94 protein-coding genes are annotated in these 115343 nt (G+C 69.3%); 50 read left to right on the top strand and 44 right to left on the bottom strand.

Translation table 11 applies throughout. From position 1 onward, the window contains the following. Positions 1-22: 22 nt before the first annotated feature. The 4 genes from AAG895_RS00470 (at position 23) to AAG895_RS00455 (ending at position 6312) form a co-directional block, all read left to right on the top strand. On the top strand, positions 23-1426 hold the full coding sequence (locus AAG895_RS00470; protein WP_345793608.1) for an aspartate ammonia-lyase: 1404 nt from the start codon (positions 23-25) through the stop codon (positions 1424-1426). Further along, positions 1423-2427 (top strand): asparaginase domain-containing protein, encoded by a 1005-nt coding sequence (locus AAG895_RS00465; RefSeq protein WP_345793607.1) that lies wholly within the window; start codon positions 1423-1425, stop codon positions 2425-2427. The genes AAG895_RS00470 and AAG895_RS00465 overlap by 4 nt, the downstream gene beginning before the upstream one ends. Before the next feature lie 174 nt (positions 2428-2601). Further along, a complete protein-coding gene (locus tag AAG895_RS00460) occupies positions 2602-4533 on the top strand; it encodes a radical SAM protein (RefSeq protein ID WP_345793606.1) in 1932 nt (643 codons plus the stop codon). A gap of 81 nt (positions 4534-4614) precedes the next feature. After that, positions 4615-6312, top strand: coding sequence for a FapA family protein (locus AAG895_RS00455; protein ID WP_345793605.1), 1698 nt, complete (start codon positions 4615-4617; stop codon positions 6310-6312). A gap of 67 nt (positions 6313-6379) precedes the next feature. Here AAG895_RS00455 and tpx read toward each other — a convergent pair whose 3' ends face one another. After that, on the bottom strand, positions 6380-6880 hold the full coding sequence (tpx, locus tag AAG895_RS00450; protein WP_345793604.1) for a thiol peroxidase: 501 nt from the start codon (positions 6878-6880) through the stop codon (positions 6380-6382). A gap of 147 nt (positions 6881-7027) precedes the next feature. Between tpx and AAG895_RS00445 the strand changes: the two genes are divergently transcribed. After that, positions 7028-8158 (top strand): TIR domain-containing protein, encoded by a 1131-nt coding sequence (locus tag AAG895_RS00445; RefSeq protein WP_345793603.1) that lies wholly within the window; start codon positions 7028-7030, stop codon positions 8156-8158. Between the two features lie 60 nt (positions 8159-8218). Here the strand turns inward: AAG895_RS00445 and htpX are convergent, their stop codons facing one another. The 3 genes from htpX to def form a co-directional block, all read right to left on the bottom strand. After that, positions 8219-9058 carry a zinc metalloprotease HtpX gene (htpX, locus tag AAG895_RS00440; protein WP_345793602.1) on the bottom strand — a complete coding sequence of 280 codons (840 nt, stop codon included), beginning with the start codon at positions 9056-9058 and terminating at the stop codon, positions 8219-8221. Between the two features lie 185 nt (positions 9059-9243). Beyond that, on the bottom strand, positions 9244-10203 hold the full coding sequence (fmt, locus tag AAG895_RS00435) for a methionyl-tRNA formyltransferase (protein WP_345793601.1): 960 nt from the start codon (positions 10201-10203) through the stop codon (positions 9244-9246). Next, positions 10203-10706, bottom strand: a complete 504-nt coding sequence (gene def / locus AAG895_RS00430; RefSeq protein ID WP_345793600.1) for a peptide deformylase — start codon at positions 10704-10706, stop codon at positions 10203-10205. Before def ends, fmt begins: the two co-directional genes overlap by 1 nt. Positions 10707-10899: 193 nt before the next feature. Here def and AAG895_RS00425 point away from each other — a divergent pair, with 193 nt between their 5' ends. The 9 genes from AAG895_RS00425 to rquA all read left to right on the top strand — a co-directional run bounded on the left by AAG895_RS00425 (position 10900) and on the right by rquA (position 21667). Beyond that, positions 10900-11937 carry a LysM domain-containing protein gene (locus AAG895_RS00425; protein ID WP_345793599.1) on the top strand — a complete coding sequence of 346 codons (1038 nt, stop codon included), beginning with the start codon at positions 10900-10902 and terminating at the stop codon, positions 11935-11937. A gap of 22 nt (positions 11938-11959) precedes the next feature. Then, the gene (dprA, locus tag AAG895_RS00420; RefSeq protein WP_345793598.1) at positions 11960-13135 is read left to right on the top strand and encodes a DNA-processing protein DprA; all 1176 of its coding nucleotides are present in this window, start codon (positions 11960-11962) and stop codon (positions 13133-13135) included. Positions 13136-13288: 153 nt separating this feature from the next. Then, positions 13289-13759, top strand: a complete 471-nt coding sequence (locus AAG895_RS00415; protein ID WP_345793597.1) for a DUF494 domain-containing protein — start codon at positions 13289-13291, stop codon at positions 13757-13759. 105 nt (positions 13760-13864) lie between these two features. After that, the gene (locus AAG895_RS00410; protein WP_345793596.1) at positions 13865-16432 is read left to right on the top strand and encodes a DNA topoisomerase III; all 2568 of its coding nucleotides are present in this window, start codon (positions 13865-13867) and stop codon (positions 16430-16432) included. 443 nt (positions 16433-16875) lie between these two features. After that, entirely contained in the window at positions 16876-17268 is a 393-nt protein-coding gene (locus AAG895_RS00405) for a hypothetical protein (RefSeq protein ID WP_345793595.1), read from the top strand. Between the two features lie 74 nt (positions 17269-17342). After that, positions 17343-18491 (top strand): rhodanese-like domain-containing protein, encoded by a 1149-nt coding sequence (locus tag AAG895_RS00400; RefSeq protein WP_345793594.1) that lies wholly within the window; start codon positions 17343-17345, stop codon positions 18489-18491. Between the two features lie 82 nt (positions 18492-18573). Then, a complete protein-coding gene (locus AAG895_RS00395) occupies positions 18574-20187 on the top strand; it encodes a tetrathionate reductase family octaheme c-type cytochrome (RefSeq protein ID WP_345793593.1) in 1614 nt (537 codons plus the stop codon). Between the two features lie 18 nt (positions 20188-20205). After that, positions 20206-20811, top strand: coding sequence for a cytochrome b/b6 domain-containing protein (locus AAG895_RS00390; protein ID WP_345793592.1), 606 nt, complete (start codon positions 20206-20208; stop codon positions 20809-20811). Positions 20812-20929: 118 nt separating this feature from the next. Then, positions 20930-21667 (top strand): rhodoquinone biosynthesis methyltransferase RquA, encoded by a 738-nt coding sequence (gene rquA / locus AAG895_RS00385; protein WP_345793591.1) that lies wholly within the window; start codon positions 20930-20932, stop codon positions 21665-21667. Between the two features lie 58 nt (positions 21668-21725). Here the strand turns inward: rquA and AAG895_RS00380 are convergent, their stop codons facing one another. Together AAG895_RS00380 and AAG895_RS00375 are read right to left on the bottom strand one after the other, a co-directional pair. Continuing rightward, a complete protein-coding gene (locus AAG895_RS00380) occupies positions 21726-22196 on the bottom strand; it encodes a Dps family protein (RefSeq protein WP_345793590.1) in 471 nt (156 codons plus the stop codon). A 123-nt stretch (positions 22197-22319) separates the two neighbouring features. Then, entirely contained in the window at positions 22320-23246 is a 927-nt protein-coding gene (locus AAG895_RS00375) for a hydrogen peroxide-inducible genes activator (protein WP_345793589.1), read from the bottom strand. Positions 23247-23390: 144 nt separating this feature from the next. On the opposite strand from AAG895_RS00375, the gene AAG895_RS00370 reads away from it, so the two are divergent. Both AAG895_RS00370 and AAG895_RS00365 read left to right on the top strand, forming a co-directional pair. After that, positions 23391-25496, top strand: coding sequence for a TonB-dependent receptor (locus tag AAG895_RS00370; protein WP_345793588.1), 2106 nt, complete (start codon positions 23391-23393; stop codon positions 25494-25496). 146 nt (positions 25497-25642) lie between these two features. Continuing rightward, entirely contained in the window at positions 25643-27115 is a 1473-nt protein-coding gene (locus AAG895_RS00365) for a DegQ family serine endoprotease (RefSeq protein ID WP_345793587.1), read from the top strand. Between the two features lie 102 nt (positions 27116-27217). On the opposite strand, the gene AAG895_RS00360 is transcribed toward AAG895_RS00365, so the two are convergent. After that, the gene (locus AAG895_RS00360; protein ID WP_345793586.1) at positions 27218-28840 is read right to left on the bottom strand and encodes a methyl-accepting chemotaxis protein; all 1623 of its coding nucleotides are present in this window, start codon (positions 28838-28840) and stop codon (positions 27218-27220) included. A 272-nt stretch (positions 28841-29112) separates the two neighbouring features. On the opposite strand from AAG895_RS00360, the gene AAG895_RS00355 reads away from it, so the two are divergent. Continuing rightward, complete coding sequence (locus AAG895_RS00355; protein WP_345793585.1) at positions 29113-29565, top strand: cytochrome c; 453 nt, start codon at positions 29113-29115, stop codon at positions 29563-29565. Between the two features lie 91 nt (positions 29566-29656). Here the strand turns inward: AAG895_RS00355 and AAG895_RS00350 are convergent, their stop codons facing one another. Both AAG895_RS00350 and AAG895_RS00345 read right to left on the bottom strand, forming a co-directional pair. After that, positions 29657-30343, bottom strand: coding sequence for a cytochrome b/b6 domain-containing protein (locus AAG895_RS00350; protein ID WP_345793584.1), 687 nt, complete (start codon positions 30341-30343; stop codon positions 29657-29659). Positions 30344-30529: 186 nt separating this feature from the next. Then, positions 30530-36547, bottom strand: a complete 6018-nt coding sequence (locus tag AAG895_RS00345; RefSeq protein ID WP_345793583.1) for an excinuclease ABC subunit A — start codon at positions 36545-36547, stop codon at positions 30530-30532. A 254-nt stretch (positions 36548-36801) separates the two neighbouring features. Between AAG895_RS00345 and bioA the strand changes: the two genes are divergently transcribed. From bioA to bioB, 6 genes are all read left to right on the top strand, one after another. Then, positions 36802-38139 (top strand): adenosylmethionine--8-amino-7-oxononanoate transaminase, encoded by a 1338-nt coding sequence (bioA, locus tag AAG895_RS00340; RefSeq protein ID WP_345795346.1) that lies wholly within the window; start codon positions 36802-36804, stop codon positions 38137-38139. Beyond that, a complete protein-coding gene (gene bioF / locus AAG895_RS00335) occupies positions 38105-39331 on the top strand; it encodes an 8-amino-7-oxononanoate synthase (RefSeq protein ID WP_345793582.1) in 1227 nt (408 codons plus the stop codon). Before bioA ends, bioF begins: the two co-directional genes overlap by 35 nt. Further along, positions 39324-40055 (top strand): alpha/beta fold hydrolase, encoded by a 732-nt coding sequence (locus tag AAG895_RS00330; RefSeq protein ID WP_345793581.1) that lies wholly within the window; start codon positions 39324-39326, stop codon positions 40053-40055. The genes bioF and AAG895_RS00330 overlap by 8 nt, the downstream gene beginning before the upstream one ends. Further along, positions 40048-40842: a malonyl-ACP O-methyltransferase BioC gene (gene bioC / locus AAG895_RS00325; protein ID WP_345793580.1), complete on the top strand. Its 795-nt coding sequence runs from the start codon at positions 40048-40050 to the stop codon at positions 40840-40842. The genes AAG895_RS00330 and bioC overlap by 8 nt, the downstream gene beginning before the upstream one ends. A 92-nt stretch (positions 40843-40934) precedes the next feature. Beyond that, a complete protein-coding gene (gene bioD / locus AAG895_RS00320; RefSeq protein WP_345793579.1) occupies positions 40935-41660 on the top strand; it encodes a dethiobiotin synthase in 726 nt (241 codons plus the stop codon). After that, positions 41657-42676 carry a biotin synthase BioB gene (gene bioB / locus AAG895_RS00315; RefSeq protein ID WP_345793578.1) on the top strand — a complete coding sequence of 340 codons (1020 nt, stop codon included), beginning with the start codon at positions 41657-41659 and terminating at the stop codon, positions 42674-42676. Before bioD ends, bioB begins: the two co-directional genes overlap by 4 nt. A gap of 173 nt (positions 42677-42849) precedes the next feature. Here bioB and AAG895_RS00310 read toward each other — a convergent pair whose 3' ends face one another. From AAG895_RS00310 to earP, 4 genes are all read right to left on the bottom strand, one after another. Further along, positions 42850-44088: a benzoate/H(+) symporter BenE family transporter gene (locus AAG895_RS00310; RefSeq protein WP_345793577.1), complete on the bottom strand. Its 1239-nt coding sequence runs from the start codon at positions 44086-44088 to the stop codon at positions 42850-42852. Positions 44089-44292: 204 nt separating this feature from the next. After that, on the bottom strand, positions 44293-44871 hold the full coding sequence (locus AAG895_RS00305) for a hypothetical protein (protein ID WP_345793576.1): 579 nt from the start codon (positions 44869-44871) through the stop codon (positions 44293-44295). Positions 44872-45027: 156 nt separating this feature from the next. After that, positions 45028-45585, bottom strand: a complete 558-nt coding sequence (efp, locus tag AAG895_RS00300; RefSeq protein ID WP_345793575.1) for an elongation factor P — start codon at positions 45583-45585, stop codon at positions 45028-45030. A 65-nt stretch (positions 45586-45650) separates the two neighbouring features. Continuing rightward, entirely contained in the window at positions 45651-46838 is a 1188-nt protein-coding gene (gene earP / locus AAG895_RS00295; RefSeq protein WP_345793574.1) for an elongation factor P maturation arginine rhamnosyltransferase EarP, read from the bottom strand. 370 nt (positions 46839-47208) lie between these two features. Here earP and AAG895_RS00290 point away from each other — a divergent pair, with 370 nt between their 5' ends. Further along, a complete protein-coding gene (locus AAG895_RS00290; protein ID WP_345793573.1) occupies positions 47209-48165 on the top strand; it encodes a hypothetical protein in 957 nt (318 codons plus the stop codon). Between the two features lie 57 nt (positions 48166-48222). Here AAG895_RS00290 and AAG895_RS00285 read toward each other — a convergent pair whose 3' ends face one another. After that, entirely contained in the window at positions 48223-48969 is a 747-nt protein-coding gene (locus AAG895_RS00285) for a 16S rRNA pseudouridine(516) synthase (protein WP_345793572.1), read from the bottom strand. 60 nt (positions 48970-49029) lie between these two features. Between AAG895_RS00285 and AAG895_RS00280 the strand changes: the two genes are divergently transcribed. The 6 genes from AAG895_RS00280 (at position 49030) to hemG (ending at position 53480) form a co-directional block, all read left to right on the top strand. Further along, positions 49030-49497 (top strand): SRPBCC family protein, encoded by a 468-nt coding sequence (locus tag AAG895_RS00280; RefSeq protein WP_345793571.1) that lies wholly within the window; start codon positions 49030-49032, stop codon positions 49495-49497. A 163-nt stretch (positions 49498-49660) separates the two neighbouring features. Continuing rightward, positions 49661-50659 (top strand): recombination-associated protein RdgC, encoded by a 999-nt coding sequence (locus AAG895_RS00275; RefSeq protein ID WP_345793570.1) that lies wholly within the window; start codon positions 49661-49663, stop codon positions 50657-50659. Positions 50660-51091: 432 nt separating this feature from the next. Further along, on the top strand, positions 51092-51547 hold the full coding sequence (locus AAG895_RS00270; RefSeq protein ID WP_345793569.1) for an NfeD family protein: 456 nt from the start codon (positions 51092-51094) through the stop codon (positions 51545-51547). A gap of 29 nt (positions 51548-51576) precedes the next feature. Beyond that, complete coding sequence (locus AAG895_RS00265) at positions 51577-52440, top strand: SPFH domain-containing protein (RefSeq protein WP_345793568.1); 864 nt, start codon at positions 51577-51579, stop codon at positions 52438-52440. 69 nt (positions 52441-52509) lie between these two features. Then, a complete protein-coding gene (locus AAG895_RS00260; RefSeq protein ID WP_345793567.1) occupies positions 52510-52890 on the top strand; it encodes a hypothetical protein in 381 nt (126 codons plus the stop codon). Positions 52891-52958: 68 nt separating this feature from the next. After that, complete coding sequence (gene hemG, locus AAG895_RS00255) at positions 52959-53480, top strand: menaquinone-dependent protoporphyrinogen IX dehydrogenase (protein WP_345793566.1); 522 nt, start codon at positions 52959-52961, stop codon at positions 53478-53480. Positions 53481-53501: 21 nt separating this feature from the next. Here the strand turns inward: hemG and AAG895_RS00250 are convergent, their stop codons facing one another. Continuing rightward, a complete protein-coding gene (locus AAG895_RS00250; RefSeq protein ID WP_345793565.1) occupies positions 53502-55109 on the bottom strand; it encodes a peptide chain release factor 3 in 1608 nt (535 codons plus the stop codon). Positions 55110-55271: 162 nt separating this feature from the next. Between AAG895_RS00250 and AAG895_RS00245 the strand changes: the two genes are divergently transcribed. Continuing rightward, positions 55272-55829, top strand: a complete 558-nt coding sequence (locus AAG895_RS00245; protein WP_345793564.1) for a mechanosensitive ion channel family protein — start codon at positions 55272-55274, stop codon at positions 55827-55829. A gap of 95 nt (positions 55830-55924) precedes the next feature. On the opposite strand, the gene AAG895_RS00240 is transcribed toward AAG895_RS00245, so the two are convergent. Next, positions 55925-56143, bottom strand: a complete 219-nt coding sequence (locus tag AAG895_RS00240; protein ID WP_345793563.1) for a glycine zipper 2TM domain-containing protein — start codon at positions 56141-56143, stop codon at positions 55925-55927. Between the two features lie 237 nt (positions 56144-56380). After that, positions 56381-57763 carry a class II fumarate hydratase gene (locus AAG895_RS00235; protein ID WP_345793562.1) on the bottom strand — a complete coding sequence of 461 codons (1383 nt, stop codon included), beginning with the start codon at positions 57761-57763 and terminating at the stop codon, positions 56381-56383. Positions 57764-57950: 187 nt separating this feature from the next. On the opposite strand from AAG895_RS00235, the gene AAG895_RS00230 reads away from it, so the two are divergent. The 4 genes from AAG895_RS00230 (at position 57951) to AAG895_RS00215 (ending at position 63150) form a co-directional block, all read left to right on the top strand. Next, on the top strand, positions 57951-59108 hold the full coding sequence (locus tag AAG895_RS00230; RefSeq protein ID WP_345793561.1) for a sugar diacid recognition domain-containing protein: 1158 nt from the start codon (positions 57951-57953) through the stop codon (positions 59106-59108). Positions 59109-59251: 143 nt separating this feature from the next. Beyond that, positions 59252-60394 (top strand): glycerate kinase, encoded by a 1143-nt coding sequence (locus AAG895_RS00225; protein WP_345793560.1) that lies wholly within the window; start codon positions 59252-59254, stop codon positions 60392-60394. Between the two features lie 187 nt (positions 60395-60581). Continuing rightward, positions 60582-61517: an AEC family transporter gene (locus AAG895_RS00220; RefSeq protein WP_345793559.1), complete on the top strand. Its 936-nt coding sequence runs from the start codon at positions 60582-60584 to the stop codon at positions 61515-61517. A gap of 154 nt (positions 61518-61671) precedes the next feature. After that, positions 61672-63150 carry a diguanylate cyclase gene (locus AAG895_RS00215; RefSeq protein ID WP_345793558.1) on the top strand — a complete coding sequence of 493 codons (1479 nt, stop codon included), beginning with the start codon at positions 61672-61674 and terminating at the stop codon, positions 63148-63150. A gap of 9 nt (positions 63151-63159) precedes the next feature. Here the strand turns inward: AAG895_RS00215 and AAG895_RS00210 are convergent, their stop codons facing one another. Next, on the bottom strand, positions 63160-63711 hold the full coding sequence (locus AAG895_RS00210; protein ID WP_345793557.1) for a hypothetical protein: 552 nt from the start codon (positions 63709-63711) through the stop codon (positions 63160-63162). Positions 63712-63850: 139 nt separating this feature from the next. On the opposite strand from AAG895_RS00210, the gene AAG895_RS00205 reads away from it, so the two are divergent. From AAG895_RS00205 to AAG895_RS00185, 5 genes are all read left to right on the top strand, one after another. Next, entirely contained in the window at positions 63851-65443 is a 1593-nt protein-coding gene (locus tag AAG895_RS00205; protein ID WP_345793556.1) for a glycoside hydrolase family 19 protein, read from the top strand. A 148-nt stretch (positions 65444-65591) separates the two neighbouring features. Then, on the top strand, positions 65592-66575 hold the full coding sequence (locus AAG895_RS00200; protein WP_345793555.1) for a tripartite tricarboxylate transporter substrate binding protein: 984 nt from the start codon (positions 65592-65594) through the stop codon (positions 66573-66575). 62 nt (positions 66576-66637) lie between these two features. Next, entirely contained in the window at positions 66638-67081 is a 444-nt protein-coding gene (locus AAG895_RS00195; RefSeq protein WP_345793554.1) for a tripartite tricarboxylate transporter TctB family protein, read from the top strand. Positions 67082-67084: 3 nt separating this feature from the next. Beyond that, a complete protein-coding gene (locus tag AAG895_RS00190; RefSeq protein ID WP_345793553.1) occupies positions 67085-68590 on the top strand; it encodes a tripartite tricarboxylate transporter permease in 1506 nt (501 codons plus the stop codon). 340 nt (positions 68591-68930) lie between these two features. Then, complete coding sequence (locus AAG895_RS00185; RefSeq protein ID WP_345793552.1) at positions 68931-69221, top strand: nucleotidyltransferase family protein; 291 nt, start codon at positions 68931-68933, stop codon at positions 69219-69221. Positions 69222-69475: 254 nt separating this feature from the next. On the opposite strand, the gene AAG895_RS00180 is transcribed toward AAG895_RS00185, so the two are convergent. The 6 genes from AAG895_RS00180 to AAG895_RS00155 all read right to left on the bottom strand — a co-directional run bounded on the left by AAG895_RS00180 (position 69476) and on the right by AAG895_RS00155 (position 77391). Continuing rightward, a complete protein-coding gene (locus tag AAG895_RS00180) occupies positions 69476-69886 on the bottom strand; it encodes an acyl-CoA thioesterase (RefSeq protein ID WP_345793551.1) in 411 nt (136 codons plus the stop codon). Positions 69887-69965: 79 nt separating this feature from the next. Further along, the gene (locus AAG895_RS00175; RefSeq protein WP_345793550.1) at positions 69966-72668 is read right to left on the bottom strand and encodes a CoA-binding protein; all 2703 of its coding nucleotides are present in this window, start codon (positions 72666-72668) and stop codon (positions 69966-69968) included. 31 nt (positions 72669-72699) lie between these two features. Continuing rightward, positions 72700-73989 (bottom strand): ATP citrate lyase citrate-binding domain-containing protein, encoded by a 1290-nt coding sequence (locus AAG895_RS00170; protein WP_345793549.1) that lies wholly within the window; start codon positions 73987-73989, stop codon positions 72700-72702. Between the two features lie 31 nt (positions 73990-74020). Further along, entirely contained in the window at positions 74021-75064 is a 1044-nt protein-coding gene (locus AAG895_RS00165) for a porin (protein ID WP_345793548.1), read from the bottom strand. Positions 75065-75215: 151 nt separating this feature from the next. Then, entirely contained in the window at positions 75216-76700 is a 1485-nt protein-coding gene (locus tag AAG895_RS00160; RefSeq protein ID WP_345793547.1) for a sensor histidine kinase N-terminal domain-containing protein, read from the bottom strand. A 1-nt stretch (position 76701) separates the two neighbouring features. Then, positions 76702-77391, bottom strand: coding sequence for a response regulator (locus AAG895_RS00155; protein WP_345793546.1), 690 nt, complete (start codon positions 77389-77391; stop codon positions 76702-76704). Positions 77392-77563: 172 nt separating this feature from the next. Here AAG895_RS00155 and AAG895_RS00150 point away from each other — a divergent pair, with 172 nt between their 5' ends. Both AAG895_RS00150 and AAG895_RS00145 read left to right on the top strand, forming a co-directional pair. Further along, positions 77564-78628 carry an ABC transporter substrate-binding protein gene (locus tag AAG895_RS00150; protein WP_345793545.1) on the top strand — a complete coding sequence of 355 codons (1065 nt, stop codon included), beginning with the start codon at positions 77564-77566 and terminating at the stop codon, positions 78626-78628. A 127-nt stretch (positions 78629-78755) separates the two neighbouring features. Next, a complete protein-coding gene (locus AAG895_RS00145) occupies positions 78756-79817 on the top strand; it encodes an AbrB family transcriptional regulator (RefSeq protein ID WP_345793544.1) in 1062 nt (353 codons plus the stop codon). 64 nt (positions 79818-79881) lie between these two features. Here AAG895_RS00145 and AAG895_RS00140 read toward each other — a convergent pair whose 3' ends face one another. The 3 genes from AAG895_RS00140 to AAG895_RS00130 form a co-directional block, all read right to left on the bottom strand. Next, positions 79882-80964, bottom strand: a complete 1083-nt coding sequence (locus AAG895_RS00140; protein ID WP_345793543.1) for an alkene reductase — start codon at positions 80962-80964, stop codon at positions 79882-79884. A 134-nt stretch (positions 80965-81098) separates the two neighbouring features. After that, entirely contained in the window at positions 81099-82661 is a 1563-nt protein-coding gene (locus AAG895_RS00135) for a sensor domain-containing diguanylate cyclase (RefSeq protein WP_345793542.1), read from the bottom strand. Between the two features lie 89 nt (positions 82662-82750). Then, positions 82751-83989, bottom strand: a complete 1239-nt coding sequence (locus AAG895_RS00130; protein WP_345793541.1) for a polysaccharide pyruvyl transferase family protein — start codon at positions 83987-83989, stop codon at positions 82751-82753. Positions 83990-84199: 210 nt separating this feature from the next. On the opposite strand from AAG895_RS00130, the gene AAG895_RS00125 reads away from it, so the two are divergent. Next, entirely contained in the window at positions 84200-84589 is a 390-nt protein-coding gene (locus AAG895_RS00125) for a hypothetical protein (protein ID WP_345793540.1), read from the top strand. Then, a complete protein-coding gene (locus tag AAG895_RS00120; protein WP_345793539.1) occupies positions 84586-84777 on the top strand; it encodes a hypothetical protein in 192 nt (63 codons plus the stop codon). Before AAG895_RS00125 ends, AAG895_RS00120 begins: the two co-directional genes overlap by 4 nt. A 3-nt stretch (positions 84778-84780) precedes the next feature. Here the strand turns inward: AAG895_RS00120 and mscK are convergent, their stop codons facing one another. Continuing rightward, positions 84781-88095, bottom strand: coding sequence for a mechanosensitive channel MscK (gene mscK / locus AAG895_RS00115; RefSeq protein ID WP_345793538.1), 3315 nt, complete (start codon positions 88093-88095; stop codon positions 84781-84783). Positions 88096-88354: 259 nt separating this feature from the next. On the opposite strand from mscK, the gene AAG895_RS00110 reads away from it, so the two are divergent. Continuing rightward, positions 88355-89554, top strand: a complete 1200-nt coding sequence (locus AAG895_RS00110) for a YbfB/YjiJ family MFS transporter (protein WP_345793537.1) — start codon at positions 88355-88357, stop codon at positions 89552-89554. Between the two features lie 24 nt (positions 89555-89578). Here the strand turns inward: AAG895_RS00110 and AAG895_RS00105 are convergent, their stop codons facing one another. Then, positions 89579-90742, bottom strand: coding sequence for an NADH:flavin oxidoreductase/NADH oxidase (locus tag AAG895_RS00105; RefSeq protein ID WP_345793536.1), 1164 nt, complete (start codon positions 90740-90742; stop codon positions 89579-89581). 238 nt (positions 90743-90980) lie between these two features. Between AAG895_RS00105 and AAG895_RS00100 the strand changes: the two genes are divergently transcribed. Continuing rightward, complete coding sequence (locus AAG895_RS00100) at positions 90981-93221, top strand: NADP-dependent isocitrate dehydrogenase (RefSeq protein ID WP_345793535.1); 2241 nt, start codon at positions 90981-90983, stop codon at positions 93219-93221. A gap of 120 nt (positions 93222-93341) precedes the next feature. Here the strand turns inward: AAG895_RS00100 and AAG895_RS00095 are convergent, their stop codons facing one another. Next, positions 93342-94466 carry a poly(3-hydroxybutyrate) depolymerase gene (locus tag AAG895_RS00095; RefSeq protein ID WP_345793534.1) on the bottom strand — a complete coding sequence of 375 codons (1125 nt, stop codon included), beginning with the start codon at positions 94464-94466 and terminating at the stop codon, positions 93342-93344. A gap of 146 nt (positions 94467-94612) precedes the next feature. On the opposite strand from AAG895_RS00095, the gene parA reads away from it, so the two are divergent. Further along, positions 94613-95272 carry a ParA family partition ATPase gene (gene parA, locus AAG895_RS00090; RefSeq protein WP_345793533.1) on the top strand — a complete coding sequence of 220 codons (660 nt, stop codon included), beginning with the start codon at positions 94613-94615 and terminating at the stop codon, positions 95270-95272. A 25-nt stretch (positions 95273-95297) separates the two neighbouring features. On the opposite strand, the gene AAG895_RS00085 is transcribed toward parA, so the two are convergent. Together AAG895_RS00085 and AAG895_RS00080 are read right to left on the bottom strand one after the other, a co-directional pair. After that, the gene (locus tag AAG895_RS00085; protein ID WP_345793532.1) at positions 95298-96779 is read right to left on the bottom strand and encodes an AarF/UbiB family protein; all 1482 of its coding nucleotides are present in this window, start codon (positions 96777-96779) and stop codon (positions 95298-95300) included. A gap of 14 nt (positions 96780-96793) precedes the next feature. Next, complete coding sequence (locus AAG895_RS00080) at positions 96794-97384, bottom strand: hypothetical protein (protein WP_345793531.1); 591 nt, start codon at positions 97382-97384, stop codon at positions 96794-96796. Between the two features lie 202 nt (positions 97385-97586). Here AAG895_RS00080 and AAG895_RS00075 point away from each other — a divergent pair, with 202 nt between their 5' ends. Then, a complete protein-coding gene (locus tag AAG895_RS00075; RefSeq protein WP_345793530.1) occupies positions 97587-98366 on the top strand; it encodes a polyprenyl synthetase family protein in 780 nt (259 codons plus the stop codon). A 31-nt stretch (positions 98367-98397) separates the two neighbouring features. Here AAG895_RS00075 and AAG895_RS00070 read toward each other — a convergent pair whose 3' ends face one another. The 4 genes from AAG895_RS00070 to AAG895_RS00055 all read right to left on the bottom strand — a co-directional run bounded on the left by AAG895_RS00070 (position 98398) and on the right by AAG895_RS00055 (position 102738). Next, positions 98398-98775 carry a hypothetical protein gene (locus AAG895_RS00070; RefSeq protein WP_345793529.1) on the bottom strand — a complete coding sequence of 126 codons (378 nt, stop codon included), beginning with the start codon at positions 98773-98775 and terminating at the stop codon, positions 98398-98400. 129 nt (positions 98776-98904) lie between these two features. Next, on the bottom strand, positions 98905-100557 hold the full coding sequence (gene gpmI, locus AAG895_RS00065; protein WP_345793528.1) for a 2,3-bisphosphoglycerate-independent phosphoglycerate mutase: 1653 nt from the start codon (positions 100555-100557) through the stop codon (positions 98905-98907). Between the two features lie 175 nt (positions 100558-100732). Then, the gene (locus AAG895_RS00060; protein ID WP_345793527.1) at positions 100733-101827 is read right to left on the bottom strand and encodes an FUSC family protein; all 1095 of its coding nucleotides are present in this window, start codon (positions 101825-101827) and stop codon (positions 100733-100735) included. A 65-nt stretch (positions 101828-101892) separates the two neighbouring features. Further along, positions 101893-102738, bottom strand: a complete 846-nt coding sequence (locus AAG895_RS00055) for a methylated-DNA--[protein]-cysteine S-methyltransferase (RefSeq protein WP_345793526.1) — start codon at positions 102736-102738, stop codon at positions 101893-101895. Between the two features lie 286 nt (positions 102739-103024). On the opposite strand from AAG895_RS00055, the gene AAG895_RS00050 reads away from it, so the two are divergent. Continuing rightward, on the top strand, positions 103025-103276 hold the full coding sequence (locus AAG895_RS00050; protein ID WP_345793525.1) for a hypothetical protein: 252 nt from the start codon (positions 103025-103027) through the stop codon (positions 103274-103276). A 145-nt stretch (positions 103277-103421) separates the two neighbouring features. Here the strand turns inward: AAG895_RS00050 and AAG895_RS00045 are convergent, their stop codons facing one another. Continuing rightward, positions 103422-104378, bottom strand: a complete 957-nt coding sequence (locus AAG895_RS00045; RefSeq protein ID WP_345793524.1) for a LysR substrate-binding domain-containing protein — start codon at positions 104376-104378, stop codon at positions 103422-103424. A gap of 68 nt (positions 104379-104446) precedes the next feature. Continuing rightward, positions 104447-105715 carry an OprD family outer membrane porin gene (locus tag AAG895_RS00040; RefSeq protein WP_345793523.1) on the bottom strand — a complete coding sequence of 423 codons (1269 nt, stop codon included), beginning with the start codon at positions 105713-105715 and terminating at the stop codon, positions 104447-104449. A gap of 345 nt (positions 105716-106060) precedes the next feature. Between AAG895_RS00040 and katG the strand changes: the two genes are divergently transcribed. Beyond that, entirely contained in the window at positions 106061-108235 is a 2175-nt protein-coding gene (gene katG, locus AAG895_RS00035) for a catalase/peroxidase HPI (RefSeq protein ID WP_345793522.1), read from the top strand. A gap of 79 nt (positions 108236-108314) precedes the next feature. On the opposite strand, the gene AAG895_RS00030 is transcribed toward katG, so the two are convergent. From AAG895_RS00030 to dnaA, 6 genes are all read right to left on the bottom strand, one after another. Next, positions 108315-108836: a YgjP-like metallopeptidase domain-containing protein gene (locus tag AAG895_RS00030; RefSeq protein WP_345793521.1), complete on the bottom strand. Its 522-nt coding sequence runs from the start codon at positions 108834-108836 to the stop codon at positions 108315-108317. Continuing rightward, the gene (locus AAG895_RS00025) at positions 108833-109279 is read right to left on the bottom strand and encodes a gamma-glutamylcyclotransferase family protein (protein ID WP_345793520.1); all 447 of its coding nucleotides are present in this window, start codon (positions 109277-109279) and stop codon (positions 108833-108835) included. The genes AAG895_RS00030 and AAG895_RS00025 overlap by 4 nt, the downstream gene beginning before the upstream one ends. 80 nt (positions 109280-109359) lie before the next feature. After that, positions 109360-109992 carry an RluA family pseudouridine synthase gene (locus AAG895_RS00020; protein ID WP_345795345.1) on the bottom strand — a complete coding sequence of 211 codons (633 nt, stop codon included), beginning with the start codon at positions 109990-109992 and terminating at the stop codon, positions 109360-109362. A 12-nt stretch (positions 109993-110004) separates the two neighbouring features. Beyond that, on the bottom strand, positions 110005-112500 hold the full coding sequence (gene gyrB / locus AAG895_RS00015; protein ID WP_345793519.1) for a DNA topoisomerase (ATP-hydrolyzing) subunit B: 2496 nt from the start codon (positions 112498-112500) through the stop codon (positions 110005-110007). A gap of 154 nt (positions 112501-112654) precedes the next feature. Next, positions 112655-113776: a DNA polymerase III subunit beta gene (gene dnaN / locus AAG895_RS00010; RefSeq protein WP_345793518.1), complete on the bottom strand. Its 1122-nt coding sequence runs from the start codon at positions 113774-113776 to the stop codon at positions 112655-112657. 52 nt (positions 113777-113828) lie between these two features. Then, the gene (gene dnaA, locus AAG895_RS00005) at positions 113829-115343 is read right to left on the bottom strand and encodes a chromosomal replication initiator protein DnaA (RefSeq protein WP_345793517.1); all 1515 of its coding nucleotides are present in this window, start codon (positions 115341-115343) and stop codon (positions 113829-113831) included.

The raw sequence follows: 115343 nt of genomic DNA, 5'->3' as shown, positions 1-115343 counted from the left end.
CCCGTCACAGGAATACCTCGACATGAACACCCGCATCGAACACGACCTGCTCGGCGACATGGCGCTGCCCGCCGACACCTGGTACGGCATCCAGACCCAGCGCGCGGTCGACAACTTCGCCATCACCGGTGTGCCGATCAGCCATTTCCCCGCCCTGGTGAACGCGCTGGCGATGGTCAAGGCCGCCGCCGCACGCGCCAACCGCGACCTCGGTCTGCTCCCGGCGCACAAGGCCGAGGCCATCCTCGCCGCCTGCGCGGACATCATCGGCGGCCGCCTGCACGAGGCCTTCGTCGTCGACCTGATCCAGGGCGGCGCCGGTACCTCGACCAACATGAACGCCAACGAGGTGATCGCCAACCTCGCGCTGGAGAAGCTCGGCCAGCCCAGGGGCGCCTACGCGCACCTCCACCCCAACGACGACGTGAACATGTCGCAGTCGACCAACGACGCCTATCCGACCGCGGTCTGCGTCGGCCTGCAGTTCGCCGTCGAACCGCTGGTGGAAGCCATCGCCCGCCTAAAGCGCGCGCTCGAGGACAAGGGCAGCGAGTTCGCCGACGTGATCAAGATGGGCCGCACCCAGCTGCAGGATGCGGTGCCGATGACGCTCGGCCTGGAGTTCGAGGCCTTCGCGGTGAACCTCGGCGAGGACATCGACCGCCTGCACGAGGTCTGCGCCCTGCTGTGCGAGGTCAACCTCGGCGGCACCGCGATCGGCACCGGCATCAACACCCACCCCGACTACGCTGCGCTGGCCGTGCGCCATCTCGCCGAGATCTCGGGCAAGCCGATCGTGCCGGCGGCCAACCTCGTCGAGGCCACGTCGGACATGGGCGCCTTCGTGCTGTTCTCCGGCGTGCTCAAGCGCTTCGCGGTCAAGCTCTCCAAGCTCGCCAACGACCTGCGCCTGCTCTCCAGCGGGCCGCGCACCGGCTTCGGCGAGATCCACCTGCCGCCGATGCAGCCGGGCTCGTCGATCATGCCGGGCAAGGTCAATCCGGTGATCCCGGAGGCGGTGAACCAGACCGCCTACCAGGTGATCGGCAACGACCTCGCGGTGACGATGGCGGCCGAGGCCGGCCAGCTCCAGCTCAACGCCATGGAGCCGCTGATCGTCTACAACCTGCTGTCCTCGGTGCGCATGCTCGACGCCGCCTGCCGCATGCTGGAGGAGCGCTGCATCCGCGGCATCCGCGCCGATCGCGCGCAGTGCCGGCGCCATGTCGAGCACAGCATCGGCGTGATCACCGCGCTGGTGCCGCACATCGGCTACGCCAACGCCTCGCGCATCGCCGCCCAGGCGCTGCACAGCGGCGACACCGTGCGCGCCCTCGTGCTGGGAGAGGGCCTGCTGGGCGAGGCCGAGCTGGACGCGTTGCTGAGCCCGCAGTCGATGCTCGCTCCGCAGCGGCGCGCGGCATGAGCGGGCGCGTCCTGGTGCTGCACACCGGCGGCACCATCGGCATGGCGCGCAGCCCGGACGGCTACCGTCCGATGCCGGGCTTCGGCGCCGTGCTGCGACGCCAGCTGGCGGGCGTGTCCGGGCTGCCGGCCTTCGACCTCGTCGAGCTGCCGCAGCCGATCGACAGCGCGAACCTGCAGCCGGCGCAGTGGACGACGATCGCCGCCGAGCTGGTCGCGCGCTGGGACGACTACCGCGGCTTCGTCGTGCTGCACGGCACCGACACCATGGCGTGGACGGCGTCGGCGCTGTCCTTCATGCTGCGCGGCGCCGACCGCCCGGTAATCCTCACCGGCGCGCAGGTCCCGCTCGTCGAGCCGCGCAGCGACGCGCTCGCCAACCTGCAGGCGGCGCTGGTACTGGCCGCACGCCTGGAATGCGGCGAGATCGGACTCTTCTTCGGCCGCAGGCTGCTGCGCGGCAACCGCAGCACCAAGTCCAGCAGCACAGCCTTCGACGCCTTCAGCTCACCTAACGCGCCCGCGCTGGCCGAGGTGGGTATAGAAATCGGGATCGATGCGGGGCAGCTGCTGCCGGCGGGCGCGCGCGACTTCGCGCGCCCCGTGTTCGATCCGCGCGCGGTGGCGGTGCTGACGGTGCATCCGGGCCTCTCCGCGCGCCAGGTGGACGCGCTCACGGACGATCCCGCACTGCGCGGCCTGGTGCTGTGCAGCTACGGTGCGGGCAACCTGCCCGACGCCGAGCCGGGCCTGATCGACGCACTGGCGCGCGCCGTGGCGCGCGGGGTGGTGGTGGTGAACCGGACCCAGTGCGCACACGGGCCGGTGGTGCAGGGCGCCTATGCGACCGGCGCCGCACTCGCGCGGATCGGCGTCGTGCCTGCCGCGGACATGACGCTGGAGTCGGCCTTCGCCAAGCTGCACGTGCTGCTCGCAACCCACGCCGACCCGGCACGGGTGCGCACCCTCTTCGCCACCGCGCTGTGCGGCGAGATGTCCTGAACGGCGGCCACGCACGGCGGGGGCCGAAACGGCGGGCTGGCGAGCCGGCGCGCAGGCGCGTGCCCTCACGTAGAATGGGCGTCCCAGCCTCCGTGCACGATTCACGGTCCTCCTGGCACCGCGTCCGCCTCCTGCCCGCGAGTCGGCGCGGCCCAGCTTGGGCCGCCCCTCCTCATGGCAGACACCTCGCCGCGCGTCCTGTCGGTCATTCCGCCGATGACGCAGCTCAACACCCCCTACCCGTCCACGGCCTATCTCACCGGCTTCCTGCGCTCGCGCGGCATCGACGCGGTGCAGGACGACCTCGCGCTCAAGCTGGTGCTGCGCCTGCTCTCGCCCGCCGGCCTGGACGACATCCGCGCGCGCGCCGAGGCCCTGCCTAGGAAGCAGCGCACGCCGCTGGTGCAGGGCTTCATCGAGCACTTCGCGCGCTACCGCTGCACCGTGGGCCCCGCCATTGCCTTCCTGCAGGGCCGCGACCCGACCATCGCCCACCGCATCGCCAGCCGGACCTTCCTGCCCGAGGGCCCGCGCTTCGACACGCTGGACGCCTACATCGACCCCGACGACCCCGAGGGCGGCGACCCGCTCGCCTGGGCCTTCGGGGCGTTGGGCCTGGCCGACCGCGCACGCCACCTCGCCACGCTCTACCTCAACGAGCTCGCCGACATCCTGCGCGACGCGGTCGATGCGCGCTTCGAGTTCGTGCGTTACGCCGAGTCGCTGGCGATGAGCCAGCCGAGCTTCGAGCCGCTCGCCGCCGCGCTCGCCGCACCGCCGACGCTGGTCGATGCCACCCTGCGCGCGCTCACCCTGGAGGCGATTGACCGCCACGCCCCGCGGGTGGTGCTGGTGTCCACGCCCTTCCCCGGTTCGGTGTACGGCGCCTTCCGCATCGCGCAGGCGATCAAGGCCGCGCACCCGGAGATCGTCACCGTGCTCGGCGGCGGCTTCGTCAATACCGAGCTGCGCGAGCTCGCCGAACCGCGGGTGTTCGATTACTTCGATTATGTGACGCTCGACGACGGCGAGCGCCCGCTGCTGGCGCTGCTCGAGCACCTGCAGGGCCGGCGCGGCAAGTCGCGCCTGGTGCGCAGCTTCGCGCGCGATGCCGAGACCGGCCAGGTCCGCTACATCAATCTCGTCGAGCCCGACGTGCCCTTCTCCGAGGTCGGCACCCCCACCTGGGACGGCCTGCCGCTCGACGGCTACCTGTCGGTGCTCGACATGCTCAACCCGATGCACCGGCTGTGGTCGGACGGGCGCTGGAACAAGCTCACCGTGGCCCACGGCTGCTACTGGAAGAAGTGCAGCTTCTGCGACGTCAGCCTCGACTACATCGGCCGCTACGACGGCGCCCCGGCCGCGCTGCTGGTCGACCGCATCGAGGCCATCATCGCCGAGACCGGCCAGACGGGCTTTCACTTCGTCGACGAGGCCGCGCCGCCCAAGGCGCTGCGCGCGCTCGCCGAGGAGTTGCTGCGGCGCGGGGTGGCGATCTCGTGGTGGGGCAACATCCGCTTCGAGAAGTCCTTCACCCCCGAGCTGTGCCAGCTGCTCGCCGACAGCGGCTGCATCGCGGTGTCGGGCGGGCTGGAGGTGGCCTCCGACCGCCTGCTGAAGCTGATGAAGAAGGGCGTGTCGGTGGAGCAGGTGGCGCGCGTCACCCACGCCTTCACCGAAGCCGGCGTGCTCGTCCACGCCTACCTGATGTACGGCTTTCCGACCCAGACGGTGCATGACACCGTGGATGCGCTCGAGTACGTGCGCCAGCTCTTCGAGGCCGGCTGCATCCAGTCGGGCTTCTTCCACCGCTTCGCGTGCACCGTGCATTCGCCGGTGGGCATGAATCCGCAGGAATACGGCGTCGAGCTGGTGCCCCTGCCCAAGGTCACCTTCGCCAAGAACGACGTCGGCTTCATCGACCCCACCGGCGTCGACCACGACAGCCTGGGCAAGGCGCTCAACAAGGCGCTATACAACTATATGCATGGCATCGGGCTGGATACCGACGTGCGCAGCTGGTTCGCCGAGCGCGTGCCGCGCCCGCGCGTGCCGCGACAGTTCATTGCACGGGCCCTCGCCCACAAAAACATCGCGTCGTGATGTTCCACACGCGCACCGCAGGCGATACGGGGATAGCATGCAGCCTGGCCCACCTTCTGAATATGCCGGCGCAATGAGACCATGGAAGACGAACTCCCGAACGGCCCGGACCTGAGGCTGCTCTTCGACGAGTCGAACCGGACGCTGAGCGTGAGCCTGGCGCCCGACCCGCGCTTTCCGCGCATCGACGCGCTGTGGCTGCGCAAGCGCCTTGCCGCCGCGGGCTACGACGAACTGCAGATCCGCCCCGAGCCGATCAAGCAGCTGATCGCGCGCTACAACGCAGGCGAGGCGGTGGCGCCGATCGAGATCGCCCACTGCGTCGATGCGAGCGTGCAGATCATGATCGCGCTCGATGGCCTGAGCGCCCGCCTGACGCTCGTCCCGGCCAAGGGTGGCACCGCGGCGACCCAGGCCGAGGTGCTCGCCCAGGTCCAGGCCAAGGGCATCGTCGAAGGGGTGCTGATGGACGAGATCAGTCGCGCCGTCGCCGCCGGCAAGGCCGACGATCTCGTGATCGCGCGCGGACGCGAGCCGGTGCCGGGCGACGATGGCCGGCTGGAATATCTGCTGCCCGAGATGCGCGAGCGCGTGCCGAGCATCCGGCCCTGCGGTCGCACCGACTACCGCGATCTCGGCGAGATCCAGATCGTGCACGCGGGCGATCCGCTGATGCGCCGCCATCCGCCGACACGCGGCACCGACGGCCTCGGCGTGCTCGGCCGCATCATCCTGCCGCGCCCCGGTCGCGACGTGCGCTTCGCCGCCGGCCTGAAGGGGGTGGCGCCTGCGGCCGACGATGCGGACCTGCTCGTCGCCGCCACCGACGGCCAACCGCTGCGGGTGCGCGGGGGCATCATGGTGGAACCGATCTACACCGTGGATGCGGTCAACATGGCGACCGGCAACATCAACTTCGACGGCACCGTGCGGGTGCGCAACGACGTCCAGGCCGGCATGACCATCCGCGCCACCGGTGACATCGAGGTCGGCGGAACGGTCGAGCCGGCAACGCTGGAGGCGGGCGGCAACATCGTCGTGAAGGGCGGAGTGATGGGCGGGCTCGGTGGCAAGAGCGGCGGCAAGGACTACAGCGCCCACGCCCTGCGTTGCGGGGGCAGCTTTGCCGCCACCTACGCCCAGCAGGCCCGCATCGTCGCCGGCGACTCGATCTTCATCGACGACCTCGCGATGCAGTGCCAGCTCGAGGCGAAGAATCACATCCGCGTGGGCAACTACCGGCGCGGCCACATCATCGGCGGTCTCACCCGCGCCTGCCTGTCGATCCACGCACGCGTGATCGGGGCGCCAAACCGCATCCGCACCGAGCTCGAGATCGGCAACGATCCGGCGCTCGCGCTGGCGGTCCAGGAGAAGGCCGAGGCGCGTGACATGCGCGAGAACAAGCTGCTCGAAATCGGCAAGCTGCTCACCGTCGCCGATCGCAATCCGGGCAAGTTCGCGCCCGACATCGTGGCGCGCGCCGAGGAGGCTGCCGCGACCATGTCGGCCGAGATCGAGGCCCTGCGCGAAGAGGAAGAGGACCTGCGCTATCGCCTGACGCTGACCCAGCAGGCACGCGTCAATGCCGAGACCGCCCTCTACGAGGGCTGCGTCGTCAGCATGGGCGAACAGTCGCTGCGCATCCCGCAGGACCGCGGCGCGAGCACCGTCCGGCTCGCCGAATCCGGCCTGGGCCTGTTCCCGCTCGAGGACAGCCCCGACGCCGAAGCACCACAACGCCCCACCGGACTGGACGCCCCGCGCCGCGGGCGGTGAACGCATGCGGCCGGTGGCGGACGGCCTGCGCCACCCGCCACCGGCCGCTGCAGCGACCGTGCGCGGCTTACTTCAGCGCGGCCAGCGCGGCTGCGTAATCCGGCTCTTCCTTGATCTCCGGAACCAGCTGCGAATGCACGACCTTGTCGTTGGCGTCGATGACCACCACGGCGCGCGCGGTGATGCCGGCGAGCGGACCGGAGGTGATCGCCACGCCGTAGTCCTGGGCGAAGCCCGGGTTGCGGAAGGTCGACAGCGTGTGCACGTTCTTGAGGCCTTCGGTCTCGCAGAAGCGCTTGGCGGCGAAGGGCAAGTCGGCGGACACGACCAGCACCACGGTGTCGGCCAGGCCGCCGGCCTCGGTGTTGAACTTGCGGGTCGAGGTGGCGCACACCGGGGTGTCGAGGCTGGGCACGATGTTCAGCACCTTGCGCTTGCCGGCGAAGGCGTCGAGGCCGACGTCGGCGAGGTCGGCTGCGGTCAGCTTGAACGCGGGGGCGGCATCGCCCGCCTGCGGGAAACGGCCGGCCACGTCGATCGGGTTGCCACCGAGGGTCACTTTGCTCATGGGGTCTTCTCCTGTTGGTGAGATTGTGCCGGCTTGTACGATTTCGGCGCCGGCTGGTCCGGTCGTTAGCCTACACGAAGGCGGCGCTGACGGCAGAGGCCGCCTGAGCTATGTTGAATATCAGGCGGCGATGCCAGGGGGCCTCACATGGAACCGGTGGATCTGTTCTACAGCTATGCACACGAGGACGAAGCGTTGCGCGACGAACTCGACGGCCACCTCGCGCTGCTGCGCCGCAAGGGCGTGATCCGTCCCTGGCACGACCGCGGCATCGTTCCGGGCCAGCAGTGGGACCAGGCGATCGATAGCCAGCTCACCGGCGCCGACCTGATCCTGCTCCTGGTGAGCAAGGATTTTCTCAACTCCGACTACATCTGGGGCAAGGAGCTGGCCACCGCGATGTCCCGTGCCGAGCGCGGCGACGCCAGCGTGGTGCCTGTCCTGCTGCGCGCGGTGGACATCGAGGATGCGCCCTTCGCCCACCTGCAGGGCCTGCCCACCGACCTGCGCCCGGTCACCTCCTGGCCCAACCGCGACGAGGCGTGGACCGACGTCGCAAAGGGCATCCGGCGCACCGTCGAGGGCATCCAGCAGCGTTGGGCAGAGGCCCCGCCGCCCGTGCCGGCGGCGCCACGTTCGAGCGACTTCGGAACCGCGTCCGCGCGCGCACCGGCGCCGCAGGACACGCTCGGGGCACGGCCCGGGCGTGGTGGCGTGCGCGACCGCGCCGCCGATGCCGCGCAGGAGCTGCGCGCGGAGAAGCTACTGCGCCGCATGATCGGCGGCTTTGCCGATGAGCTCGCGGTGGCGGCCCGCGTGCGCGGCGTGAGCGCGATGGACAACGCCGACGCCGAGGGCATGGCCGAGGCGCTGATCGCGATGCCGGAGCAGAAGCGCGTGCTCTGGGTGGACGACAAGCCGGAGGGCAACCGCCACGAGATCGCCGCGCTGGCGAAGCTGCAGATCGAGGTCGTCACCGCGCGCAGCACCGAAGAAGCGCTCGCCCGCCTCGATGCCGACGCCGAAGGCTTCGACCTGATCCTGTCCGACTGGGACCGTCCGGAAGCACTCGAGGGCATGGCGAGCGCGGGGCTGAAGCTCCTGCACGCGCTGGCCGCCCGCCCGCAACGACCGCCGGTGGCGTTCTACCACGGCGCCTTCGATGCCGCGCTCCGTTCCAGGCGGCGCGAGGCCCTGCTCCAGGCCGGCGCCGTTGGCGAGGCGGTCACGCCCGGCGAACTGCTCACCCTCGTGCGGACCGCGCTCGAGTCACGTTGAGGCGCACTCGCGGCAGGCGCGGGGCGGCGCTGCGGCAGGCGGACGACCCGCGCCCCCCGGTCAGCGCATCGCGCGCAGGCGGGCGATGCGCTCCTGCGTGGAGGGGTGGGTGGAGAACAGCCCGCGCAGGCCGCCGCCCGAGAGCGGGTTCATGATCATCATCTGCGCGGTCTCGGGATGCTGCTCGGCGGTGTGCATCGGGATGCCGCGGGCGTAGGCGTCGATCTTGGCGAGCGCGGCGGCGAGCGCCTCGGGGTCGCCGGAGATCTCCGCGCCGCCGCGGTCGGCGCCGAACTCGCGGGTGCGGCTGATCGCCATCTGGATGACCATGCCGGCGAGCGGCGCGAGGATCATCATCGCGATCGATACCACCGGGTTGGGGCGGTCCTCGCCGTCACGGCCGCCGAAGAACATGCCGAAGTTGGCCAGCATCGAGATCGCACCGGCGATGGTCGCCGAGATGGTCGAGATCAGGATGTCGCGGTTCTTCACGTGCGCCAGCTCGTGCGCCATCACGCCGCGCAGCTCGCGCTCGGAAAGCATGCGCATGATGCCGGTGGTGGCGGCGACCGCGGCGTTCTCCGGGTTGCGGCCGGTGGCGAAGGCGTTGGGCTGGGCCTCGTCGATGATGTAGACCTTGGGCATCGGCAGTTCGGCGCGCTGGGCGAGCTCGCGCACCATGTTGTACAGGTAGGGCGAGGACGCGGCATCGACCTCGCGCGCCTTGTACATCTTGAGCACGGCCTTGTCCGAGAACCAGTAGGCCCAGAAATTCATCGCGCCACCGACGACGAGCGCGATCAGCATGCCCTGCTGGCCGCCGATGGCCGCGCCCATAGCGCCGAACAGGGCGACGATGCCGGCCATGAGGATGGTGGTCTTAATCCAGTTTCCGAACATTGCGGAATCCTTCCTGAAAAAATTGATTCTTGAGCTTAGTTTGGGCCCCTCGGGGACGAATACAAGGGCTGCGCACACCGGACCGGCCTCCGTGGGAGCGGGCTTGCCCGCGAATCCGGCGTTTCCGGCCGCGACTTTCGCGGGCAAGCCCGCTCCCACGGGACGGTTGCTACCGTCCGACCGAGTCAGCCCGGCATGTCGAAGCGTTCGCCGACAGAGACCGGGAATCCGCGCACGAATTCCCCCGCAGGCAGGCGCTTGCTGCCGGGGCGCTGTAACACCGTGCAACGCAGTGCGTCGCGGCCGCAGGCGACCGTGATGCCCTCGGCGTCGACCGCGAGCACGGTGCCGGGCTCGCCCACGCCCGGCACGACCTTGCCCGACCAGCATTTCACCACCGTGTCGCGCAGGACGGCGGCGGCGCCGGGAAAGGGATCGAAGGCGCGCATCGCACGCTCGAGTTCCAGCGCCGGGCGTCTCCAGTCGATGGCGGCCTCGGCGCGGCCGATCTTCGCAGCGTAGGTCACCCCCGCCTCAGGTTGCGGGACGGCGACCAGCGCGCCACGCTGAAGCGCGGCCAGCGCCTCGACGATGCATTCGCCGCCGAGCACCGCCAGGCGGTCGTGCAGGCTGGCGGTGCTATCCGTCGGCTGGATGGGGAGCGCCCGCCGAAGCAGCATCGCGCCGGTGTCCAGGCCTTCGTCCATCTGCATGATGGTGATGCCGGTCTCGGTGTCGCCGGCCTCGATCGCGCGGTGGATCGGCGCCGCGCCGCGCCAGCGCGGCAACAGCGAGGCGTGGATGTTGATGCAGCCCAGGCGCGGCAGGGCGAGCACGGCCGGCGGCAGGATGAGCCCGTAGGCGGCCACCACCAGCACGTCGGGCGCGCAGGCGGCGAGGCGCGCACGCTGCTCCTCGGTGCGCAGCTTCTCGGGCTGGTCGACCTCGAGCCCGCGCGCAAGCGCAAGCTGCTTGACCGGACTCGGCGAGAGCTTCATGCCGCGCCCGGCGGGGCGGTCGGGCTGGGTAAGCACCAGCGGCACCGGGTAGCCGGCGTCGAGCAGGGCCTGCAGCGCCTGCGCGGCGAATTCGGGCGTGCCGGCGAAGGCGACGCGCAGTGCGGCCGGGGTCTGAGCGGTACCCATCACGCGGTGATGCGCGCTTTCTTGGCCAGCTTGGCCTTGATGCGACCGAGCTTGAGCTGCGACAGGTACTCCACGAAGACCTTTCCATCGAGGTGATCGATCTCGTGCTGGACGCATACGGCGAGCAGACCATCGGCCTCGAACTCGCGGGATTCGCCTTTTTCGTTCAGGGCGCGAACTTTCACACGCTCGGCACGCGTCACCTTCTCGTAGATTCCGGGTACGGACAGACAACCCTCCTCGCACACCTGCTCACCGTCGCGCTCGATGATTTCGGGGTTGATCAGTGCCATTAGGCCGGATTTGTCCTCGCTCACGTCGATCACGACCACGCGCTGGTGAACGTTGACCTGGGTGGCGGCGAGCCCGATGCCGGGCGCTTCGTACATGGTTTCGGCCATGTCTTGCACCAGCTGCCGGATTTCGTCATTGACCTCGGCGACCGGTCGGGCGACCGTGTGAAGACGGGGATCGGGGTAGCGGAGAATGGGTAGGAGAGCCATGAATGCCTTGCTGCGTTAAGCCTTTAAGTGCAGAATTTCGAGCGGTTTCACATGCATCGGCATGTATTACGACGGGATATCGGAGCAGGTCGCGGAGGCGTCCGCGACTTTCGTCGTTGACGGCTTCGACCCCCACCAGCATGCGGCGTTCCGGGCCCGGCCCGGCCTGTTCCGCCACGAACGGAAGCGAACAATGATCCGAATTATATTCCCTCTGCTCGTCGGCTTCGCCACGCTGCTCGGCGCAAGCGCCCATGCCCAGTCCGGCGTGCGCCTCGCCGACAACGCGCCCGACAGCTACACGGTGGTGCGCGGCGACACGCTGTGGGACATCTCCGGCCGCTTCCTGCAGGAACCCTGGCGCTGGCCCGAAGTCTGGCGACTGAACCGCGACCAGATCCGCAACCCGCACCTCATCTATCCCGGCCAGGTCATCCTGCTCGATCGCAGCGGTCCGTGGCTGTCCGTGGGTCGCCGCGTCGGCGGCGGCACGCAGTCGGACCGGCTGCAGCCGAAGGTCTACACCGAGCAGCTCGAGAGCGCCGTGCCGAGCATCCCCTTGCAGGTGATCGAACCCTTCCTCAATCGCCCGCTGGTGGTCGACCAGCCGCGGCTGGACGGGTCGGCCACCATCATCGCCACCGAGACCAGCCGCGTGCTGACCGGTTCGGGCGACACGGTGTTCGCCAAGAACGTCGATCCCGACACCGATGTGTGGCACATCTACCGCCCCGCGCGTCCGCTCGAGGATCCGGTCACGCGGGAGACCATCGCCTGGGAAGCCGCCTATCTCGGCACCGCCCGCGTCACCGAGCGCGGCGAACCGACCACGCTGGAGATCGTATCCGCGGTGGAGGAAATCGGCGTCGGTGACCTGATGATGCCGAGCGAGCGCCCGAGCGTGTTCTCCTATGCCCCCCATGCGCCCGAACAGGCGGTCGAGGGCCGCGTCATCAGCATCCATCGTGGCGTGAGCGAGACCGGCCGCCTCCACGTGGTGGCGCTCAGCGTCGGCGAGCGCGATGGCCTGGAGCGCGGCCATGTGCTGTCGCTGTTCCGCAACCGCGGCACCGCCGAGTACCGCGGCGAGGGCGGCAAGGAGACCTACCAGTTGCCGGAAAAGCGCTACGGCGTCGTGTTCGTCTTCCGCGTCTTCGAGCGCGTCTCGTACGCACTGGTGATGGAATCCGACGGTCCGGTGACGATCGCCGACGCGGTCCGCAAGCCCTGATCGGCGCCGCCCGGCTCACCTCTTGTCCACCGCAAGCCCGAACGCGGCCGCCGACGAACTCGCCGACTGGCTGCGCCTGAGCGCGGTCCCGGGCCTCGGTGCCGAGCGCCAGCGCAGCCTGCTCGCCGCCTTCGGGCTGCCGCGCCACGTCTTCGCTGCCGGCCGCAGCGCGCTGGCCGGCGTGGTCGGCCGCGAACTGGCCGATGCAGTGCTGTCGGCACGGCAGGACGACGCCATCGCGCGCACGCTGGCCTGGGCTGCCGAACCGGGCAGCCACATCCTGACGCTCGCCGACGAAGCCTACCCGCGCAGCCTGCTCGACATCGCCGACCCACCCATCCTGCTTTACGTGAAGGGCGACCCAGCGCTGCTGCAGCGCCCGGCGATCGCGCTCGTCGGCGCGCGCTCGGCGACCGCCCAGGGCGAGGTCAATGCCGCCGCCTTCGCGCGCAGCCTGGCCGAAGCCGGTCTCACCATCGTCAGCGGGCTGGCGCTGGGCATCGATGCTGCAGCCCATCGCGGCGCGCTCGCCGGCGGCGCGGCGGCCGGCGGTACGGTCGCGGTGATCGGCACCGGCATCGACCGCATCTACCCTGCGCGCAACGCCGCCCTGGCCCGCGACATCGCCAGCGCGGGCGCGATCGTCAGCGAGTTCCCGCTCGGCACCCCGCCGCTGCAGCACAACTTTCCGCGCCGCAACCGCATCATCGCCGGACTCGCCCAGGGCGTGCTGGTGGTCGAGGCGGCGCTGGGCAGCGGCTCGCTGATCACCGCCCGCCTCGCCACCGAGAGCGGGCGCGAGGTGTTCGCGATTCCAGGCTCGATCCATTCGCCCCTTGCGCGCGGCTGCCACCGCCTGATCCGCGAGGGCGCCAAGCTGGTCGAGACCGCCGAGGACGTGATCGAGGAACTGCGCGGCCGGCTCGGCTGGCCCGCGCCCACCCCGCAACCGAAACCCCAGGGCCGACGGACGACGCGAACCGTGGCCACGCCCCCGGCGTCGGTTGCACAGGCGCATCTGGCACTCGATGACGAGACCGCGCAGGTGCTCGCGCTGATCGGGCACGACCCGGTGGACATCGACACGCTCGCCGCCCGCTCCGGCTTGACGGTCGATGCCCTCTACGCCATCCTGCTGCCACTCGAGCTGGACGGACACCTTGCGCGCATGCCGGGCGGACGCTTCCAGCGCACCTGAATCGGCCCCTTCGCCGCCACCGCATACAACAGACGCACACACGACCGCGACGCCGCGCTCACGCCCCCGGGCGAAGGCCGCCGTTGCCGGCCGAAGCGGGCCTACCGGGCGCCCCCGGATCCCCTGCCCCCGCCGAATCGACAAGAGGCCGTTTTGTTCGACATCCTCGTATACCTCTTCGAAAGCTACATCCACGCCGACGCCTGCCCGGAACCCGACCAGCTCACCCGCAAGCTGTCGGCCGCCGGCTTCGAGGAGGAGGAAATCTCCGAAGCGCTGGAGTGGCTCTCGGGCCTGCGCCGGGTGGCGCGCGACATTCATCCGGGCATCGCGCCCAGCGCGGGCTCGGTGCGCATCTACGCCGACGACGAGCACGCGCGGCTCGACGCCCGCTGCCGCGGCTTCCTGAGCCTGCTCGAGAGCGCCGGGGTGCTCAGCCCCGCGCACCGCGAGCTGATCATCGAGCGCGCGATGGCACTCACCGACTTCAGCATCACGCTCAACCGCCTCAAGGTCATCGTGCTGATGGTGCTGTGGCAGCAGGAGGAGCCGATCGACACGCTGATGGTCGACGAGCTCCTCACCGAAGAGGACGACTGGGGCTACGAACCGATCGTGCATTGAACGGTCAATCCGCCCGTCTTGCACGCGCAAGCCTGCCGTCCGTATCATCCGCCGCTTCCGAACCCCCGCGCCGCCATCGGCGCGAATGCCGTCTACAGCCCGAGCATGAGCAAGCAACTGATCATCGCGGAAAAGCCTTCCGTCGCGCAGGACATCGCCCGTGCGCTGGGCGGCTTCACCAAGGAGAAGGACTACTTCGAGTCCGACGACTATGTGCTGTCGTCGGCCGTCGGCCACCTTCTCGAGCTCGCCGTGCCCGAGGAATTCGAGGTCAAGCGCGGCAAATGGACCTTCGCCCACCTGCCGGTGATCCCGCCCCACTTCGCGGTCAGGCCGATCGAGAAGACCGAGGACCGGCTCAAGCTGCTCACCCGGCTGATCAAGCGCAAGGACGTCACCGGCCTCATCAACGCCTGTGACGCGGGCCGCGAAGGCGAGCTGATCTTCAACTTCATCGCCCAGCACGCCGGCAGCAAGAAGCCGATGCAGCGCCTGTGGCTGCAGTCGATGACCGCGCAGGCGATCCGCGACGGCTTCGCCCACCTGCGCGCCGCGCAGGAGGTCGAGGGCCTGCGCAACGCGGCGATCTGCCGCGCCGAATCAGACTGGCTGATCGGCATCAACGGCACGCGCGCGATGACCGCGTTCAACTCCAAGACCGGCGGCTTCCACCTCACCACGGTGGGCCGCGTGCAGACGCCGACGCTGGCGATGGTGGTCGAGCGCGAGGACAAGATCCGCAAGTTCAAGTCGCGCGACTACTGGGAGCTCGAGGCGCGTTTCGGCTGCGCCGCCGGCGAGTACCCGGGGCGCTGGTTCGACGAGAAGTTCAAGCGCCCCGAGGGCGACGAGCACGCCACCGCCTTCCGCCTGTGGGACAAGGCCCAGGCCGAGGCCATCCGCGCCAAGTGCGCGGGCAAGCCGGGCGTCGTCAGCGAGGAAGCCAAGCCCTCCACCCAGCTGTCGCCGCTGCTGTTCGACCTCACCAGCCTGCAGCGCGAAGCCAACGGCCGCTTCGGCTTCTCCGCCCGCGTCACCCTGCAGCTGGCGCAGGCGCTTTACGAGAAGCACAAGGTGCTGACCTACCCGCGTACCGACGCGCGCGCGCTGCCCGAGGACTACCTCGGCACGGTGAGCGAGGTCATGCGCACCCTGCCCGACCAGTACGCACCCTTCGCCAACGAGATCGCCAAGCAGGGCTGGGTGAAGCCCAACAAGCGCATCTTCAACAACGCCAAGATCTCCGACCACTTCGCCATCATCCCCACCGGGGCGCTGCCGAAGAGCCTGTCGGACGCCGAATGGAAGATCTACGACCTGGTCACCAAGCGCTTCCTGGCGGTGTTCTACCCGGCGGCCGAGTACCAGATCACCACCCGCGTCACCCGCGTCGAGGGCGAGGCCTTCAAGACCGAGGGCAAGGTGCTGGTGAATCCGGGCTGGCTGGCGGTGTACGGCAAGGAAGCGGCCAGCGACGAGAAGGATGGAAAGCCTGGGGACGCCAAGGAAGGCGGCGGCCCGCAGCTGGTGGCGGTGAAGCAGGGCGAGACGGTGTCCACCGAGGACATCGCGGTGAAGGCGCTGCAGACCAAGCCGCCGGCGCGCTTCAACGAAGCCACGCTGCTCTCCGCCATGGAAGGCGCCGGCAAGATGGTCGACGACGAGGAGCTGCGCGCGGCGATGGCCGAGCGCGGCCTCGGCACCCCGGCGACACGCGCGCAGATCATCGAAGGCCTGATCAGCGAGCAGTACATCCACCGCGAGGGCCGCGAGCTGATCCCGAGCGCGAAGGCCTTCTCGCTGATCACGCTGCTGAAGGGCCTGGGCGTCACCGCGCTGACCTCGCCGGAACTGACCGGCGGCTGGGAATACAAGCTCGCGCAGATGGAGCACGGCAAGCTCAGCCGCGAAGCCTTCATGAACGAGATCGCCGAGATGACGCGCGAGGTCGTCGAGCGCGCCAAGCGCTACGAGTCCGACACCGTGCCCGGCGAGTTCGTCACCCTGCAGACGCCGTGCCCGAAGTGCGGCGGCGTGGTGAAGGAGAACTACAAGAAGTTCGCCTGCCAGGCCTGCGACTGGAGCACCTGGAAGATCGTCGCCGGCCGCCAGTTCGAGTACGACGAGATCGAGACCCTGCTGCGCGAGGGCAAGGTCGGGCCGCTGCTCGGCTTCCGCAACAAGATGGGGCGTCTGTTCAACGCCGACATCGTGTTGAACGAGGACAAGCAGCCCACTTTCGACTTCGGCCAGCCCAAGGAAGGCGAGGAAGCCGAGGCGGTGGATTTCTCCGCGCAAGAGAGCATCGGTGCCTGCCCCAAATGCGCCAGCCGCGTGTTCGAGCACGGCATGGCCTATGTGTGCGAGAAGTCCGTCGGCCCGGGCAAGAGCTGCGATTTCCGCTCCGGCAAGGTCATCCTGCAGCAGCCGATCGAGCGCGAGCAGATGGCCAAGCTGCTGACCGAGGGCAAGACCGACTTGCTCAAGGGCTTCGTGTCGGCACGCACGCGGCGCAAGTTTTCCGCCTTCCTGGTGCGCGGCAAGGACGGGAAGGTCGGCTTCGAGTTCGAGGCCAAGGCGCCGAAGGCGGGTGCCAAGACCGCAGTCGCGGCCGCGCAGGAGGGCGAGGCCCCCGCGCAGAAACGCACCGCATCACGCAAGAAGACCGGCTGAGCGCCCCGCCGACGGGGGCATGACCGCGGCTGCGCCCCCGACGGCGCTCACCCTCACGCGCATGCCCTTCCCACGCCTGCGCCGCCCCCACGCCTGCGCCGCCCCCGCGGCTGAGCGCGGCCCTGCGCGCCCGAGCGACACTGCCCCGGGCCCGGTCTTGGACCCCTCAGGCCCAATCCGCTCGCGGCGCAAGGCACGCTCGCCGATAGCCCGTCTCGATCCTCGAATAGCAGCTTCTTATTGATCTGTCCTGGCGGACGAAAAGTTTGCAGATCCTTTGATCTGCATCAGATTTCGCCGGCACGCGAGCAATACCCCTCTGCTAGCATGGTCTCCAAAGTATTCGCATATTCGCACACACCGAAACGTGGAAATGCACCGGTTCGGAGCCCCCGAATCCCTGCGAGTGCAGTGGACCGATTCATCGCAAGAGGGGTATCGACATGAAGGCACACACACTCACCCTGGCTGCACTGGCCGCCGGCCTGCTCGGGTTCTCCGCCCTCGCCCAGGCCTACGACGCCGACTGGAAACGCGGCCGGATCTACTACCGCAGCGTGTGCACCGCCTGCCATGCGGCGCAGACGGGCGGCTCGATCGCCCCCAGCACGATGACCATCGCCGAATGGAAGGCCTACGTCGAGGCGGACAAGCATGCCCAGGGCAAGGACACGCTGAGCCAGTACGTCGGCAAGGACTACCGCGCCAGCATCCGCGCCCAGAACAAGGCCGCGGACAAGTTCGCCGACGTGCCGGACGCCGAGCTGCTCGAGGATGTGAAGGCCTTCGTGATCAAGGGCGCGAAGGACGGCGACGCGCCGGCGAGCTGCAGCTGAAGAATTCGAACGGCGGAGCCGACGGCCACCGCCGCAGCAGATGACAAGAAGACGATCAAGAAGGGGCAAGTCACATGAAGAAGCATCTACTCGCCAGCGCCGTCGTGGCCGCGCTGGCGCTCATCCAGGCCGGGCCGCTCGCAACGGATGCTGCGGCCGCCGAGAAGGCCACCGAGAACGCCGCCGAAGTCGCCAGGGCCGACTGGTACCACACCCTGGTCGATGCGGCCTTCGTCGCCCAGCACGCGGTGCTGCCCAAGCCCGAGGGCGTGCTGATCATCGACGCGCGTCCAAGCACGCGCAAATACGACCCGGGCCACATTCCCACCGCGATCAACATCCCGGACACCCAGTTCGACAAGCACATCGACAGGCTGCCGCAGGACAAGAACACGCTGTTGATCTTCTACTGCGACGGCGTCGAGTGCATGCTCAGCCACAAGTCCGCATTCAAGGCCGAGAAGCTCGGCTACACCCAGGTCCGCGTCTACCCCGCCGGCTATCCCGACTGGCTTGCCAGTGGCCACATCGGCGCGATCTCGGTGCCCTACCTGAAGAAGCTGATGGACGAAGGCGCGCCGATGACCCTGATCGACTCGCGGCCGAAGGAGCGCAAGTACGACAAGGGCCACATCCCGGGTGCGATCAGCCTGCCCGACAGCCAGTTCGACAAGCTCGTCGACCGCCTGCCGGCCGACAAGGCAAGCCCGCTCTACTTCTATTGCGAGGGGCTCAGCTGCAAGCTGAGCTCGGATTCGGCCGCACGCGCGGTGAAGCTGGGCTACACCAACGTCAAGGTCGTGCCCGAAGGCTATCCCGAGTGGGTGCGCCTGTATGGCGCGGGCGAGGGCGCGCACGCCGCAGCGGCCCCGACGGCGCCGTCGATCGGGGCCGGCAAGGAAAGCGGCTCGATCGCCGTAGCCTCGCTGGAGACGATCCTCAAGGAAGCGCCCGGCAGCGTGCACCTGATCGACGTGCGCGATCCGAACGAATTCGCCACAGGCTCCTTCCCTGGCGCAATCAACGAGCCCGTGAGCAAGCTCGAGGACCGCATCGACGCGCTGCCCATCGACAAGCCGATCGTCTTCTTCTGCGGCGCGGGCGGGCGCAGCGGCGAGGCCCACGACATGGCCAAGCTCTACAAGCCGGCGCTCGTGACCTACTTCGTCAATGCCGACATCAAGTGGAAGTCCGACGGCAGCTACACCATCACCGAGAAGTGAGCGCAACCGGCCAAGGCCCGCTCGCGATCCCGTCGCACGGGCCTCCACCGGAACTTACCGGGAGAACGAGGACATGAATCGCATGCCAGTTATCGCCCCCGCAGGGCGCCGCGCGATGTTCGCCGCCCTGCTCGCACTGTTGTGCGTCGGGGCACCGCTGCCCGGCACGCCCGCGGCCCACGCCAAGGGCGCGAGCACCGCCGACCACAGCAAGTTCAAGGCGCTCCAGCAGAGCTTCGCCTCCGGCCCCGAGGTCACCAGGGCCTGTCTGTCCTGCCACACGGAGGCGGCCAGCCAGGTGCATCGCACCAAGCACTGGACCTGGGAGTTCCTCAACCCCACGACCGAGCAGCGCCTGGGCAAGAAGAACGTCATCAACAACTTCTGCATCTCGGTGCCGTCGAACTACGCCTTCTGCAGCAGCTGCCACGTCGGCTACGGCTGGAAGGACAACAACTTCGACTTCGGCGCGCAGGAGAACGTCGACTGCCTGGTCTGCCACGACACCACCGGCAGCTATCGCAAGCTGCCGGGCCTGGCCGGCCACCCGACCTACAAGGACATCGAGAATCCTCCCGGATCGGGCCGCATTGCCAAGGCGCCCGACCTGACGCGGATCGCCCAAAGCATCGGCAAGAGCAGCCGCGACACCTGTGGCGCCTGCCACTTCTTCGGCGGCGGCGGCGACGGCGTCAAGCATGGCGACATGGACTCGTCGCTGGCCGCGCCGGATCGCGAGGTCGATGTCCACATGGACGCCACCGGGCTCGATTTCACCTGCGCCACCTGCCACAAGACGTCCAGCCACGACGTGCCGGGCAGCCGCTACAACCCGGTCGCCAAGGACACCGGCGACGCGCACATCCCGGGCAAGGACGACACGTCCTCGCCGGCGACGTGCCAGAGCTGCCACGGCCAGGCACCGCACAAGAAGGGCGAGCACGTCGCCAAGCTCAACGATCACACCGACGTCGTGGCCTGCCAGACCTGCCACATCCCCACCATCGCGCGCGGTGGTGTGGCGACGAAGATGCGCTGGGACTGGTCGACCGCCGGCCGGATGGATGCCAACGGCAAGCCGATGGTGGTGAAGGACGACAAGGGCCACGTGATCTACGACTCGAAGAAGGGCGACTTCGTCCTCGGCGAGAACGTCGTGCCCGAGTACCGCTGGTTCAACGGCGACGTCACCTACACCCTGCTCGGCGACAAGGTGGACAAGAGCCAGGGCGTGACCCGGATCAACACGCTGGGCGGCAGCGCCGACGACGGCCGCTCGCTGATCTGGCCGATGAAGGTGTTCCGCGGCCGCCAGCCCTACGACGCCGGGAACCAGACCCTGGTCACCCCGCACACCGCGGGCAACGACGACACCGCGTACTGGAAGAACTTCGGCTGGGAGAAGGCGATCGCCAGCGGCATGGAGGCATCGGGCGCACCGTTCTCGGGCAGATACGACTTCATCGACACCGAGATGTCGTGGCCGATCACGCACATGGTGGCGCCCAAGGAGAACGCAGTGGGCTGCAACGAATGCCATGCCCGCGGCGGGCGCCTCGAGGCCATCGAGGGCATCTACATTCCCGGACGCGACCGCAACCCGCGGCTGAACACCCTGGGCTGGCTGGCCGCCGCCGCGGTGCTGGCCGGCGTGCTGGTGCACGGGCTGATCCGCATCCTGCGCCGCAAGCACTGAACCGAAGGGGAGAACGTCATGGCACGCATCTACATCTTTGCCCGCTTCGAGCGCTTCTGGCACTGGGCGCAGGCGCTGCTGATCATCGGCCTGCTCATCACCGGCTTCGAGATCCACGGCAGCTACACCCTGCTCGGTTTCGAAGGCGCCCACACGGTGCACACCACCGCCGCCTGGGCACTGATCACCTTGTGGGTGTTCGCGATCTTCTGGCACTTCACCACCGGTGAATGGCGCCAGTACGTCCCGACCTTCCGCAACATCGACAAGGTGATCCGTCACTATGCGTGGGGGATCTTCCAGGGCGAACCGCATCCCTTCAAGGTCACCCGCGCGCGCAAGCACAACCCGATGCAGGCGCAGGCCTACCTGGCGGTGAAAGTCCTGATCAACCCGCTGATCTGGCTCTCGGGCCTGGCCTACCTGTTCTACAACGAGCTCGTGGCCGCAGGCTTCGCCGCCGACCTCGGCACCATCGCCTTGCTGCACAACGCCGGCGCCTTCATGATGCTGTTGTTCCTGATCGCCCACGTCTACCTGATCACCACCGGCCACACGGTGGGCGCCCACCTCAAGGCGATGATCACCGGCTGGGAAGAGGTCGACGACGAACCCGCCCGCTGAGGCGCCGCCCGGCGCGGTCGCTTGACCGGCAGCGGTCGCGCCTTCCTCATTCGACACCCCTCGACAACGACAACGCGGCGGGCGCCCGGCCGGGCCCGCCGCAACACCCCCGACCCCGATGAACGACCGCTCCGAAGCCATCGCCCCCGCCTTCGGCGACCCTGCCACGCCGGCGGGGCTGTCCGCACCCGGCATTCCCGCCTATCTGCAGAAGATCTACTGGTGGGCCTACCTGCATCCCAAGGCCGTGCGCGTGTTCGAGCGCGAATGGCTGGTGAACCTCATCCTGTGGGGCAACTTCAGGCGCCTGCGCGACGCGGCGCTCGACGAGTTCGGCGAGCGCATCGAGCAGCACGTGCTGCAGATCGCCTGCGTGTATGGCGACTTCACCCAGCGCATCGCCGCCCGCCTCCACGGCAAGGGCCGGCTCGACGTCGTCGACGTCGCCCCGATCCAGCTCGCCAACCTGCGCCGCAAGCTCGGCACGAACTCCCCCGTGCGGCTGCACCGCCAGGATTCGAGCGCGCTCGACTTCCCCACCGCGAGCGTCGATGCGAGCCTGCTGTTCTTCCTTCTTCACGAGCAGCCCGAGGCGGTGCGCCGGGCCACACTGGCCGAAGCCCTGCGCGTCACGCGTCCGGGCGGCAAGGTGGTGATCGTCGACTACCACCGGCCGCGGCGCTGGCACCCGCTGCGGCTGCCGATGCATGCGGTCCTGCGTACGCTCGAGCCTTTCGCGCTCGACCTGTGGCGGCACGAGATCGCCGACTACCTGCCGCCAGGGCTCGATCGCGGCGCGATCGCCAAGCGCACCGCGTTCGGCGGGCTCTACCAGACGCTGGTGATCCAGCTCTGACCCAAACGAAAAACGGACCCGCAGGTCCGTTTCTCGTTGGTCGCCCCAGGGCGCGCGCTCAGGCCTCGAGCAGGCTGCGCAGCATCCAGGCCGTCTTCTCGTGCACCTGCATGCGCTGCGTCAGCAGATCCAGCGTAGGCTCGTCGCTCGCCTTGTCGGCGATCGGCGCGATGCTGCGCGCGGTCTTGACCACCGCTTCCTGGCCCTGGACCAGGAGGCGGATCATCTCCTGGGCGTTCGGCACGCCCTCCGGCTCGCTCATGCTGGTGAGCTTCTGGAATTCCTTGTAGGTACCCGGAGCCGGGAAGCCGAGCGCGCGGATACGCTCCGCGATCTCATCCACCGCCAGCGCGAGTTCGTTGTACTGGGTCTCGAACATCGTGTGCAGGGTGTTGAACATCGGACCGGTGACGTTCCAGTGGAAGTTGTGCGTGGTGAGGTACAGCGTATAGCTGTCGGCCAGCAGGCGGGACAGGCCTTCCGCGATCTTCGCGCGATCCTTCTTGTTGATGCCGATATCGATATCCATGCCGACTCTCCTTGTGGAAGCAATTCGTTGGGCGCCTTTCGACGCCGGCTGCAGTCACATGCTAGACAAATTTCGACGATTGATCCAATTGATCGATGGAATTCCCTTGATCCGGCAGGGCTATCACGGACGCCCGCGTCCGACCGGCCTCACGCCGGGCAGGGCGCTGTCGAGGATCGCCGTCCGCAGCACGTCGATCGCCCCGCTGCGCGGATAGGTGACCCGCCAGGCGAGCGCCACGCGGCGCGAGGGTTCGGGCGCGGAGAACGGGCGAACCGCAACGAGCTGATTCTGGTTCGACAGCTCGTCGGCCGCCGAACTCGGCAGCACGGTGACGCCGAGCCCGGTGGCGACCATGTGACGGATGGTCTCGAGCGAGCTGCCCTCGAGCGTGCGTTGCAGCCCGCCGATGTTGCGGCAGCTCGGGCACACCTCGAGTACCTGCTCGCGGAAGCAGTTGCCGGCGCCCAGCAGGAGCAGCTGATCATCGGCGAGGTGCTCGGCGGCGATCGCCTGCTCGGCCGTCCACGGGTGATCGGCCGGCAGCAGCACGCGGAAGGGCTCGTCATACACCGGCTGGGCGACGACGCCAGCCTCCTCGAAGGGCAGGCTGATGACGATGACGTCGAGCTCGCCACGCTTGAGCGACTCGGCCAGGCGGGCGGTGAAGTTCTCCTGGATGATCAACGGCATCCTGGGCGCGAGCTGGTGCACGCGCGGGATGAGGCGCGGCAGCAGGTAGGGCCCGATGGTGTAGATCACGCCCACGCGCAGCGGGCCGGCAAGCGGGTCCTTGCCGGCGGCGGCGATTTCCTGGATCTGGCCAGCCTCCATCAGCACCTTCTCGGCCTGGGCCACGATGCGTCGTCCGGTCTCGGTGATCTTGACCTCGGAGGCGCTGCGCTCGAAGAGCTGGATGCCGAGCTCCTCCTCGACCTTCTTCACCGCGACCGAGAGCGTGGGCTGGGAGACGTGGCATTTTTCGGCTGCGCGGCCGAAGTGCCGCTCGTGGGCGAGGGCGACGAGATAGCGCAGGTCGGTAAGTGTCATGACGAAAGTGGAGAACTCGTTCCGGGCACCCGAACCGGGCAGCGACGCTGGAATATTACCTCTTACGCCGGACCGGTGCTCAGCGCCGGTCCGGCGGCGCGTCGGTATACTTCGGCACTCGCACGGGTCCCCTCCTTCGCATCGATGACGCTCCCCGCACGCCAACGCCTCACGCCGCTCATTGCCCTGATGGCGCTCTGCCTCGCGCTGCCGCTGCGGGCCGAAGACCGTTTCTTCCAGCCCCTGCCGGTCGTGCTCAGCGCCTCGCGACTGCCGCAGCCCTTGCAGGACACGCCGGGCGCGGTCACGGTGATCGACGCCGACCTTATCGCTGCAAGCGGCTATCGCCACCTCGCCCGCCTGTTCCGCCTGGTGCCGGGCATGCAGGTCGCGCAGGAGCGGGGCCACCAGCAGTGGGTCACCTACCACGGGCTCGGCGCCGACTATCCCAACCAGATGCAGGTGCTGGTGGACGGACGCTCGGTCTATTCGCCGCACTACTCCGGCGGCGCCAACTGGAGCGCGCTGCCGGTGACGCTCGCCGACATCGAGCGCATCGAGATCGTCCGCGGTTCGAACTCGGCAAGCTACGGCTCGAACGCCTTTCTCGGCGTGGTCAACATCGTCACCCGCCACACCGCCGCGGAAACCGGCAGTTCGCTGCGGACGCGGATCGGCAGCGCCGGAATTGCAGACCTGGAGGCGCGCACGCTCGTCCATGCGGGCGTGCTGGGCCTGCGCCTGAGCGTACAGGAGCAGCGCGATGACGGCTGGCCAGGCCTGCGCGACGACCAGCACCTGCGCCGTGTCGGCCTGCGCGGCGACGTCGATCTCGGCGCCACCGATGCAATCGAATTCGCCGCCGGCTACACCGAGGGCCGGCTCGGCGAGGGCTATCCGGACACCCTCTTCGACGGCAGCGGCGAGCGCGATCTCGAGCAGCGCGACCACAGCGTTCACATCGCATGGCGCCACGTCCCCTCCGCGGACGAAGAATGGTCGCTATCCTGGTACCGCAACCGCGAGCACACCACCGATGCCTGGCGGGTAGACTCGCAGGCGAACTGTTCCCCCGGCGCCCCCGGGATCGGCCCCTTGTGCGCCAGGCTGCTCGCCAGCCCACGGCTGTTCGGCGACGTGAACAACAACCGCAGCAGCCTGCGCGACAACATCGCGCTCCAGCACCGCTTCACCGCGGCCGAAGGCCTGCGCGTGCTGTGGGGCAGCGAGTGGCGCTACGACCGTATCGAATCCGACTTCCTGTTCCAGGACGGCCGCCGGCCCTCGCAACATGAGTGGCGGCTGTTCAGCAACGCCGAGTGGCGCAGCGCGCCCAGCTGGCTGTGGAACGTCGGTGCCATGGCCGAGCACCTCGAGCACGACCGCCTGCGCTTCGCTCCGCGCGTCTTCCTGAACTGGCAGCCCCGCGACGACATGACCTGGCGCATCGGCTATTCCCGCGCCTGGCGCCAGCCCACCCTCTACGAGCGCTGGGCCAACGTACGCGTGTCGGTCGACGGCCTCGGCGTGGTCAATCAGCGCCACACCCCGAATGCGAGCCTCCGCCCGCAGCAGATCGACGCCTGGGAGATCGGCTACCTCGGCGCGACGCCCTGGGGCGGCCTGCTCGACGTTCGCGTGTTCGACGAGCGTATCCGCGACTACATCCGGCGCACCCCGATCGCACTTACCGCGCCCTTCGAGCGCAGCGCGACGCTGCAGGCATTCGAGGGCGAGCGGCCCTACCTGATCCATGAGGTCATGGGCGCCACGCAGTGGGCAAACATGCCCGGCACGATCCGCCTCACCGGCCTCGAGTACCAGCTCAGCCTCGAGCCGCGCGCGGGGACCACGCTGCTGTTCAGCCACACCCTCATCGACCGCCGCGCAGACGCGCCGGCAGTGCGGCGCAGCGTGGCGCCGCACGCCGCCACGCTGACCTGGCTGCAGGACATCGGTGCCTGGCAGTCGACCCTGAGCCTGCTGCGAATGGGGCCGCTGGAGGCGGGCACCGGCTACGTGCCGGGCCTGCGCCACACCGTTCCCGCCTACACCAGCCTCGACTGGAGCCTTGGCCGCCGCCTGCACGCAGGCAGCCAGGTGGTCGACATGCGCCTGACCGCCATCAACCTGCTCGGCGACCACCAGGAGCTCGCCCACAAGCCATTGCAGGCCATGCCCCAGCACCGCGGGCGCACACCCAACAGGACTGGGCGCCAGGTCTTCCTGACCGTGGACCTGCCGTTCTGAGCCCGCGCGCGCCGGAGATGCCGGCCCGACACTTGATCAGCGTCGGGCACGCCCCAAACTTGCAAACAGTTGTGAACAAGGGAACAGACGAAACGAATCGGCGTCCACTGCCCGTCGTCGGCATTGAACCAACCACGGAATCGACCATGCGCAAGCACCTACTCGCGACCACGCTCGCCCTCTCCATCGTCGCCGCGCTACCCGGCACGGCGCTCGTCCCGTCCGCACATGCCCAGGCCGCGCCGGCCGCCTCCATGGTGTCACCGAACCGCTACGGCCTGCCCGACTTCGGCGACCTCGTCGAGCAGGTCGGCCCGGCCGTGGTCAACATCCGGGTGGTGCAGCGCGCCGCGCAGGGCACGGCGGGCGAGAACCCCTTCGCCAACGATCCGTTCTACGACTTCCTGCGCCGCTTCGGCGTACCGATGCCGGGCTTCCCCGGCCAGCCGGGCATGGGCCCGCGCGCGCGCCAGGGCATCGGCTCGGGCTTCATCGTCAGCCCGGACGGCTACGTGCTCACCAATGCCCACGTCGTGGCCGGCGAGGACGGGGATGCGGGCTTGTCCGAAGTGACCGTCACCCTGATCGACAAGCGCGAATTCAAGGCCACCGTGGTCGGCATCGATCGCCGCACCGACGTCGCCCTGCTCAAGCTCGACGCCAAGGGCCTGCCGGCGGTGAAGATCGGCAATGCCGACAGCGCCCGCGTCGGCGAATGGGTGGTGGCGATGGGCTCGCCCTTCGGCTTCGACAACACCGTCACCGCCGGCATCATCTCGGCCAAGGCGCGCCGCCTGCCGGACGAGACCTACGTGCCCTTCATCCAGACCGACGTCGCGATCAACCCGGGCAACTCGGGCGGACCGCTGTTCAACCTCGCCGGCGAGGTCATCGGCATCAACTCGCAGATCTACTCGCGCTCGGGCGGCTTCATGGGGATCTCGTTCGCGATCCCGATCGACGTCGCGATGAACATCAAGGACCAGCTCGTCGAACATGGCCGCGTGCAGCGCGGCCGGCTGGGCATCGCCATCCAGGGCGTCGACAAGGACCTCGCGCAGTCCTTCGGCCTCCCGGACGCGCGTGGCGCGCTGGTGGCGAGCGTGGAGCCGGGCAGCGCGGCCGACAAGGCCGGCCTGCAGGCGGGCGACGTCGTGCTCAGCGTCGACGGCCGGCGCATCAACGACTCGGCCGAGCTGCCGCGCGTGATCGGCGAGAAGCGCCCGGGCACGCGCGTGAAGCTCGAGGTCTGGCGCGAGGGCCGCAGCCGCGACGTCACCGCCACCCTCGACGAATTGCGCAACGAGACGATCGCCGGCGGCCCGCCCGCGCCGACCCAGGTCGAGCGCATCGGCGAGAAGCTCGGCCTGAGCGCGCGCGCACTGACCGCACAGGAAGCCGCCGAACTCAATCTGCGCGGCGGCATCGTGGTCGAGGGCGCCGACGGTGCGGCTGCGCGCGCCGGCCTGCAGCGCGGCGACGTGATCCTCGCGTTCAACAACCAGCCGGTGACCAGCATCGCCGAACTGCGCGCCCTGCTCGAGCGCGCCGGCCCGCGCTTCGCACTCCTCATTCAGCGCGGCGAAGCGCGCATCTTCGTTCCGGTGCGCATCGAATAAGCAGCGCCGGCGGCGAAATGCAGGAAGGGCGGGGCCTTCGTCGGGCGCCGCCCTTCTCGTTGCGCGCGGCGCCGACCCGCGCCGCCACCCATCGGACCCGGCTCAGCAGCGGAAGCGCGACACCGAATCCTGCAGGCGCGAGGCCAGCTCGCCGAGCTCGCGCGCCGCGCTGACCGTGTGCTCGAGGGCATCGTTGTTGCTGCGCGCCATGCCGGCGATCTCGCCGATGCGGCGCGTGACCGACTCGCTGGCCGTGCGCTGTTCGCGGCTCGCGTCGGCGATCCGGTCCAGGCCCTCGCCGACCTCGACCACCAGCGCGTTGGCCTGCGACAGCACCTGCATGACCGCCGCCGCCATCTCGCGACTCGACTCGAGGTGGCCGAGCCCGTCGTCGATGGCGCCCCGCACCGAACCCGAGCGGCGGCTGACGTCGCGGGTGATCTCGTCGATCTCGCCCGCCGAGCGTGCCGACTTCTCCGCCAGCTTGCGCACCTCGTCGGCCACCACCGCGAAGCCGCGGCCCTGCTCACCCGCCCGAGCCGCCTCGATCGCGGCGTTGAGTGCGAGCAGGTTGGTCTGCTCGGCGATCTCGCGCACCTCGCTGGTCATGCGCGAGATCGCCTGCGTGGAGTCGACAAAGGCGGTGACCGCCTCCGCCATCTGGCGTACCGCCGACTCCGCCTCGCCGACCTCGCCGACCAGGCGCTCCAGGCTGCGCTGGCCTTCCTGCGAGCGTTGCAGGCTGTCGTGCGAGCGCGTGCGCACGGCCTCGGTGCGCCCGGCCACCGCCGCGATGTTGTCCATCATCGCGTCGACCGTATTGGCGGCGCTCACCGAGCTGTCGTTCTGCCGGTGCGAACTCTCCGCCACCGCGGCAGCCTTGTCGACGACGCGGTGGGCCGCGCCGGTGACGGCCGAGGCGGAGTCGCCGACCTGACGCACCAGGCCGCCGATCGTCGCCATCATGTCGTTGAAGGTGCCCGCCGTGCGTCCGATCTCGTCGGCCCCCCGCACCGGCAGGCGGCGGGTGAGGTCGCCCCCGCCCTGCGCGATCTGCGCCATGCCCTCGTTGAGCTGGGCAAGCGGGCGGGTGACGAAGCGGCTGATGAAAAGGTAGATGAAGACGATCAGCGGAATCGAGACCAGGGCGGCGAACACCATGCTCTCGTTGCGGAAGCTGCGCACCGCGGCGTTCGCCTTGTCGAGCGAGATGCGCATCGACACCGCGCCGAGCGGTGTTCCCGCCGGCACCTGGTGGCAGGCGATGCAGTCCTTGCCGAGCCAGTCGCTGGATGCGAGCGAGGGGATGACCACGCGCAGATGCTCGCCATGCTCGGCGCTGTGCTCGACACGCAGCGTGCTGCGGCCCTCGGCGAGGGCGAGATGCTCGTCCGCATCGCCCCCCACCGTCGCCACGCCGCCGTCGCCGAACACCTTGCTGACCGCCTCGCCGCGGATGACCTTCAGGTCCTGGACGACGGTGAGCTCCTTGATCTGGTCGAGGAAGACATCGCGCTGGGCGACCGTGCCGGTGATCATCATCCCGGTGAGGCCAGCCATCGTCATCTCATTGACCGTGCCCGCGAAGTCCTTCGCCTGGTCGATCGCCATGTCGCGATTCACCCGGGTTTCCCAGGCGATCATGCTGCCGAAGGCGATGAGCATCATCAGCCAGATCACGCCGGTCAGACGCAGCCATATCGGTGTATCGGAAAATCGGATCATTTGTCTTCTCGCAGTTCTGAACGGCGTTCCGCGGCGCCCTGGCGCACACGCCCTCTGTCTCGCTTACGACCAAAAACGCCGCGGCTTGAGCGCAGATCGCCACCGCCAGCACGCGATCTGACGAGGGCATATCGACCGAATCTGAATTAAGCTTGCGCCGGGCAGGCACGCACATCCGTGCGGCGCCACGGGAACCAAGGCAGCCGCGCAGGGTCTGCGGTGTTCCCTGCAAGCTCGTCCCTTCCCCCCACTGCTGATTCAGGAGGTCTCAGATGAAAAAAGCGATCGCACTCGGCATCCTCTCCCTTTCCCTCGCCACGGCAGCCTCGGCCCAGGTCAAGCCGGAGGACCAGATCAAGTTCCGCCAGGCCGGCTACAGCTTCATGAGCTGGAACATGGGCAAGATCAAGGCCAACCTCGAGGGCGAGTTCAATGCCCAGCAAGTCCAGGCCGCCGCCAACGCCATCGCCGGCATCGCCGGCTCGGGCATGGGCGCGCTCTACGGCCCGGGCACCGAGAAGGACATCGGCGACGTCAAGACCCGCGTCAAGCCCGAGTTCTTCCAGGAAATGCCGAACGTCGGCAAGCTCGCCACCGACTTCAACAACGCCGCCGCCAACCTCGCCAAGGTCGCTGCCACCGGCGACAAGGCCGCCGTGCAGAAGGCGTTCGGCGACACCGGCGCGACCTGCAAGGCCTGTCACGACAAGTACCGCATGGAGTGATGCGGCTGCGCCGGCCGCGAGGCTGGCGAACGCAGATGCGAAAAAGCCACCGCATGCAGCGGTGGCTTTTTCGTTTTCGGGCGCCGGCACGTCACCAGGCTGCGGGCGGAGGCGGGGGCGGAGGCTCGATGAAGCTGCCGGTGACGAAGTAGAGCACCGCCGCGGTGATCACCAGCGCGATCACGAGGGCCGCCGCGCCGCCGCCCTCTGCGGGTCGGGCGTCGGCTTCGTCGACCTCCTTCATGCCGGTGATCATCGGCCGCACCAGGTTGTCCTTCTTCACCAGCGCGTAGAACAGTACCGCCGACACGTGCAGGCCCACCAGCACGATGATCGGCCAGTAGTTCTGCCGGTGCAGGCCGGACATCCAGTCGCTGGTGTCGCTGCTCACCAGCGCGCGCAGCGGGCCGGAGAACGCGATCTCGTCGTTGGAGAACAGGCCGGTCACGGCCTGGTAGAGCATCACGCCCAGTAGCGCGAGCACCGACAGCGCGCCGAGCGGATTGTGGCCCAGGCCGCTCCAGTGCCCGCGCAGGTGCGCCCACAGATGCGCAGGACCGGGCACGAAGTCGGCGAAGCGGGCATAGGTCGAGCCGACCACGCCCCACACCAGGCGGAAGGCGAGCAGGCCGGTGATGGCGATGCCCACCCGGCCATGCCATTCGATGAGGCTGCCGCCGATCTGGGCGGTGATGTAGGCGGCCACGACCAGCACGGCGAGCAACCAGTGGAACAGACGGGTGGGCAGATCCCAGACCCGGACCCTGCGTGTGTTCATTGTTTTCTTCCCTTCATCCATGTTGGTTCGGTGGACGACCGCCGCCGCAACGACCCGTGGGCGCAACTGTCCGTGGGAGCGGGCTTGCCCGCGAAAGCGGCGCTTGATTACCCGCCATTCGCGGGCAAGCCCGCTCCCACAAAAATTCATGACCGGGACATCATGCCATGGTTCCGCTGCAGTGCATCATGCGCGCCTGCGCTGTGCCAGGAACTCGCGCAGATGGCGACCGGTGTGCGATTCCGCCGTCGCCATCGCCACCTCCGGTGGACCTTCGGCCACCACGCTGCCGCCGCCGTCGCCGCCCTCGGGGCCGAGGTCGATCAGCCAGTCGGCCTCGGCCATGACGTCGAGGTCGTGCTCGATCACGAGCACGGTGTGGCCGGCGTCGGTGAGGCGGTGCAGCACGTGGATCAGCTTGTCGACGTCGGCCATGTGCAGGCCGACGGTGGGCTCGTCGAGCACGTACAGGCTGTGCTTGTCGGCCGGCAGCGGCACGCCGCCGGTGTCCTCCGCGTCGCCCGGACGGCGGCGCACCTTGGCGAGCTCGGTGACGAGCTTGATGCGCTGCGCCTCGCCGCCCGACAGCGTCGGGCTGGGCTGGCCGAGGGTCAGGTAGCCGAGGCCGACGTCCTGCAGCAGCTGCAGCGGGTGGGCGATCGCCGGATGCGCGGAGAAGAACTCCACCGCCTCGTCCACCGGCATCGCCAGCACCTCGGCCACCGTCCTGTCCTTCCAGCGCACCGACAGCGTCTCGGGGTTGAAGCGCGCGCCGCCGCAGGCCTCGCAGGGCGTCTTCACGTCGGGCAGGAAGCTCATCTCGACGGTGGTCTGGCCGGCGCCGTCGCACACCGGGCAGCGACCGGCGCCGGTGTTGAAGGAGAAGCGCGAGGCGTTCCAGCCGCGGGTGCGGGCGTCGAAGGTGTCGGCGAAGAGCCTGCGGATCGCGTCCCAGAAGCCGACGTAGGTTGCCGGGCAGGAGCGCGGCGTCTTGCCGATCGGGGTCTGGTCGACTTCCAGCACGCGGCCGACCTGCTGCCAGCCGTGGAGGCCCTTGCAGCCGACCAGGGCCTGGTCGACTTCCTCCGGCTGCGCCTGGCCGCGGCGGCGGGCGCGGGTGGCCTCGGGGTCGCCGAGGCGCGCGCGCAGGTTGGCGTGGATCACGTCGCGCGCGAGGCTGGACTTGCCCGAGCCGGACACGCCGGTGACCACCGTCAGGCGCGCGAGCGGGATGCGCACGTCGACGTCGCGCAGGTTGTGCAGGCTGGCGCCCTCGATGCGGATCGCCGCGTGATCGTCCGGGACCGCGCGGCGCGGGCGCAGCGGGTGCTGCAGCGGGTGGCGGAAGCATGCGCCGGTGGCGGATTCGGGCGCGGCGAGCAGGTCGTCGATGCGCCCTTCGGCCACCACCCGACCGCCGCGCACGCCGGCACCGGGGCCGAGGTCGATGACGTGGTCGGCGCGGCGGATGGTGTCCTCGTCGTGCTCGACCACCAGCAAGGTGTTGCCGCGGTCGCGTAGCGCCTCCAGGGTGTCGAGCAGCAGGCGGTTGTCGCGCGGATGCAGGCCGATCGTCGGCTCGTCGAGGATGTAGCACACGCCGCGCAGGTTGGAGCCGAGCTGCGCCGCCAGCCGGATGCGCTGCGCCTCGCCGCCCGACAGCGTGGGCGCGGCGCGATCCAGCGCCAGGTAGCCAAGACCGACGTGCTGCAGGAAGGCGAGCCGCCCGCGGATCTCGCTGACGAGATCGCGCGCGATGTCGGTTTCCCGCTCGTTCAGCGCCAGATCGGCGAAGAAGCTCGCCGCCTTGTCCACCGGCTGCGCCGCGAGCTGGTGCAGGCCGAGCTCGCGGAAGCGCACCGCGCGCGCCACCGGGTTCAGGCGCGCACCGTCGCAGGCCGGGCAGGGCTCGTCGCTGACGATGACCTCCTCCGCATCGCCGAGGTCGAGCGCGTCCGGGTCCTCGATGCGCGCTGCGGTCTTCAGGCCGGTGCCGTAGCACTTGGGGCACCAGCCGTGCTTGGCGTTGTACGAGAACAAGCGCGGGTCCGGCTCGGGGAAGCCGGTGCCGCAGCTCGGGCAGGCGCGCAGCGTGGAGAAGGTAATTTCAATGGTAATTTCAATGGGGTCAGACCCCATTGAAATCCGCAGCACCTTGATCACGCCCTTGCCGATCTCCAGCGCCTGGCGCACGAATTCGCGCAGCGTGGCCTCGTGCTCGGGCTGCACCATCACCATGCCGGTGGGCAGCTCGATGTTGTGCTCCTTGTAGCGGTCCAGGCGCGGCCATTTATGGGTGGGCAGGTATTCCCCATCGACGCGCAGCTGCGCATGGCCCTTGGCGCGTGCCCACTTGGCGAGGTCGGTGTACAGACCCTTGCGGTTGATCACCAGCGGCGCGAGGACTTCGATGGACTGGCCGCGCAGCTCGCGCTGGATCTGCGCGACGATGGCTTCGAAGCTCTGCGGCGTCACGGGCACGTCGCAGTCGGGGCAGAACTGCGTGCCCAGCTTCACGTACATCAGGCGCAGGAAGGGGTGGATCTCGGTCAGCGTCGCCACCGTGCTCTTGCGCCCGCCGCGGCTGGTGCGCTGCTCGATCGCCACCGTGGGCGGAATGCCGAACAGGCCGTCCACGTCGGGCCGGCTGGCCGGCTGCACGAACTGGCGGGCGTAGGCGTTGAGCGATTCCAGGTAGCGGCGCTGGCCCTCGCCGAAGACGATGTCGAAGGCCAGCGTGGATTTGCCCGAGCCGGACAGGCCGGTGATCACGGTGAATTGGTCACGCGGAATCTGCAGGCTGACGTTCTTCAGGTTGTGCTCGCGGGCATGGCGGATCTCGATGACGGATCCAGCGATCGCCGGGGCAGCGACCGCCCGGTATTCCACCCGCGGCTCGGCAGCAACGAGCGCCGTGGGAGCGGGCTTGCCCGCGAACGCCCCGAGCGCTGCAGATTCGCGGGCAAGCCCGCTCCCACGGTGCGTCAGCTCACCAGCTTGCACGGAGGAAACAGAGGCCAGACCCTGATCATCTCCTGAAGGAAATCGGGGGCTGGCCCCTGTGTCCCGTTCGCCGCTTTCCCGGGTGCGGGCGAGCGACTCGGCGTAATCGCGCAACGCCCTGCCAGTGTGCGAACCGTCGTGCGCGCGCACCACCTCCGGCGGACCTTCGACGACGATCGCGCCGCCGCCGTCACCCCCCTCGGGGCCGAGGTCGATGATCCAGTCGGACGCGGCGATCACGTCCAGGTTGTGCTCGATCACGATCAGCGAATGCCCGGCCTGCAGCAGCTTGTCGAAGGCGCCGAGCAGCTTGGCGACGTCCTCGAAGTGCAGGCCGGTGGTGGGTTCGTCGAAGAGGAAGAGGAGGCCAGGCTCAGGCGGCTCGGCCTGGAGGGCGGCCCCAGCTGAAGCCCCCTTGCCAGCCCGAGCCCCAGGGCCACCCGGTTTCTCCCCAGCTTTGCTCCCAAACTTATCCACAGCACTGGCTTTGCGTACAGGCTTCTTCTGCGCCGCCTCGGCGAGGTGGCCGGCGAGCTTCAGGCGCTGCGCCTCGCCGCCCGACAGCGTCGGCACCGGCTGGCCGAGGCGCAGGTAGTCGAGGCCGACGTCGGCGAGCGGCGCGAGCGCGGCGAGCACCTTGGGATGTTCGCGGAAGACGTCCAGCGCCTCATGCACGGTAAGCTCGAGCACGTCCGCCACCGAACGTCCATCCCATTGAAGTTCAAGGATTTCCGGGCGATAGCGCTTGCCTTCGCAGTCGGGGCAGCGCAGCCAGACGTCGGACAGGAACTGCATCTCGACGTGCTCGAAACCCGAGCCGGTGCAGGTCGGGCAGCGACCGGTGCCGGCGTTGAAGCTGAAGGTGCCGGGGGTGTAGCCGCGCTGCTTCGCCTCCGGCAGGGCGGCGAACAGGTTGCGGATCGGGTCCCAGGCGCCGACGTAGCTCACCGGGTTGGAGCGCGAGCTCTTGCCGATCGGTGACTGGTCAACCATCACCACGCCGCGCAAGTTATCCACATTTTCCAGCCGATCGAACACGCCCGGCGATTCGGTCGCTTCGCCGAAATGCTTGGCGAGCGCCGGGTACAGCACATCCTGGATCAGCGTCGATTTGCCCGAGCCGGACACGCCGGTCAGACAGGTCAGGCGCTGCAGCGGAAAGCCGACGCTGAGGTCGCGCAGGTTGTGCTGACGCGCGCCGACCAGCTTCAGCCGCAGCGTGGCGTCATCCACCGGCCGCGGCGGACGATCGACGTCGATGCGCTTCTTCCCCGCCAGCCAGGGGCCGGTCACCGAATCCGGATTCGCCGCGATCTCGCCCGGCGTGCCGCGCGCGACGATGTTGCCGCCGCGCTCGCCCGGACCGGGGCCGATCTCGAGCAGCTCGTCGGCGGCGACCATCACCTGCGGGTCGTGCTCCACCACGACCAGCGTGTTGCCGGCATCGCGCAGCCGCGTCATCACGCCGAGGATGCGGCCGATGTCGCGCGGATGCAGGCCGATCGAAGGCTCGTCGAGCACGAACAGCGTGTTCACCAGCGAGGTGCCGAGCGCGGTGGTCAGGTTGATGCGCTGCACCTCGCCGCCCGACAGCGTGCGCGACTGGCGGTCCAGCGTCAGGTAGCCGAGGCCGACGTCGGCGAGGTAGGTGAGCCGGCTGCGGATCTCGCCCAGCACCAGCTCGGTGGCCTCGTCCGCCGCGCCGGGCAATGCGAGCGCGGCGATGGCCTCGCGGATGCGGTCGACCGGCAGGGCCATCAGCTCGTGGATCGCCAACCCTCGCTCCGCAGGATGCGGGTTCCCAATGGAGGCAGTGCTTGCGGGCGCGGGACCTGGATCAATGGGGTCTGACCCCATTGATCCGTCCACCGGTGTTTCAACGGCTTCGGTTCTCAGCGGCAGGCGCCAGAGCAGGGCGTCGGGCTTCAAGCGCGCCCCGTGGCAGGCCGGGCACTCCGTGTAGCTGCGGTAGCGCGACAGCAGCACGCGGATGTGCATCTTGTAGGCCTTGCTCTCCAGCCAGTCGAAGAAGTGGCGCACGCCGTACCAGTAGCGCGGCCAGGAGCTGTCCCAGTTCTTCCACTTCGGGTCGCCCTCGAACAGCCAGTGGCGATGCTCCGGCGGCAGATCGCGCACCGGGATGTCCATCGCCACGCCGTACTTCTTCGCCATCTTCGCCAGGTCTTCCTGGCACTCGCGATAGCTCTCGGTCTGCCAGGGCTTCACCGCGCCTTCGGCCAGCGTCTTCGACTCATCGGGGATGACCAGGCCGAAATCGACCCCGATCACCCGCCCGAAGCCGCGGCAGGTCTCGCAGGCGCCGATCGGCGAGTTGAACGAGAACAGGCCGGGTGTCGCCTCGGAATAATGGATGTCGCAGTCCGCGCAATGCAGGCCGGACGAATAGCGCCACACCGCCTCGCCCGGCGTCTTCTGAGCCCTCACGCCCTCGCCCGACGCATACACCGACAGCCGGCCATGGCCGCGCGCCAGCGCCGTCTCCAGCGCCTCGGCCAGGCGCGCGTCCTCGGCGTTCGACGCGCGGAAGCGGTCCTGCACCACCTGCAGCACGTCGTTGCCCTCGGCGCCGCCCGCGGCGATGCGTTCCTGGATGCGGGTGTAACCCTGCGCATTGAGCAGGCCGGTCACCTCCGCCTCGCTGAAGTTGGCCGGCACCGTCACCGGAAAGCACACCACCAGCCGCGGGTCGCCCGCGGCCACCGCGCGCGCGCGCAGGTCGGCGGCGATGCTGACCGCCGAATCGCGCCGCACCGGCGCACCGCAATGCCGGCAGTGCAGGTGCGCGGCGCGCGCGTACAGCAGCTTGAAGTGGTCGGCGAGCTCGGTCATCGTGCCCACCGTCGAGCGCGAGGTGCGCACCGGGTTGGTCTGGTCGATCGCGATCGCCGGCGGCACGCCCTCGATCCGATCCACCTGCGGCTTGTCCATGCGGTCGAGGAACTGGCGCGCGTAAGGCGAGAAGGTCTCGACGTAACGCCGCTGGCCCTCGGCATACAGCGTGTCGAACACCAGCGAGGACTTGCCCGAGCCGGACACGCCGGTCACCACCGTCAGGCGGTTCAGCGGCAGGTCAAGCGAGAGGTTGCGCAGGTTGTTCTGGCGCGCACCGCGGATGCGGATGGCGTCTGTGGTCGAGGCGGGGGCGTCGACCGGGGTGTAGCGGGGTTCGGAGGCGGACATGGAGGCGGGGCGGAAGCGTGAGGCCGACATTCTAGGCGGCGATGCGGCTCGGACCGGAGAGCGGGGGTGAAAGGTTCCCGCCCGCTTTGCATCGGCTGGAGGAAATGAGAGAATAGTTTCGATTTATATAATTATGTATACAGAATGATATGGTGATGAATCCTGTCGCCTCGCCCCCGACGGAGGCCCCGCTGCACGATCCGAGCGATCTGCAGCGGCGCAGCATCGCGCATGTCTGGCACCCCTGCACCCAGATGCAGCGCCTGACTGCCGTGCCGCCCCTGCCCATCGCCCGCGGCCAGGGCCCGTGGCTGTACGACACCGCCGGACAGCGCTACTTCGATGCCAACAGCTCGTGGTGGGTCAACCTGTTCGGCCACGCCGATGCCGGCATCAACGCGGCGCTGCGCGCGCAGCTCGACACCTTGCCGCACGTGATGCTCGCCGGCTGCACGCATGCGCCCGCGGTGGAGCTGGCCGAGCGCCTGAGCGCCCTGACCGGCGGCGTGCTGGGCCATGCCTTCTATGCCAGCGATGGTGCCTCGGCGGTCGAGATCGCGCTGAAGATGAGCTTCCACGCCTGGCGCAACCAGGGGCGCCCGGCAAAGCGCGAGTTCGTCTGCGTCGAGCACGGCTACCACGGCGAGACGCTCGGCGCACTCGCGGTCACCGATGTCGCGGTCTTCCGCGACGCCTACGATCCCCTGCTGATGCGCGCCCACCGGGTGCGCTCGCCCGATGCCCGCCAGGCACGCGCCGGCGAGACCGCGGCCGAGGTCGCGGCGCGCGCGCTCGAGGACGTGCGCCGCCTGTTCGAGGACCGCCACGAACACATCGCCGCCTTCATCGTCGAGCCGCTGGTGCAGTGCGCGGCCGGCATGGCGATGCACGACGCCACCTACGTGCGCGGCCTGCGCGCCCTGTGCGACACTTACGAGATACACCTGATCGCGGACGAGATCGCCGTCGGCTGCGGTCGCAGCGGCAGCTTCTTCGCCTTCGAGCAGGCTGCGGCCAACGGCGAGGCGCCGATCTGGCCGGACTTCATCTGCCTGTCGAAGGGCATCAGCGGCGGTTACCTGCCGCTGTCGCTGGTACTGAGCCGCGACGCCATCTACCGCGTGTTCCTCGACGACGAAGTGGCGCGCGGCTTCCTCCACTCGCACTCCTACACCGGCAACGCGCTCGCCTGTCGCGCGGCGCTGGCGGTGCTGGACCGCTTCGAGCAGGACGACGTGCTCGCCGGCAACCGCGTCCGCGCCGCCGCACTGAGCACCGCGCTCGCGCCGCTGGCAGAGGACGTTCGCCTCGAGCACCTGCGCCAGCGCGGCATGATCTGGGCCATCGACGTGCGCGAGGCCTTCGCCGGCGAGCGTTTCGCCGAGCGCTTCCACCTCGCCGGCCGGCGCCACGAGCTGCTGATCCGCCCGATCGGCCGCAGCGTCTATCTGATGCCGCCCTACGTCGTCGACGACGAACTCGCGCACTGGCTCGCCGAGCGGCTCAGGGCGACCCTCGACGCAGTGCTGGAAACCCCCACCACGCCACGGAGCCCCGATGCTGCTGCAGCACCTGACCCGGCAACGGCTTGAGCGCGAGGCGTCGGCGCGCGTACGCCGACGTCGGGTCGCGGACACGCCCTGCGGACCGCGGCAGCTGATCGGAGGCGATGAAGGCAGCGCGCATGCCGTGCTGAACTTCGCCAGCAACGACTACCTCGGTCTGGCCAACCACCCCACCGTGGTCGCCGCCCTGGCCGAGGGCGCGCGGCGCTGGGGCGCAGGCAGCGGCGCCTCGCACCTGGTGAGCGGCCACAGCCGCGCCCATGCCGTGCTCGAAGGCGAACTCGCCAGCCTGCTGGCGCCCTGGGTGCCCGACGCACACGCGCTGCTGTTCTGCAGCGGCTACATGGCCAACCTGGCCCTGCTCACCACGCTCGGCGGCGGGGAGGCCGCGATCTTCGCCGACAAGCTCAACCATGCCTCGCTGATCGACGCCGGTCTGCTCGCCGACGGGCGCATGCGCCGCTACCCGCATGGGCGCCTCGACCTGCTCGAGGCCATGCTCAACGAGTGCAGCCAGCCGCTGCGCCTGATCGTCACCGACGCGGTGTTCAGCATGGACGGCGATCTCGCCGACCTGCCGGCCCTGCTTGCGCTGGCCGAACGCCACGACGCCTGGCTGATCATCGACGACGCCCACGGCTTCGGCGTGTTGGGCACGCACGGGGCGGGCACGCTGGCGCACTACGACCTGCGCAGCGAGCGCCTGATCTACATGGGCACGCTCGGCAAGGCTGCGGGCGTGGCCGGAGCCTTCGTCGCCGCCCATCCGGCGGTGATCGACGCCCTGGTGCAGGGCGGGCGCAGCTACATCTACACGACCGCGATGCCGCCTGCGCTGGCGCATGCGCTGAGTGCCAGCCTGGCGCTGATGACGGGCGAGGAAGGCGCGGCACGGCGGCGACAGCTTGCCACGCTGATCGCTGCGCTGCGCGACCGCCTGTCCGGGTTGATCGCCCGCGATCCGGCCAGCGGCTGGCAACTGGGCATTTCCGCCACGCCCATCCAGCCGCTGATCGTCGGCGACAACACCGCCGCACTGGCGCTGGCTGCAACGCTCGAGGCGGCAGGCCTGTGGGTGCCTGCGATCCGCCCGCCCACCGTGCCAGTCAATACGGCACGGCTGCGCATCACGCTCAGCGCGGCGCACACGCTGGACGACGTCGAACGCCTGATCGACGCTCTTGCCGCATGCCAGCCTGGGGGAAACCACCATGCGTAAGCGCCTCATCCTGCTGCCTGGCTGGGGCTTGGGCGACGCGCCGCTGGTGCCGCTGACCGAAACCCTGCGCGCGCGCGATCCCATGCTGCAGGTGGATATCGCACCCCTGCCCGAACGGGCCAGTGGCGACGCGCGGGATTGGCTGCAGGAACTGGACGAGCGCCTTCCGTCACAGACCTGGCTGGGCGGCTGGTCGCTCGGTGGCATGCTCGCCAGCGAACTGGCGGCGCTGCGCGGCGAACGCTGCCGCGGCCTGCTGACCCTGGCCAGCAACCCGCGTTTCGTGGCGAGCGCCGACTGGCCGCACGGGATGGGCGAGGCGAGCTTCAACGCCTTCGTCGAGGGCTGCCGCAGCAACCCCGCCGCCACCCTCAAGCGCTTCTGCCTGCTCTGCGCGCAGGGTTCCGTGGACGCCCGCGGCCTGGCGCGCCAACTGCAGGCCGCGGCACCACACGGCGCGCCACGGATACTGCTGGCCGGGCTGCAGGTGCTCGGTGGTCTGGATGGGCGCCGCGCGCTGCAAGGCTTCGCCGGTCCGCAGTTGCACCTGTTTGCCGGCGCCGACGCCCTGGTGCCGGCCGAAGTGGCGGGCGACCTGCTGGCGCTTCGGCAGAACACCGGGATCGGGCTGATCGAGGACGTCGGCCACGCCTTCCCGCTGGAACAGCCCGGCGAGCTCGCGGCGGCGATCCTGGCCTTCATCGACGGAGACGGCGATGCCTGAGCACCTGCCTGCCGTACCTGAAAAGCGTCGGGTGGCCGCCTCCTTCTCCCGCTCGGCGGGCAGCTACGATGCGGTCGCCTCGCTGCAGCGCCAGGTTGGCGCACAGCTGCTGGCGCGCCTTCCGCATCTGACCGCCCCCCGCTGGCTCGATCTGGGCTGTGGCACCGGACACTTCACCCGGCTACTGGCGGAGCGCTTCGGCGCCGATGCGGGCGCGGCCCTGGATCTGGCCGAAGGCATGCTCCGCCATGCCCGTCCGCGGGGCGGTGCGCGCCATTTCATCGTCGGCGACGCCGAGGCCCTGCCGCTGCGCGACGCCAGCCTTGACCTGATCTATTCCAGCCTCGCCGTGCAGTGGTGCGGCGACTTCGCCGCCGTGCTGGGCGAGGCACAGCGGGTGCTGCGGCCAGGCGGGGTGCTGGCCTTCAGCAGCCTGTGCGCGGGCACCCTGGGCGAACTGCACGACAGCTGGCGGGCGGTGGACGGCTTCACCCACGTCAACCGCTTCCGCGCATTCCGCGACTACGAGACCTTGTGCGCGGAAAGCGGGCTCGACGTGAGCACGCTTGAACGCCGGGCGCAGACGCTGCACTTTCCCGACCTGCGTGCGCTGACCCGTTCGCTCAAGGATCTCGGTGCGCACAACCTCAACCCCGGTCGTCCGGGCGGACTCACCGGCCCGGCGCGGATCCGCGCCCTGGCTGCCGCATACGAGGGCTTGCGCACGACCGAGGGTTTGCCGGCCACCTATCAGGTGGTGTACGCCGTTCTGAACAAGCGCCTGTAAGGGCGCGCGATAATGGATGAAGCAACCATGAGCCGAGCCCCGCGCCATCGCCCAGGTTTTGACGCTTTCACAGAATTTCCGGAGACGCCGTAATGGTCCGTGGCTGTTTCATCACCGGCACCGACACCGAGATTGGCAAGACCACCGTCGCCGCCGCCATCGTCAGCCTGCTGGGCAAGACCGGACTGCGCGTCGCCGGGCTGAAGCCGGTCGCTGCCGGCATGAGCGTGATCGATGGCGAACGCATCAACGAGGACGTCCATGCACTGCGCGCAGCGAGCAATGTGCCACTCGGCATCGACGAGATCGCGCCGTTCCAGTTCGAGGCCGCCTGCGCACCGCACGTCGCCGCGGCGCTGGAAGGCCGCGGCATCGACCGCGGCCGTATCCTGGCGACCATCGAGGCGGCGGCGGCGCGTTGCGACCGGGTGGTGGTCGAAGGCGTGGGCGGTTTCCGCGTGCCTTTCGACGCCGCCGGCGACTGGGACAGTGCCGACCTGGCGCGCGACCTGGGCCTGCCGGTGCTGCTGGTCGTCGGCCTGCGCCTGGGCGCGATCAATCACGCGCTGCTCACTGCCGAAGCCGTGCGTGCGCGCGGACTGCGGCTGTGCGGCTGGGTCGCCAACACCGTCGACCCGGCGATGCTCCAGGCCTCCGCAACGATCGATGCCCTCACCGCCGGGCTGGGCAATGCACCCTGCCTGGGCCTCGTGCCACGGCTGCCGCAACCCACGCCCGAGGCCATCGCCCCCTATCTCAACGTGCCGGCGCTGCACGTGTTGTTCGATTCCAGTTCCGCCCTCAAGGAGACCGCATGACCACGCTTGCCACCCTGTCGCCCGAAGCCCTGCGCCGCACCGCCAACCCGTCCGCCACCCCGGCCAAGCCCGCTGCGTGGCGGGTCGAGGACGTCGAGGCCCTGTTCGCGCTGCCCTTCATGGAGCTCGTGTTCCGGGCCCGCCAGGTGCATCGCGAGCACTTCGACCCCAACGCCATCCAGCTGTCCACCCTGCTCTCGATCAAGACCGGCGGGTGCGCCGAGGACTGCGGCTACTGCTCGCAGTCGGCGCATTTCGACACCGGCCTGAAGGCCGAGAAGCTGATGCCGGTCGATGAGGTGATCGAGGCCGCCAGGGCCGCCAAGGCGCAGGGCGCCAGCCGCTTCTGCATGGGCGCGGCCTGGCGCTCGCCGAAGGCGCGCGACATGGAACGCGTGACGACGATGGTGCGCGAGGTGAAGGCGCTCGGCCTCGAGACCTGCATGACCCTGGGCATGCTCGACGCCGACCAGGCCAGTTCCCTGAAGGACGCCGGCCTCGACTACTACAACCACAACCTCGACACCGCGCCCGAGTACTACGGCAAGGTCATCGGCACCCGCACCTATCAGGACCGCCTCGACACCCTGGACAACGTGCGCGCGGCCGGCATCAACGTATGCAGCGGCGGCATCGTCGGCATGGGCGAGAGCCGCGCCCATCGCGCCGGCCTCATCGCCCAGCTCGCCAACCTCGAGCCGCCGCCGGAGTCGGTGCCAATCAACAACCTCGTGCCAATCCCGGGCACGCCGCTGGCCGACGTCGATCCGATCGACCCGTTCGAGTTCGTGCGCACCATCGCGGTGGCGCGCATCACCATGCCGCGCAGCTACGTGCGGCTGTCGGCCGGTCGCGAACAGATGGACGAGGCCCTGCAGGCGCTGTGCCTGATGGCCGGGGCCAACTCGATCTTCTACGGCGACCACCTGCTCACCACCAGCAACCCCAAGACCGGCCGCGACCGCAGCCTGCTGGAGCGGCTCGACCTGCGCATCGAGGGCCAGGACACGGCATGAAAACGACGCCCTGGGCGGCCTGTCAGCGCTGCGCGTGCTGACGGCAGCCGCGGCGCAGGCACACGCCGCCTGAGCGGCCCGCGCGGGTCACTTCCTGCCGTGAATTGACATGTCGATTGAGCTGATCACCGTCAGCACCCTTGACCGCCCGACGACCTTGTTTAACGCGTCGCTCAGCCGCGGTTTGCAAGGGCGGTGAAGTCCTGTCTTTCCATCAGCCACGACACCCCGAAACCGGCGACCAGGCCCCAGAACGCGGCGCCGATGTTGAACAGGCCGATGTCGGCGACGGTGACGACCAGGCTGACCAGCGCACCGAGGGTGAATCTGCCGCCGCCGAAGGACGCCACGAAGGCGCCCTGCAGCACGCGCAGCATGGCCAGACCGCCGAGCACCATGACGTATTCCCTGGGCGCCGCCAGCATCAGCCCGGTGAAGGTAGGCGCCATCAGACCGAACAGCACGCCGAACAGGCCGAAGGTGAGCGCTGCGGTGTATTGGCGACCGTGCTCTCCCGACGAGGTCAGCAGCGCGTTGGTCGGCCCGGTCAGACAGGAGCTCACCGCGCCGACCATCGCACTGAAGAAGGCACCGATGCCGGACACGAAGGCCACCGTATTCACCGGTGCCGCGTGTCTGGCGTTGTCGAGCACCGCGACACCCTGGCCGTTCTGCACCACCAGCACGGTGATCGCCAACGGCACGACGAGTTCGACCAGCGCCGCGACCGACCACACCGGCGCCTGCAGCAGCGGCTGGGCGAAGGCGAAGCCGACGAGCGCGCCGGCGTCGATACGGCCGAGAAGCGCGATCACGAGGGCACCGACGAGCAGCGCGCCGATCACCGGCGGCATGCGCCTCGCCCACACCGGACTGGCCGACAGCAACAGGAAGGCGATGATCATCGGTGCGGCGATCGCCGCGTCGCTGTCGAGCGCACGCACGATGTCGAGCCCGAAGCGCAGGAACACCCCGGCCACCATGCCCATCACGATCGGCATCGGCAGCGCGGACATCACCCGTCGCACCCAGCCGCTGGCGCCGAGCACCACGACCAGCAGGCTGGTGGCGTAGAACGCGCCGATGATCTCGGCAAAGCTCAGGTGCTGCAGGGCAGGGCCGACCAGCACGGTGCCGGGGATGGTCCATGCGAAGCCGAGCGGCATCCGGTAGCGCCAGCTCATCGCCAGCGTGATCAGCCCGTTGATGAAGAACACGCCGAACACCCAGGACGCGAGCTCGGCCTCGCTCAGGCCGCCACGCGTCCCCACCGAGAGGATGATCGCGACCGGACCGGTGGCGGAGAAGATGAAGCCGATCAGGCCGTTCGCGAAATAGGTGAGGCCGTAGTCGTCGCGGACACGGCGCAGCCCGGGGGCCGCGCCGCGCGGACGTTCGAGATGGGCGAGCATGGCGGATCGATCCAGGAGGGCAGGGATGGACAACGGACGCCGATGATCGCTGTTTGCGCTCGACCGATAAAGATCGTTTTCCTGAGCTCGCTATTTAACTAGAACGAACAATCCGCGGTGGGCGACGTCAGCCGTTCGGGCCACCAGGGCGATGGCAGCCCATCCGTCCCGCAGCATCGTGACCGATCTGGCCGACGGCCGCGCTCACTTGCCGGCGGATTCACCGCCGCCCTCGACCGGCGCCGGCACGCGGTCCTCGATGGGCGCTGCATCCTGCGCGGGGGGCTGGGAGGCCGACTCCGGCCGGCTGCGCACGCTGTCGAGCGCCTCCTTGCCGACCTCGCGCAAGCGCTGCGCGGCATCACGGGTGGCTTCGGCGATGCGGTGGGCGGCCTGCTCGGCGGCCTCCTTGGCGTCGCGCACGCCTTGCGGCTCGCCATCGCCGCCGCGATCCTCGGTCGGCACCGCCGTGCGGTCCTCGACCGGCGCCGCCTCCGCGGCTTCGCCGGACGGCCGTGCGGCAACACGCTCTGCAGCCTTCTCGGTGACGCCGAGGACGGCGGCCTCGACCGCCGCGCTGCCGGCTTCCCCCAGCTTGCGTGCAGCCTCGCCCGCCTTCTGCATGGCCTCGCGAGCGGCATCGGCCGCCTCGCGCCGGGCCTCCGCAGCCTCGTCACCGGCCGCTTGGGGCGCCGGCGCGGACTTCTCGGAGGCAGGTTCAGGCGCACAGGCGCCAAGCAGGAACGCGCTGGCGAGCGCGAGCAGGGCACGGGGGGCGTTCATCACGAGCGGCATCGAAGGCGGCAGCAGACAGGATGGGGGGCTGATCGACAGGGTACGCAATCCGGCGGCGAAGAAAAACCGCAAACTGCACACTGCAACATCCGGAAAAGCAAAAGGGCCCGGTCGGGCCCTTTCGGTCGAACGCGAGACGCGCGCTTACTTGACGCGGTTCTTGTACTCGTCGGTGCGGGTGTCGATCTCGATCTTGTCGCCGATCTCGACGAAGGCCGGCACCGGGAGCTCGAAGCCGGTATTGATCTTGGCCGGCTTCATGACCTTGCCAGAGGTGTCGCCCTTGACGGCGGGCTCGGTGTAGACGACCTCGCGCACCACGCTGTTGGGCAGTTCGACCGAGATCGCCTTGCCGTTGTAGAACACCACCTCGCACTGCATGCCGTCCTCGAGGTACTTGAGCGCGTCGGTCATGTTCTCGGCCTCGACCTCGTACTGCTCGTAGTCGGCGTCCATGAACACGTACATCGGGTCGGCGAAGTAGGAGTAGGTGACTTCCTTGTGGTCCAGGACCACGACCTCGAACTTGTCGTCGGCCTTGTAAACCGACTCCGACGGCGCGCCGGTGAGCAGGTTCTTGAACTTCATCTTGACCACGGCGGCGTTGCGGCCGGACTTGTTGTATTCGGCCTTCTGCACCACCAGCGGGTCGCTGCCGACCATGATGACGTTGCCCGAGCGGAGTTCCTGAGCGGTTTTCATGCTGTTTCCTGAATTGATCGACGCGGCGCGCGGCCGCATGTCCTTGAAAAAATTAGCGCGCGATTCTACCCCGGGCCGCCAGCAGAGTGCGAACAGAATTTTGTCAAGCGGCTCGCCAGATCGGGCTGCGCGGCTTGCCCGTCGCACCAGGCGCGGGCATGCGCGGCGAGCTCGGGAAGGGCGTCGGCAAACGCCGGCCAGGCCTGCGCCGGCGTGGCGTCAGCGGCCGCGCATCCGTTCCACGCGCGCCAGAAATGCGCCTGCGCCGCGGCGGCGTCCGTGGACAAGCCGGCGAGGTAGCGCGCGAGGAAGGCCTCGAGCTTGTCGTGGTGGGCGGCGTCGGCCTGAGGATAGATCTGCCAGACGAAGGGGCGCGCCGCCCATTGCGCGCGCACGAAGGAATCCTCGCCGCGCACGAAGTTGAGATCGCAGGCCCACAGCAAGGCGTCGTAGCCATCCTGGTCGGTGAACGGCAACACGCGCACGCTGAGCGCGCCGCGGTCGATGCGGGCGCCGGGCACGAGCTCCGGGACACCGAGCGCCGCGGCCAAGTCGCCCACCAACCGTGACTCCGGCACGAGCGCCACCACCGGCCGCGACATGCGCTGCCAGGCCTCGAGCAGGCCGCGCAGCGCCGGCTGTGCATAGGCGAACAAGGACACCCGCAGCACCTCCGGTACGACCGGAATGTCACGCTCGGCCAGCCACGCCGCACGACCATGCGGATCGGCGAGGAAGCGATCGCGGCGCATGAGCAGCGCAGATTCGCGCAACAGCCCGCCGGTGGTGACGTCGAAGCCCGGGAAGAAGAAGTGCTTGACCAACGGCAGGCGCGGATGCGGCGACGCCAGTCCGTGGCAACCGGCCACCCAGTCTTCCGCCGACAGGTACTCGAGGTTGATCCACGCCGGCGTGGGCCGCAACGCGGCCATGGCCTCGAGCTGGGTCGCAGGCAGCTCGCAGGCAAAGGCCTCGACCACGATCTCGCCCGGAATCAGCGGCACGAACGCCGACGTCCAGCGGCGCAACTCCACACCCTCGACCCACACGGCGCCCTGGCGATCGCAGTCCGCCGCCGGCGGACAGATGCGGACGAGCACCGCCCAGTCATCGACCCAGAGCCTGACCCCGTTCGCGCCGCGACGTGCCAGATCCCGCGCCAGCCGCCAGCAGACGCCGATATCCCCAAAATTATCCACAACCTGGCAGAAGATTTCCCAGCGCGGCCGGCTGGCGGGACCTGAGGCAAGCATGGGGATGAACAATCCTGGGTAGAGAAGGCGGAGAGCATGTGGACAAAGGCCCGGAATCGGCAAGGCCGAAATTCGATGAACAAAGCACGAACAGCCGCTCCCTGCCCTTATCAACGCGGTTGTCAGCAGGCGAATGTCTTGCCTGCCAAGGGCGGAAGGGACTTATCCACAGATTCCGGGGCACTGTTTACTTCTTTATCCTTTAAATCAATAGAAAAACAGAAGAACAAAGCTCCACCCTGCGCATACGCGCCGTTTCGCTTGCCGCGGGCTTGCCGCCAGCGGCAATATGCCGGCATCACCCGCGGCCAACGGAGCCGCAGTCACGGCATGGCACCGGCCTCCGCGCTGCCGACCAGGGAGTTCATCAATGGCACGACGACACACCTTTCCCCTTCTCCTGAGCCTGCTCGCCCCCTGCGCGCTGGCGGCCCAAGCCACCGTCAGCACGGTGAGTCCGGATGCGGCCCAGGAAGACGGCATGCTCGATACCAGCCGCACCTATGTGCGCGGCTTCTCGGTGTGGCTCGGGGAAACGGTGAATGACTGGTTCGGCGATCGCCCCTTCGAGGACGGCGGTCGCGTGACCCACGGCCGGCTCGGCCTGCGCAACCTCTGGCGTCAGGACGAGGGGTGGGATACCAACGTGCGTTTTCGCGCGCGCTTCGATCTGCCCAACCTGCGCGACAGGGCTTATCTCTTCATCGGCCGGCAGAACGAGCGCGAGCTCCTGACCGACCAGTCGGAAGCCTTCACCCGCGAGCAGCTGCTGCTCGAGGAGCGTCGGCGGGAGGATCAGACCGGCTTCGCCGGATTGGGCGTGGCCCTGCGCAAGAACCTCGACTTCCGCGTCGGCGTGCGTGGCGGGCTCAAGTTCTACACCCAGGCGCGCTATCGCAAGCAGTGGGAGCTCAACGCGCAGGATCGCATCGAATTCCGCGAGACCATTTTCTGGAACAACAAGGACAAGTTCGGCTCGACCACGGCGCTCGACTATGCGCACGCATTCACGCCCACGCTGGCCTTGCAATGGCAGAACGCGACCACGATTTCGGAGAAGACCGACGATTTCGCCTGGGGCAGCAGCCTGGGCCTGTTCAAGCGCTTCGGTGACGACCGGGTGCTGTCAGGAGAGATGCTCGTCACCGGCGAGACCGGAGCGAAGGAGAGCGTCGATGAGTACGGCGTGCGCGTGAAATGGACCCAGCCGGTCTATCGCGACTGGCTGATCGGCGAATTCATCGTTGGTCACTACTGGCCGCAGCGCGAGGATCGCGAACGCGAGCGCTCGTGGGCACTCGGCGCGAACCTCGAGATGCGCTTCTGAGCGAAGAACCCGAGGGCGGAACGCCACGCTCGTGGCGTCAGCCCTCGGGTACGACCGTCAGGCAGCAGGCGGGGGGAAATCGGCGAGGCGGGCAAGGTCGTCCGCCTCCAGCCAGCGCCATTGTCCCGGCAACAGCTCCGCCGGGAGCTCGAGCCCGCCGACGCGACTGCGGTGCAACGCCTCGACGCGATTGCCGGCCGCGCCGACCATGCGCTTCACCTGGTGGTACTTGCCTTCGCAGATCGTCAGTCGCAGCGTGGTCGGGCTCGTGAGCACGCAGGCCGCAGCAGCGATCGGCACCGGCTCGTCATGGAGTTCGACGCCGGCCACCAGCCTGTCGGCGAAGTCCTGCTCCACCGCGTGCTTGAGCGTGACCTCGTAGACCTTGGGCGTGCGCTTCTTGCCCGAGCTCCAGTGGTGAATGAACTGGCCGTCATCGGAGAGCAGCAGCAGACCGGTGGTGTCCTGATCGAGCCGGCCGACGCACTGCACCCCGCGCGCGAGCAGCTGAGGCGGGAGCAGGGTGAAGACCGAGGGATGGAAGGTCGGCTTCTGCGAGCATTCGTAGCCGGCAGGCTTGTGCAGCACGACGTAGGCCTGGGCACGGAACTGCCAGGCCTGCTCGGCGACGCTGAAGGCGAGCCCGGGCGAACCATCCCGGCTGCCGGGGTCGAAATCCGCATTGGGGTCGTCACAGGGCTCGCCGGCGACGCTGACGTAACCGGCACGGATGAGGGCGCGGCATTCCTTGCGGCTGCCGAAGCCCTGGGCATGGAGGAGGCGTTCGAGTTGCATGGGGCGCATGTTATCCCGGCCGGTATCGCGAGCGGGTAAACTGCCGCCCTGCCCGTTCAGGAGAAAGCCTTGAAATTCGAACACCTGATCGAGGTCAATGATCTCGCCAACCCGCTGCTGACCCCGCTCACACGTGAAGAGCTGTGGTTCGGCCTGCTCTGCCGCGCCGAGGATGCGCGCGCCTTCCTCCCCGGCCTGGAGGCCTGCCGGATCGTCGAACGCACCGCGGACGGCCTGGTCCGCGACCTGCACTTCGGCCATGCGGTGATCCGCGACCGGGTGAGCTTCGAGACCTTGCGCTGGATCCGCTTCGAATCCGAGGCCAACGAGGAGCATGCTGGCGGCAGCCTGACGATCACGATCGAGGAGCCCGAGCCCGGCGCGCTCTTCCTGCGCTTCGCCTATCACACCTCGCTGCCGGAGCAGGGCGAGGATGCGCGCTACGCCGAATTCGTGCGCTCGGCGTACCACCAGTCCGACCTCGACACCGTGCGCGTGATCCGCATGATCGCCGCATCCGGCGGGCTGGCGCAGTAAGGCCCTTCGCGCCCCGAAACCGCGTGTCAACCTGAACGGCGGGAGCGGGCTCGCCCGCGAACGGCAATTGCCGAAGCGCTGCCTTCGCGGGCAAGCCCGCCCTCACGATTCCGGTCCCGAGCACACGCTCATCTCCAATCACACCCCAAGGAAACCCCCGTACATGTGGTTCAAGAATCTGCAGATCTACCGCCTGCCCGCCAACTGGGACATGAGTGCCGAGCGCCTCGAGGAACAGCTCGCGAAGAAGCCCTTCCATCCCTGTGGCAGCCAGGACATGGAGAGCCGCGGCTGGCTGTCGCCGCTCGGCAACGAGGTGCTGGTGCATGCGGTGGGCGGCCAGTGGCTGGTCTGCCTCGGCTTCGAGCATCGTCTGCTGCCCTCCGCGGTGGTCAAGCAGGAAGCCGACGAGCGCGCCGAGGAGCTGGCCGAGCAGCAGGGCTACAAGCTCGGCCGCAAGCAGCTCAAGGAGCTGCGCGAGCAGGTCACGCAGGAGCTGCTGCCGCGCGCCTTCACCCGCCGCCGTCGCATGTTCGCCTGGATCGACCCGGTCAATGGCTGGCTGGTGGTCGATGCCGCCAGCCAGAGCAAGGCCGAGGACATGCTCGAGCAGCTGCGCCACACGCTCGACAGCTTCCCGCTCACCCTGCTGCGCACCGAGCGCTCGCCGATGTCGGCGATGGCCGACTGGCTGGCTGGCGGCGAGGCCCCGGACGGCTTCACCATCGACCAGGACTGCGAGCTGCGCTCGGTGGCCGAGGACAAGGCTGCGGTGCGCTACGCGCGCCATCCGCTCGAGGGTGACGACGTCAAGGGCCACCTGGAGGCCGGCAAGTTGCCGACCCGGCTGGCGCTGACCTTCGACGACCGCATCAGCTTCGTGCTCACCGAGAAGCTCGAGATCAAGCGCCTCGACTTCCTCGACGTCGTGCGCGACCAGGTCGGCGAGGCCGACAAGGACGACGCCGAGGCGCTGTTCAATGCCGAATTCGCGCTGATGACGGGCGAGCTCGCACACCTGCTGCCGGCGGTGGTGGTGGCGCTCGGCGGCGAGTTGAGCGCGGATGCGGTCGTCCCCGCCGGCGTCACTGCCGAACTGCCGCGCCTGCAGGCCGACAAGCCGGTTGCGCAGCCGGTTGCCGCGGACGATCCGCCGTTCTGAGACTCCCGGCGCCCGATACGTCTCGTACGGGCAGCCGGGCTGCACGACCCCGCGCGACGCAGGTCGCGTTCATTGCGGTCGGGAGAAGTGCTGCATGGCGTGGCCGTTCGAGGCGAGTCGGTGGGTGCTTCTTGGTGTACACAGAATTTAAAGATTTAAAAGATCATAAAGATCATGTACGGCGCAATTCGGTGGACAAGTCAATTTAAAACATACAAATCAGCAACTTGAAACGATGAAAACCCGGTGCGCGAGTGCCGTGTCGGACACGTACGGTTTGTGGATGAAAAATGCCGCATGGCCGTATTGCCAACTTATCCACAATCGCTCATCCCCTCCGGTCACAGCTTTCCCACCGCCCGATAAACAACGCACAGGATCCGATCAATGCTTGCGAACCCGCTTGCAGTCGAGCTGCGCTAAAGTCTGGCCATGAACGACGCGATGATCCTCGAATGGTGGCATTGGGAGATCGCCGGCCTTGCGCTGGTGCTGCTCGAGCTCGCCCTGCCGTCCTTCTTCGTCATCTGGTTCGGGCTCGGCGCGATGCTCACCGGCCTCGTGCTGTTCGCCGTGCCGGATCTGGTGCTGTCGAAGCAGATCGCGGCCTGGATCATCGCCTCGATGGCGATGACCGTGCTGTGGTTCAGCGTGGCGCGACGCTCCCGCTTCAGGACCCTGATCGGCACCGCGGCCGGCGAGGTGATCGGCGAGGTCGGGCTGCTGGTGAGCGCAGTCGCCCCGTTCGAGCGTGGCAAGGTGCGCTTCCAGCGTCCGGTGCTGGGGGCCGAGGAGTGGGCGTGCGTGGCCGAGACTGCGATTGCCGCAGGCGAGCGAGTCAGGGTGCTGAGCGTGGAAGGCAGCTACGTCAAGGTGACGAAGGCCTGAGCGAAGGAAACGAAGGCAAGGAAATGATCATGTCGGAAGGACTCGCGATCGCGATCGCGGTGCTGGTGTTCGTGGTGATCACGATCGCCAAGGGTGTGCGTCTGGTGGCGCAGGGCGAGGAATGGGTGGTCGAGCGCCTGGGCAAGTACCACGCCACGCTGCGTCCGGGGCTCAACATCCTCATCCCCTACCTCGACCGCGTCGCCTACAAGCTGGTGACCAAGGACATCATCCTCGACGTGCAGGAGCAGGAGGTCATCACCCGCGACAACGCGGTCATCCTCACCAATGCGATCGCCTTCGTGAAGGTCACCGACCCGGTCAAGGCGGTGTATGGCGTGACCGATTTCTCCGAGGCGATCCGCAACCTGATCATGACCACGCTGCGCTCGATCGTCGGCGAGATGGAACTCGACGAGGCGCTGTCCTCGCGCGACAAGATCAAGGCGCGGCTGCGCGAGAGCATCGCCGACGAAGCCGTGGATTGGGGGCTGACGGTGAAGTCGGTCGAGATCCAGGACATCAAGCCGTCCGAATCCATGCAGCGCGCGATGGAGATGCAGGCCGCCGCCGAGCGCGAGCGCAAGGCCGCGGTGACCAAGGCCGAGGGTGCCAAGCAGGCCGCGATCCTCGAGGCCGAGGCGCGGCTCGAGTCCGCCAAGCGCGACGCCAATGCCCAGGTCATGCTGGCGGAGGCTTCGGCCGAATCCATCCGCCGCGTATCGGCGAGCATCGGCGACCAGGGTGGGCCGATGATGTACCTGCTCGGCGAGAAGTACATCGGCGCGCTCGAGAAGCTCGGCGAATCCGGCAGCGCCAAGATCGTGGTGATGCCCGCCGACCTGCAGGACACCCTGCGCGGCCTCGTCGGCCGCCTCGGCGCGCGCGGCTGAATCCGCCCCACCCAGGGGCTTCCGACCGATTTCCCGGATCCGTACCCGAAAGACAAAGGAAGACAAACGATGCTGAAGCGATACTCTTGCATGCGCGGCCTGATCGCCGCCGCCGCGCTCGCCACCGCCTCCACGGGTGCGCTGGCGCAGAACTTCATGAAGGACAAGGCCGAGGTCGAGAAGCTGCTCACCGGTGCCACCTTCATCGGCGTGTATCTGCGCACCGAATCTGCCTACACGCTCAAGTTCGGCACCGACGGCACGCTCACCGACACCACGGGTGCCAAGGCGCGTTGGTGGGTGGATGAGCAGGCGCGCTACTGCCGCGAATGGCTCGACGGCAAGCTCAAGGGCAACACCGGCTGCATGGACGTGGAATTCGAGGACGGCCAGGTGGCCTTGTACTCGGAGGGCAAGAAGGTGGTCGAGGGAATCGTCACCGGCAACTGAGCCTCTCGTCGCGCCCTGCACGCGGCCGCACGGCCAGGGCGCCCGAGTGCCGTCGTCGGGGATACCCCATGCGACTGTTGATCCTCTACTCCACCATCGACGGCCACACGCTGGAGATCTGCGAACGCATCGCCGGGATCGTGCGCGCGGCGGGGCATGCAGCGGTGCTGGCCGAGGTCGGCTCCGTGTCCGCCGCGCAGCTCGACGCCTGCGACCGCGTCGTCATCGGCGCGAGCATCCGCTACGGGCACCACTGTCCGGCGGTGAAGGCCTTCATCGACCGTCACCAGGCCGCGCTCGAGGCGCGGCCGAACGCCTTCTTCTCGGTCAATGCGGTCGGCCGCAAGCCGCACAAGCGCCAGGCCGACACCAACCCCTACGTGCGCAAGTTCCTCGCTCAGATCCGCTGGCGGCCGCACCAGGTGGCGATCTTCGGCGGCAAGATCGAATACCCGCGCTACGGCTTCTTCGACCGCAACATGATCCGCCTGATCATGTGGATCACCGGCGGCCCCACCGACCCGCGCTCGGTCACCGACTTCACCGACTGGACGCAGGTCGAGGCCTTCGCGCGCCGCCTCATCGCCTGAGGCGGCACGCCGTCGCAGGGATCAGCCCAGCACTTCCCCGTGCTCGCGCGTGGCGTGGAAGGTCACCTTGGGCCACTTCTCTGCGGTCACTTCCAGGTTGTAGCGGCTGGTGGCCAGATACACCGGGTTGCCGTCGATGTCCTTGCCCAGGCGCAGCGCCTGCTCGCGCTCGAAGTTGCGGCGCGTCACGTCGTCGGGGAAGGTGAGCCAGCGCGCGGTGTGGATGTCGGCGGGCTCGAAGATCGCATCGACCTTGTACTCGTCCTTCAGGCGCTGGGCGACGATCTCGAACTGCAGCACGCCGACCGCGCCGAGCAGCATCTGGCCGCCCTCGAGCTCGAAGACCTGGATCGCCCCTTCTTCGCCCAGCTCCTGAAGCCCCTTCTGCAGCTGCTTGGACTTGAGCGGGTCGCGCAGGCGGGCGGCGCGGAACATCTCGGGCGAGAAATAGGGGATGCCCTTGAAGCCGAGGGTCTCGCCTTCGGTCAGGGTGTCGCCGATCTGCAGCTGGCCGTGGTTGTGGATGCCGACGATGTCGCCGGCCACGCCGTCCTCCATGATCACGCGCTCGTTGGCCATGAAGGTGAGCACATTGGCGAGCTTCATGTCGCGCCCGGCGCGCACGTGCTTCACTTTCATGCCGGCGCTGTAGCGGCCCGAGCAGATGCGGAAGAAGGCGATGCGGTCGCGGTGCTTCGGGTCCATGTTGGCCTGGATCTTGAACACGAAGCCGGTGAAGGCCGGCTCGGCCGGCTGCACCATGCGCGCGCCGGCGTCGCGGGCCTGCGGCGGCGGCGCCCAGTCGATCAGCGACTGCAGGATCTCCTGCACGCCGAAGTTGTTGATACCCGAGCCGAAGAACACCGGGCTCTGCTTGCCGGCGAGGAAATCGTCGAGGTCGAAGGGCGGCGAGGCGCCGTCGATCAGCTCGACGTCCTCGCGCAGCTGGCCGACTTCCATCGGGAAGCGCTTGTCGAGCTCGGGGTTGTCCAGGCCCTTGATGATCTCGCCGTCGCTGCGCCGCTCCTCGCCCGGGGTGAAGGTCAGCACCTGGTGCTGCAGCAGGTGATACACGCCGCGGAAGGCCTTGCCCATGCCCAGCGGCCAGGTCACCGGCGCGCAGGTGATCTTGAGCACGTCCTCGATCTCGGCGAGCAGCTCGAAGGGCTCGCGCACCTCGCGGTCGAGCTTGTTCACGAAGGTGATGATCGGCGTATTGCGCAGACGGCAGACGTTGAGCAGCTTGATGGTCTGCGCTTCCACACCCTTGGCGGCGTCGATCACCATCACCGCGGCGTCGACCGCGGTGAGCACGCGGTAGGTGTCTTCCGAGAAGTCCTCGTGGCCCGGGGTGTCGAGCAGGTTGATGGTGTGCCCCTGGTACTCGAACTGCATCACCGAGCTGGTCACCGAGATGCCGCGCTGCTTTTCCACCTCCATCCAGTCCGAGGTGGCGTGGCGCGCCGATTTGCGCGCCTTCACCGTGCCGGCGAGCTGGATCGCGCCGCCGAACAGCAGCAGCTTCTCGGTCAGCGTGGTCTTGCCCGCGTCGGGGTGGGAGATGATGGCGAAGGTGCGGCGCTTTTCGACGTCGCGCAGGAGTTCGGGCGGAAACGGCGTGGAGGACAAGGGAGGACGGCCTGGTGGGATGAAGGGGGCCTCGGCAGCGTCGCTGCCGCAGCCGGAGCGCCGAATTCTACCAAGTGCCGGGCGGATCAGGCTTTTTCGAGGGACGGATCGCGTCCGGCGCTCCTAGAATGAGGGCCTGTCCCCACTGGAGTCCGTCGTCCCGTGTCCGATCGTCCCGCCCGCATCATGCAGTTCCTCCCCGCCTGGGCCGAACCCTGGCTGGAGTTCATCGAGCTCGGCCTGCAGATCGTCCTGATCGTCCTCGGCGCCTGGGTGCTGAACCTGCTCTTCCGGCGCCTGATCCGCCGTCTCGCCGCCAGCTACAGCCTGCCCGCCGAGCTCGTGATGGGCGCGCGCCGCGTGGTCGGGCTGCTCATCTACGCCGGTGCGATCCTGATGATCCTCGACCGCTTCGGGGTGTCGGGCACCGTGCTGTGGACCGCCTTCACCGGTTTCGCCGCCGTGGCCGCGGTGGCCTTCTTCGCGGCCTGGAGCGTGCTGTCGAACATCTTCTGCACGCTGCTGATCTTCACCTCCCGGCCGTTTCGCCTGCACGACCACGTCGAGGTCCTCGAGAGCGGCGACAAGCCTGGCCTCAAGGGGAAGGTGGTGGACATCAACCTGATCTACACCACCTTGCAGGAGGAGGCCGAGAACCAGGTGCTGCAGGTGCCCAACAGCCTCTTCTTCCAGCGCGTGGTGCGGCGCTGGCGGCCCTGATCGGCACGCGGCGACGAAAAACGGGGCATGTCCGCCGCGACCGGCGTCGATGCCCCGAACGAGGAGAAACGAGGGACCGCCCGGGCGGTCGCGACTTACTTCTGCTTGCCGATCTGGTCGCCGATGACGCCACCGATCGCGGCGCCGCCGACCGTGCCAAGGATGCCGCCGTCGGTGATCACGGCGCCGGCCACGCCGCCCACGGCGGCGCCGGTCGCCGCGCTCTTTTCACGCGACGACATGTTGTCCCAGGTCGCACATCCGGTGGCGGAGAGCGCGATGAGCAGGGCGGGGATCAGGGTACGGGCTTTCATGATGGCCTCCTTGTGATTGTCTGCGCGCTGGACGCATGATGGCGCGCGCGGTCGGGTATGGCTGCAGTATGAGCGCCGGCGTGCGGCAGCGATCCCGCGGCGAGGTTTCGAATTGTTTCTCATCCGCGTTCCCATGCGGCACCGCATCACGCCGTCGATGCCTGTGGCGGCGCGAACGGCGGCGCGCTTTCGGGCACCTGCGGGGCGCGCTCGGGCGATCACATCCGGATGCAGCTTTCAGTCGCCCAGCATGTCCTCCGGTCGCACCCAGGCGTCGAACTCGTCCGCTGTGGTGAAGCCGAGCGCGAGCGCCGCGGCGCGCAGGGTGGTGCCCTCGGCATGCGCCTTCTTGGCGATCTGCGCCGCCTTGTCATAGCCGATGTGGGGGTTCAGCGCGGTCACCAGCATCAGGCTGCGGGCGAGATGTTCGCCCATGCGCGCCGCGTCGGGTGCCATTCCCGCCACGCAGTGGCGCTGGAAGTTGCGGCAGCCGTCGGTCAGCAGCCGGATCGACTGCAGCAGGTTGTATGCGATCACCGGCTTGAAGACGTTGAGCTGCAGATGACCCTGGCTGGCGGCGAAGCCGATCGTGGCGTCGTTGCCCATCACCTGGCAGGCGAGCATCGACAGTGCCTCGCACTGGGTCGGATTGACCTTGCCCGGCATGATCGAGCTGCCCGGCTCGTTGGCGGGCAGCTTCACTTCGGCGAGACCGGTGCGGGGGCCCGAGCCGAGCAGTCGGAGATCGTTGGCGAGCTTCATCAGCGCCACTGCCAGGGTCTTCAGCGCCCCCGACAGGGCCACCAGCGGCTCGTGACCGGCCAGCGCAGCGAACTTGTCGGGTGCGCTGGCCAGCGGCAGGCCGGTGAAGCCGGCCAGTTCGGCGGCGACCGCCGTCCCGAAACCGCGTGGGGCGTTCAGCCCGGTGCCGACCGCGGTGCCACCCTGGGCGAGCTCGCACACCGCCGGCAGCGTCGCGCGGATCGCGTGTGCGGCGGTGTTGAGCTGGGTCACGAAGGCCGACAGCTCCTGGCCAAAGGTCATCGGGGTGGCGTCCATCAGGTGGGTGCGGCCGGTCTTGACCAGCCCGGCGTGACGCTCGGCCTGGATCGCGAGGCCGTTCGACAGCTCGGTGACCGCCGGCAGCAGCGCATCGTGGACCGCGCGTGCGGCGGCGATGTGCATCGCGCTCGGAAAGCAGTCGTTCGAGCTCTGGCCGCGATTGACGTGGTCGTTCGGATGCACGGGTGCCTTGCCGCCCCTTCCCTGCCCGGCCAGTTCGTTGGCACGCCCGGCGATCACCTCGTTGACGTTCATGTTGGTCTGCGTGCCGCTGCCGGTCTGCCACACCACGAGCGGAAACTGGTCGTCGAGGTCGCCGGCGAGCACCTCGTCGGCGGCCCGTTCGATCAGCTGGGCGAGGTCGTCGGGCAAGGCGCCGCTGCGCGCATGCACCCGCGCGGCCGCCTTCTTGATCAGCGCGAGGGCGTGGACCACGGCAAGCGGCATGCGCTCGCTGCCGATGGCGAAGTTCTCGAGCGAGCGCTGCGTCTGCGCCCCCCAATAGACCTCGGCTGCGACCTCGACCGGGCCGAGGCTGTCGGTTTCGATGCGGGTCATGGCGAATCCCTCCACAGGAAAGTGGCTAAAGTCCAGCGCGTCGCTGTCCCCGGGCTGCTCTCGTCGGGCGATTCTGCACCCGTACTTGTCCTGCCGCACGTCGCGCGGCAGCATGTGGGCAGATCCCCGCCTGTTCACGGCGCGCGACGCCTGGCGTCCCCGCCTCCTCTGCCCCCGGGCCACCGCCATGTTCCTGCTCGACGCCTCGCTCGCCCAATCCATCGTAGATCGTGCGATGCAGATCCTGCAGGCCAACGTCAACGTGATGGACGAAAGCGGCCTGATCATCGCCAGCGGCGAGCGCACGCGCATCGGCGCACGCCACGAGGGCGCGCTGCTGGTACTGGCCCAGGGCCGCGCGGTGGAGATCGACGAGGCGCTCGCCAGCCGCCTGCAGGACGCGCGCCCGGGCGTCAACCTGCCGCTGCGCGCCGAAGGGCGGGTGGTCGGTGTCGTGGGCCTGAGCGGTGCGCCGGAGCAGATCCGCCAGCACGCCGAACTGGTCCGCATGGCGGCCGAGACCATGCTCGAGCAGGCGCGCCTGATGCAGGTGCTTGCGCACGACGCGCGCTTGCGCGAGGAGCTGGTGCTGCAGCTGATCGGCATGGCGTCCGCGACCTTCACGCGCGACGACACCGCTGCCGAGTGGGCGCGCCGCCTGCGCGTGGACCTTGCCCAGCCGCGGGTGGCGCTGCTGATCGAGATCGGCGGCGCGACGGCCGCTGCGGACGCGGTGCTGGCCGCGCAGCAAGGCCTCAAGCGCCTGCTCGCCGCGTCCGAACCCGAGCTGCTGTGGGCGGCGGTATCGTTGGGCGAGCTGGCCGTGCTGCTGCCGCTGCCTGCCGCCGCCGACGCGATGGCGCGCGTGCGCGCCCGCGTCGAAGCCCTGCAGGCGCGACTGTCCGCCGACGGCGTGGGTTTGCGCTGTGCGCTGGGCGGCGCCTTCGGCGGTCGCGAGGGGCTGGTGCGCTCGTGGCAGTCCGCGCGCGCCACCCTGCGTGTCGGCCGCCGCCGCCAGCCCGCAGCGACGCTGCATTGCTACACCGGACTCACCCTCGCCGTGCTGCTCTCCGGGCTGGCCGAAGGGTGGCGGGCGGACGAACTGCAGCGCCCGCTGCAGCGGCTCGCCGCCCACGATCGCGACGGCCAGCTCCGGCGCACCCTCGCCGCCTGGTTCGCGCACGGCATGAAGACGGCGGCCAGTGCCGAGGCCCTGCACGTGCATCGCAACACCCTCGACTACCGCCTGCGGCGCATCGCCGAGCTGACCGGTCTCGATCTGGGCCGTCTCGACGACTGCCTGCTGCTTTTCATCGGCCTGGAGCTGGACGACGCAGAGGATTAGCGTTTTAAACAAAAATTGCAATGTAGATACGCTATTTTTTGTTCAATTGAACGAGTACAGCCAGGCGGGCCCGGGCTAAGCTTCATTGCGCCTCATGCAGGCCGCCGCCCATCCGACAACGACACCGCCTGGAGACACCCCCGATGAAGATCGTCATTGCCCCCGATTCCTACAAGGAGAGCCTGTCCGCACTGGAAGTCGCGCAGGCAGTGCAAGCCGGGTTCAGCCAGGTCTTCCCGGACGCGACCTACGTGCTCGTACCGGTGGCCGATGGCGGCGAGGGTACGGTGGATGCGATGGTGGCGGCGACCGCCGGACGGCGGGAGCGCGTCGCCGTGAGCGGCCCGCTGGGCATGCCAGTCGAGGCCTTCTACGGCCTCACCGGCGACGGCGCCACCGCGGTGATCGAGATGGCCGCCGCCAGCGGCCTGATGCTGGTCCCGGCGGCGCAGCGCAATCCGCTCGTCACCACCTCGCGCGGCACCGGCGAGTTGATCCGCGCCGCCCTCGACGCGGGCGCGCGCCGCTTCATCCTCGGCATCGGCGGCAGCGCCACCAACGATGGCGGAGCGGGCATGGTGCAGGCCCTCGGCGCCCGCCTGCTCGATGCGCGGGGACAGGACATCGGACCGGGTGGCGGCGCGCTCGCCGGACTCGAGCGCATCGACGTCTCCACGCTCGATCCGCGCCTCGCCGAATGCCGCATCGAGGTCGCCTGCGACGTGGACAATCCGCTCACCGGCGCTCGCGGCGCCTCCGCCGTGTTCGGTCCGCAGAAGGGCGCCACGCCCGCGATGGTGCAGACCCTGGACGCCAGCCTCGCCCGCTTCGCACGCATCATCGAGCGTGACCTGGGCGTCGCGGTGGACCAGGTGCCGGGCGCCGGCGCGGCCGGCGGCATGGGGGCGGCGATGCTGGCCTTCTTCGGCGCGACGCTCAAGCCCGGCATCGAGATCGTCACCGCCGCGGTCGAGCTCGACGCCCATGTGCGCGACGCCGACCTGGTCATCACCGGCGAGGGCCGCATCGATTTCCAGACCGTCCATGGCAAGACGCCGATCGGCGTGGCCCGCGTCGCCAAGCGCCACGGCAAGCCGGTGATCGGCATCGCCGGCTCGCTCGGCGCCAAGGTCGGCGTGGTGCACGAGCACGGCATCGACGCGGTGTTCAGCGTGCTCAACACGCCATGCACGCTGGAAGAGGCCTTGCGCGACGCGGCGGCGAACGTGGAACTCACCGCGCGCAACGTCGCGGCGGTGCTGCGCATGGGCTTCGCCCGCGGCTGAGGGCGCCGGACACTGGGTCGCGCCGGCAGAGCGTCCTTTGGGGCGCGCGCGCTGCCGACCCGGCCGCTTCGTACTGCTACGACTGCACGGACTCCCCCGGCACGGGCATCATGCGGGTTCGCTCCGGCGCCAACGCGCCGGCCGACCCCTCCCGGCGCGGCCACGGCGCGCCCGCATGAACGGCTCAATGGACATCATCTTCGGCATCATCCTGCCGGTCTTCGGCACGCTCGGCCTCGGCTACGTCGCGGCACGCTTCGGCGTCTTCGACGAGGCGGCCAACCGCGGGCTGTCGCTGTTCGTGTTCAATTTCGCGCTGCCGCTGATGCTGTTCCGCGCCATCGCGCAGGCCGAGCTGCCGGCCGCGATGCCATGGGGCTACCTGCTGTCCTACTACATCGGCGCCTTCGGCGTGTATGCGCTCACCATGATCGGCACGCGCGTCCTGTTCGGCCGCCGGCTCGAGGAGCAGGCGGTGCTGGGACTCGGCGGCGCCTTCTCCAATACCGGCATGCTCGGCATTCCGCTGGTGATGACGGCCTACGGCGCCGATGCCGCACTGCCGCTGTTCGTGATGATCGCCTGCCACAGCCTGCTGATGCTGCCGCCCACCACCGCGCTGATCGAGGCCGCCCGGGGTGCGCGCGAGGGGCTGGGTCCGATGCTGGCGAAGCTGACCCGGAGCGTGCTCGGCACGCCGATCATCTGGGGGCTGTCCGGCGGCCTGGCCTTCGCGCTCCTCGGCGTGGCGCTGCCGGGCCCGCTCGACGCCGTCGCCAGGGGGCTGGGCAGCGCGGCGACGCCATGCGCGCTGTTCGCGCTCGGCGCCTCGCTGACGCGCTACAGCCTCGGCGGCAACCTGCGCGAGCCTGCGCTGCTGGTGGCGGGCAAGACCGTGCTGCATCCCTTGATCGTGTGGTTGCTCGCGACCCAGGTCTTCGAGGTCCCGCCGCTGTGGGTGGCGACCGGCGTGCTGCTTGCGGCGCTGCCGGCGGGCATCACGCCCTACCTGTTCGCGCAGCGCCATGGGGTGTGCCAGTCCACGGTGGCCTCTGCGGTGTTCCTGTCCACGCTGGTCTCGGTGGCGACCTTGTCGGCACTGCTGTTCGTGTTGCGCCCCTGAGCGCGGGCCTCGCCCGCCCGTGTTGTGTCGTCGCGACGACCGCGAATTCGCTCACACCCCCTGAATGCAGGCGCGCAGTAGGATGTGAGGCGATTCCTGATGCGGGTGCGGGCGGCGTGCGCCTGCGCTCGTCCACCACGACGCGGAGCGATGGGTGTCCTCTCCTGCAGTGCAGCCCCCCGCCATCCAATGGCCGCTGAACGCGATTCGACTCGCCATCGTCGTGGTGAGCCTGGTTGCGCTCGTGTTCGGATGGGCGGACATGCTCCGCAACGCCGGCCAGGCCGAGGTGGTGGCCCTGGAGCGCGCGCGCCTGCAGGCCCGCGCGCAGGCGCGCACGGTCGGTGAGCTCGTCCAGGCCACGCTCAACGGTTTCGATCTCGCCCTCAAGTCGGTGCGCACCGTCGTCGGCGACGGTCCCGATGCGATCGACCGCCAGGCGCAGCTTGCGCTGCAGGGCCTGGCTTCCGATTTCGTGCTGCAGATCTTCGTGATCGACCGCGAGGGCTACCTGAGCTATTCGTCGCTGGGCCCCTCGCCGCGCAATTTCCTCGGCGACCGAGACTACTTCCGCCAGCTGTCTACCGCCAGCGTCGACGTCCTGGTGGTCAGCGAACCGGTGCTCGGGCGGCTCACCGGGCGCTGGAGCATTCAGGTGGCCCGGGCGATCCAGCGCGATGGCGCATTCGAAGGCGTGGTGTCGATGGCCCTGTCGGTCGATGGCTGGACGTCACAGCTGATGCGCCTCGATCCGGGACCGCGCGACACCCTCAGCCTGCTGGGGCGCCAGGGCGAGTTGCTGGTGCGAACGCTCGATGGCGCAGCGCACTACGGCAAGGGCCTGCGGGTGCAGCGATCGTTCCTGTCCGAGCGCGAGGTCGAGGAGGGCGACTACATGGGTGAGAGCCGGGCCGACGGCCAGACGCGCATTTTTGGCTGGCGCCGCCTGTCCTCGGGCTTGTTCATGGTGTCGGGACTGATGCTGGAGGACGTGCTCGCGCCGGTGCGGCAGGCGCGCGAGCGCGCAATGGTCCGCGGCATGGCGCTGAGTGCCGTGTTCGTGGCCGTCATCGCCGCCTTGCTCGTTGCGCTCGGGCGCTACGGGCAGGCCATGCGCCGCCTGGCTTCGGTCGAGATCTGGCAGCGCGCGAACTTCGACCTGGTCACCGGACTGCCGAATCGTGCCCTGCTGCTCGACCGCCTGGAGCGCATGCTCGAGCATGCGCGCCGGCAGGATGCCGAGGTGGTCGTGCTGTTCATCGATCTCGACCTGTTCAAGCCCGTCAATGACCGCTTCGGGCATGAGTTCGGCGATCGCCTGCTGGTCGAGGTCGCGCACCGCCTGGAGCAGCTGTTTCGCAGCGAAGATACCGTCGCTCGTCTCGGCGGCGACGAGTTCGTGGTGCTGATGCCCGCAGCCCGGGGCACGGCGCTTGCCGGGCAGGCGGCGGAGAAGGTGGTCGAGCGGCTGTCCGAGCCGTTCGAGATCGACGGCCAGGCGGTGAGCATTTCCGCCAGCGTGGGCGTGGCGCTGTTCCCGCAGGATGCGGACAGCCCCGCCGCCCTGATCGCCGGCGCGGACGCGGCGATGTACCGCGCCAAGCATGCCGGGCGCGCGACCTGGCGATTCTGAGCGCGTGTCTCACCGTTCGCCGACGCGGCGGCATTCGAGCGCGACGACTTCCTGCACGTTGCCGGTCGCGGCGTAGAACAGCGAGGCGAGCGCACGTTCATTGAGCCAGCGCTCGTGCAGGGCGAGCGAGCCGCGCAGGCCTTCGAGCTGCACCGCGTCGGGGGCGGGGGCCGCGAAGTCGAGCAGGCGCAGGTCCCCTTCGGCATCGGTCAGCGCAGCGAACCGCAGCGTAGCGGCGAGGTCGGGCGAGGCGTCGCTCTCGCCGGCGGGGAAGCGCCGGGTCTCCGGCTGACCGGGGATACGCCAGATGAAGTCGGGGGTGACGAGCTCGAAGCGGGTCACGTGCACGCCGTCCGCGCCCAGGCCGAGGACGAGACGGGTCTGGTCGATGTCGTCGAGCTGGCCGCATACGATCAGGCGGGGGGCGGTCGCGAGCGCAGCGGGATCGGGCGGGGGGCTTCCGGCACTGCAGCCGCCGGCGAAAGCGAGGCTGGCCAGCACGCAGAGCGCACGCGCGGTGCTCAGCGCCGGCGGGTGCCGGCGCGCAGGGGTCGTTCGCATCGCTTCCATCCGGGGGCTGCACACGCGGGCATTATCCGCGAACTTCACCGTGCGCCGCTGCGTCGTGGCGGATGGCTTGCAATGGCGCATTCCATGGGCTTAAGTTGAGTTGGACCCGGCTTCGACACTGGAGAACCCCATGCTGATCACGCGCGACCTGCTCACCCGGATGGGCGCCTCCGCGGCCAACGCCGACCGCTATCTCGACACCCTGAACGCGGCGATGGCGGTGCATGGCATCGACTCGGAGCTGCGCATCGCGCATTTCCTCGCCCAGGTGATGCACGAGTCCGGCCATCTGCGACTGACGCAGGAGAACCTCAACTACTCGGCCGCAGGTCTGCGCAAGACCTTCCGCAAGTATTTCCGCACCGATGCCGAGGCCGAGGCCTACGCGCGCCAGCCCGAGCGCATCGGCAGCCGGGTCTATGGCAGCCGCATGGGCAACGGCCCGGAGTCGACCGGGGACGGCTTCCGCTTCCGCGGGCGCGGCCTGATCCAGCTCACCGGCAAGGACAACTACCGCAGCTTCGCGCAGTGGGTCGGTGCCGACGTGGTGACCAACCCGGATTGGGTGGCCGAGCGCTACGCGGTGGAGTCCGCGGTGTATTTCTGGGAGAAGAACGGCCTCAACGCCCTCGCCGACGCCGACGACCTGAGCACCATCACCCGCCGCATCAATGGCGGGCTCAATGGTTACGAAGACCGCCACGCCCTGCTGGCCAAGGCAAAGCGTGCGCTCGGCGAGCTGGCCGCCGCCGGCAGCGTCGCCGCGGTCGCGCGCCCGCCCGCGCTGCAGCCCACGCATCGCGTCACCGCCACCCAGCTCGTGCTGCGCAGCGCGCCGGTGGTGGCCGAGCGCACCCGGCTCGCCCTCCTCAACCAGGGCAAGGACGTGCAGGTGCTCGGTGCGGCGCCGGAGGCGGGATGGGTGCGCGTGCGCGTGTCGTTGAGCGGGCTGCTGCGCGAGGGCGTGGTGGCCGAGCGCTACCTCGCGCCCCTGCCGCGCACGCGCAGCCGCGGCGCGCTCCAGGCGGCGCCCGCCGTGGTGGCGCCGCCTGCCGCACACATGGCGCAGGAGCGTGCCGACATTCGCCGCGATCACGACGGCGGGCGCGCATACCCGCTCGGCGAGGCCGGCCGGCCGGCGCGCAGCGGACGCAGCGCCGAGGCGATGGCGAAATCGGTCTCGGCGATCATCGACTACCTGGATCCTGCCAACCCCCTCCATCGGCGCTACCAGCCCAGGGGCGGCAGCACCTACTGCAACATCTACGCGACCGACTTCGCGTACCTGTGCGGCGTGTACCTGCCGCGGGTGTGGTGGACCGACCGCGCGCTGCTGCGCCTGCGCGAGGGCGAGAAGCTGGCGGTGGAGTACGGCCGCACGGTGCGCGAACTCAACGCCAATGCGCTCTACGACTGGCTGGAGGACTTCGGGCCGGCCTTCGGCTGGCAGCGCGAGATCGATCTCACCGCGCTGCAGGCCGCCGCCAACGCTGGCCAGGTGTGCGTGATCGTCGCCCGCCGCGTCGACCTCAACCGTCCGGGCCACATTACCGCCGTGGTGCCGGAGACCGCGGAGGCGAAAGCCGTGCGCAGTGCGCACAACGAGGTCCTGCGTCCGCTCGAATCGCAGGCCGGTACGCGCAACGTGCTGCGTGCGCCGCCGGCGGGCGCGTGGTGGCAAGGCAGTCGCTTCCAGGCCTTCGCGTTCTGGCGCCATCCCTGAGCGCCGGACGTGCGCGACCGGATGCGCGAGGGCGCCGGTCGCGATACTGAAAGCCAATCGAAAGCCCTCCTCCGTATCGTCCGCCTCACCCTGTGGGGCGGTTCGTGTCCGCCGTGCAGCGAACACATCCGATATGGAGGAGACCATCATGTTGCTGAAGAAGACCCTGTTTGCCGCCACCACCGCGGTGCTCGCCACCCTCGCCGCCGGCGTCGTCCACGCCGCCCCCGAGAAACCCGAGTGCATCGCGCCCGCCAAGCCGGGCGGCGGCTTCGACCTCACCTGCAAGCTGTTGCAGAGCGCGTTGCAGGACGGCAAGTATCTCGAGGCGCCGATGCGGGTGACCTACATGCCCGGCGGCATCGGCGCGGTTGCCTACAACACCGTGATCGCCAACCGACCGGCCGAGGGCGGCACCGTGGTCGCGTTCTCCGGCGGCTCCTTCCTGAACCTGGCGATCGGCAAGTTCGGCAAGTACACCGAGCAGGACGTCAAATGGGTCGCCGCCGTCGGCGCCGACTATGGCGCGGTGATCGTCAAGGCCGACGCCCCCTACCAGTCGCTGAAGGATCTGATCGAGGCCACCCGTGCGACGCCCGGCAAGATCGTCTATGGCGCCGGCGGCTCGGTCGGCAGCCAGGACTGGATGAAGTCGGCGCTGATCGCCAAGGAAGCCGGCGTCAATTACCGGGACATGCGCTACGTCGCCTTCGAGGGCGGTGGCGAGGCCATGACCGCGCTGATGGGCGGCCATGTGCAGGCCTATACCGGTGATGCCTCGGAAGTCGCCGCGCACCTCAAGGGCGGCCGCGTGCGCGTGCTCGCGGTGCTCGCCCCCGAGCGCCTGCCGGGCGAGCTCGCCGCCATCCCGACCGCGATCGAGCAGGGCTACAAGGTCGACTGGACGATCGCGCGCGGCTACTACATGGGCCCCAAGGTCGCCGACGCCGAGCACCAGTGGTGGACCGCCGCCTTCGACAAGATGCTGGCTTCGCCCGAGTTCGACAAGCTGCGCCAGGAGCGCGGCCTGTTCCCCTTCGGCCTCACGGGTCCGGCGCTCCAGGACTATGTGAGCAAGGAAGTCAGGCGCTACGCCGAACTCGCCCGTGAATTCGGTCTGATCGCCCAGTAAGCCGCCATCCCCGCCCTCCCTGCCGTCGGCGGCGCGGAGGGCCTCCTCATCGGGAGATCGACATGAGTGAAAGAATCCTCGGCGGCGTGCTGCTGCTGGTCAGCATCGCCGGCATCGCCATCGGCTGGAACTACGTGCCGCCGGTGTCCTACGAGCCGGTCGGACCGCGCGCCTTCCCGCTGCTGGTGCTGTTCCTTCTGGGCATCTGCGCGATCGCGCTGATGCTCGAGAAGAAGAGTGATGCGAACTGGGCGCCGCCTCCGGTGCTCGCGCGCATCGGCCTGCTGTTTCTGATCGTGCTGGCCTATGCCCTGCTGTTCGACAAGCTCGGCTTCATCATCTCCACCGCGCTGATGAGCGTTCCGGTCGCGCGCTTCTTCGGCGGCTCCTGGAGGCAATGCGTGCTCGGCGGCATCGGCCTGGGCCTGGGCATGTTCTTCTTCTTTGACCGCCTGCTCGACGTCGCGCTGCCGACCGGGCTGTGGCTCAACGGCATCCTGGGGTAAGTCATGGAAACCTTGTCTATGCTGATGCAGGGCTTCGCCGTCGCCGGCACGCCCGAAAACCTGATGATCGCGCTGATCGGCTGCTTCATCGGCACCGTGGTGGGCCTGTTGCCCGGCCTCGGCCCGATCAATGGTGTCGCCATCCTGCTGCCGATCGCGTTCGCCATGAAGCTGCCGCCCGAATCCGCGCTGATCCTGCTGTGCGCGGTGTACGCCGGCTGCGAGTATGGCGGGCGCATCTCGGCGATCCTGATCAACGTGCCCGGCGATGCCGGTGCGGTGATGACGACGATGGACGGCTATCCGATGGCGAAGAAGGGTCTGGCCGGCCCGGCGTTGTCGATGTCGGCGGTCGCCTCCTTCACCGGCGCGCTGGTCGCCACCATCGGCATCGTCGCCTTCGCGCCGCTGCTCGCCGAATGGGCGATCGCCTTCGGCCCCGCCGAGTACTTCGTGCTGATGGTGCTGGCGCTGTGCTGCCTGGGTGGCCTGGTCGGTGACTCGCTGCCCAAGGCGATGACCGCGTGCCTGATCGGGCTGCTGCTGTCGACCGTGGGCATCGATGCCAACAGCGGCGTCTATCGCTACACCTTCGACGCGCTGCACCTGCAGGACGGCATTCCCTTCATCGTCATCGTGATCGGCCTGTTCGCGGTCAGCGAGCTGATGCTGATGCTGCAGAACGAGCACGCCGCGAGCGCGCCGATCACCCTCACCGGGCGGCTGATGTTCAGCATGAAGGAGTTCCTGGTGGCGAAGTGGACCCTGCTGCGTTGCGCGGTGTCGGGCTTCTTCATCGGCGTGCTGCCGGGCGCCGGCGCCACCATCGCCTCGGCGATGTGCTACGCCGCCGAACGTCGCATGGCGGGCAAGGATCACCAGTTCGGCCAGGGTGACATCCGCGGCGTGGCTGCGCCCGAAGCGGCCAACAACGCCTCGGCCAACGGCTCGCTGGTGCCGATGCTGACGCTGGGCGTGCCGGGTTCGGGCACCACCGCGGTGATGATCGGCGCGCTGACGCTGTACAACATCACCCCGGGTCCGACCCTGTTCCAGGACCAGCCGGTGATCGTGTGGGGCCTGATCGCCTCGCTGTTCATCGCCAACGTCATGCTGCTGGTGATGAACATCCCGCTGATCCGCGTGTTCGTGGCCTTCCTGTCGATCCCCAACTGGCTGCTGGTGCCGGGCGTGGCGGCGGTGTCGCTGGTGGGCGTGTATGCGGTGCATGGCACGACCTTCGACCTCATCCTCGGTACCTTCATCGGCGGCATCGGCTACCTGCTGCGGGTGATGAACTTCCCGATCGCGCCCTTCATCCTCGGCTTCGTGCTCGGCGACATGATGGAGCAGAACCTACGCCGCGCCCTCTCGATCAGCAACGGCGACGTCAGCGTGCTGTTCGCCAGCCCGATCGCGATCGGCCTGTGGGTGGTGGCGGTGGGCATGCTGCTCGGCCCGCGCGTGATGCGCATGCTGGACAACCGCCGCGCGGTGGCCCAGGCATGAGTTGAAGACTCACCTCCGCGGAATTCCGTCCGCTGCGTCGTGACGGAACTCCGCGTGCGGCGGCCCCCTCCCGGGCCGCCGTTTTCGATGGGCGCCTGAGGGCGCCCGTTTTTTTTTGCGGCGAGCTCCGAGGACTCGACGGCTCACCTTGAACCTCGTCGGCTCGACGGTGAGGACGGGGTCGCCCGCTTGCCCGTGCAGTGCCTGCCCTACCGATCGTGGTGACTTTGCGTCGCCGCTTGATCGCCATCTCGAACGTCCGCCAGGAGATCCGCTCGAAGCCTCTGCGGGTAATAGCCGAATCGCTACACTCTCATTGTCTTGGTCCGAGGGAACGGTGATGACGACGTTTGAGGAAATCAGCCGCAGGAAAAGCGATCTGCTTCGCGCGGCAGCAAGCCACAAGGCGCGCAACCTGAGGGTCTTCGGGTCGGTGGCGCGCGGCGAGGACCGGCCGGATTCCGATGTCGACTTCCTGGTGGATTTCGACGCGGGTGCGTCCCTGCTCGATCTGGTCGGGTTGCAGCAGGACATCGAGGCCCTGCTCGGTCGCCGCGCGGACGTGGTGACCGCGGATGGCGTGAGCCCCTTCCTGCGCCAACGGATCCTGGCCGAAGCGAGGCCCCTGTGAGGCGGGAGCCCGTCGTCTTTCTGAAGCACATCCGGCTTTGCCTGGACCGTATCGATGCCTTCACCATCGAAGGTGAGGCTGCCTTCCATGCCGATGCGAAGACCCCGGACGCGGTGATTCGCTATCCGTGTATCTGAGCCTTGTCTGGAATGTGATCGTCAGGCATCTGCCGCCCTTGCGCAAAGCAATGGAGGCGGAACTCTTGCGAATTCCGCCTCCATCAGGATTGCTGCGCACCCGGCAGTGATTCGACGTTACGCGTCTGCCGAGGAAGGAGATCCAGGACTGATCACCCGCGGCCGCCCGCCCTGGTCGAGGGCGACGAAGACGAAGCTGGCGTCGGTGACCTTGACCTGTTCCTCGCCGTCGCGCGAGCGGCGCCAGGCCTCGACCTCGATCGTCATCGAGCTGCGGCCGACGCGCACGATCTCGGCGTGGAGGCTGACCTCGTCGCCGATGAACACCGGGCGCAGGAAGGTGATGCGGTCCACCGACACCGTGGCGCAGCGGCTGCGCGCGCGGCGGGCGGCGACGTTGCCGGCGGCGAGGTCCATCTGCGCCATCAGCCAGCCGCCGAAGATGTCGCCGGCGGGGTTGGCGTCGGCGGGCATGGCGATGGTGCGGATCGCGGGTTCGCCGCGCGGCATGGCGGTCGGGTCGTTCATGGTGAGGTTCCGGTGGGGGTGGGGGAGGCGCTGCCCGCGCCGCGCCGGGGGCGGGCAGGCCGCCCCCGGGTGAGCCGCGTCAGCTGACGTGACGGCATTTCGACGCCGGCGTGCGCGTGTCCATGTTGCGTCCGCGGTTCAGGTGGTCGTCGATCTCGGCCGCGCAGCCCAGCATGCGGGCGTGCAGGAACAAGGTGAACGCGGCGTCTTCCAAGCGCGCTTCGTCGATGCGGCCCTCACGCCATGGCTGCCAGGTCAGGCGCAGCAGCAGGGCGGCGATCACGGCGTCGATGTTCACGCAATACACCGTGCGCGACACCCCGGCCTCGTGCAGCGCCTGCACCAGGGCGTGGTAAAAGTCGTGGAACACGTTGGCCTCGCCGCGCGTGGCCATCAGCTCGCGGATGAAGGCTTCGCGCGGGTCGACGTTCACCGGCCGGTCCTTGAACACCGGGTGGTTCACGCCCGGGATCTTGCGGATGTCCTCGCTGCCGGTCTGCTTGCGTTCGGCCTTGTAGCGCGCATAGTCCTCGGCGCAGCGGCGTGCCAGCGCGGCGACGTCGATGCCGTGGGCGGCCGCCGGATCGTCGAGGCCGCTGTCGCGGAACTGCTCGATCAGGAACTGCACCCCCTCGAAGCCGTTGCCGCCGTGAGCGTAGCCGGTGTGGGTGAGGAAGCCGACGACCGCCTTGTTGAGCTGCACGCGCTGCGGCGTTTCCGGGCCGTCGGCCGAGACCGCGCCCTTGGCGCCCTGGGCGGAGATGGTGCCGGGGCCGTTGGTGAGCAGGATGCCGACCAGGGTCTGGTAGGCGAACAGGTCGGCCGGCTGCGGTGTGCGGCCGAGCAGCGCCTGGCAGGCGAGCCCGGTGAGCGAGCCGCCACCGAGCATCTCCGCCTCGTCGATGCCGCAGAAGCGGCCGGCCTCGTGCTGCGCGGCCGGGGCCGAGGCGCCGATCAGGGTGCCGACCAGCTGCATCCACCATGGCAGGCACTCGGCGCTCAGGCGCGACATGCGCTTGCGCATCAGCGGCCCCCAGGCGAGCGTGGTGGTGATCGCCGCGAGCACCGCATCGGCGCTCAGGGGCACGCCGGTGTGCTGCAGCAGGCGCACCGGCACCGAGCGCGCATCGCGCGCCGCCAGGCCGGCGAGCATCGCCTCGGCGCGGGCGTCGGGCGCCGGGGCGCGCACTAGCGCGACCAGCTCGGCGTCGTCGGCGAGCGCACGGCAGTCGAAGTCCTCGTCGAGCGCGTTGCGCAGGCCGGCGCCGTGCAGGCGCTCGATCAGCGCGCCGGCGATCGCGCGTGCGCGCTCGGCGCGGCGCGGGCCGACGATCGCGATGGCGGCGGCGAGCACCGCGTTGGGTGCGTTCCCGGCGGCGCGCGCGGCCTGGGCGGCGGCGAGCGCGGGGTCGCCATGCAGGTTGAGGTGGGCGCCGACCGCCACCGCGATCAGCTTGCGGTCGTTGTCGCCGCCGGCCTCGCGCAGCAGGGCCAGGCCGAGGTTGGCCTCGAGCGGGCGGCGCGCGGCCTCGAGCACGCTCACCCCGTGCAGGCTGGAGACCTGGGTCGCGGGGTCCATCTGCGAGGCGCCCGAGGCGTCCTTCATGGACTCGCGCGGGAACACCGCGCCGACCTGTTCGGCGAGGCGGGCGATCTGGCTGCGATAGGGCTCGAGCGCCGGCACCACCGGCAGGTCGAGCTGCGGCGGCAGCGCGATGCCGAGGTTGGCGCCGAACCAGGGCTTGAGTTCCATCGAGCCCTCGGGCGCGAAGTCGGGCAGCGTGGCGTTGGCGCGCATCACCGCGGTGAGCGCGGCGGGAATGTGGGCGATGTTGGTGACCACCGCGCCCTTCGCCGAGAACACCGGGTTGTCGGGCGTGTACAGGCCGTCGACGCCGAACTTGTCCATGAACCAGCGTTCCTTGGCGGCGGCATCGTCCTCGCCGCCCGCCATCGCGCCGGCGTGGCCGACCGCGCGCGTGAGGCGCGACTTCCAGCGCCCGACCACGCAGGCGACCACCGGCTTGGTGAACTCGGCGTCGCGCTCGTAGTAGCCGCCGGGCTCGCAATACAGCACCGCGGCCTTGCTGCGCGCGTCGTTGGCGAGCGCGAAGGCGAACTCCGGCGCCGCGTAGTGGATGTAGACGTCCTTGCCGCTGGAGACCAGCGTGGTCGTGCCCCATCCCGCCATGCGCAGGTACTGGGCGATGGTGGTGGTGAAGCCGCCCGAGTTCGACAGCACCGCGATCGAGCCGCGGCGCAGCGTGTCCGACGGGTTGTCGCCGCCGAGCGCGCCACCGATGCGCACCTGGTTCCACGAATCGGCCACCCCCAGGCAGTTGGCGCCGAAGATGTCGATGCCGTGCTGCTGGCCCATGGCGCGGATCTCGCGCGCGTCGTGCACCGAGATCTTCTCGGTGATGATGAAGACCTTCCTCAGCTCCGGATTCACCCGGATCAGCTCGGCCACGCCGTCGCGCGCCGCCGAGGGTGGCAGATAGACCACGCCGCAGTTGAAGCGGTGGCCATCATCCAGGCCCTCGCGCACGCTGTTGTAGACCGGGATGTTGCCGAGTGGCGTCTCCAGCACCTGGCCGCGGCGGCCGGGCGAGGTGCCGAACACCACGTTGCCGCCCGACCAGGCGTGGCCGACCGGGGTGACCTCGCTCGATTCGCCGCCGAGGATGTTGAGCACGCACACCCGGTCGTGCCGGGTCGCGATCTGGGCCAGCGAACTGATGCCCACGTAGTACTTGAAATCACCAACGCCTTGTTGGTACATGGCTGTCTCCTTGGACTGCTTGTGTCGGGGCTCAGGCGGCGGTGGCCGCGGGGGCGAGCCCCAGGCGCGCGGCGACGGCGTCGCGGCCGCCCGCCTTCATCCATTCGTTGGCCTCGCGCGCGTAATCGACCACCTCGCTCATCGCCGAATCGAAGCCGAACAGGCGGTAGGGCAGGCCGAGCGCCTCGCAGGTGTCGCGCAGCACGCCCATGCCGCGCACCAGGTTCGGCCCGCCGCGGCCGGCGACGACGGTGAGCGGCGTCGGGCCATGGCTGCCGAAGTGCTCGCGCAAGGCATCGGCCATGGCGCGGAAGGTCTCGTGGATGTCGGTGTTGTTGGACTTGCCGCCGATGATGAAGAGCACGTTGGACTGGCGCAGCCAGTGCTTGAAGCAGATCGAGGCGACCGCCTTCATCTTCTCGTAGGGCGGGTTGCCGCCGAAGTCGGAGGAGATGATGGCGTCGTCGCCGAGCATCTCGGTGACCAGCGAGTTGGCGCCGCCGCCGAAGGTGGGGGCGAGGATGGTGCCGCCGGCATTGATCACGTAGACGTCGCTCTGGCCCTGGTGGGTGCGCAGCTGGTTGATCTCCTGCTCGAAGTCGGAGTAGTCCACCGCGAACAGGTGGGCGGGCAGGTTCAGCCGGTGCCAGCGTGGATCGTCGCGGTCGAAGCCGCACTTGAAGTCGCAGGCCACCGGCGTGAGCCGGCCGCGGCGGTCGGGGCGCATGCGGATCGGGTTGAGCTCGAGGGTGGTCATGCCGAAGTCGTGGTACAGCTCCCACAGCCGCGGCAGGTGCTGCACCAGCGGCGAGATGATCTGCTTGGGCGCGCCGATGTCGGCGAGCGCGTTGGCGACGACGAAGGCCTTCAGGCCGGTGAGCGGGTCGAAGGGCACGCGCGCGACCTGCGACTTGTCGAGTTCCTCGATGTCGACGCCGCCGCGGTGGGTCAGGGTCATGGTCGGGGCGCGGAACTCGGTCGAGTCGGTGATCGAGAAATAGACCTCGTGCTCGGCCGGCACCGCGCCTTCGAAGGTGACGCCGTTGGCCTTCGCCACCTGGTGGCCGTGGCGGTGCTCGACGAAGTACAGGCGCTCCTTCTCGGCCAGCGCGGTGCGCAGGTCCCTGGCGCGGCCGATGAGGCCGGCCTTGCCCTTCTTGCCGACGCCGCCCTTGAACAGCGGCTTGACGAAGACCGCGCCATGACGCTCGATGAGCGCCTTGATCTGCTCCTCGCTGGCGTCCGGGCCGAGCACCTCGGCGGCGGGGAAGTCGGCGAACTGCAACAGGCGGGCGCCGTACAGCATTCCCGTGATGTTCATGTCGGGTTCTCCCGTGTGCGGTGGTCGAGGCTCAGAAGCGGTGGCGCATGCCGGCCATGACCACGCGGTGCGTGTCGCCGGCCGCCGGCGTGATGTTGCCGATCGCGTAGTTGGCGCCGTCCTCGTTGGAGAGCTGCGAGTAGCCGGTGTACAGCGTGGTGCGCTTGGACAGCGCATGCAGGTAGTAGGCCGACCAGCCGCTGGCGTCCTCGCCTGCCGCGCCGTCCGACTCGTCGCGCTCGGCGTAGCTGATCGCCACCGTGTTGGCGGGGTTGAGGCGGATCTCGGCGCTGAGGTCCCAGCTACGCGCCTTGCCGTTGCCGACGGTGCCGCTCTCCTTGTCCTGCGACCAGACGAAGTAGGGCTTCACGATGCCGAAGTCGTAGGACAGGGCGAAGCCGCTGGTACGCACCTTGCCGCCGGTGGCGTCGCGCTGCACGACCTGGGTGGTGAGCGCGCCGGCGAATCCGGCGTTGCCGTAGAGGAGGCTCAGGCCGTTACCGTCGCCTTCCTTGCGCGCGGTCGCGTTGGCGGCGGTCTTCTCCCCGAACCAGTAGCCGGCCTCCACCTCGAACCCGGCGAGCTTGGGCGAGCGGTACTTCACCATGTTGTCGAAGCGCACCTCGTAGGCCGGCTTCACCGCGCCGGTCTTGCGCACCAGCAGGCCCGCGCTGCGGTCGGCGTTGCCGGTGGCGTCGAAGGGGTCGAGCGCGGTGAAGGCGGGCGAGTACTGTCGTCCCAGGGTCAGGCGGCCGAGGCCACTTTCCAGGCCGACAAAGGACTGGCGGCCGAACAGGCGCCCGCCCTGCTCGGCGAGGCCGGTCGAGGGGTCGAAGCCGCTCTCGAGCACGAACAGGGCCTTGATGCCGTTGCCGAGATCCTCGGTGCCGCGAAAGCCGAGGCGCGAGCCGTTGAGTTCGCCATGATGGACGCCCGTGTAGCGCTGGTCGCCGGATCGCTCATGGCTGATGTTGAGGTCGATGAGGCCGTAGATGGTGACGTTGGACTGCGCTGCTGCCAGCGACGGCATGGCGAGGGCGGCGGCCACCAGGGCCGGGACGGTAAGGCGTTGCATGGAAGTCTCCTCGATCTTGTGGACGGTTGCGCAGCACGGTCGGCGCGCGGGACGCATTGCAGCGCCGCTGGCTTTCGATCGGCTTTCAGTGCAAGCGGTCGGGAAGGAGGAGGACGTTCGCGGAGGGGGGCGGGCGCAGGCGCCCGGTGGTTCAGGCGGCGATGCGGTCGCGCACGGGCAGTTCGATCTCGACGCACAGGCCGCGGCCGCCCTCGCCCGCGCGCAGCGTCACCTGGCCGCCGTGGGCGATCGCGATCTCGCGCACGATCGCGAGTCCCAGCCCGCTGCCCTCGCTGTCGCCGTGGCCGAGGATGCGGTAGAAGCGCTGGAACACGCGCTCACGCTCGGCCTCGGGGATACCGGGACCCTGGTCGCAGACGCTGACCACGGCCTCGCTCGCGAAACAGGCGACGGCGACGGTGACGGCAGAGTCGCGCGGGCTGTAGCGGATCGCGTTGTCGATCAGGTTCGACACCATCTCGCGCAGCATCGGTGCGTTGCCCTCCATCATCAGCGCGTGGCCGATGCCCTCGTAGGCAAGGTCGATGTCGCGTTTGAGCGCGAGCGGTGCGAGCTCCATGGCGACCTCCTTGACCAGGGCGGCGAGATCGAGCGGGGCGCGCTCGCCAATGACGCCGTTCACGGCCTCGGCGCGCGACAGGGTCAGCATCTGGTTGGCCAGCCGGCGCGCGGCGCGGGTGCTGCGCAGCAGGCTGGCGAAGGTCTCCAGCATCTCCTCCGGCTCGGTCTGGCGCAGGCCGTACTCGGCCTGTGTGGTCAGCACCGCCAGCGGGGTACGGATCTGGTGCGCGGCATCGGCCAGAAAGCGCCGGCGCGCGGCGAGCATCGCCGACAGGCGTTCCATGTGGTGGTTGATTGCGTCGACCAGCGGCGCCACCTCGCTCGGCACGCGCTCCATGCGCACCGGGGTGAGATCTTCCTCGTCGCGCTCGCGGATGTGGTCGCGGATGCGCAGCAGCGGACGGAATGCGGTGCCGAGCGCCAGCACCACCAGCACGGCGCCCACGGCCACCAGCAGGGCCTGGCGTTGCAGGCTGGCGACGAAAAGCCTGCGTGCCAGGGCGCGGCGCGCGTCGGTGGTCTCGGCGAACACGATCAGCACCGCATCGCCACCGGCGAGCGCGGGGTCGTACATGCGCTTGCGCATCGCGGCCATGCGCACCGTCTGGCCTGCATAGCTCAGGTCGAAGACGCGCACGGTGCCGGCCTCGTCGGGCATCTCCGGCGGGCGCAGGTCGGCGTAGCCGGTCACCAGTCCGCCCGCGGGGTCGAACACGGCATGAAAGATCCGCTCCGCGGAATCGTCCTCGAAGCCCTCGAAGGCGGCGTAGGGGATGTCCACCTGGATCTGGCCGGTGACCGAGTGGGTGCGCTCGCCGACCGCACGGACGGAGGCGGTGAGGGTGCGGTCGTAGGCCTGATTGACCGCGTCGAGCGCGTTGCGGTAGGTCAGGAAGGCGTTGACGACGAGCAGCACGGCCAGTGGCGGCAACAACCAGACGAGCACGCGGTGGCGCAGGCTGGCGCCACGGGCCGGCACTGGCCGCGGCGGCCGAGCATCCGTTTCGCCCGCCTCGGCGGGGGCAACGGGTGCGGGGCTGGAACTGCCGGCCATGTCAGGCCGCCGGCTTTTCCGCGAGCAGGTAGCCCAGCCCACGCAGCGTGTTGATCGCCACGCCGGCGCCCTCGAGCTTCTTGCGCAGACGCGAGACGTAGATCTCGATCGCTTCCACGCGCGCGTCGGCATCGAACTCGAACACCTTCTCGAACAGGGCCTCGCGTGCCACCGGACGGCCGATGCGCGACAGCAGCGCTTCGAGCACGGCGAGCTCGCGTGGCGTGAGGGCGAGGGGCTCGCCGTCTATCGTCGCCATGCGCGTGGTGGTGTCGAACTCCAGCCGGCCGAGGCGGACCAGCGGCACCTGGTTGCCGGCGCGGCGGAGCAAGGCCTTGATGCGCGCCTCGAGTTCCGCGATCTCGAAGGGTTTCGTCAGATAATCGTCGGCACCGAGGTTGAGTCCCTGCACGCGCTCTTCCGTGCTGCCGCGCGCGGTCAAGACCAGCACCGGGGTGGGCGGGCTGGCGTCGGGGCCGCCCTCGCGATGGCGCAGACGGCGCAGCACTTCCAGTCCGTCCATGCCGGGCAGCGAAAGGTCGAGGATCACGACGTCGTAGTGTTCGGTGCGCAGCGCCTGATCGGCATGGTCGCCGCGGCCGAGCACGTCGAGCACGAAGCCCGCCTGGCGCAGTGCCCGCCCGACCCATTCGGCGAGATCGGCATGGTCCTCGACCAGCAGCAGCCGCATCGGGGGCTCCGGTGAAAGTGAATCGAAAGGTGTGTGCCCGATTATCTGCGCAAAGCGCGTGTGCGTCCAAGGCGGGTGGCGTGCGGCGCGCCGGGAACCCAGCCGGGGCTTGGAACGGGAGGACTGTACGGTGAACTGCGGAGCTCTGCGGGTCTTGCTGAGGACCTTGCTGATGATCGCCGCCACGACGGCGGCAATGGGCGCACACGCCGAAAAGACCATCGATCGGCAGGAGCAGGCGCGCCGCGAGGGGGTGGTCGTCGTCTATGCCGCGTCGGACCTCGAGGTGGTGAGGCCCGTGGTGGACGACTTCGAGGCGCTCCATCCGGGTGTGCGCGTCGAGTACCACGACATGCAGTCCGGGGATCTTTATGCGCGCGTCGTCGATGAGGCGAGCCGGGGCGTGCTCGCGGCCGATGTGGTGTGGAGTTCGGCCATGGACCTGCAGATCAAGCTGGTCAATGACGGCCATGCGCAGCCGCACCGTTCGGCGGAGACAGCGGCCTTGCCGAGCTGGGCGGTATGGAAGGACGAGGCCTTCGGCACCACGTATGAACCGGCGGCCTTCATCTACAACAGGCGCCTGCTCGCCGAGGACGACGTCCCCTCCAGCCATGCCGAGCTGATCCGCCTGCTCGAACGTGCGCCGGCTGCCCTGCACGGACGGATCGCGACCTACGATCCGCAACGCTCCGGTCTTGGCCTGCTGCTTCACTCCCAGGATGCGCAAGCCAACCCAATCGTGTTCTGGCAACTCGCGCGCGGCATGGGCGTGCTGGGGCTCGAGCAGCATGTGGCGAGCAGCGACATGCTGGACCGGATCTCGGCCGGCAAGCTGGTGCTGGCCTATAACGTGCTCGGCTCCTATGCCTACCGTCGCGCGCGCAGCGATCCGGCGCTCGGGGTGGTGCTGCCGCAGGACTACACCCTGGTGCTGAGCCGGGTCGCCTTCATCACCCGCGGTGCCCGCCATCCGGCGGCCGCGAGACTTTGGCTGGACCACCTGCTGTCCGCCCGCGGCCAGGCCTTGCTCGCAGGGCATCTCGGCCTGCTGCCGTTGCGCGGCGAGGCAACGGCCGATACCAGGGGCGGTGCCGCCCGCATGCTGCATCCGGACCTGCAGCAGGCATTCCGCCCGATCCGCATCGGCTCCGGTCTGCTCGCCTACCAGGATCAGGCCAAGAAGGACGCTTTCCTGCGGCAATGGGATGCGGCGACTCGCCCGCATCCGGAGTGATGGCCCGCGCGCCTCCGCGCACCCCTTCCAGCATCCCTTGCATTGCGCGGGCATCGGTTCGCGGATGCGTCCCCGTCGCCCGCGCGCGCCGCCCTGCTTCCAGGTCTCATCAGGACTTTGCTCTCTCATGTCGCTTCCGAGCCTCCCATCATCCACCACGCACGGGTGCCAGATCGCCGCCACGCTCGTGCTGGCGACGCTTGCGGGGTGGCTGTCCGCCCGCCTCAACCTGCCCCTGCCGTGGATGATCGGGCCGCTGTTCGCGGTTGCGGGCGCACGTATGACGGGTCTTGGCCTGCGCCCCTTGCCGGGGGGCCGGCAGAGCGGGCAATGGGCGATCGGTACGGCGCTCGGGCTGTATTTCAGCGCCGACGTGGTGGCTCAGCTCGCGTTGCACGCCCCGCTCGTCGTGGCCGCGGCGCTCGGGTCGCTTGCGCTGGGTGTGGTGTGCGCGCTGATCATGCTGCGGCTCGCCGGGGTCGATACCGCGACCGCCTTCTTCGCTGCGCTGCCGGGTGGCGCCTCGGAGATGGCCAACCTCGCCGACCGCCATGGTGGCGCGGTCGATCGCATCGCCGCGGCGCATGCGCTGCGGGTGATGCTGGTGGTGTCGCTGCTGCCTTTTGCGCTCACCTTCGCCGGGGTGCAGGGCAGCGACATCTATGTGCCGCAGGCGCGTGATGTGCAGCCGCAGTACTTCCCGCTGCTGGTGGGCGCCAGCCTCCTCGGCGTGGGGGTGTTCAAGCTGCTGCGAATCGCCAACGCCTGGGTGCTCGGCCCCTTGCTCGGGGTGGCGGTGGCAATGCTCTCGGGCGTGCCGCTGTCGGCCTTGCCGGGCTGGGTGGTCAATGGCGGGCAGCTGTTGATCGGCTGCGCGCTCGGCTGCCGCTTCTCGCGGGAATTCTTCCGTGCCGCGCCGCGCTTCATGGCGGTGGCGGCGCTCACCGCCCTGCTCTCGATCGCGCTTTCCTTCGCGCTCGCCTTCGTGCTCGACCTTGCGTCACCGGTGCCGCTGCCCACCTTGTCGCTCGCCACCGCGCCGGGAGGCGTGTCGGAGATGTGCATCACCGCCAAGGTGCTGCAGCTGGGTGTTCCACTGGTGACGGTGTGTCATGTGTTGCGCGTCGTCGTGCTTACGGTCGGTGCCCCATGGACCTACAGCCTGTTCCGTCGGGTCGCCGCCGCATGAAGGGCGCGAGGCAGGCGCGGTGGCGCCGCGCCGCCGGCGCGGTGCCGTGCGTCTCGCCGTTTGCTCAGCCGTGCGCGCTTTCCTCCAGGGTCGGATAGTCGGTATAGCCGCGCGGCCCCGGGGTGTAGAAGGTCGCCGGGTCCGGTGCGTTGAGTGCGGCCTTGCGGCGGATGCGCTCGGGCAGGTCGGGGTTGGCGAGGAAGGCGGTACCGAAGGCGACCGCATCGAGCTTGCCGGCGGCGACTGCGGCCTCGGCCTCGTCGGCCGAGTAGCCCATGTTGCCGATCAGCACGCCACGGAACATCGCGCGCACCGGCGTCATCACGTCGCCGTGCTGCTTGCCGAAGAAGTCGCCGCGCATCAGGTGCAGATAGGCGAGGCGGTAGTCGTTGAGGCAGCCGGCGAGCCATTCGACGAGGCCGAGCGGGTCGCTGTCGATCATGTCGTTGTAACTGTTGAGCGGCGACAGGCGTACGCCGACGCGTCCGCTGCCCCACACCTTGCACACCGCCTCGATGACCTCGAACAGCAGGCGGGCGCGGTGCTCGCGCGGACCGCCATAGGGGCCGCTGCGCGTGTTGCTGCCGTCGCGCAGGAACGCGTCGAGGAGGTAGCCGTTGGCGCCATGCACTTCGACGCCGTCGAAGCCGGCCGCGCGCGCGTTCTCGGCCGCGCGCGCGAAGCCGGCGACGATGCCCGGCAGCTCGTCGTCACGCAGTTCGCGCGGCACGACGTAGGGCTGCTTGCCCTGCGGTGTGTGCACCTCGTCGCCGGTGATCGCGAGCGCGCTGGGTGCGACCGGCTGGCGGCCGTCGTTGAGCAGCGGATGGCAGGCGCGGCCGCCGTGCCAGATCTGCAGCACGATGCGTCCGCCGGCGGCGTGCACCGCATCGGTGACCTTCTTCCAGCCCGCAACCTGAGCCTCGGAGTGGATGCCGGGCTCGTGCCAGAAGGCGGAGTTACCCTCCATCGCCATCGTCGCCTCGGCGATCAGCAGGCCGGCGCTGGCGCGCTGGGCGTAGTGGGTGGCCATGAGTTCGCCGGGCACGTGGCCGTCCTCGGCGCGGCAGCGCGTGAGCGGGGCCATCAGGATACGGTTGGGCAGGGCGAGATCGCCGGCTTGCAGAGGGGTGAACAGGTCGGTCATGGGAGAACGTTCCTCGGTAGGAAGGGGTGTCAGGGCCGCGGGCCAGGCGCACGCGCGTGCGGTGCCCGCGGCCGCGCAGCCTGCGATGCCTGCCTGTGACCAGGCGGATCGGCGATCGGTTCGTGGGGCGACGTTCAGCCGGCCTCGCCGTTGCTCACCACCACCGCGCGGCGTCCGGCCTGCTTGGCACTGTACATCGCCAGGTCGGCGCGGCGGCGCAGGGTGTCGAGGTCGGTGCCGTGGTCGGGACAGAGGGCAATGCCGATGCTGCACGACAGGGGCAGGTTCCCGGCGGACGTGGTCACCGGCCGCGAGACCGCAGCGAGCAGCTTTTCGCCGACCTGGCGGGCGTCGCTGGCGTCGAGGACGTTGGTGAGCAGCACGACGAACTCGTCGCCGCCATAGCGTGCGATCGTATCGCAGGAGCGCAGCTCCTCCGTCATGCGCCCGGCGGCAGCGCGCAGGACCTCGTCGCCGACCTCGTGGCCGTGCTGGTCGTTGATCTCCTTGAAGTGGTCGAGGTCGATCAGGATGACGGCGAAGCGGTTGCCATTGCGCTGCCAGCTATGCACCGCGTGGGTGAAGCGATCGCCGAGCAGGTAGCGATTGGGCAGGCTGGTGAGCACGTCGTGGGTGGCGAGGTAGGCCGACTGCTCGTGCTCGATGCCGGCCCGGGTGAGTGCGCGGTAGTGGCGCAGCAGCAACCAGGGCGCGAACAGCGCGGCGACCAGCAACAGGCTGAGGATCGCGAGCGTCTCGGTGCTCAGGACGTCGTGCAGGCGCTGCTGCTGGGTAAAGCGGATGAGGACGTGCTGCGCCGCACTATGCACCGGCTCGCTGCGCGTGAATGTCGGCAGCAACCAGCGCTCGAGCGGGGTGCCGGCATCGGCGTCGCGCTGCAGCAGCACGCCTTCCGCGCCATCGCTGGCGACCAGCACGGCGTGGATGCCAAGGGGCTGCGCGGGTCCGGAGGTCGCGGCGGGCGGCAGCAGTGCTGCACTCTTGATGAGCAGCATCGACGCCATCGAGTTGCCGAACAGGTTGGGTGCGTCGCCGTTGGGGCGGTCGGTGGGGCGCTCGACGACCTGAAGCAGCAGGTAGCCGGTCTCGCCTTCGTAGAGCCGGAAGACCGGCGACGCCACGGCCTGCTGGTTGCCGCGCGCGCGGGCCAGCAGGGCGGCGAGATGATCAACCGTCTCGAGGCGCACGCCATAGATCGCTTGCGCCTGTGGCAGGTCCGGATACATGAACAGGATCGGCCAGGTGTCCGTCGCGGGTGACAGCTCTGCCGCCGGACGGCCGGTGAGCTGGGAGAAGCGCTTGAGTGCGAAGTCGTCACGCCAATGGCGACGCAGGTTCTCGGCGAGGGCGGTGGCTTCGCGGACGGGCACCCGGCGGGCGATCTCGATCTGATAGATGTGCGGATGAGCGGCGACGACGGCGGCGGCGTAGCGCTCGGTGGCGGCGCGGTCGTCATGCTCCACCGCGAGCAGGAAGGCAGACAGCCCTGAGAGCACCGCCTCGTTGGCGTGGAGTTTCTGCCGGACCCCGGCGGCGACGGTATCGGTCGTCTGGCGGAAATCGTGTTCCAGGCGGCGAATCTCGGCGGTGATCAACAGGGAGCCGGCTATCGCGAGCAGCGCCAGCCAGGCAAGCAAGAGCAGGACGAGGTTCGAAGGGCGGGGTCGATGCGACATGGGGGCTCCGGACGCATCAGTATCGTCAACTGCCCAAGACGTGTAAATCAGCCAAAAGTCATAGATTTCCTGGATTCGATCCAGATCACTCACACGCCTTCGAGGGCTTCGAAACAGCGCGCGAGTGCGGCTCGGGCAAGTGTGGCCAGCTGCGTCGCGCGCGCCTGGCGCCGGGCCACGGGTTCGCCGAGCGCGGCTTTCGCGGCGCCGATCGGACCTGCGGCCGTGACCGCGTGCAGGTGAAGCGCGTCCGCATGCCAGGTCTCGAGGTAGGCATGCAGCTTGTCGCCTTGAGCGGAGGTCTGGACCAGGCTCGCTGCCGGGCGGGCGAAGGCCTCGGCGACGATCCGCGCGTGCAGGCTGCTGGCGAGGCACAGCGTGCAGCCCGAGAGGAGGGCGCAGAGATCGAGCGGATGCGTGCTGGTGGCCACCGTGCAGTCCGCCGGTTCATGCAGGCGCATGCGCAGACGGTCCAGCACCTCGGGGTCGTCATGCCAGGGCGCGCGTCCGGCGCAGAACAGCACCAGCCCCAGGCCGGTGTCGCGCTGCAGGTGATCGAGACCGATGGCGAGTGCGTCCAGGGTGGCGTCATCGGCGAACTCCGCGCTCACCTGAACCGCGATCCACCCGGCGGGATAGCGCGTCCGCAGCGCGGCCGGTTCGCCCGCCTGGGCATGTTGGCCGATGGCGGTGCCGAGCACGTGTGGCGCCAGCACGGCGGGGTCGGGCGCCAGGCGGGCCATGATGCCGGCGGCAGCGAGCGTGTCCTGCGTGCGACGGTCGCGGACGTGCAGGACCGTGGCCGCGCGCAGCTCGGTGAGGGCGGCGCGGCGCGAGGCCGCCGGCAACTGCGCGAAACCGACCCCACCGCTGGCGGCGTGGGCGATGCGGCTGCCGGGCGGAAGCTGCGCCTTCGACGCCAGGTAGGGCAGGGCGCGGCGGATGCCCAGATGCTGGCGGGCCCAGGCCTCGCGCCCGCGGTGGTCGCGGTCGTGCGCGGCGATGAGGGCGGCGGCGCGCTGCGCGGGTTCGAGCATCACGGCCGCCTCCCAGACCGTGCAGCCGAGGATCTCCCCGCCCACCTGCAGGAGGTCGGGCGGCGCGCGCGGCGGATCGAGGGCGGATCGGCGCCGCCAGCGCGCGATGAGCTCATCCAGGGCATGGACCTGCATGCCGCCTGCACTGCGCAGGTCGCGGCTGGCCGCGCCGGCGAAGAGCATGGGCCGCGCCGGGGCATGGCTGCTTGCGAGCGCTGCGGCGATACGGCCCAGCAGCAGGTCGCCGAGGTTGTGGCGGTCGAAGGCGCCGAACAGGATGAGCGGGGACATGGACCGCATCTTCACGCGCGCGGCCCGGGGTTTCAACGGCATGGCGCCCGCGGGACGGGCTTGCATGCGGTGAGCGCAGGCGACGGGTGTTTGCGCGAGAATGCAGGTCTTGCCCGTGCGCGACGTGGCGCGCGGAATCTTTTCCCCGCCAGGGGCTCTGACCCCTGCGATGCGGCGCGCAGCGTCCGCGCCAGTCAACAGGACCGACACATGTACAGGGACCCCCGCTTTTCCGGCATTTTCCAGACCCTCGGCGGCCCGGCCGCCACGCCGCCCACCTTGCTGCAGAAGATCGTTGGCGCGGTGGTGATGGCCGGGGTGTTCGTGCTCGCGCTGACCTTCTCGGTCGCGCTGTTCGCGGTGCTGCTGACGGCGGGCGTGGCGATCTGGGCCTGGGTGTGGTGGAAGACGCGCGCACTGCGCAAGGCGATGCGCGCGCAGATGGACGCCGAGGCCGCGAGCGGCCGCGGCCCGCGCCCGCAGAGCGCACGCGGGCTGATCATCGAGGGTGAGGTGATCCGCGAGCTGCGGACCGACGAGGAAGGCAGCGCCAACGATGATGTCGGCAAGGGCGGTCCCGGCCGCCCGAACGCATCATGAACGTGCCGCGAGCCCCTGCCCTGCCCGTCGCCGACAGCAGCGCCGGCGAATGCTGCGCGCGTGCGCAGGCGGCCTCCTATGCGCGCGCGGAGGCGCTGCGCTTCGCCCCGCCGGGTCCCGGGCCGCTGGCCCGGTTGCGCATCTTCATGGGTTGCCTGCTCGGTCGGGCAAGCCCCCGGCGCGGCTGATCATCAGTCCGCCACGGGCGGCGTCAGCGTCTGCAGCCGGGCCTCTCGCCCCGCGGGCACGCTGCGGATGTGCACGTCGACCTGGTTGTACGCGATCTCGATGCCATTGGTGCGGAAGCGGCGGTCGATCTCGCGGCTGATCTCGTCGATCGCGGCGTTGCGGTCCGCCAGCTCGCGCACGTGCACCCGCAGCTCGTGGTCGAGCGTGCTGGCACCGAAGGCGAGCAGGAACACGAGCGGCTCCGGATCCTTGAGCACGCGCGCGTTGTCGTCGGCGATCTGCAGCAGCAGCTTGCGGGTGAGATCGAGGTTTGACCCATAGGCCACGCCCACCTTCACCGTGACGCGGGTGATGGTGTCGGTCAGCGACCAGTTGGTGAGTTCACCGGTGATGAAGGCCTTGTTGGGGACGATCATCTCCTTGCGGTCGAAGTCGGTGATCGTGGTGGCGCGGATCTGGATGCGGGTGACCGTGCCCGACACGTTGCCGATGGTCACCACGTCGCCGATGCGCAGCGGGCGCTCGAACAGGATGATCAGGCCGGACACGAAGTTGGCGAAGATCTCCTGCAGGCCGAAGCCGAGGCCGACCGACAGCGCCGCCACCAGCCACTGCAGCTTGTCCCAGCTCACCCCGAGCGTGCTCAGGGTGGCGACGATGCCGGCGCCGACGATCACGTAGGACAGGAGCGTGGTGATCGCGTAGGCGCTGCCCTGCGCCAGCCGGAGCCGCGACAGCACCAGCATCTCGAGCAGCCCGGGCAGGTTGGCGGCGAGGATGAAGGCAATCGCCGCGATCACCAGCGCGCCGAGCACGTCGGCGAGGCTGATCGGCACTAGGCTGGCGGTTTCGCCGCTGCCACTGGCGTACTGGTAGAGGGTGATGTTGTCGAGATAGGCGAAGACGCCGATCAGATCCGCCCACACCCAGTACAGCACGATCAGCAGGCCGCTCAACAGGCCGAGGTGGAGCAGGCGCAGCGACTGCTGGTTGATCTTGGCGACGTCGAGCACCGGCGCCTCGAAGGTGGTCTCGTTGTCGGCGCTCTGCTTGCCCTCGCGTTCGGCGGCCTCGCGGCGGGCCACGGCGCGCTGGTAGTCGATTCGGCGCGCGGCCACCGCCAGCGCGCGGACCAGCGTGGCCTCGAGCAGCCGCCAGACGATGAGCACGAACAAGGTGTCGATCAGCCGTCCGGTGAGCTTGAGTGCGGTGTAGTAGTAGCCCATCACCAGTGCGCCGATCAGCGTCAGCGGCATCAGCGCGAGCGCGAAGCCGAGCATCACCCGCAGTGGCGAGGGCCGGCCGTCGTGAGATTTGTGCACGAGCAGGCGCACCATCAGCCACGCCATGGTCGCGTAGCCGGCGAGCAGGATGAGGATGCCGAGCACGTCGTTGGCGAGCGCCTCCGGCTGGCGTTCGGCGAGGGTGACGATGGCGACCACGGCGAGCACGACCAGGCCGAGCCGGCGCAGCTGGCGATGCAGCGAGCGGACCTGGTCCTCCGGCCACTGGAAGTGACGCTCGGCGACGCCGCCCGGAACCATGATGCGATATGCCGTGTAGAACACCAGCCAGGCCTGCGCCATCTGCAGCAGGGCGGCACCGAGCGCGGCGTTCTGCCCGCGCGCGTCCATCTGCAGCGCGATGCCGCCGAGGGCCAGCAGCAGGCTCACCGGCAGCGCGAGCAGCAGGTTGAAGAGGATGGCGAGCGGCGTGTGCAGCTGGCTGTCGCGGCGCACGTAGCCGATATCGGCGTGCAGGCGATCGAGCTTGTCGCGCAGCCAGCGCCGGCGGCCGAGCAGCGCCAGGCTCAGCAGCAGCACCGGCAGGAACAGCAGGGGACGCGCCTGGAGGCCGGCCCACAGCTCGCTGGCGGCCGACTGCCAGGGGATGCCGGCCAGCTGGGCGCTGAGCTGCGCGGGCACGGCCCCGAGCCAGGCCAGATCGAGCGGGCGGTTGCTCGGAATCCAGAACATCTGCTCGTCGAGCTTGGCGCGCAGCCGATCCGCGGTGGCCTGCAGCTGGCGCTCGTTGAGCTGCAGCGTGATCGACTCGTTGAGGAGGGTGTTGAGCTCGCGGTTCAGGCGCTCGAGCAGTTCGGCGCGCGTACCGAGGAGGGCGATCAGCGGTTCGCGGATCGCGGCGTCGGCCTGGCCTGCGGGGGCCTCGGCGAGCAGGCGTTCGGCGAACGCTTCGGGGCGGGCGAGCTGCTCGCGCTCCTTGTTGACCTCGAACTGGTAGAGGCGGATGTCGGCGATCTGCTCGGCGAGATCGCCGTCGATCTTCGGCTGCGGCAGCGCCCGCTTCTGTTCGAGCAGGATGCGCGACAACAGCAGACTGCCCTGCAGCACGTTGATCTGTTCGTCGATCACGGTGCTGTTGCGGCTGAGTGCATCGAGCTGCTGGCGGACCGCGAGGTTGCGCTGGCTGAGCTGGTTGAGATGCTCGGTGGCGCGCAGCAGGTAGGCGGAGAGCCGCTGGTTGGTGGCGGTCTCGCGCGCCAGCAGGCTGTCCGCGGTGGCGGGGCGGGTGTCCGCGGCGCCGGTGAGGGCTTGCACGGTCTCGGCGGTCTGTGCGCTGCGACGCTGGTTGATCGCAGTCTGCAGCGCCCGCACCTGGGCCTCGATGCGGGCGACCTCGAGGGTGGCGAGGTCCTGGCGAGCCTGGCCGAGATCGAGCAGCGCGCTGTTGCCGGAGAGCTCCTCGCGCCGCAGTGCGACCTGGGCGTCGAGCGCGCGCCATTCGGCGGCGAGCGCATCGCGGCGCTCGGCACTCAGCGTGCGGCCGTCGCGACCGGGCTCGCGGTTGCTGGCGAGTGCGCTCTCGACCGTGCTCATGCGCGCCTGGCTGGTGCTGATCTCGGACTGCGCGCGTTCGGGGCCGGTGCGTGCGCCGACCAGCAAGGCGTTGGCCTCGTCGAGGCGGCGACGCCACTCGGTGAGTGCGGTGTTGCGCTCCGCGAGGCGGCGCTCGAGTTCTGCGTCGGAACTGCCCGGGTCGATGGTGGCGCCGGTGTCCGCCGCCTGCAGGCGGGCGAGCTCGGCGCGCGCCTCGCGCGTGCGCTGCGGGGCTGCGGCGACGGTGGCGCGCAAGGCCTCGCGCTGCGCGCGCAGGTCCTCCGCCTGCGCCAGGCTGGCCAGCGCCTGCTCCAGGGCCTGCTGGGCGGCGCGCTGCTCGGCTTCGGGCAGCTTGCGCTCGGCGAGCGCGTCGAGGCGGCCGCGCAGCTCGCTGGCGGTGGGCGGCGTGGGTGCCTGTGCAAACGCTTGTGCGCACAGCAGCGGCAGCAACAGCAGGGCGAGGAGACGGAGCAGAGGCATGGAGCGGAGGGATTCGCGAGCGGACGCCGCAGGCAAGGCGCGCCCGGACGGGCCCGATGTGGCTGGGGAAGCGCGAGTGTAGCGCGCTCCCGGCGGGCGCGTTGCGGACCGGATCGTAAGGGCGTTTTTTGCGTGCGCGGGGGGCGTTCGTGCTGCGGGGCCTTTGCGCGCCCGCGCCGGTGTGTCACGACCCCGCGCTTGAACCGAGCGGGCACGCCGACTATCGTGTCGGACCCCGACAAGACGGAAAACAACAACAATGGACGACCAGATCCAGCGCCTGAAGGTGCTCGGCGCGGGCATCTTCAGCCTGATGCTCGCGCTCGGCGTCGCGCGCTTCGCCTACACCCCGCTGCTGCCGCTGATGCAGGCCCAGGCCGGACTCGGGCTCGCCGAAGGCGGCTGGCTGGCGGCGATCAACTATGCGGGCTATCTCACGGGGGCGCTGGTCGCGGCCTCGATCAGCGACCTCGTGCTCAAGGACCGGCTGTACCGCATCGGCATGCTGATGGCAGTGCTGACCACGGTGATGATGGGGCTGACCACCGATTTCTGGGTGTGGGCGCTGTCGCGCTACCTGGCGGGGCTGGCGAGCGCGGCGTCGATGCTGCTCGGCACCGGGCTGATCCTGAACTGGCTGATCCGCCACAACCACCGCCACGAGCTCGGCATCCACTTCGCCGGGATCGGCCTCGGTATCGCCGGCTGCTCGCTCGCGGTCGCGCTGATGAGCCTGTGGCTGGACTGGCGCGCGCAGTGGTTCGTCTTCACCGTGATCGCCTGTGGGCTGCTGGTGCCGGCGCTGTCGTGGTTGCCGGCGCCCGATACCAGCGGGGTCACCCGGAGCGGGGCGCCGATGCACGATAACCCGCCCAGCCCGCTGTTCATGCGCGTGTTCATGGCGTCCTACTTCTGCGCCGGGATCGGCTTCGTGGTGAGCGCGACCTTCATCGTCGCCATCGTCAATCGCCTGCCGGGGCTGGAGGGCCAGGGCAGCTGGAGTTTCCTCGCCATCGGCCTGGCGGCGATGCCGGCCTGCATCGTGTGGGACTTCATCGCCCGCCGCACCGGCGCCCTGAACGCGCTGATCCTTGCCGCGGTGCTGCAGATCGTCGGCATCCTGCTGCCGGTGGTGGTGGGCGGCATGCTCGGCGCGATCGCCGGCGCGCTGCTGTTCGGCGGCACCTTCGTCGGCATGGTGAGCCTGGTGCTGACCATGGCGGGGCGCTACTACCCGACGCGGCCGGCGAAGATGATGGGCAAGATGACCATCTCCTACGGCATCGCGCAGATCCTCGGCCCCGCGGTCACCGGCTGGCTGGGGGCGACCTTCGGCAGCTACGCGGGCGGGCTGTATTTCGCCGCGGCGACGATGGTGCTCGGTACGGTCCTGCTGGTGGTGCTGAAGCTGATCGAGCGCCGCGACGCGCACGCGGCCCGGTCCGCGCCTGCGCCCTAGGGGCGAGTCGCCCCCGATCGCGCGTCAGCGCTGGCCGATGCGGGCGCCGGCGAACAAGGCCTTGTGCGCTGCCGGCTGCGAGCGCCAGTACTGCGGCGGCGCCTGCACGTGCGCACCGAGCTTCGCCGCGGCGTGCCACGGCCAGCGCGGGTCGTAGAGCATGCCGCGGGCGAGCGCGACGAGATCGGCCTGGCCTTCGCTGACGATGGCTTCGGCCTGCTCGGGCTCGGTCACCAGGCCGACGCCGATCACCGGCGTCTGCACCGCGCGCCGGATCGCGGCCGCGAGCGGGATCTGGTAGCCCGGCCCGAGCGGGATCTTCTGTTGCGGCGACAGGCCGCCGCTCGACACGTGCAGGAAGCTGCAACCGCGCGCCTGCAGCGCCTCGCTGAAGGCGATGCTCTGCGCCACGTCCCAGCCGCCGTCGACCCAGTCGGTGGCCGAGAAGCGCACACCGAGCGGCAGCCCGGCCGGCAGCGCCGCGCGCACGGCGTCGAAGACCTCGAGCGGAAAGCGCAGGCGGTTCTCCAGCGCGCCGCCGTAGGCGTCCTCGCGCTGGTTCGAGAGCGGCGACAGGAACTCGTGCAGCAGGTAGCCGTGGGCGCAGTGCAGCTCGATCAGGTCGAGGCCGAGACGGACGGCGCGGAGGGCGGCGGCGACGAAGTCATCGCGCACGCGCGCCAGCCCGGCGGCGTCGAGTGCGATGGGCGCTCGCTCGCCGGCGGCATGCGGAACGGCCGACGGGGCGACCGTCTGCCAGCCGCCGTCGTCCGGCGCCAGCAACTGGCCGCCGTCCCAGGGCACCTGGCTGGAGGCCTTGCGCCCGGCGTGGCCGAGCTGGATGCCGATCGGCATCGCGGAGTAGCGGCGCACGGCGGCGAGCACGCGGCCGAGCGCGGCCTCGGTGTCGTCCGAATACAGGCCGAGGTCGCCCGCGGTGATGCGGCCTTCGGGCGACACCGCGGTGGCCTCGATGACCAGCAGCCCGGCGCCCGAAAGCGCGAGCTGGCCGAGGTGGATCAGATGCCAGTCGGTGGCACGGCCGTCCTCCGCGGAGTACTGGCACATGGGGGCGATGACGATGCGGTTGGGCAGGCGCAGGCGGCCGAGATCGAAGGGGGAGAACAGGGCGCTCATGATGCGGTCGAAGCCTCGGGCGTAAAGGGGCGAAAGCGAAGGCGGCAGCATCGGACAATTCGTCGGCGCTGTCGACATCCGCCGCCGCCGGCCTGGCAGCGAGGCCCGTCATGCGAGGCCGGGCTCGATGCGCATCGATTTCGCAATGCGGATGCAGGTTTCGATGCCGGCGAGGTCGATAAGTGGTATTTTCCCGGCGACTGCGATCGTGCGGCCATCACGCCGTGCAGGCGACAGGGGGTCGCCATCGGGAAGTCGGGACAAGATCTAAAACATATAGGGGAAATCAATGTCTGCAGGGAAATCGAAGATCATCTACACGCTCACGGATGAAGCGCCGCTGCTGGCGACGTGCGCCTTCCTCCCGATCATCCGCACCTTCACCGGCCCCGCAGGCATCGACATCGAGAAGGCCGACATTTCGGTCTCGGCCCGCGTGCTGGCCGAGTTCCCCGAGTACCTGAGCGAAGATCAGCGCGTGCCCAACACGCTCGCCGAGCTCGGCAAGAAGACGCTCGAGCCCGACGCCAACATCATCAAGCTGCCCAACATCAGCGCCTCGGTCGCGCAGCTCAAGGCCTGCGTCAAGGAACTGCAGGAGAAGGGCTACAAGATCCCCGACTATCCGGAAGATCCCAAGACCGACGAGGAAAAGGACATCCGCGCGCGCTACGGCCGCTGCCTCGGCTCGGCGGTGAACCCGGTGCTGCGCGAGGGCAACTCCGACCGCCGCGCCCCGGCCGCGGTCAAGAACTACGCCAAGAAGAACCCGCACTCGATGGGTGAGTGGAAGCAGTGGTCGCAGACCCACGTCTCGCACATGCACCACGGCGACTTCTATCACGGCGAGAAGTCGATGACGCTCGACCGCGCGCGCGACGTCAAGATGGAGCTGATCACCAAGTCGGGCAAGACCATCGTGCTCAAGCCCAAGGTCGCGCTGCAGGACGGCGAGATCATCGACTCGATGTTCATGAGCAAGAAGGCGCTGTGCGCGTTCTACGAGAAGGAGCTCGACGACTGCCGCGAGGCCGGCATCCTGTTCTCGCTGCACGTGAAGGCGACGATGATGAAGGTCTCGCACCCGATCGTCTTCGGCCACTGCGTCAAGATCTACTACAAGGACGCCTTCGAGAAGCACGGCAAGCTGTTCGACGAGCTCGGCATCAACGTCAACAACGGCATGGTCGACCTCTACGAGAAGATCAAGACCCTGCCCGAGTCCAAGCGCGACGAGATCATCCGCGACCTGCACGCCTGCCAGGAGCACCGCCCGGCGCTGGCGATGGTCGACTCGGCCAAGGGCATCACCAACTTCCACTCGCCCAACGACATCATCGTCGACGCGTCGATGCCGGCGATGATCCGCCAGGGCGGCAAGATGTGGGGTGCCGACGGCAAGCAGTACGACAGCAAGTGCGTAATGCCGGAGTCGACCTTCGCCCGCATCTACCAGGAGATGATCAACTTCTGCAAATGGCACGGCAACTTCGACCCGCGCACGATGGGCACGGTGCCGAACGTCGGCCTGATGGCGCAGAAGGCCGAGGAGTACGGCTCGCACGACAAGACCTTCGAGATCCCGGAGGACGGCGTCGCCAACATCACCGATCTGGCCACCGGCGAAGTGCTGCTGACGCAGAACGTGGAGGAAGGCGACATCTGGCGCATGTGCCAGGTCAAGGACGCGCCGATCCGCGACTGGGTCAAGCTCGCCGTGACCCGCGCGCGCAACTCGGGCATGCCGGCGATCTTCTGGCTCGACCCCTATCGTCCGCACGAGAACGAGCTGATCAAGAAGGTCAAGGTCTACCTCAAGGACCACGACACCAGCGGCCTCGACATCCAGATCATGTCGCAGGTGCGTGCGATGCGTTACACGCTCGAGCGCGTGGTGCGCGGCCTCGACACCATCTCGGTGACCGGCAACATCCTGCGCGACTACCTCACCGACCTGTTCCCGATCATGGAGCTGGGCACCTCGGCCAAGATGCTGTCGATCGTGCCGCTGATGGCCGGCGGCGGCATGTACGAGACCGGCGCCGGCGGTTCCGCGCCGAAGCACGTGCAGCAGCTCACCCAGGAGAACCACCTGCGCTGGGATTCGCTCGGCGAGTTCCTCGCCCTGGCGGTGTCGCTGGAAGACCTCGGCATCAAGACCGGCAACGCGCGCGCCAAGCTGCTCGCCAGGACCCTGGACGAGGCCACCGGTCGCCTGCTCGACGAGAACAAGTCGCCCTCGCCCAAGACCGGCCAGCTCGACAACCGCGGCAGCCAGTTCTACCTCGCCAAGTTCTGGGCCGAGCGCCTGGCAGCGCAGACCGAGGACGCCGAGCTGGCGGGCAAGTTCGCCCCGCTCGCCAAGGCGTTCGCCGAGAACGAGCAGAAGATCGTCGCCGAACTGGCCGAGGTGCAGGGCAAGGCGGTCGACATCGGTGGCTACTACAAGGCGGACGCCGAGAAGTGCAAGGCGGTCATGCGCCCGAGCGCCACGCTCAACGAGATCCTGAAGGCCGCCCGCGCGGCCTGAGCGGATTGAGGCTCAACCGGGGCGCAGTGCGCGGCCGGTGAGTCCGCAAGAGAGGGCGGGCCGACGCGAGTCGGTCCGCCCTCTTCGTTTACGGTCGCGGCGACGCGTGAGGCCCGGCGCTCAATCCCGCCGACCGGAGGCGAGGCGCTCGATCATCGCACGCACGGCGCGGATCTGGATGCCGTCGCGGGTGGCATAGTTCGCGTCGGTGTAGCCCCACCAGTCCCAGCATCCATTGGGATTCTTCCACGGGATCGACACCGCCTGCGGGAACAGCACGACCAGCCGGTTGGTGTCCGCCCAGCGGTCATAGCCGGTGTTGCGGACGAAGGTGGTGCCGTTGTAGAGCCCGCCGCCCGGCGGGCGGCGCAGCGGCAGGTAGGCCTGCCCCTGCTTGCAGCCGTGGAACACCACGTGCAGCCTGCAGCGCGCTCCCGCCGCGCACGCGGGCGGGATGTACACCCAGCCGCTCCGGTCCAGGCCGGTGCCCCACAGGTAGCTGAAGAGGCCGGTGTCCGGGATGTGCGCGCGCTGGTCGAACTCGAGGAAGCGGCCGTCCGGCGTCGGCGTCGTGCGCGCCGGGGCGACGCCGGGGCCGTAGATCCAGTCGAGGATGGCGTGCGCGGCCTCGAAGCCGCACTTGCCGATGTAGGGCTCGTCGGTCGCGCCGCAGGCGCCACCGTAGGCGGTGGTGGGCATGGTGTGACCGGCGGCCTCGAGCGTCACCGCCCGGACCGCGGTCGCGGGCAGGCCGAAGGCGTCGTAGTAGCCGTGCAACTGGCGGGTGATCGGCGCCGGCACCAGGGCGTCGCGGCCGCCCACCACGGTCACCACGCGCTGACGGGCGATCTGCGCCGGGTCGTCGATGCGGCCTTCGGCATGGAAGCTGCGGGTGGCGGCGACCAGTTCGGACACCGCCGCGCTCGTCTCGCCGACCTTGCACGACAGCGTCGGCTCGCCGGTGCACGAGCATGCGGTGGTGGCCTTCAGCACGCTGTCCTGGGCGCAGTAGTAGGGGCCGCCGGCGACGATGCCGGCGCCGCGGATGATCGAGGCATGGGCGACCTGAAACTGCACCGACATGAAGCCGCCCGAAGAGATGCCCGACACCGAGGTGTCCTCGAGGGCGATGTTCAGGGCCGGTAGCTCGACGGGTGGCGACGCGGCGCTGGCGGGTGCGGCGGCGAGCAGCAGCGCGGCCAGCAGCGTGCGCTGCGGCAGGCGCGGGGGTGCGGCGACGTTCATGTTCGGACTCCGGGGCGGACTTGGGGCGCGGCAGGCGATGCCGCTGTCGTGGCAGCTGCAAGCATAGTCGAGCGCGGGTCGGGTGCGGACCCCGGCGTGAGCTTCAATTGGCTAGACTGTCGGCCATCACCTTCACGGGACGCATCATGACCGCACCCACCCTGATCGCACTGATCTCGCAGAAGGGCGGATCGGGCAAGACCACGGTTGCCATGCAGCTCGCCGCGGGCCTGGCGCTGGCGGGCCATCGCGTGGCGCTGGCCGACCTCGATCCGCAGGAGAGCGCATCGCGCTGGGCCGAATCGGCGCCGCCGGAGGATCCCTTCGCCGCCGAGGTCGTGCGCCTGCGCGGCAGCGCGGCGGCGATGGCGAAGGCCCTGCGCCCGGTGGGCAATCGCGTTGACATCGTGGTCATGGACTGCCCGCCGTCGATCGAGCATCCCCACACCATGAGCGCGCTCGACCTGTGCCACCTCGCACTCGTGCCGGTCGTGCCGAGCCCGACCGACCTGTGGGCCACGCGCGGCATCGAGCGCCTGATCCTCGACCGCCGCCAGCGTCGCCCCGAGCTGCGCGGTGCACTGCTGCCCAACCGCGTCATGCGCACCGCGCTCGCCGGCGACGTGCTCGACGTGCTGCGTGACTTCCAGCTTCCGGTGCTCGACGCCGCATTGGGGCAGCGCAGCGCCTACGCGCTGAGCGCGGTGCGCGGCACCTCGGTGTTCGGTCTCGGACGGAGCGCGGCGGCGGCCCAGGAGGAGGTGTCGCAGCTCGTCGCCGCCGTGCTCGGGCTGATCGGGGACTGAGCGGCGGGCCGCTGCGCCGACCGGCTCAGGCGCGGGCGAACAGGCGCGTCCAGTAGCGCAGGCTGGCGGGCCAGGCGTGGACGGCGGTGTGGATCAGGTCGGCGGTGGACACATGGGTGGCGAAGGCCCGGGAGTCGGGCGCGGCGACGAGGCGCGCCGGCCACTCGCTCATGAAGCGCTGCAGGCCGACGTCGATCAGCGGCAGGTCGGCCTGCGCGCCGGCGCCGAGGTCGTGGAGCACGCCGGAGAGCGAGAGCCAGCTCTTGCGCAATACCGCCAGCTGCGCCCCGAAACCTGCCGCGCCTTGCAGGGCGAGTTCGTCGAGCAGCCGCAGCAGCCAGTCGAAGCCGGGCGGGCGGCCGCTGCGCACGAGCGCGTCGAGCGCGGCCCCCACCCGTGCAGTGATCGCTGCGCCCCGGGCATCGCGCAGGCCGAGTGCGGCGAGCCCGGCGACCACACGCGCCTCGTCGAGGGCGAGGGCGGCGAGCGCAATCGCCACCAGTGCCTCGCGATGCGGTTTCGACAGGCTGGCGGTAAGGCTCCAGTCCAATGCCGCGATACGGCCGTCAGGCGCGAGCAGCAGGTTGCCGCCATGCAGGTCGCCGTGGAACAGCGCGTCGTCGGCCGCCGACCAGAATGGCCGCCCCAGCAGGGCGGCGACCAGCGCGTGGCCGAGGCGGCGGCCCTGTCCCGGGCGCAGCGCGGCGTCGGCGAGCTTGGGACCCTCGACCCGCGCCATCGCGGTGATTTCGGGGGTGCACCAGGGCAGCAGCGCAGGCACGAAAACCGCCCCATCGGCGTCGAGCAGGGCGCTCGCGGCGCGCATGTTCGCCTGTTCGCGGTCGAGGCGGATCTCCTGCTGCAGCAGGCGGCTGGCGCTGGCGAGGTGGCTGCGGTAGTCGATGGCGGGCAGGCCGAGCGCCGCCGCCCGGTGCTCGAGGAAGGTGGCGAGCGCGGGCAGGATCGCGAGCTCTTCGGCCAGATGGCCCGCGATGCCGGGCTTGAGCACCTTGAGCACGCCTTCGTGAACACGGCCATCCTGTCGCCAGCTGCAGGGCAGCACCACCGCGACGCTGCCCTCAGCGAGCGCGCTGTCGGCGAGGCGCAGCGCGGAGCGCGGTCCGAGCCGGGCGCGAATCTGGCGCAGCAGCGCGTCCATGTCGACGCTCGGCGGCATCGACTCCAGGGCCTGAAGCTGACGGCGCAGCTCGGGATGCAGCGCGGGCTGACGGGCGACCACCTGGCCCAGCTTGTGCAGCGTAGGGCAGTGGGCGAGCAGGCCGGCGGCGCGCGCGGCCGGCGAGGCCTCGCCATCGAGCGCGAACTGCTCGGCGACGATGGCGTCGAGGCGCGGTGCGGGCAGGTGCTCGAGGAAGAAACCGATGGCCTCGACGAGCAGGGGACGCCAGGCGGCGAGCGTGTCGGGCAGCAGCGCACCGATGTCGAGGCCGTCGTCGTGCAGCCCTGCGGTCGTCCCGGGGTCGGGGATGGCCGGCTTCTGGATCATGGGTCGTCCGCGCGTCAGCGCTTGCGCCCGTGGGCCTTGCGCTTGTCGCTGGCGGCCGTGTCCTTCGCGCGGGCCTTCTTCGCGCTCGGGTGCTTCCTGGCGGCCTTTCCGGAGGCTTGCTTGCGCGACCTGGCCGGCTTGGCTGCGGCGTCCTCGTCGGCGAGCGGGGCGAGCGCGCGCACGAGCGCGAGCACCTCGGCGTTGTCGCGCGCACCGAGCGCCACCAGCGCGGCGCGCACCAGCTCCGAGCGGCTCGGGCGGTATCCGGCCTCGCCCAGATCCTGGCGCAGGATCTTCAGCCGGCGCCAGTCGCCCGAGCCCAGGGTGAAGCGCTCGCGCCGGGGCTCTTCCGGTGCAGCGGGCGGGCTTGCCGGGGCGCTCGGTTCGGCGGGCTGGGCGACGGCCGCGGGTGCGCGCGCTGCGGTGGGGATGGGCTTGGGTGTTGCGGCGGGTCCGCGAGTGGATGAGCCGCGGACCCGCCTGGCCGCGGGCTGTGCCGGCTGGGCAGCGGCCGGTGGCGGCGCGAGTTCGGGCAGGCGTTCGGCGAGCGCGGCGTCTTCCTGCTTGAGCGTGGCGCGCAGGGCCGTGCGGGTCTTGGTGTTCACCGCCTTCTCCTTCGATGTGCGAATGGATGCTGCATTCTTGTTGGTGTGCGCCGGGCGCGCAAGCGTGCCGTCCGCTTCCGGCCCGCCGCGATTCCGCCGTTCTGCGAGGGCTTGCGGCTGGTCAGCGCGGCGGTGCGGCTATAGACTCGCGGGCGAACGTCAATCGGCCGCGGTCAGCGGCCTCCGCCCGGCAGTCCCGAACATGCGCCAGCACTCCACATCCCACCCCGCCTGGCTCCAGCACGACATGGAGCAGGTCAACGCACTCATCCGCGCGCAGCTCAACAGCGAGGTGGTGCTGATCGGCCAGGTGGTCGATTTCATCCTCCACGCGAGCGAGCGCGTACGCCCTGCCCTCGTGCTCGCCGCCGCACGTGCGCTCGGCGATGGCGGCGAGCGCGCGTATGCGCTGGCGGCTGCGGTGGAGCTGATCCATATCTCGCTTGCGCTGCACGACGACGTCACCGAGGCGAGCGGCGGCGGTGCGGATGCGTACAGCGAAGGCGCCATGTTCGGCAACGCCGGCAACATCCTGCTCGGCGACCTGCTCTACACGGGCGCCTTCCGCATGATCGTTGACCTGCAGGACATGGAGGTCATGCGCGTGCTGTCGAACGCGACCAACGCCATCGCCGAGGGCGAGGTGCGCTACCGCGTGGCGCGCGGCGAGCCGGCGGCCTGTTCGCCGGAGGACTGGCTGGACATCGCGCGCCAGCGGCGGGCGCGGCTGTTCGAGGCGGGCGCCGAGTGCATGGCGATCCTGCTCGGCGCGGCGCCTTCGGCGCGCATGGCGCTCGCCGATTTCGGCCGCCATGTCGGCATGGCGCATACGCTGGAGACCGAAGCCGAGGACGCCGCTCGCTTCGGCGTCGAACAAGTCGCAGCGCGCGCCTGGCGCGAACGCGCCGCCGCGCAGGCGGCCATCCAGGCCGCAGGCGGCGCAGGCCTGGCCGAGCCCGAGCGGCTCGCGCTCTTCGGCTGAGGCGCGTCCCGGCGCCCGCTGCACGCGGCCGTCAGGCCGCGCGGCACTCGTTGGCGAGCGGCTTGTGCGTGCGGCCGTCGAGCAGCAGGCCCTTCCATGGCAGATCGATCCACACCAGGCCGCTCGCGGTGTCCTCGAAGCGTGGCAGCCCCGAGTAGGAAGGATCGCGCTCGAGCTGGTACTGGCCGCCCTTCCAGGCGAGCTGGATGCGGTGATTGACCGCGTTGGCGACCTCGCGCTGCAGCCGCAGGCGCTCGCCGCGCTCGCAGCGGTAATCGCCGCTCGGCAGCGCGAATTCGAACTGCGCGCCCCGTTCGCCGATGCCCGCCGCGGTGTCGACGACAGGGGGCTGCAGGGCGCAGGCGGAGAGAAGCAGGGCAGCGAGGGCGGGGAGTGCGAGGCGGGTCATCGGCGGCGCGCGGGTGAGGAGGTCCGCGTCATTGTAGGACCCTGCACCGCGCGCATCCGCCCTCGCTCCGGCGGCGTGCGGTAAGCAATCGTTACGGCGCGGCAGCGCGCCCGCGCCGCAGACCTGCCTTCACTTCACGTCGAGCAGGCTGTCGTCCCACTTGTCGTGCTTCTGCAGGCCGAGCAGGTTGGCGACGGTGGCGGCGATGTTCGACAGGCCGGCGGTCTCGACCGGCTTGAGGCCGAGTTTTCCGCCGCTGACCTTGTCGTAGAGGATCAGCGGCACCGGGTTGAGCGTGTGCGCGGTCTTGGCCTTGTAGCTGCCATCCTTGTTCTGCGCCGGCTGCCTGGTCTTCTTGTCGAGCTCGAACATCTCGTCGGCGTTGCCGTGGTCGGCGGTGATCAGCGCCACCCCGCCGGCAGCGTCGATCGCCGGCAACAGGCGCGACAGCGCCAGATCCACCGCCTCGATCGCCATGGTCGCGGCACGGAAGTTGCCGGTGTGGCCGACCATGTCGCCGTTGGCGTAGTTGCAGCGCAGCACCTTGTACTGGCCGGACTGCAGCGCGGCGATCATGGCGTCGGTGATCTCGGCGGCCTTCATCCACGGCCGCTGCTCGAAGGGCACGACGTCGCTGGGCACCTCCTGCCAGGTCTCGCCCTCGAACTTGTTCGAGCGGTTGCCGTTCCAGAAGTAGGTGACGTGGCCGAACTTCTGCGTCTCGGAGCAGGCGAACTGGGCCAGGCCGGACTTGCTGAACCATTCGCTGGAGGTGTCCTTGATCGCCGGCGGGGCGACGAGGAAGCGCTTGGGCAACTGCAGGTCGCCGTCGTACTGCAGCATGCCGGCGTAGGTCACGCGCGGATGGCGCACGCGGTCGAATTCGGTGAAGGCTTCCTCGACGAAGGCGCGCGTGATCTCGATCGCGCGGTCGCCGCGGAAGTTGTAGAACACGACCGAGTCGCCGTCCTCGATGGTGCCGATCGGCTTGCCTGCCTCGGCGATGACGAACTCGGGCAGGTCCTGGTCGATGGTGCCGGGGTGCTTTTCGCGCAGGCCGTGCACCGCTTCGGTGGCGTTGGCGAACTGCGGGCCTTCGCCGAGCACGTGGGTGCGCCAGCCGCGCGCCACCATCGGCCAGTTGGCGTCGTAGCGGTCCATGGTGATGGTCTGGCGGCCGCCGCCGGAGGCGATACGGGCGTCGAAGCCGTCGCGGCTGATGTCCTGCAGGAAGGCCTCGAAGGGCACCACGTAGTCGAGCGCGCTGGTCTCGGGGACGTCGCGGCCATCCAGCAGCGCGTGGATGCGCACCGTGGGCACGCCCTCCTCCTTCGCGCGCAGCACCATCGCCTTGAGGTGGTCGATGTGGCTGTGCACGTTGCCGTCGGAGAACAGGCCGATGAAGTGGAGGACGCCCGCCTTTCCGTTCGCGCCGGCCTTGGCGCCGGCGACGATCTGCTGCCAGGCCTCGCCCTGCCAGATCGCGCCTTCGGCGATCGCGTCGGCGACCAGCGCCGCGCCCTGCGCATAGACTTGGCCGGCGCCGATGGCGTTGTGGCCGACCTCGGAGTTGCCCATGTCGTCGTCCGAAGGCATGCCCACCGCGGTGCCGTGGGCGCGCAGCCGGATGTTGGGGCAGGTGGCGAACAGGCGGTCGAGCGTGGGCTTGCGCGCGGCGTCGATGGCGCTGCCGACGTCGTGCCTGGGGATGCCGTAGCCGTCCATCACGATGACGACGACGGGGCCCTTGACGCCGGCGAAGGCGGGGAATGTGTGCAGCATGGTCGCTTCCTGAAGGAAAAATCCGGGACCGGCGCGGGCAGGGGCGCCGCGCCGGCGAAAGCGATATTTTCCGTCAAATCGGCGGTGAAATTCATGTTCCTTGTCTATCGGGCCGATGCAGCACGCGTGCGCTCGGCGGCGGACGCATGGCTGCCATCCGCACGCCGGGGCGGACTCAGGCCGGTGGCCGGCGTGGCATCAGCCGGCGCAAGGGGCGACCGACACGGTCGCGGAAGCGCGGGCTGTGCAGGCAGATGCCGCCGACCAGGCCGACCACGCAGCCGAGCACGGTGTCGAGGAAGCGTGCCTCGATCAGCTCGACGAGCGGCGCATGGCCGAGGGTGGGCGCTTCGGCGAGCAGCAGCGTCAGCGGGGTGATGAAGACCACCGCGAGACCGTAGTGACGCACCACCAGGGTCTCGATCGCGAACGCGAGTGCGATCACCATCCACACGATCCGCCACGGATCGAGCGGCAGGCTGAGCAGGCCCCAGGCGACCAGCATGCCGAGCGCGGTCCCCAGCACGCGCTGCAGCTGCCGGTTCCACACCGCGCGCAGCGTGGCGCCCTGGATCACCGCAAGGCAGCTCACCGGCACCCAATATGGCCGGTCCAGCTGCAGCGCCTGGGCGAGGGCCAGCGACAGGCCGACGAAGCTGCCGATCATGACGGCGTCGAAGACGACGAAATCGAAGCTCGGCGGCGGCAGCGGCGCCACCGGCTCGGGGGCCTGCAAGCGCAGGATGTGGAGGCTGTAGAAAAAGGCGATCAGGGTGGCGAGCAGCGCGCCCATGGTCAGCAGGCCAACGCGCAGCGGAATCTCCTCAACCGTGCCGGGGGTGTAGGCGCCGATTGCCGCCGCCATCACGAAGAACAGGCTGCCGGGCGGGCCGAGACGGTAGAAGCGGCACACCATCGTCACCAGCGTCGCGATCAGCGCCAGCACGCCCACCTTTGCCAGGGGCAGGAAATGCGTCATGAGCCCGAGCGCGTAGCTGGCGGCGAGCCCAAAGGCGCAGGCCATCAGCCATACCATGCGGTGCGACAGCGGGGTGTTGGGCAGGTGTAGGAAGGCGAGCCCGCCGATCGAGGAGATCAGCCCGTACTCGAGATGCCCGAACCAGGCGCCGACCGCGAGCGGCAGACCGGAGGCGAGGGCCGCTGCAGCCGGCATCTGCCAGCGCCGGGCGCTGGGGGTGAGCGTGGTCAGGTGGCGCCATTCGGCGCGCACGAGATCCTTGAAGCGTTGAAGCGTTGAACGGGCAGTCATCGGCGATCGCTCGGGGTGGCCAGATGTCCAGCATAGTGCACCGCGCTGCGGCGGGAACGGGGCCTTCAGCCGGAATGCCGCGCCGCCTCGAGGCCGAGCATCGCCAGCTTGCGTTCGCTGCCCCAGCGATAGTCGCCGACCTCGCCGCTCTCGCGAATCACGCGGTGGCAGGGAATCAGGTAGCCGATGGTGTTGGCGGCCAGCGCCCCGCCCACCGCGCGGGCCGCGTGCGGCATGCCGAGCGCGTCTGCAAGCTGCCGGTACGACAGGCGCCGCCCCGGTTCGATGCGCATCAAGGCCTCCCACACCTTGATCTGGAAGTTGGTGCCGCGCAGCACCAGATGCACGCTGCCGCGCGTCGGCGTGCCTGGAAAGATCCGCTGCATCAGCACGCGGCCGCAGGCGTCGTCGTGCCGCAGTGTGGCGGCGGGCCAGCGTGCGCGCAGGCCGCCGAGCATGGCCGCGTCATCGCCTTCGCGAAAGGCGAAATGGCAGACGCCCCGTGCGGTCCATGCCACCAGTGCGTCGCCGAACGGGGTCGGCGCGAAGCCGAAGCCGATGTCGATGCCGCGCGCGGCGGCCTTGATCTCGCCCGGCGTCATCGCCTCGCAGCTCACCATCAGCGCATGGAGCCGGCTCGGGCTGCCAAGGCCGGCTTCCGCGCTCACCGCGAGCACGTCGGCAGCGTCCGCGAGCTGGCGGCGGGCGTACTCCTTGGTCAGGTACTGGAGAAACCGCTTGGGCGAGATCCCGGCCCACTCGGCGAACACGCGCTGCAGATGCTGCGGACTGAGATGCACCGCCGCGGCGATCTCGTCCAGCGCGGGCTGGCTGCGGGCATGGGTGCGGACGAAGGCGATGCTGCGGGCGACGATGGCGTAGTGACGCGCGGCGGTCTGTGCAGAGGACATGGCGGTCTCCGGGGCGCTGCGGGCTGCGAACGCGCCGCGCCCGGCAGCACGGGCGGGTGGGCTCCGGCCTCAGTATGCCGGGGCCCGCACGCCGATCAACCCGATTCTTGCGGACTTCATCGGGCAAGCCGGTGCGCTCCGGATCGCTCCGCGTTAACGGAAACCATACGCGCACGGAAACGCCTGGCTGGTCGCTCGATGCGCGAGGTCCTAAGATTCGTGCGATGCGAGAGGCGCGTCGGAGCTTGTGCGGCCGCCTCCACCCGACTTCGAATGGAGCGCTTCCATGCACGCCCCCAAGATCCTCCCCTGGCTGGCCCGCAAGGCCGGCATCACCGATCACGACGCTCTCGACATCTGGCGGCGCGCGCTTGACGAGGCCGTGGCGCAAGCCGGCGGGCGCGTCGATGCGTCGTTCAGCCGCGTCGCGGTCGATCGCCTTGTCGCCCTGGTGCAGTCGAGCGCCAAGAGCGCATTTCCCGCGGCGGGTCTGTCGGACCACGGGCATCGCCCGCAGGCCGATCTCTGCGCCGGCTGACGCGATCGGGGGCGGGCGCGCGCCTGCGCGCGCGACCGGCCACCCGACCCTCGCGGGCCCGCCGCCCTGTCTCCCTCCTCCACTGTGATGTGGTTCGTGCCCGCCGCGTGCGGGCACTTTTTTTGGTGCGCCCCGTTTGTCGGCTTCAGGCCTGGGGCAGCAGGTCGACCGAACGCATGATCCGCTTCAGCGCGGGGTCTTCGCTGTCCGCGCATTTCCGGGCTGCCTCTTCGAAGCAGTCGATGAACAGCTGACTGAGCGCGCTCAGCGTGTCGTTGCGCCGCACGATGATGGCGGTGCGCATCTCGGGAAGCTGTTCGCGGATCGGCAGTGCCTGGACGCGGCCGCGCAGCAGCGGCGTCTCGAGCAGCGGCCAGGGGCAGATGGTGAGCATGTCGCCGACCTCGAGCATGCTGATCGCGACCAGCGCAGAGCGCGCATGATGCACGCGGTGCGGTGGCGGCGAGATGCCGTACGGGGCCAGCAGTTCGATGAGCGGCTGATCCCGGCTTTCCCCCCGCAGGGTGAGGACCCAGTCCTGATCGACCAGCTGCTGGAAGGAGGTGCAGGCGGCGAAGGGATGGCCGAGGCGGCCGACGACGGCGAGGTCGCAGCGGAACAGTTCGCGGGCGTCGAAGTGCGTCGCGATCGAGGGTGGCGGCGACATCGCGATGACGAGGTCGAGGGTGCCGTCGCGCAGCGACTTGTGCGTCGCGCCCACCGCCTCGGTTACGTCGAGATGCACGCCCGGACGCAGGGCGTGAAAGCGGGCGAGCGCATGGGGCAGGATGGACTGGGCGATCCAGGGCGTCACCCCGATCGTCAGCGCGCCGCCCGAGCGGCCGCGGATCTGCGCGAGCTCTTCCTCGGCGCGACCGACCTGGCCGAGGATCAGGCGCGCATGCACGAGCAGCTGCGCGCCGGCGTGGGTGGGCACTGTGCCGTGCGCCTCGCGCTTGAGCAGGGGGGTCGCCAGCGTCGTCTCGAGTTCGCGCAGCGCCTGGCTGATGGCTGCGGCCGACACGCCCAGCGCGGTCGCTGCCGCGCGCACGCTGCCGCAGTCGGCCACGGCGACGAAGTAACGCAACTGGTTGATCTTCATCGATCGCTGTCCCCGCCGGGGCCGGCGGGGCCGTCACGCCCGTGACGACCCCGGGTACGCCTTTCGGATCAGAACACGCTGAAAGGATAGTCGACGAAGACGCGGACTTCGCGGCCGCTGACGTTGTAGCCGGCAGCATCGCTGGAGACGCGCAGCGCCGAGGTACGAAGGCGGATGTTCAGGTCCTTCGCTGCACCACTCTGCACGGTGTAGGAGAGCTGGTTGAAGAACTCGTGCTCCCTGCCGTCCGTGGTGGTGCCGACATCGATGTCGCTGCCGCGCACGTAGGCCACGCGGTACTTCAGGCCGGGCAGGCCGTACTGGCCAAAGTCGAGCGTGTAGGCGAGCTGCCAGGATTTCTCGTCCTTGCCGTTGAAGTCGGACCAGTAGGAGTTGGCGAGCCAGATCGAGGCGCCGCCGTTGCCGGTGCCGCCGGCGTTCTGGTAGAAGCCGTAGTCGAAGCCGACGTCGCCGCTGCTGCGCTGGTAGGCGAGGGTGATGCCGTGCGGGCCGGTGGCGTAGGTCGCGGCGAGGCTCCAGATGCGGTTCTTGTCGTCGCTGACGTCGTACTTGGTGCGGTAGCCGTTGAAGTCGAAGCTCAGTGTGTTGCTGGTGATCGGCAGTGCGTAGTTCAGGTTGACGTACTGGCGCTTGAAGCCGCTCGCACGCACGGCATGGTCGACGTCGGAGAAGTAGAGCGCCCCGCCCAGCGCGTCGTTGAACTGATAGCTGCCGCCGAGCACGTCGATGCCCTTCAGCCCGCCGCTGTCGCGACCCTCATCGCTCTTGCGCGACTGGGCGTGGAAGGTGCCGGCGACCAGCTCGAGGCCTTCGATCTCGTTCGAGGTCAGCATGGTGCCGGTGTAGCTCTCGGGCAGCAGGCGCGAGTCGTCGTGGTTCAGCACCGGCAGGCTGGGGCGGAGGTCGCCGTAGGCGAGCACGGTGCTGGACACGCGCACCTTCAGCGAGGCGCCCGCCTTGGCCACGTCGCGCTCCACCTCGCCGGTGAGCGGGTCCTTGTAGAAGAAGTCGATGCCGCCGGCGCCGGCGCGGCGACGGGTGCTGTCCAGGCGCAGGCCGTAGGCGCCGAAGGCGTCGACGCCGAAACCGACGGTGCCCTGGGTGTAGCCGGACTCGAAGTTGGCGATGATGCCCTGGCCCCATTCGCGCTTGTCCTGGTTGCCGTCGCGGTAGTCGCGGTTGATGAAGGCGTTGCGCAGCAGCACGTTGAGCGTGCTGTCCTCGACGAACCCCTTCGCATCGGCCTGGCCGCCCGCGAGTGCCGGCGTCGCGGTCGCGAGCCCCAGAATGATCAAACCTGCCCACTGCTTAGACATTGCGTCGTCCTCGATGATGTTTGTCGTTTTGCTGAAAGCGGTATGGCGCCTATCGGCGGCGCCAGCGGGCGCGGATTTTCTCATCTTTCCGGGGCCGGCCGCCGGCTTCCCGCGGCATCCCGGAAATCGGGCGGCGAATGTGTCTTTTTTTCGCACAGGATAGCTTTTGTTGTGCAGTGCAAACTTGATGAATAGCGTCGAGCAATGATGCCCATTGCTTCAATCGCGTGCGTCGTCTGCTAGGCTGAATCCGTGAACAGATGGGTTTCGCCACTCGGGAGTGGCTCGCCGGCGAGCGAGCGCCGCTCGCAACCGGGTCCAACACAGCGTCAAGAGGAGAACGACATGAGCGACAAGGACACGAACACGGCCGGCAAGTGCCCGGTGATGCATGGCGCCAACACGGCTTCGAGCAACTCGGTGATGGCGTGGTGGCCCAACGCACTCAACCTTGACATCCTCCACCAGCACGACCGCAAGACCAACCCGATGGGCCCGGACTTCGACTACCGGGAAGAACTCAAGAAGCTCGACGTCGACGCCCTCAAGAAGGATCTCAAGGCGCTGATGACCGACAGCCAGGACTGGTGGCCTGCCGACTGGGGCCACTACGGCGGTCTGATGATCCGCATGGCCTGGCACGCCGCCGGCACCTACCGCGTGGCCGACGGCCGCGGCGGTGGCGGCACCGGCAACCAGCGCTTCGCCCCGCTCAACTCCTGGCCCGACAACGGCAACCTCGACAAGGCGCGCCGCCTGTTGTGGCCGATCAAACGCAAGTACGGCAACAAGGTGAGCTGGGCCGACCTCATCATCCTCGCCGGCAACATGGCCTACGAGTCGATGGGCTTCAAGACCTTCGGCTTCGCTTTCGGCCGCGAGGACATCTGGCACCCCGAGAAGGACATCTACTGGGGCTCGGAGAAGGAATGGCTGGCCCCCACCGGCAGCGAGGGCTCGCGCTACTCCGGCGAGCGCGACCTCGAGAACCCGCTCGCCGCGGTGATGATGGGCCTGATCTACGTGAATCCCGAGGGTGTCGATGGCAAGCCCGACCCGCTCAAGACCGCCCACGACGTGCGCGTGACTTTCGCCCGCATGGCGATGAACGACGAGGAAACCGTGGCGCTCACCGCCGGCGGCCACACCGTCGGCAAGGCGCACGGGAACGGCAGCGCGGCCAACCTCGGGCCGGCACCGGAGGGCGCGGACATCGCCGAGCAGGGCTTCGGCTGGATGAACCACACCACCCGTGGTGTCGGTCGCGATGCGGTGACCAGTGGCATCGAGGGCGCGTGGACCGCCAACCCGACCAAGTGGGACAACGGCTATTTCGACATGCTTTTCAAGCACGACTGGGAGCTGCGGAAATCGCCCGCCGGCGCCTGGCAGTGGGAGCCGGTGAACATCAAGGAAGAGGACATGCCGGTCGATGTGGAGGATCCGTCGATCCGTCGCACGCCGATCATGACCGACGCCGACATGGCGATGAAGATGGACCCCGAGTACCGCAAGATCGCCGAGCGCTTCCGCGATGACCAGGCCGCCTTCGAGGACGCCTTCGCCCGCGCCTGGTTCAAGCTGACCCACCGCGACATGGGCCCGAAGGCGCGCTACGTCGGTCCCGACGTGCCGGCCGAGGATCTGATCTGGCAGGACCCGGTGCCCGCCGGCAACAAGAACTACGACGTGGCCGCGGTGAAGGCGAAGATCGCCGCCGCCGGGCTTTCGGTGGGCGAGATGGTCGCCACCGCCTGGGACAGTGCCCGCAGCTTCCGCGGCTCGGACTATCGCGGCGGCGCCAACGGCGCACGCATCCGCCTCGCCCCGCAGAAGGACTGGGAAGGCAACGAGCCCGGTCGTCTCGCCAAGGTGCTCGCGGCCTACGAGAAGATCGCGGCCGAGACCGGTGCCAGCATCGCCGACGTGATCGTGCTCGGCGGCAACGTCGGCGTGGAGCAGGCGATCAAGGCCGCCGGCTTCGATGTGGACGTGCCCTTCGCCCCGGGCCGTGGCGATGCGACCCAGGCGCAGACCGACGTCGAGTCGTTCGAGGTGCTCGAGCCGGTGCATGACGGCTTCCGCAACTGGCAGAAGAAGCACTACGTCGTGCAGCCCGAGGAGATGCTGCTCGATCGCGCCCAGCTGCTCGGCCTGACCGCGCCCGAAATGACCGTGCTGATCGGCGGCCTGCGCGTGCTCGGCGCCAACCACGGCGGCAGCCAGCATGGCGTGTTCACCGACCGCGTCGGCGCGCTCACCAACGACTTCTTCGTCAATCTGACCGACATGCGCTACAGCTGGAAGCCCACCGGGCGCAACAGCTACGACATCGTCGAGCGCAAGAGCGGCGAGAAGAAGTGGACCGCGACCCGGGTCGACCTGGTGTTCGGCTCCAACTCCATCCTGCGCGCCTATGCCGAGCTCTACGCGCAGGACGACAGCAAGGAGAAGTTCGTGCGTGACTTCGTCGCCGCGTGGACGAAGGTCATGAACGCCGACCGCTTCGACCTGAACTGAGCCGACTGAAGCCCGCCGGGCCGCGTCCGCCCACGCCGCGCATCGGTGCGGCGTGGGCGGTCTTGTCTTGCGGCGCGGCTCAGGCCCCCCACAGCGCCTCGCCACCCGCATCGCGGTAGGCGAGGTAGGCGCGCAGGTCGAACTCGTACTGGTGGTAGGCGGGCTCCATGTGCAGGCAGAGCTGGTAGAAGGCCTTGTCGTGCTCGCGCACGCGCAGGTGGGCGAGCTCATGGACGACGATCATGCGCAGGAAGGCGTCCGGTGCGTTGCGGAACAGGGTCGCGATGTGAATCTCGCGCTTGGCTTGCAGACGCGCGCCCTGCACGCGCGAGATCGCGGTGTGGGTGCCGAGGGCGTTGCGGATCACATGGAGGGTGTTGTCGAAGCGCACCTTGCCCAGCGGCGGCGCGCTGCGCATGTGTTCGGCCTTGATCGCCTGCACGTAGTCGTAGAGGGCGCTGTCCGAGCGCACCGCGTGGGCGTCGGGATAGCGCCTGCGCAGGGCGTCGGCGAGCCGGCCCTGGTCGATCGCGGCGGTGACCTGCTGCACCAGCGCCGGAGGGTAGCCGGCGAGGTAGTCGGGGGCGCGGCGGGTGCTCATCGCGGCGGCAGCTTGTCGAAGCCGATGTATTCGGCGACGAAGCGGGCCTTGCCCTCGCGCAGGAAGCGCTCGAAGTCCCACCCGCCCGCCGCGAGCCGATGTGCGAAGCGCGCACGGAAGACGTAGGTCCAGGCCTGGGTGCGCGCGCCGTCTGCGCGTTCGACATCGACGATGCGGCGCTCGTACTCCTCGCCCTCGAAGGCATCGAGGCGGGACCAGGCCGCCTCGGGCAGGTCGAGGTAGAGCACGCCCCGCACATGGTCGCGCGCATTGGGCACCAGCCCGGGATAGGCCGCCCCGGTCACCGCGTGGCGGCGGTATCCCCTGAGCGTGGCGGGGGCGTGGTCCGGGCGGATGCCACAGACGGCGGCCATGATGTCCTCGCACATCAGCGAGCCGTAGGTGAAGCAGGCGGTGGGAACAGTGTGATCGTTGCGGTTCATGGCTTCGGCGGTACCGTGGCGATGCATGTGAGGCGAAAGCGCCGCGCGTCGGGCGGCCATGCCGCGCCGCCCGGGGCGAATCAGAACGGTACCGGACTTTCGAACTGCAGGGGTACGCGGGTGCGCGGGTGGATGAAGGCGATGCGGGCGGCGTGCAGGTGCATGCGCTCGAAACACGCCGCCCGCTCTGCCGGTGCGTAAAGGCGATCGCCCAGGATCGGGTGGCCGAGGGTGAGCAGGTGCACGCGCAGCTGGTGGGCGCGGCCGGTGACCGGCTTCAGCACGACGCGCGTGTGGGCGTCGGCGCCCTCGCCCAGGCGGGCGAGCACCCGGTAGCGGGTGAGGGCCCGCCGTCCATGCAGCGGGTCGACGATCTGGCGCGGGCGGTTGGCGGCGTCCTCGCCCAGCGGCAGGTCGATCTCGCCCTCATCCAGTGCCATGTGGCCATCGACGAGCGCGACATACTCCTTGCCCACAGTACGCTGCTCGAAGGCGAGGCTCAGCCGGCGCAGCATCTCCAGGCCGCGTGCGAACAGCACCAGCCCCGAGGTGGCCGCGTCCAGCCGATGGACGATGCGTGCCTCCGGATGCAGCGCCTGCACGCGGGCCGCCAGGCAGTCCTGACGGTCGGCGCCGCGCGCGGGAACGGAGAGCAGGCCGGCCGGCTTGTCGACGACTAGGAGGTCGTCGTCGAGGTGGATGAGGGTGGTCAGCTGCTACACCAATCACACATCGATGTTCTGCGCATACAGAGCATTGCTCTCGATGAACGCCCTCCGCGGCTCCACGTTATCCCCCATCAGCGTGGTGAAGATCTCGTCGGCCGCGATGGCGTCCTCGATCTGTACGCGCAGCAGGCGGCGTACGGCGGGGTCCATGGTGGTTTCCCACAGCTGCTCGGGGTTCATCTCGCCGAGGCCCTTGTAGCGCTGCTTGCTGAGGCCGCGCTCGACTTCGCTGAGCAGCCAGGTGATGGCGTCGGCGAAGCGGGTGACGGCCTGGCGCTTCTCGCCGCGGCGGATCTCGGCGCCGGGGCCGATGAGGCCGGCGATGGCCTCGGCGGCGTTGCGGATGCTGCGATAGTCACCGGAGACGAGGAAGTCCTGCTCGACCCAGCCGAACTTGCGGTTGCCGTGGTGCAGGCGCTCGATGGTGAGGCGCCAGCCTTCGGATTCGTCGTGGTACTCGGCGTAGATCTGCAGGCCTTCGGGCAGGTGGGGCTGGATGCGTTCGGCGGAGGCGCGGGCGGCGGCTTCGTCCTCGAGGCTGACCTCGAGATCGTGGGCGAGCATGACCTGCAGCACCTCGGGGTCGATGTAGCTGGCCAGGCGGCGGATGACGGCCTCGGCGAGCAGGTAGCTGCGCGCCAGCCCGCCGAGCGCCTCGTCGGCGATCGGGTCGGCCCCCTCGCGCGGGACGAGCATGGCGCCGTCGAGCGCGAGCTTGAGCAGGTGGCCGTTGAGCTCGGTGTCGTCCTTGATGTAGATCTCGGTCTTGCCGTGCTTGATCTTGTACAGCGGCGGCTGGGCGATGTAGATGTGGCCGCGCTCGACCAGCTCGGGCATCTGACGGTAGAAGAAGGTGAGCAGCAGGGTGCGGATGTGGGCGCCGTCGACGTCGGCGTCGGTCATCAGGATGATGCGGTGGTAGCGCAGCTTCTCGGGCTTGTAGTCGTCCTTGCCGATGCTCGTTCCCAGTGCGGTGATCAGGGTGGCGATCTCCTGGCTCTGCAGCAGCTTGTCGAAGCGCGCCTTCTCGACGTTGAGGATCTTGCCCTTGAGCGGCAGGATCGCCTGGAACTTGCGGTCGCGGCCCTGCTTGGCCGAGCCGCCTGCGGAGTCGCCCTCGACCAGGTAGAGCTCGCACAGCGCGGGGTCCTTTTCCTGGCAGTCGGCGAGCTTGCCGGGCAGGCCGACGCCGTCGAGCACGCCCTTGCGGCGCGTCATCTCGCGCGCCTTGCGGGCGGCGTCGCGGGCGCGCGCGGCCTCGACGATCTTGTTGCAGATCGTCTTGGCGTCGATCGGGTTCTCGAGCAGGAAGTCGCCGAGCTTGCTGGCGACGACCTCTTCCACCGCCGGGCGGGCCTCCGACGACACCAGCTTCATCTTGGTCTGGCTGGCGAACTTGGGGTCGGGCATCTTGACCGACAGCACGCAGGCCAGGCCTTCGCGCATGTCGTCACCGGTGATGTCGACCTTGGCCTTCTTGGCGATCTCGTTTTCTTCGATGTACTTGTTGATGACGCGCGTCATCGCCGCGCGCAGGCCGGTGAGGTGGGTGCCGCCGTCGGCCTGCGGGATGTTGTTGGTGTAGCACAGCACCTGTTCCTGGTAGCTGTCGTTCCACTGCATCGCGACTTCCACCGCGAGCTCGGCGTCGTGGCCGTGGCCGGTGGGGATGCGGGTGGTGCCCTGGGCGTAGAACACGTTCGGGTGCAGCACCGTCTTGGCGCGGTTGATGTACTCGACGAAGCCCTTCACCCCGCCGGCGAAGGCGAAGTCCTCTTCCTTGCCGGTGCGCTGGTCGATGAGGCGGATCTTGACGCCGTTGTTGAGGAACGAGAGCTCGCGCAGGCGCTTGGCGAGGATGTCGTAGTGGTACTCGACGGTGCCGAAGATCTCCTCGTCGGCGAGGTAATGCACCTTGGTGCCGCGCTTGGTGGTCTCGCCGATGACGCGCGCCGGGCTGACCTCGACGCCGTCGACGATCTCGATGACGCGGTTCTGCGGCTTGCCGCGCTCGAATTCGAGCAGGTGGCGCTTGCCGTCGCGGGCGACGGTGACGTTCATCCACTTCGACAGCGCGTTGACGCAGGACACGCCGACGCCGTGCAGGCCGCCGGAGACCTTGTAGCTGTTCTGGTTGAACTTGCCGCCGGCGTGCAGCACGCACATGACGATCTCGGCGGCCGAGCGTTTGGGCTCGTGCTTGTCGTCCATCTTGACGCCGACCGGGATGCCGCGGCCGTTGTCGGTGACCGAGATCGAGTTGTCGGCGTGGATGGTGATGACGATGTCGTCGCAGTGGCCGGCCAGGGCCTCGTCGATGGAGTTGTCCACCACCTCGAACACCATGTGGTGCAGGCCGGTGCCGTCGGAGGTGTCGCCGATGTACATGCCGGGGCGCTTGCGCACGGCTTCCAGCCCTTCGAGCTGCTGGATGCTGGATTCGTCGTAGTCGTTGCCCGTTTGCGGGGCCGGCGTGTTCTGCGGTTCGGACATGGTCATCTCGGTGATTCGTAAAGAACGGGGTGCTGCGGGGTGGGTCTGGGCGGGGCGCTTCCCGGTGGGAGCGGGCTTGCCCGCGAAATGGGCCAGATCAGGTGTCATTCGCGGGCAAGCGCGCTCCCACGGTATCGGCGCGCAGCGCTTGCGCTCAGATGCGCATCGGCATCACGACGTACTTGAACTTCTCGTTGCCCGGCAGGGTGATCAGGGCGCTGGAGTTGCCGTCGTTGAAGCGCCAGTCCACGGTCTCGGACGAGAGGTTGTTGAGCACGTCGAGCAGGTAGGTGACGTTGAAGCCGATGTCGAGCTTGTCGCCCTGGTAGTCGATCTCGAGCTCGTCCTGTGCTTCTTCCTGCTCGGCGTTGGTGGACACGATCTTGAGCAGGCCGTCCTCGAGCACCATGCGCACGCCGCGGAACTTCTCGTTGGTGAGGATGGCTGCGCGCTGCAGCGCGGACAGCAGCGGCTGCCGGGCGAAGCTGACCAGCTTGGGGTGTGCGGTCGGGATCACGCGCTCGTAGTCGGGGAACTTGCCGTCGATCAGCTTGGTGACAAGCTCGATCGGGCCGAAGCGGAACACCGCCTGGTTGCCGGCGAGCAGGATCTCGAGCGGGTCGTCGTTGTCGGCGAGCTGGCGGGCGAGTTCGAGCACGGTCTTGCGCGGCAGGATGGCTTCGGTGCGCTGCGCGTGCTGGGAACTGAGAGGCGCCTCGAGGTCGGAGGCGGCATAGGCGAGGCGGTGGCCGTCGGTGGCGACCATGCGCAGTTCGCTGCCTTCGGCGATCAGCAGCAGGCCGTTGAGGTAGTAGCGGATGTCCTGCTGGGCCATCGCGTACGAGACCTGGGCGAGCTGACGCTTGAAGGCGCGCTGACCGATGGTGAGACGGGCTGCGGCTTCGGCGGGCGGCGTCAGGCTCGGGTAGTCGGCGGCGGGCAGGGTCTGCAGCTGGAAGCGGCTGCGGCCGGCCTTGACCGTGAGGCGCTTGTCGTCGAGGGTCAGGCTGACCTCGGCGGAGTCGGGCAGGGCGCGCAGGATGTCCTGCAGCTTGCGCGCGCCGACGGTGATCGCGGCGTCCTCGCCGCCGATGTGGCCGCCGGTGGTGGTGCGGATCTGGATCTCGATGTCGGTGGCGAGCATGGTGAGCTGGTCACCGTGCTTCTCGATCAGCACGTTCGACAGGATGGGCAGCGTGTGGCGCTTCTCGACGATGCCGGCGACCGACTGCAGCGGGGCCAGGAGCGCATCGCGGGTGGTGGTGAGCAGGAGCATGGCGTCTCGGATCGGGTCGATGGGTTGATCGGAACTGCGTTGCTGTCGTTGCTCAGCCCCGCAGGACCTGGGTGAGCACGTGGACGTCGTGGTTGAGCTGGGCGTCGCCGAGGCGCAGCTCGGTGATGGTGCGGCAGGCGTGCAGCACGGTGGTGTGGTCGCGGCCGCCGAAGGCCTCGCCGATCGCCGGCAGCGACATCGGCGTGAGCTCCTTGGCCAGCCACATCGCCACCTGGCGCGGGCGCGCGATCACGCGCGTGCGCTTCTTGGAGTGCATGTCGGCGACCTTGATCTTGTAGTAGTCGGCGACCGTCTTCTGGATGTGCTCGATGGAGAGCTGGCGGTTGTGCGCGTGGAGCAGGTCCTTGAGCGCCTCCTTGGCGACCTCGAGGCCGATCTGGCGGCCATGGAAGCGCGCGTAGGCGACCACCTTGTTGAGCGCGCCCTCGAGCTCGCGCACGTTCGAGCGCAGGTTCTTGGCGATCAGGAAGGCGACGTCGTCGTCGACCGCCACGCGCAGGGCCTCGGCCTTCTTCTTGAGGATCGCCACGCGCATCTCGAGCTCGGGCGGCTCGATCTGCACGGTCAGGCCCCAGTCGAAGCGGGAAATGAGGCGGTCTTCCAGGCCCTGGATGTCCTTGGGGTAGGTGTCGCAGGTGATGACGATCTGCTTGCGCGCCTCGGTGAGCGCGTTGAAGGCGTGGAAGAACTCTTCCTGCGTCCGGTTCTTGTTATTGAAGAACTGGATGTCGTCGATGATCAGCATGTCGAGCGAGCGGTAGTAGCGCTTGAAGGCGTCGAAGCTCTTCTGCTGATAGGCGCGCACCACGTCGGCGTAGTAGTCCTCGACGTGCACATAGCGGATGACCGCGCGCGGGTTGTGGCGGAACACCGCGTTGCCGATGGCGTGCACCAGGTGGGTCTTGCCGAGGCCGACGCCGCCATAGACGAACAGCGGGTTGTAGGACGTGCCCGGGTTCTGCGCCACCTGCATGGCGGCGGCGCGCGCGAGGTCGTTGGCGCGACCGGTGACCAGGGTGTCGAAGGTGAAGTCGGGGTTGAGCCGGGTCTTCTCGTAGGCGAGCTCGAGACCGCTGGCGGGCTCGGCGCTGCGGGCATTGCCCGGCGCGCTGCGGCGCGCGCGCGCAGGTTCCTGCGGCACTTCGGCGGCAGGGGGCGGTTCGATCGCGGCGATCGTGACCTCGGCGCTGTCGGCGCCGGCGCCGGCGGTGGCGGGCGTCGGTGCGCTGCGCGCGGCGGGCGTGGCCGCGTTGGGCTGCGCTGCGGCCGGAGCGGCGGCGGGGCGCGCAGGGCGGGCGGCGCCTGCGGGCGGCAGCTGGAGGTCGACGGCAAGCGGCACGCCTGCGAACTCTTCGCCCAGCTCCTGGACGCGGCGCAGATAGCGCTCGCGCACCCACTGCAGCACGAAGCGGTTCGGCGCGTAGAGGGTCCACGCGTTGCCTTCGCCGGATTCGGCCCGCAGGGTCTTGATCCAGGTGTTGTACTGCTGCTGGGGCAGTTCCTGCTCAAGGCGCGACAGGCAGAAGGTCCAGAAATCTTGAGTCAC

The sequence above is a fragment of the Thauera sp. JM12B12 genome (genome assembly GCF_039614725.1).
Taxonomy (GTDB): Bacteria; Pseudomonadota; Gammaproteobacteria; order Burkholderiales; family Rhodocyclaceae; genus Thauera.
This window is presented reverse-complemented; position numbering and strand designations above follow the sequence as displayed.

Coding starts and splice junctions, on each gene's coding strand:
- AAG895_RS00070 (WP_345793529.1), bottom strand. CDS start 98,775: ATGACCCGCCTCGCACTCCCCGCCCTCGCTGCCCTGCTTCTCTCCGCC.
- AAG895_RS00145 (WP_345793544.1), top strand. CDS start 78,756: ATGTCGCTTCCGAGCCTCCCATCATCCACCACGCACGGGTGCCAGATC.
- AAG895_RS00040 (WP_345793523.1), bottom strand. CDS start 105,715: ATGTCTAAGCAGTGGGCAGGTTTGATCATTCTGGGGCTCGCGACCGCG.
- AAG895_RS00060 (WP_345793527.1), bottom strand. CDS start 101,827: ATGACTGCCCGTTCAACGCTTCAACGCTTCAAGGATCTCGTGCGCGCC.
- AAG895_RS00330 (WP_345793581.1), top strand. CDS start 39,324: ATGCGTAAGCGCCTCATCCTGCTGCCTGGCTGGGGCTTGGGCGACGCG.
- AAG895_RS00460 (WP_345793606.1), top strand. CDS start 2,602: ATGGCAGACACCTCGCCGCGCGTCCTGTCGGTCATTCCGCCGATGACG.
- AAG895_RS00290 (WP_345793573.1), top strand. CDS start 47,209: ATGGCACGACGACACACCTTTCCCCTTCTCCTGAGCCTGCTCGCCCCC.
- AAG895_RS00165 (WP_345793548.1), bottom strand. CDS start 75,064: ATGCAACGCCTTACCGTCCCGGCCCTGGTGGCCGCCGCCCTCGCCATG.
- AAG895_RS00210 (WP_345793557.1), bottom strand. CDS start 63,711: ATGCGAACGACCCCTGCGCGCCGGCACCCGCCGGCGCTGAGCACCGCG.
- AAG895_RS00055 (WP_345793526.1), bottom strand. CDS start 102,738: ATGTCCTCTGCACAGACCGCCGCGCGTCACTACGCCATCGTCGCCCGC.
- AAG895_RS00220 (WP_345793559.1), top strand. CDS start 60,582: ATGGACATCATCTTCGGCATCATCCTGCCGGTCTTCGGCACGCTCGGC.
- mscK (WP_345793538.1), bottom strand. CDS start 88,095: ATGCCTCTGCTCCGTCTCCTCGCCCTGCTGTTGCTGCCGCTGCTGTGC.
- AAG895_RS00050 (WP_345793525.1), top strand. CDS start 103,025: ATGCACGCCCCCAAGATCCTCCCCTGGCTGGCCCGCAAGGCCGGCATC.
- gpmI (WP_345793528.1), bottom strand. CDS start 100,557: ATGCTGCACACATTCCCCGCCTTCGCCGGCGTCAAGGGCCCCGTCGTC.
- earP (WP_345793574.1), bottom strand. CDS start 46,838: ATGCTTGCCTCAGGTCCCGCCAGCCGGCCGCGCTGGGAAATCTTCTGC.
- AAG895_RS00455 (WP_345793605.1), top strand. CDS start 4,615: ATGGAAGACGAACTCCCGAACGGCCCGGACCTGAGGCTGCTCTTCGAC.
- AAG895_RS00275 (WP_345793570.1), top strand. CDS start 49,661: ATGTGGTTCAAGAATCTGCAGATCTACCGCCTGCCCGCCAACTGGGAC.
- AAG895_RS00100 (WP_345793535.1), top strand. CDS start 90,981: ATGTCTGCAGGGAAATCGAAGATCATCTACACGCTCACGGATGAAGCG.
- AAG895_RS00260 (WP_345793567.1), top strand. CDS start 52,510: ATGCTGAAGCGATACTCTTGCATGCGCGGCCTGATCGCCGCCGCCGCG.
- AAG895_RS00140 (WP_345793543.1), bottom strand. CDS start 80,964: ATGACCGACCTGTTCACCCCTCTGCAAGCCGGCGATCTCGCCCTGCCC.
- AAG895_RS00390 (WP_345793592.1), top strand. CDS start 20,206: ATGGCACGCATCTACATCTTTGCCCGCTTCGAGCGCTTCTGGCACTGG.
- AAG895_RS00425 (WP_345793599.1), top strand. CDS start 10,900: ATGATCCGAATTATATTCCCTCTGCTCGTCGGCTTCGCCACGCTGCTC.
- AAG895_RS00170 (WP_345793549.1), bottom strand. CDS start 73,989: ATGAACATCACGGGAATGCTGTACGGCGCCCGCCTGTTGCAGTTCGCC.
- AAG895_RS00230 (WP_345793561.1), top strand. CDS start 57,951: ATGTTCCTGCTCGACGCCTCGCTCGCCCAATCCATCGTAGATCGTGCG.
- AAG895_RS00085 (WP_345793532.1), bottom strand. CDS start 96,779: ATGATCCAGAAGCCGGCCATCCCCGACCCCGGGACGACCGCAGGGCTG.
- AAG895_RS00025 (WP_345793520.1), bottom strand. CDS start 109,279: ATGAACCGCAACGATCACACTGTTCCCACCGCCTGCTTCACCTACGGC.
- efp (WP_345793575.1), bottom strand. CDS start 45,585: ATGAAAACCGCTCAGGAACTCCGCTCGGGCAACGTCATCATGGTCGGC.
- AAG895_RS00270 (WP_345793569.1), top strand. CDS start 51,092: ATGAACGACGCGATGATCCTCGAATGGTGGCATTGGGAGATCGCCGGC.
- AAG895_RS00405 (WP_345793595.1), top strand. CDS start 16,876: ATGAAGGCACACACACTCACCCTGGCTGCACTGGCCGCCGGCCTGCTC.
- AAG895_RS00410 (WP_345793596.1), top strand. CDS start 13,865: ATGAGCAAGCAACTGATCATCGCGGAAAAGCCTTCCGTCGCGCAGGAC.
- AAG895_RS00045 (WP_345793524.1), bottom strand. CDS start 104,378: ATGAAGATCAACCAGTTGCGTTACTTCGTCGCCGTGGCCGACTGCGGC.
- AAG895_RS00185 (WP_345793552.1), top strand. CDS start 68,931: ATGACGACGTTTGAGGAAATCAGCCGCAGGAAAAGCGATCTGCTTCGC.
- AAG895_RS00110 (WP_345793537.1), top strand. CDS start 88,355: ATGGACGACCAGATCCAGCGCCTGAAGGTGCTCGGCGCGGGCATCTTC.
- AAG895_RS00285 (WP_345793572.1), bottom strand. CDS start 48,969: ATGCGCCCCATGCAACTCGAACGCCTCCTCCATGCCCAGGGCTTCGGC.
- AAG895_RS00030 (WP_345793521.1), bottom strand. CDS start 108,836: ATGAGCACCCGCCGCGCCCCCGACTACCTCGCCGGCTACCCTCCGGCG.
- AAG895_RS00195 (WP_345793554.1), top strand. CDS start 66,638: ATGAGTGAAAGAATCCTCGGCGGCGTGCTGCTGCTGGTCAGCATCGCC.
- AAG895_RS00105 (WP_345793536.1), bottom strand. CDS start 90,742: ATGCTGCCGCCTTCGCTTTCGCCCCTTTACGCCCGAGGCTTCGACCGC.
- AAG895_RS00350 (WP_345793584.1), bottom strand. CDS start 30,343: ATGAACACACGCAGGGTCCGGGTCTGGGATCTGCCCACCCGTCTGTTC.
- AAG895_RS00370 (WP_345793588.1), top strand. CDS start 23,391: ATGACGCTCCCCGCACGCCAACGCCTCACGCCGCTCATTGCCCTGATG.
- rquA (WP_345793591.1), top strand. CDS start 20,930: ATGAACGACCGCTCCGAAGCCATCGCCCCCGCCTTCGGCGACCCTGCC.
- fmt (WP_345793601.1), bottom strand. CDS start 10,203: ATGGGTACCGCTCAGACCCCGGCCGCACTGCGCGTCGCCTTCGCCGGC.
- bioA (WP_345795346.1), top strand. CDS start 36,802: ATGCAGCGCCTGACTGCCGTGCCGCCCCTGCCCATCGCCCGCGGCCAG.
- AAG895_RS00265 (WP_345793568.1), top strand. CDS start 51,577: ATGTCGGAAGGACTCGCGATCGCGATCGCGGTGCTGGTGTTCGTGGTG.
- AAG895_RS00225 (WP_345793560.1), top strand. CDS start 59,252: ATGAAGATCGTCATTGCCCCCGATTCCTACAAGGAGAGCCTGTCCGCA.
- AAG895_RS00160 (WP_345793547.1), bottom strand. CDS start 76,700: ATGGCCGGCAGTTCCAGCCCCGCACCCGTTGCCCCCGCCGAGGCGGGC.
- def (WP_345793600.1), bottom strand. CDS start 10,706: ATGGCTCTCCTACCCATTCTCCGCTACCCCGATCCCCGTCTTCACACG.
- AAG895_RS00345 (WP_345793583.1), bottom strand. CDS start 36,547: ATGTCCGCCTCCGAACCCCGCTACACCCCGGTCGACGCCCCCGCCTCG.
- htpX (WP_345793602.1), bottom strand. CDS start 9,058: ATGTTCGGAAACTGGATTAAGACCACCATCCTCATGGCCGGCATCGTC.
- AAG895_RS00400 (WP_345793594.1), top strand. CDS start 17,343: ATGAAGAAGCATCTACTCGCCAGCGCCGTCGTGGCCGCGCTGGCGCTC.
- AAG895_RS00190 (WP_345793553.1), top strand. CDS start 67,085: ATGGAAACCTTGTCTATGCTGATGCAGGGCTTCGCCGTCGCCGGCACG.
- AAG895_RS00155 (WP_345793546.1), bottom strand. CDS start 77,391: ATGCGGCTGCTGCTGGTCGAGGACCATGCCGATCTCGCCGAATGGGTC.
- AAG895_RS00120 (WP_345793539.1), top strand. CDS start 84,586: ATGAACGTGCCGCGAGCCCCTGCCCTGCCCGTCGCCGACAGCAGCGCC.
- AAG895_RS00180 (WP_345793551.1), bottom strand. CDS start 69,886: ATGAACGACCCGACCGCCATGCCGCGCGGCGAACCCGCGATCCGCACC.
- bioB (WP_345793578.1), top strand. CDS start 41,657: ATGACCACGCTTGCCACCCTGTCGCCCGAAGCCCTGCGCCGCACCGCC.
- AAG895_RS00310 (WP_345793577.1), bottom strand. CDS start 44,088: ATGCTCGCCCATCTCGAACGTCCGCGCGGCGCGGCCCCCGGGCTGCGC.
- AAG895_RS00380 (WP_345793590.1), bottom strand. CDS start 22,196: ATGGATATCGATATCGGCATCAACAAGAAGGATCGCGCGAAGATCGCG.
- bioD (WP_345793579.1), top strand. CDS start 40,935: ATGGTCCGTGGCTGTTTCATCACCGGCACCGACACCGAGATTGGCAAG.
- AAG895_RS00355 (WP_345793585.1), top strand. CDS start 29,113: ATGAAAAAAGCGATCGCACTCGGCATCCTCTCCCTTTCCCTCGCCACG.
- AAG895_RS00135 (WP_345793542.1), bottom strand. CDS start 82,661: ATGTCGCATCGACCCCGCCCTTCGAACCTCGTCCTGCTCTTGCTTGCC.
- AAG895_RS00470 (WP_345793608.1), top strand. CDS start 23: ATGAACACCCGCATCGAACACGACCTGCTCGGCGACATGGCGCTGCCC.
- AAG895_RS00125 (WP_345793540.1), top strand. CDS start 84,200: ATGTACAGGGACCCCCGCTTTTCCGGCATTTTCCAGACCCTCGGCGGC.
- AAG895_RS00095 (WP_345793534.1), bottom strand. CDS start 94,466: ATGAACGTCGCCGCACCCCCGCGCCTGCCGCAGCGCACGCTGCTGGCC.
- AAG895_RS00375 (WP_345793589.1), bottom strand. CDS start 23,246: ATGACACTTACCGACCTGCGCTATCTCGTCGCCCTCGCCCACGAGCGG.
- AAG895_RS00240 (WP_345793563.1), bottom strand. CDS start 56,143: ATGAAAGCCCGTACCCTGATCCCCGCCCTGCTCATCGCGCTCTCCGCC.
- AAG895_RS00365 (WP_345793587.1), top strand. CDS start 25,643: ATGCGCAAGCACCTACTCGCGACCACGCTCGCCCTCTCCATCGTCGCC.
- AAG895_RS00130 (WP_345793541.1), bottom strand. CDS start 83,989: ATGTCCCCGCTCATCCTGTTCGGCGCCTTCGACCGCCACAACCTCGGC.
- tpx (WP_345793604.1), bottom strand. CDS start 6,880: ATGAGCAAAGTGACCCTCGGTGGCAACCCGATCGACGTGGCCGGCCGT.
- parA (WP_345793533.1), top strand. CDS start 94,613: ATGACCGCACCCACCCTGATCGCACTGATCTCGCAGAAGGGCGGATCG.
- AAG895_RS00360 (WP_345793586.1), bottom strand. CDS start 28,840: ATGATCCGATTTTCCGATACACCGATATGGCTGCGTCTGACCGGCGTG.
- AAG895_RS00445 (WP_345793603.1), top strand. CDS start 7,028: ATGGAACCGGTGGATCTGTTCTACAGCTATGCACACGAGGACGAAGCG.
- AAG895_RS00395 (WP_345793593.1), top strand. CDS start 18,574: ATGCCAGTTATCGCCCCCGCAGGGCGCCGCGCGATGTTCGCCGCCCTG.
- hemG (WP_345793566.1), top strand. CDS start 52,959: ATGCGACTGTTGATCCTCTACTCCACCATCGACGGCCACACGCTGGAG.
- bioF (WP_345793582.1), top strand. CDS start 38,105: ATGCTGCTGCAGCACCTGACCCGGCAACGGCTTGAGCGCGAGGCGTCG.
- AAG895_RS00205 (WP_345793556.1), top strand. CDS start 63,851: ATGCTGATCACGCGCGACCTGCTCACCCGGATGGGCGCCTCCGCGGCC.
- AAG895_RS00200 (WP_345793555.1), top strand. CDS start 65,592: ATGTTGCTGAAGAAGACCCTGTTTGCCGCCACCACCGCGGTGCTCGCC.
- AAG895_RS00305 (WP_345793576.1), bottom strand. CDS start 44,871: ATGAACGCCCCCCGTGCCCTGCTCGCGCTCGCCAGCGCGTTCCTGCTT.
- AAG895_RS00465 (WP_345793607.1), top strand. CDS start 1,423: ATGAGCGGGCGCGTCCTGGTGCTGCACACCGGCGGCACCATCGGCATG.
- AAG895_RS00175 (WP_345793550.1), bottom strand. CDS start 72,668: ATGTACCAACAAGGCGTTGGTGATTTCAAGTACTACGTGGGCATCAGT.
- gyrB (WP_345793519.1), bottom strand. CDS start 112,500: ATGTCCGAACCGCAGAACACGCCGGCCCCGCAAACGGGCAACGACTAC.
- AAG895_RS00150 (WP_345793545.1), top strand. CDS start 77,564: ATGATCGCCGCCACGACGGCGGCAATGGGCGCACACGCCGAAAAGACC.
- dnaN (WP_345793518.1), bottom strand. CDS start 113,776: ATGCTCCTGCTCACCACCACCCGCGATGCGCTCCTGGCCCCGCTGCAG.
- katG (WP_345793522.1), top strand. CDS start 106,061: ATGAGCGACAAGGACACGAACACGGCCGGCAAGTGCCCGGTGATGCAT.
- AAG895_RS00075 (WP_345793530.1), top strand. CDS start 97,587: ATGCGCCAGCACTCCACATCCCACCCCGCCTGGCTCCAGCACGACATG.
- bioC (WP_345793580.1), top strand. CDS start 40,048: ATGCCTGAGCACCTGCCTGCCGTACCTGAAAAGCGTCGGGTGGCCGCC.
- AAG895_RS00235 (WP_345793562.1), bottom strand. CDS start 57,763: ATGACCCGCATCGAAACCGACAGCCTCGGCCCGGTCGAGGTCGCAGCC.